Annotated in this window: 106 protein-coding genes and 1 pseudogene (1 of these 107 only partly in view); 81 read left to right on the top strand and 26 right to left on the bottom strand. The window is 71.8% G+C overall.

From position 1 onward, the window contains the following. Positions 1 to 580: the start of an MBG domain-containing protein gene (locus tag ABME01_RS07575; RefSeq protein WP_353827798.1), read on the bottom strand. 1940 nt of this gene lie to the left of the window's left edge; 580 of the gene's 2520 nt are visible here — the first part of the coding sequence; its start codon is at positions 578 to 580; its stop codon lies beyond the left edge, outside the window. Positions 581 to 2005: 1425 nt separating this feature from the next. On the opposite strand from ABME01_RS07575, the pseudogene ABME01_RS07570 reads away from it, so the two are divergent. After that, positions 2006 to 2416: pseudogene (locus ABME01_RS07570) on the top strand (diacylglycerol/lipid kinase family protein); the annotation flags it as partial. A 126-nt stretch (positions 2417 to 2542) separates the two neighbouring features. Then, positions 2543 to 3028: a diacylglycerol/lipid kinase family protein gene (locus ABME01_RS07565; RefSeq protein WP_353827797.1), complete on the top strand. Its 486-nt coding sequence runs from the start codon at positions 2543 to 2545 to the stop codon at positions 3026 to 3028. Between the two features lie 25 nt (positions 3029 to 3053). Here the strand turns inward: ABME01_RS07565 and ABME01_RS07560 are convergent, their stop codons facing one another. Further along, positions 3054 to 4415: a helix-turn-helix domain-containing protein gene (locus ABME01_RS07560; protein WP_353827773.1), complete on the bottom strand. Its 1362-nt coding sequence runs from the start codon at positions 4413 to 4415 to the stop codon at positions 3054 to 3056. Positions 4416 to 4506: 91 nt separating this feature from the next. On the opposite strand from ABME01_RS07560, the gene ABME01_RS07555 reads away from it, so the two are divergent. Continuing rightward, positions 4507 to 4845 (top strand): hypothetical protein, encoded by a 339-nt coding sequence (locus tag ABME01_RS07555; protein ID WP_353827772.1) that lies wholly within the window; start codon positions 4507 to 4509, stop codon positions 4843 to 4845. A 118-nt stretch (positions 4846 to 4963) separates the two neighbouring features. Here the strand turns inward: ABME01_RS07555 and ABME01_RS07550 are convergent, their stop codons facing one another. Together ABME01_RS07550 and ABME01_RS07545 are read right to left on the bottom strand one after the other, a co-directional pair. Beyond that, the gene (locus ABME01_RS07550; protein ID WP_353827771.1) at positions 4964 to 5986 is read right to left on the bottom strand and encodes an LLM class flavin-dependent oxidoreductase; all 1023 of its coding nucleotides are present in this window, start codon (positions 5984 to 5986) and stop codon (positions 4964 to 4966) included. 61 nt (positions 5987 to 6047) lie between these two features. Beyond that, complete coding sequence (locus ABME01_RS07545; protein ID WP_353827770.1) at positions 6048 to 6626, bottom strand: hypothetical protein; 579 nt, start codon at positions 6624 to 6626, stop codon at positions 6048 to 6050. Positions 6627 to 6798: 172 nt separating this feature from the next. Between ABME01_RS07545 and ABME01_RS07540 the strand changes: the two genes are divergently transcribed. After that, positions 6799 to 8013, top strand: coding sequence for a low temperature requirement protein A (locus tag ABME01_RS07540; protein WP_353827769.1), 1215 nt, complete (start codon positions 6799 to 6801; stop codon positions 8011 to 8013). 17 nt (positions 8014 to 8030) lie between these two features. On the opposite strand, the gene ABME01_RS07535 is transcribed toward ABME01_RS07540, so the two are convergent. Further along, the gene (locus ABME01_RS07535) at positions 8031 to 8705 is read right to left on the bottom strand and encodes a DUF4328 domain-containing protein (RefSeq protein ID WP_353827768.1); all 675 of its coding nucleotides are present in this window, start codon (positions 8703 to 8705) and stop codon (positions 8031 to 8033) included. A gap of 334 nt (positions 8706 to 9039) precedes the next feature. Here ABME01_RS07535 and ABME01_RS07530 point away from each other — a divergent pair, with 334 nt between their 5' ends. After that, positions 9040 to 12096 carry a hypothetical protein gene (locus ABME01_RS07530; RefSeq protein WP_353827796.1) on the top strand — a complete coding sequence of 1019 codons (3057 nt, stop codon included), beginning with the start codon at positions 9040 to 9042 and terminating at the stop codon, positions 12094 to 12096. On the opposite strand, the gene ABME01_RS07525 is transcribed toward ABME01_RS07530, so the two are convergent. Together ABME01_RS07525 and ABME01_RS07520 are read right to left on the bottom strand one after the other, a co-directional pair. Further along, positions 12059 to 12466, bottom strand: a complete 408-nt coding sequence (locus tag ABME01_RS07525; protein ID WP_353827767.1) for a VOC family protein — start codon at positions 12464 to 12466, stop codon at positions 12059 to 12061. The genes ABME01_RS07530 and ABME01_RS07525 overlap by 38 nt on opposite strands. 50 nt (positions 12467 to 12516) lie before the next feature. Further along, positions 12517 to 13059, bottom strand: a complete 543-nt coding sequence (locus ABME01_RS07520; protein ID WP_353827766.1) for a GNAT family N-acetyltransferase — start codon at positions 13057 to 13059, stop codon at positions 12517 to 12519. A gap of 283 nt (positions 13060 to 13342) precedes the next feature. On the opposite strand from ABME01_RS07520, the gene ABME01_RS07515 reads away from it, so the two are divergent. From ABME01_RS07515 to ABME01_RS07505, 3 genes are all read left to right on the top strand, one after another. Next, the gene (locus ABME01_RS07515; RefSeq protein WP_353827765.1) at positions 13343 to 14254 is read left to right on the top strand and encodes a lytic transglycosylase domain-containing protein; all 912 of its coding nucleotides are present in this window, start codon (positions 13343 to 13345) and stop codon (positions 14252 to 14254) included. A 121-nt stretch (positions 14255 to 14375) separates the two neighbouring features. Further along, on the top strand, positions 14376 to 16412 hold the full coding sequence (locus ABME01_RS07510) for a carboxypeptidase regulatory-like domain-containing protein (RefSeq protein ID WP_353827763.1): 2037 nt from the start codon (positions 14376 to 14378) through the stop codon (positions 16410 to 16412). Between the two features lie 101 nt (positions 16413 to 16513). Continuing rightward, entirely contained in the window at positions 16514 to 17359 is an 846-nt protein-coding gene (locus ABME01_RS07505) for an aldo/keto reductase (protein ID WP_353827761.1), read from the top strand. 50 nt (positions 17360 to 17409) lie between these two features. Here ABME01_RS07505 and ABME01_RS07500 read toward each other — a convergent pair whose 3' ends face one another. Next, on the bottom strand, positions 17410 to 17634 hold the full coding sequence (locus ABME01_RS07500) for a three-helix bundle dimerization domain-containing protein (RefSeq protein ID WP_353827760.1): 225 nt from the start codon (positions 17632 to 17634) through the stop codon (positions 17410 to 17412). Positions 17635 to 17732: 98 nt separating this feature from the next. Further along, a complete protein-coding gene (locus ABME01_RS07495) occupies positions 17733 to 18290 on the bottom strand; it encodes a TetR/AcrR family transcriptional regulator (RefSeq protein WP_353827759.1) in 558 nt (185 codons plus the stop codon). 79 nt (positions 18291 to 18369) lie between these two features. Between ABME01_RS07495 and ABME01_RS07490 the strand changes: the two genes are divergently transcribed. From ABME01_RS07490 to ABME01_RS07400, 19 genes are all read left to right on the top strand, one after another. Continuing rightward, a complete protein-coding gene (locus ABME01_RS07490; RefSeq protein ID WP_353827758.1) occupies positions 18370 to 18726 on the top strand; it encodes a DsrE family protein in 357 nt (118 codons plus the stop codon). Between the two features lie 169 nt (positions 18727 to 18895). Continuing rightward, positions 18896 to 19171, top strand: a complete 276-nt coding sequence (locus ABME01_RS07485; RefSeq protein ID WP_353827757.1) for a DUF1330 domain-containing protein — start codon at positions 18896 to 18898, stop codon at positions 19169 to 19171. A gap of 187 nt (positions 19172 to 19358) precedes the next feature. Beyond that, complete coding sequence (locus tag ABME01_RS07480) at positions 19359 to 20372, top strand: LacI family DNA-binding transcriptional regulator (RefSeq protein WP_353827756.1); 1014 nt, start codon at positions 19359 to 19361, stop codon at positions 20370 to 20372. 138 nt (positions 20373 to 20510) lie between these two features. Beyond that, complete coding sequence (locus ABME01_RS07475) at positions 20511 to 21680, top strand: CaiB/BaiF CoA transferase family protein (protein WP_353827755.1); 1170 nt, start codon at positions 20511 to 20513, stop codon at positions 21678 to 21680. Beyond that, the gene (locus ABME01_RS07470) at positions 21677 to 22807 is read left to right on the top strand and encodes an extracellular solute-binding protein (RefSeq protein WP_353827754.1); all 1131 of its coding nucleotides are present in this window, start codon (positions 21677 to 21679) and stop codon (positions 22805 to 22807) included. The genes ABME01_RS07475 and ABME01_RS07470 overlap by 4 nt, the downstream gene beginning before the upstream one ends. A gap of 1 nt (position 22808) precedes the next feature. Beyond that, positions 22809 to 23270 carry a MaoC family dehydratase gene (locus tag ABME01_RS07465; protein ID WP_353827753.1) on the top strand — a complete coding sequence of 154 codons (462 nt, stop codon included), beginning with the start codon at positions 22809 to 22811 and terminating at the stop codon, positions 23268 to 23270. Beyond that, positions 23267 to 24490, top strand: a complete 1224-nt coding sequence (locus tag ABME01_RS07460) for a mandelate racemase/muconate lactonizing enzyme family protein (protein WP_353827752.1) — start codon at positions 23267 to 23269, stop codon at positions 24488 to 24490. Before ABME01_RS07465 ends, ABME01_RS07460 begins: the two co-directional genes overlap by 4 nt. After that, entirely contained in the window at positions 24477 to 25145 is a 669-nt protein-coding gene (locus ABME01_RS07455) for an RraA family protein (protein WP_353827751.1), read from the top strand. The genes ABME01_RS07460 and ABME01_RS07455 overlap by 14 nt, the downstream gene beginning before the upstream one ends. 8 nt (positions 25146 to 25153) lie before the next feature. Beyond that, positions 25154 to 26023, top strand: a complete 870-nt coding sequence (locus ABME01_RS07450; protein ID WP_353827750.1) for an amidohydrolase family protein — start codon at positions 25154 to 25156, stop codon at positions 26021 to 26023. 200 nt (positions 26024 to 26223) lie between these two features. Further along, the gene (locus tag ABME01_RS07445; RefSeq protein WP_353827749.1) at positions 26224 to 27543 is read left to right on the top strand and encodes an ABC transporter substrate-binding protein; all 1320 of its coding nucleotides are present in this window, start codon (positions 26224 to 26226) and stop codon (positions 27541 to 27543) included. Between the two features lie 95 nt (positions 27544 to 27638). Further along, positions 27639 to 28625, top strand: coding sequence for a carbohydrate ABC transporter permease (locus ABME01_RS07440; RefSeq protein WP_353827748.1), 987 nt, complete (start codon positions 27639 to 27641; stop codon positions 28623 to 28625). Next, the gene (locus tag ABME01_RS07435; RefSeq protein ID WP_353827747.1) at positions 28622 to 29554 is read left to right on the top strand and encodes a carbohydrate ABC transporter permease; all 933 of its coding nucleotides are present in this window, start codon (positions 28622 to 28624) and stop codon (positions 29552 to 29554) included. Before ABME01_RS07440 ends, ABME01_RS07435 begins: the two co-directional genes overlap by 4 nt. Next, the gene (locus ABME01_RS07430) at positions 29551 to 30669 is read left to right on the top strand and encodes a Gfo/Idh/MocA family protein (protein WP_353827746.1); all 1119 of its coding nucleotides are present in this window, start codon (positions 29551 to 29553) and stop codon (positions 30667 to 30669) included. Before ABME01_RS07435 ends, ABME01_RS07430 begins: the two co-directional genes overlap by 4 nt. Before the next feature lie 5 nt (positions 30670 to 30674). Further along, positions 30675 to 31550 (top strand): fumarylacetoacetate hydrolase family protein, encoded by an 876-nt coding sequence (locus tag ABME01_RS07425; protein WP_353827745.1) that lies wholly within the window; start codon positions 30675 to 30677, stop codon positions 31548 to 31550. Next, complete coding sequence (locus tag ABME01_RS07420) at positions 31547 to 32293, top strand: SDR family NAD(P)-dependent oxidoreductase (RefSeq protein WP_353827744.1); 747 nt, start codon at positions 31547 to 31549, stop codon at positions 32291 to 32293. The genes ABME01_RS07425 and ABME01_RS07420 overlap by 4 nt, the downstream gene beginning before the upstream one ends. Positions 32294 to 32355: 62 nt before the next feature. Further along, positions 32356 to 33411 (top strand): zinc-dependent alcohol dehydrogenase, encoded by a 1056-nt coding sequence (locus ABME01_RS07415; RefSeq protein ID WP_353827743.1) that lies wholly within the window; start codon positions 32356 to 32358, stop codon positions 33409 to 33411. Then, positions 33408 to 34163 (top strand): SDR family oxidoreductase, encoded by a 756-nt coding sequence (locus ABME01_RS07410; RefSeq protein WP_353827741.1) that lies wholly within the window; start codon positions 33408 to 33410, stop codon positions 34161 to 34163. The genes ABME01_RS07415 and ABME01_RS07410 overlap by 4 nt, the downstream gene beginning before the upstream one ends. Then, the gene (gene eda / locus ABME01_RS07405) at positions 34160 to 34795 is read left to right on the top strand and encodes a bifunctional 4-hydroxy-2-oxoglutarate aldolase/2-dehydro-3-deoxy-phosphogluconate aldolase (protein WP_353827740.1); all 636 of its coding nucleotides are present in this window, start codon (positions 34160 to 34162) and stop codon (positions 34793 to 34795) included. Before ABME01_RS07410 ends, eda begins: the two co-directional genes overlap by 4 nt. After that, positions 34792 to 35736, top strand: a complete 945-nt coding sequence (locus ABME01_RS07400; protein WP_353827739.1) for a sugar kinase — start codon at positions 34792 to 34794, stop codon at positions 35734 to 35736. The genes eda and ABME01_RS07400 overlap by 4 nt, the downstream gene beginning before the upstream one ends. A gap of 59 nt (positions 35737 to 35795) precedes the next feature. Here ABME01_RS07400 and ABME01_RS07395 read toward each other — a convergent pair whose 3' ends face one another. Together ABME01_RS07395 and ABME01_RS07390 are read right to left on the bottom strand one after the other, a co-directional pair. After that, entirely contained in the window at positions 35796 to 36131 is a 336-nt protein-coding gene (locus ABME01_RS07395; RefSeq protein ID WP_353827738.1) for an L-rhamnose mutarotase, read from the bottom strand. Continuing rightward, the gene (locus ABME01_RS07390) at positions 36128 to 37123 is read right to left on the bottom strand and encodes an aldo/keto reductase (protein ID WP_353827737.1); all 996 of its coding nucleotides are present in this window, start codon (positions 37121 to 37123) and stop codon (positions 36128 to 36130) included. Before ABME01_RS07390 ends, ABME01_RS07395 begins: the two co-directional genes overlap by 4 nt. Before the next feature lie 98 nt (positions 37124 to 37221). On the opposite strand from ABME01_RS07390, the gene ABME01_RS07385 reads away from it, so the two are divergent. Next, entirely contained in the window at positions 37222 to 38019 is a 798-nt protein-coding gene (locus ABME01_RS07385) for a FadR/GntR family transcriptional regulator (protein ID WP_353827736.1), read from the top strand. Here ABME01_RS07385 and ABME01_RS07380 read toward each other — a convergent pair. After that, positions 37932 to 39299, bottom strand: a complete 1368-nt coding sequence (locus ABME01_RS07380) for an L-fuconate dehydratase (protein WP_353827735.1) — start codon at positions 39297 to 39299, stop codon at positions 37932 to 37934. The two genes, ABME01_RS07385 and ABME01_RS07380, sit on opposite strands and share 88 nt — an antisense overlap. Positions 39300 to 39786: 487 nt before the next feature. On the opposite strand from ABME01_RS07380, the gene ABME01_RS07375 reads away from it, so the two are divergent. The 5 genes from ABME01_RS07375 (at position 39787) to ABME01_RS07355 (ending at position 45223) form a co-directional block, all read left to right on the top strand. Next, positions 39787 to 41049, top strand: coding sequence for an ABC transporter substrate-binding protein (locus tag ABME01_RS07375; RefSeq protein WP_353827734.1), 1263 nt, complete (start codon positions 39787 to 39789; stop codon positions 41047 to 41049). A gap of 121 nt (positions 41050 to 41170) precedes the next feature. After that, positions 41171 to 42022, top strand: a complete 852-nt coding sequence (locus ABME01_RS07370; RefSeq protein WP_353827733.1) for a carbohydrate ABC transporter permease — start codon at positions 41171 to 41173, stop codon at positions 42020 to 42022. Continuing rightward, on the top strand, positions 42019 to 42864 hold the full coding sequence (locus ABME01_RS07365; protein ID WP_353827732.1) for a carbohydrate ABC transporter permease: 846 nt from the start codon (positions 42019 to 42021) through the stop codon (positions 42862 to 42864). The genes ABME01_RS07370 and ABME01_RS07365 overlap by 4 nt, the downstream gene beginning before the upstream one ends. Positions 42865 to 42869: 5 nt before the next feature. Then, the gene (locus ABME01_RS07360) at positions 42870 to 43697 is read left to right on the top strand and encodes an enoyl-CoA hydratase/isomerase family protein (RefSeq protein WP_353827731.1); all 828 of its coding nucleotides are present in this window, start codon (positions 42870 to 42872) and stop codon (positions 43695 to 43697) included. Between the two features lie 77 nt (positions 43698 to 43774). Continuing rightward, entirely contained in the window at positions 43775 to 45223 is a 1449-nt protein-coding gene (locus ABME01_RS07355) for an aldehyde dehydrogenase family protein (RefSeq protein WP_353827730.1), read from the top strand. A 13-nt stretch (positions 45224 to 45236) separates the two neighbouring features. On the opposite strand, the gene ABME01_RS07350 is transcribed toward ABME01_RS07355, so the two are convergent. Continuing rightward, the gene (locus tag ABME01_RS07350; protein WP_353827729.1) at positions 45237 to 47024 is read right to left on the bottom strand and encodes an arylsulfatase; all 1788 of its coding nucleotides are present in this window, start codon (positions 47022 to 47024) and stop codon (positions 45237 to 45239) included. Positions 47025 to 47100: 76 nt separating this feature from the next. After that, a complete protein-coding gene (locus ABME01_RS07345) occupies positions 47101 to 49482 on the bottom strand; it encodes a beta-galactosidase (RefSeq protein WP_353827728.1) in 2382 nt (793 codons plus the stop codon). Between the two features lie 272 nt (positions 49483 to 49754). Here ABME01_RS07345 and ABME01_RS07340 point away from each other — a divergent pair, with 272 nt between their 5' ends. Next, the gene (locus ABME01_RS07340) at positions 49755 to 52127 is read left to right on the top strand and encodes a glycoside hydrolase family 2 protein (protein WP_353827727.1); all 2373 of its coding nucleotides are present in this window, start codon (positions 49755 to 49757) and stop codon (positions 52125 to 52127) included. A 46-nt stretch (positions 52128 to 52173) separates the two neighbouring features. Here ABME01_RS07340 and ABME01_RS07335 read toward each other — a convergent pair whose 3' ends face one another. Next, positions 52174 to 53169: a LacI family DNA-binding transcriptional regulator gene (locus ABME01_RS07335; protein ID WP_353827726.1), complete on the bottom strand. Its 996-nt coding sequence runs from the start codon at positions 53167 to 53169 to the stop codon at positions 52174 to 52176. Between the two features lie 79 nt (positions 53170 to 53248). Here ABME01_RS07335 and ABME01_RS07330 point away from each other — a divergent pair, with 79 nt between their 5' ends. The 6 genes from ABME01_RS07330 (at position 53249) to ABME01_RS07305 (ending at position 60034) form a co-directional block, all read left to right on the top strand. Continuing rightward, positions 53249 to 54445, top strand: a complete 1197-nt coding sequence (locus ABME01_RS07330) for a Gfo/Idh/MocA family protein (RefSeq protein WP_353827725.1) — start codon at positions 53249 to 53251, stop codon at positions 54443 to 54445. Then, on the top strand, positions 54442 to 55140 hold the full coding sequence (locus tag ABME01_RS07325; RefSeq protein WP_353827724.1) for a ThuA domain-containing protein: 699 nt from the start codon (positions 54442 to 54444) through the stop codon (positions 55138 to 55140). Before ABME01_RS07330 ends, ABME01_RS07325 begins: the two co-directional genes overlap by 4 nt. Beyond that, positions 55119 to 56207: a Gfo/Idh/MocA family protein gene (locus ABME01_RS07320; RefSeq protein ID WP_353827723.1), complete on the top strand. Its 1089-nt coding sequence runs from the start codon at positions 55119 to 55121 to the stop codon at positions 56205 to 56207. The genes ABME01_RS07325 and ABME01_RS07320 overlap by 22 nt, the downstream gene beginning before the upstream one ends. A 193-nt stretch (positions 56208 to 56400) precedes the next feature. Then, the gene (locus ABME01_RS07315; protein ID WP_353827722.1) at positions 56401 to 57468 is read left to right on the top strand and encodes a LacI family DNA-binding transcriptional regulator; all 1068 of its coding nucleotides are present in this window, start codon (positions 56401 to 56403) and stop codon (positions 57466 to 57468) included. A gap of 242 nt (positions 57469 to 57710) precedes the next feature. Beyond that, positions 57711 to 58826 (top strand): glycoside hydrolase family 117 protein, encoded by a 1116-nt coding sequence (locus tag ABME01_RS07310; RefSeq protein WP_353827721.1) that lies wholly within the window; start codon positions 57711 to 57713, stop codon positions 58824 to 58826. Beyond that, entirely contained in the window at positions 58823 to 60034 is a 1212-nt protein-coding gene (locus ABME01_RS07305) for a mandelate racemase/muconate lactonizing enzyme family protein (protein WP_353827720.1), read from the top strand. Before ABME01_RS07310 ends, ABME01_RS07305 begins: the two co-directional genes overlap by 4 nt. Before the next feature lie 39 nt (positions 60035 to 60073). Here the strand turns inward: ABME01_RS07305 and ABME01_RS07300 are convergent, their stop codons facing one another. Then, a complete protein-coding gene (locus ABME01_RS07300; protein ID WP_353827719.1) occupies positions 60074 to 60442 on the bottom strand; it encodes a winged helix-turn-helix transcriptional regulator in 369 nt (122 codons plus the stop codon). Positions 60443 to 60721: 279 nt separating this feature from the next. On the opposite strand from ABME01_RS07300, the gene ABME01_RS07295 reads away from it, so the two are divergent. Next, on the top strand, positions 60722 to 61111 hold the full coding sequence (locus ABME01_RS07295) for a nuclear transport factor 2 family protein (RefSeq protein WP_353827718.1): 390 nt from the start codon (positions 60722 to 60724) through the stop codon (positions 61109 to 61111). A gap of 57 nt (positions 61112 to 61168) precedes the next feature. Here the strand turns inward: ABME01_RS07295 and ABME01_RS07290 are convergent, their stop codons facing one another. Further along, positions 61169 to 62563, bottom strand: a complete 1395-nt coding sequence (locus ABME01_RS07290) for a pyridoxal phosphate-dependent decarboxylase family protein (RefSeq protein WP_353827717.1) — start codon at positions 62561 to 62563, stop codon at positions 61169 to 61171. 261 nt (positions 62564 to 62824) lie between these two features. Between ABME01_RS07290 and ABME01_RS07285 the strand changes: the two genes are divergently transcribed. The 5 genes from ABME01_RS07285 to ABME01_RS07265 are packed head-to-tail and all read left to right on the top strand — an operon-like array spanning position 62825 to position 67919. Further along, positions 62825 to 63415 (top strand): TetR/AcrR family transcriptional regulator, encoded by a 591-nt coding sequence (locus tag ABME01_RS07285; RefSeq protein WP_353827716.1) that lies wholly within the window; start codon positions 62825 to 62827, stop codon positions 63413 to 63415. After that, on the top strand, positions 63412 to 64779 hold the full coding sequence (locus tag ABME01_RS07280) for a cytosine permease (protein ID WP_353827715.1): 1368 nt from the start codon (positions 63412 to 63414) through the stop codon (positions 64777 to 64779). Before ABME01_RS07285 ends, ABME01_RS07280 begins: the two co-directional genes overlap by 4 nt. Then, complete coding sequence (locus ABME01_RS07275) at positions 64776 to 65924, top strand: S-methyl thiohydantoin desulfurase family protein (RefSeq protein ID WP_353827714.1); 1149 nt, start codon at positions 64776 to 64778, stop codon at positions 65922 to 65924. The genes ABME01_RS07280 and ABME01_RS07275 overlap by 4 nt, the downstream gene beginning before the upstream one ends. Continuing rightward, a complete protein-coding gene (locus ABME01_RS07270; protein WP_353827713.1) occupies positions 65924 to 67465 on the top strand; it encodes a hydantoinase/oxoprolinase N-terminal domain-containing protein in 1542 nt (513 codons plus the stop codon). Before ABME01_RS07275 ends, ABME01_RS07270 begins: the two co-directional genes overlap by 1 nt. A 28-nt stretch (positions 67466 to 67493) precedes the next feature. Continuing rightward, positions 67494 to 67919 (top strand): ACT domain-containing protein, encoded by a 426-nt coding sequence (locus tag ABME01_RS07265; protein ID WP_353827712.1) that lies wholly within the window; start codon positions 67494 to 67496, stop codon positions 67917 to 67919. Positions 67920 to 67929: 10 nt separating this feature from the next. Here ABME01_RS07265 and ABME01_RS07260 read toward each other — a convergent pair whose 3' ends face one another. Continuing rightward, the gene (locus ABME01_RS07260; RefSeq protein ID WP_353827711.1) at positions 67930 to 68985 is read right to left on the bottom strand and encodes a LacI family DNA-binding transcriptional regulator; all 1056 of its coding nucleotides are present in this window, start codon (positions 68983 to 68985) and stop codon (positions 67930 to 67932) included. A gap of 154 nt (positions 68986 to 69139) precedes the next feature. Here ABME01_RS07260 and ABME01_RS07255 point away from each other — a divergent pair, with 154 nt between their 5' ends. The 13 genes from ABME01_RS07255 (at position 69140) to ABME01_RS07195 (ending at position 85914) form a co-directional block, all read left to right on the top strand. Further along, the gene (locus tag ABME01_RS07255; protein ID WP_353827709.1) at positions 69140 to 71971 is read left to right on the top strand and encodes an alpha-mannosidase; all 2832 of its coding nucleotides are present in this window, start codon (positions 69140 to 69142) and stop codon (positions 71969 to 71971) included. 12 nt (positions 71972 to 71983) lie between these two features. Then, positions 71984 to 73309 (top strand): extracellular solute-binding protein, encoded by a 1326-nt coding sequence (locus ABME01_RS07250; RefSeq protein ID WP_353827708.1) that lies wholly within the window; start codon positions 71984 to 71986, stop codon positions 73307 to 73309. Positions 73310 to 73324: 15 nt separating this feature from the next. Then, complete coding sequence (locus ABME01_RS07245) at positions 73325 to 74281, top strand: carbohydrate ABC transporter permease (protein WP_353827707.1); 957 nt, start codon at positions 73325 to 73327, stop codon at positions 74279 to 74281. A 1-nt stretch (position 74282) separates the two neighbouring features. Beyond that, entirely contained in the window at positions 74283 to 75116 is an 834-nt protein-coding gene (locus ABME01_RS07240; protein WP_353827706.1) for a carbohydrate ABC transporter permease, read from the top strand. Positions 75117 to 75126: 10 nt separating this feature from the next. Then, complete coding sequence (locus ABME01_RS07235) at positions 75127 to 76275, top strand: glycerate kinase (RefSeq protein WP_353827705.1); 1149 nt, start codon at positions 75127 to 75129, stop codon at positions 76273 to 76275. A 40-nt stretch (positions 76276 to 76315) separates the two neighbouring features. Next, positions 76316 to 77245 (top strand): NADP-dependent oxidoreductase, encoded by a 930-nt coding sequence (locus ABME01_RS07230; protein ID WP_353827704.1) that lies wholly within the window; start codon positions 76316 to 76318, stop codon positions 77243 to 77245. Positions 77246 to 77264: 19 nt separating this feature from the next. Beyond that, the gene (locus ABME01_RS07225; RefSeq protein ID WP_353827703.1) at positions 77265 to 78263 is read left to right on the top strand and encodes a putative quinol monooxygenase; all 999 of its coding nucleotides are present in this window, start codon (positions 77265 to 77267) and stop codon (positions 78261 to 78263) included. A gap of 61 nt (positions 78264 to 78324) precedes the next feature. Then, positions 78325 to 79188, top strand: coding sequence for an SDR family NAD(P)-dependent oxidoreductase (locus ABME01_RS07220; protein ID WP_353827702.1), 864 nt, complete (start codon positions 78325 to 78327; stop codon positions 79186 to 79188). Between the two features lie 209 nt (positions 79189 to 79397). After that, positions 79398 to 80381, top strand: coding sequence for a LacI family DNA-binding transcriptional regulator (locus tag ABME01_RS07215; RefSeq protein WP_353827701.1), 984 nt, complete (start codon positions 79398 to 79400; stop codon positions 80379 to 80381). Positions 80382 to 80535: 154 nt separating this feature from the next. Further along, positions 80536 to 81834 carry an ABC transporter substrate-binding protein gene (locus ABME01_RS07210; protein ID WP_353827700.1) on the top strand — a complete coding sequence of 433 codons (1299 nt, stop codon included), beginning with the start codon at positions 80536 to 80538 and terminating at the stop codon, positions 81832 to 81834. A gap of 145 nt (positions 81835 to 81979) precedes the next feature. Next, positions 81980 to 82822: a carbohydrate ABC transporter permease gene (locus ABME01_RS07205; RefSeq protein WP_353827699.1), complete on the top strand. Its 843-nt coding sequence runs from the start codon at positions 81980 to 81982 to the stop codon at positions 82820 to 82822. Continuing rightward, positions 82819 to 83760, top strand: coding sequence for a carbohydrate ABC transporter permease (locus ABME01_RS07200; RefSeq protein ID WP_353827698.1), 942 nt, complete (start codon positions 82819 to 82821; stop codon positions 83758 to 83760). The genes ABME01_RS07205 and ABME01_RS07200 overlap by 4 nt, the downstream gene beginning before the upstream one ends. 108 nt (positions 83761 to 83868) lie before the next feature. Beyond that, entirely contained in the window at positions 83869 to 85914 is a 2046-nt protein-coding gene (locus tag ABME01_RS07195) for an alpha-galactosidase (protein ID WP_353827697.1), read from the top strand. Positions 85915 to 85975: 61 nt separating this feature from the next. Here ABME01_RS07195 and ABME01_RS07190 read toward each other — a convergent pair whose 3' ends face one another. Next, complete coding sequence (locus tag ABME01_RS07190) at positions 85976 to 86737, bottom strand: IclR family transcriptional regulator (RefSeq protein ID WP_353827696.1); 762 nt, start codon at positions 86735 to 86737, stop codon at positions 85976 to 85978. A gap of 229 nt (positions 86738 to 86966) precedes the next feature. Here ABME01_RS07190 and dgoD point away from each other — a divergent pair, with 229 nt between their 5' ends. The 17 genes from dgoD (at position 86967) to ABME01_RS07105 (ending at position 105440) form a co-directional block, all read left to right on the top strand. Further along, entirely contained in the window at positions 86967 to 88100 is a 1134-nt protein-coding gene (dgoD, locus tag ABME01_RS07185; RefSeq protein ID WP_353827695.1) for a galactonate dehydratase, read from the top strand. A 53-nt stretch (positions 88101 to 88153) separates the two neighbouring features. Further along, positions 88154 to 89452: an ABC transporter substrate-binding protein gene (locus ABME01_RS07180; RefSeq protein WP_353827694.1), complete on the top strand. Its 1299-nt coding sequence runs from the start codon at positions 88154 to 88156 to the stop codon at positions 89450 to 89452. 59 nt (positions 89453 to 89511) lie between these two features. Next, positions 89512 to 90387, top strand: a complete 876-nt coding sequence (locus tag ABME01_RS07175) for a carbohydrate ABC transporter permease (protein ID WP_353827693.1) — start codon at positions 89512 to 89514, stop codon at positions 90385 to 90387. Between the two features lie 2 nt (positions 90388 to 90389). After that, a complete protein-coding gene (locus ABME01_RS07170) occupies positions 90390 to 91310 on the top strand; it encodes a carbohydrate ABC transporter permease (protein ID WP_353827692.1) in 921 nt (306 codons plus the stop codon). Further along, positions 91307 to 92236: a dihydrodipicolinate synthase family protein gene (locus tag ABME01_RS07165; RefSeq protein ID WP_353827691.1), complete on the top strand. Its 930-nt coding sequence runs from the start codon at positions 91307 to 91309 to the stop codon at positions 92234 to 92236. Before ABME01_RS07170 ends, ABME01_RS07165 begins: the two co-directional genes overlap by 4 nt. Further along, positions 92233 to 93426: a mandelate racemase/muconate lactonizing enzyme family protein gene (locus ABME01_RS07160; RefSeq protein WP_353827690.1), complete on the top strand. Its 1194-nt coding sequence runs from the start codon at positions 92233 to 92235 to the stop codon at positions 93424 to 93426. Before ABME01_RS07165 ends, ABME01_RS07160 begins: the two co-directional genes overlap by 4 nt. Further along, positions 93419 to 94312 carry an SMP-30/gluconolactonase/LRE family protein gene (locus tag ABME01_RS07155; RefSeq protein WP_353827689.1) on the top strand — a complete coding sequence of 298 codons (894 nt, stop codon included), beginning with the start codon at positions 93419 to 93421 and terminating at the stop codon, positions 94310 to 94312. The genes ABME01_RS07160 and ABME01_RS07155 overlap by 8 nt, the downstream gene beginning before the upstream one ends. Continuing rightward, positions 94309 to 95778 carry an aldehyde dehydrogenase family protein gene (locus ABME01_RS07150; RefSeq protein ID WP_353827688.1) on the top strand — a complete coding sequence of 490 codons (1470 nt, stop codon included), beginning with the start codon at positions 94309 to 94311 and terminating at the stop codon, positions 95776 to 95778. The genes ABME01_RS07155 and ABME01_RS07150 overlap by 4 nt, the downstream gene beginning before the upstream one ends. Beyond that, on the top strand, positions 95779 to 96939 hold the full coding sequence (locus ABME01_RS07145; protein WP_353827687.1) for a mandelate racemase/muconate lactonizing enzyme family protein: 1161 nt from the start codon (positions 95779 to 95781) through the stop codon (positions 96937 to 96939). Then, complete coding sequence (locus tag ABME01_RS07140) at positions 96936 to 97955, top strand: sugar kinase (RefSeq protein ID WP_353827686.1); 1020 nt, start codon at positions 96936 to 96938, stop codon at positions 97953 to 97955. Before ABME01_RS07145 ends, ABME01_RS07140 begins: the two co-directional genes overlap by 4 nt. After that, on the top strand, positions 97942 to 98574 hold the full coding sequence (locus tag ABME01_RS07135) for a bifunctional 4-hydroxy-2-oxoglutarate aldolase/2-dehydro-3-deoxy-phosphogluconate aldolase (protein ID WP_353827685.1): 633 nt from the start codon (positions 97942 to 97944) through the stop codon (positions 98572 to 98574). Before ABME01_RS07140 ends, ABME01_RS07135 begins: the two co-directional genes overlap by 14 nt. Continuing rightward, positions 98575 to 99453: an aldose epimerase family protein gene (locus tag ABME01_RS07130; RefSeq protein WP_353827684.1), complete on the top strand. Its 879-nt coding sequence runs from the start codon at positions 98575 to 98577 to the stop codon at positions 99451 to 99453. Next, positions 99450 to 100235: an NAD-dependent epimerase/dehydratase family protein gene (locus ABME01_RS07125; RefSeq protein ID WP_353827683.1), complete on the top strand. Its 786-nt coding sequence runs from the start codon at positions 99450 to 99452 to the stop codon at positions 100233 to 100235. The genes ABME01_RS07130 and ABME01_RS07125 overlap by 4 nt, the downstream gene beginning before the upstream one ends. Before the next feature lie 61 nt (positions 100236 to 100296). Then, positions 100297 to 101322 carry a Gfo/Idh/MocA family protein gene (locus tag ABME01_RS07120; RefSeq protein WP_353827682.1) on the top strand — a complete coding sequence of 342 codons (1026 nt, stop codon included), beginning with the start codon at positions 100297 to 100299 and terminating at the stop codon, positions 101320 to 101322. Further along, complete coding sequence (locus ABME01_RS07115; RefSeq protein WP_353827681.1) at positions 101319 to 102758, top strand: sulfatase family protein; 1440 nt, start codon at positions 101319 to 101321, stop codon at positions 102756 to 102758. Before ABME01_RS07120 ends, ABME01_RS07115 begins: the two co-directional genes overlap by 4 nt. Then, positions 102755 to 103651 carry an MBL fold metallo-hydrolase gene (locus ABME01_RS07110; RefSeq protein WP_353827680.1) on the top strand — a complete coding sequence of 299 codons (897 nt, stop codon included), beginning with the start codon at positions 102755 to 102757 and terminating at the stop codon, positions 103649 to 103651. Before ABME01_RS07115 ends, ABME01_RS07110 begins: the two co-directional genes overlap by 4 nt. 226 nt (positions 103652 to 103877) lie before the next feature. Beyond that, positions 103878 to 105440: a glycosyl hydrolase family 28-related protein gene (locus tag ABME01_RS07105; protein ID WP_353827679.1), complete on the top strand. Its 1563-nt coding sequence runs from the start codon at positions 103878 to 103880 to the stop codon at positions 105438 to 105440. 246 nt (positions 105441 to 105686) lie between these two features. Here the strand turns inward: ABME01_RS07105 and ABME01_RS07100 are convergent, their stop codons facing one another. Continuing rightward, complete coding sequence (locus ABME01_RS07100) at positions 105687 to 106067, bottom strand: PPOX class F420-dependent oxidoreductase (RefSeq protein WP_353827678.1); 381 nt, start codon at positions 106065 to 106067, stop codon at positions 105687 to 105689. A gap of 131 nt (positions 106068 to 106198) precedes the next feature. Between ABME01_RS07100 and ABME01_RS07095 the strand changes: the two genes are divergently transcribed. Beyond that, on the top strand, positions 106199 to 106546 hold the full coding sequence (locus tag ABME01_RS07095) for an ArsR/SmtB family transcription factor (RefSeq protein ID WP_353827677.1): 348 nt from the start codon (positions 106199 to 106201) through the stop codon (positions 106544 to 106546). Next, a complete protein-coding gene (locus ABME01_RS07090) occupies positions 106543 to 107031 on the top strand; it encodes an SRPBCC family protein (protein ID WP_353827676.1) in 489 nt (162 codons plus the stop codon). The genes ABME01_RS07095 and ABME01_RS07090 overlap by 4 nt, the downstream gene beginning before the upstream one ends. 65 nt (positions 107032 to 107096) lie before the next feature. Here ABME01_RS07090 and ABME01_RS07085 read toward each other — a convergent pair whose 3' ends face one another. The 5 genes from ABME01_RS07085 to ABME01_RS07065 all read right to left on the bottom strand — a co-directional run bounded on the left by ABME01_RS07085 (position 107097) and on the right by ABME01_RS07065 (position 110616). Beyond that, positions 107097 to 108074 (bottom strand): zinc-binding dehydrogenase, encoded by a 978-nt coding sequence (locus ABME01_RS07085; RefSeq protein ID WP_353827675.1) that lies wholly within the window; start codon positions 108072 to 108074, stop codon positions 107097 to 107099. 65 nt (positions 108075 to 108139) lie between these two features. Beyond that, a complete protein-coding gene (locus ABME01_RS07080) occupies positions 108140 to 108607 on the bottom strand; it encodes a MarR family winged helix-turn-helix transcriptional regulator (RefSeq protein WP_353827674.1) in 468 nt (155 codons plus the stop codon). Positions 108608 to 108711: 104 nt separating this feature from the next. Next, entirely contained in the window at positions 108712 to 109626 is a 915-nt protein-coding gene (locus ABME01_RS07075) for an SPFH domain-containing protein (protein WP_353827673.1), read from the bottom strand. 15 nt (positions 109627 to 109641) lie between these two features. Then, positions 109642 to 110151 carry an NfeD family protein gene (locus ABME01_RS07070; RefSeq protein WP_353827672.1) on the bottom strand — a complete coding sequence of 170 codons (510 nt, stop codon included), beginning with the start codon at positions 110149 to 110151 and terminating at the stop codon, positions 109642 to 109644. Between the two features lie 111 nt (positions 110152 to 110262). Then, entirely contained in the window at positions 110263 to 110616 is a 354-nt protein-coding gene (locus tag ABME01_RS07065) for an iron chaperone (protein ID WP_353827671.1), read from the bottom strand. A gap of 81 nt (positions 110617 to 110697) precedes the next feature. Here ABME01_RS07065 and ABME01_RS07060 point away from each other — a divergent pair, with 81 nt between their 5' ends. Genes ABME01_RS07060 through ABME01_RS07050 form a run of 3 tightly spaced genes read left to right on the top strand, consistent with a single transcriptional unit; the run spans position 110698 to position 113012 of the window. Next, positions 110698 to 111240: a helix-turn-helix domain-containing protein gene (locus ABME01_RS07060; protein ID WP_353827670.1), complete on the top strand. Its 543-nt coding sequence runs from the start codon at positions 110698 to 110700 to the stop codon at positions 111238 to 111240. A gap of 57 nt (positions 111241 to 111297) precedes the next feature. Then, the gene (locus ABME01_RS07055) at positions 111298 to 112233 is read left to right on the top strand and encodes an alpha/beta hydrolase (protein WP_353827669.1); all 936 of its coding nucleotides are present in this window, start codon (positions 111298 to 111300) and stop codon (positions 112231 to 112233) included. A gap of 35 nt (positions 112234 to 112268) precedes the next feature. After that, on the top strand, positions 112269 to 113012 hold the full coding sequence (locus tag ABME01_RS07050) for a formylglycine-generating enzyme family protein (protein ID WP_353827668.1): 744 nt from the start codon (positions 112269 to 112271) through the stop codon (positions 113010 to 113012). A gap of 39 nt (positions 113013 to 113051) precedes the next feature. Here the strand turns inward: ABME01_RS07050 and ABME01_RS07045 are convergent. Beyond that, positions 113052 to 114018, bottom strand: a 967-nt coding sequence (locus tag ABME01_RS07045; RefSeq protein ID WP_353827667.1) for an oxidoreductase, incomplete at its 5' end; no start/stop codon positions are given.

Raw genomic sequence — 114018 nt, 5'->3', positions numbered from 1 at the left:
AAACGGTGAACGGCAGCCCTGACGCTGTCGTGATGGTGGGGGTCACGGATTCTCCGAGTCGCACGGTCGTCGGCCCGTCGACGGTGATCCGATCCGCCCAGCGGGTCTCGAGGACATTGATGGGATAGGAGGTCACGGTGTATGCGCCGTCCGCCGTGGTCTTGGCCAGGTAGGCGGTCACCAATCCTGTCTGGATGAACGAGTGGGTGACCGTAGCGCCGTCCGCCGATTGGTATCCGGGAGGGATCCCTTGTACGCCGAAGCTGTTGGACGAGAGGTCCTTCGTGGGGAACCACCATTTGTACGAGGCGTCCGCCTCGCCGGGCGCACTGAACGTCGCCGCTTCGTACACATCCACGGTCTCCGGCACGGAGCCCGCGTTCACCGGCCTCGAGTCGGCGACGAGCTTCGCAGAGACCTTCGTGCCGCCGGACACCGTCAGCTGCAGCGTGTCGGTGACCGACGCGTCGGCCGAGTCAGCCCCTGCACCCACCGGCGTCACCACGAATCGATCCCCGTCAGTGCCGTCCCAGATGCGCGCGGCGACGTACGCGCGCCCATCCCAGCCGGTGAACCTCATGTCGAGCGATTGGATCGTCGGCCGGGAGAAGCTGGGGCTCTGCACGAACCACCCGTGCCCGCTCGCGCGAGTCACGGTCGCGCCGCCCCGATACGGGTCGTCGGCGGCGATGAACCGCTGGTCCGTGAAGGTGCTCGACCCCTGCTTCGTCACGCGGAACACGGGGTCCCCGGCGGCAATGGACGCGGGAGCCGGCGAGTTGACGCAGCCGACACGGTAGGCGGACCCGCCGATGACGAGTCCGCTGTCGCAGGGCTCGGGTGTCGCTTCCGGCAGCGTCCCGGTGAGGAGCATGGTGAACAGGCCCGGGTACCACTTCGGCTTGCGCTGCTCATCCGTCAGGCCGGGGAACGTCAGGGCCGCATCGTCGGCCCGGAGTCCGGCCTGGAGGTCCGGAGGAGTGGAGAGGGCGTACTGCCAATTCTCGTAGAGCCGCTGACCCATGTTCAGCTGAGTGTCGAGCTGGATGCTTGCGACGACCATGACCACGACGAAGAGGACGGCGGTAGCGGTGGCCGAGGCGACGGCGCCCACCGCGACTGCCCCGATCGTTCCGCCGTACACCGCCCAGGGGAAGATCCCGTCCGCCACCAGCGCGATGGACAGGGAAAGCGGGATCGTGACACCGGCGGCTGCCAGCGCGGCACCGGCGGCGGCGCTGGCAGCGATCGAGGCCGCGACGTTGGAGAAGTCGAGGTTCGAGACGACCGGCGCCAGAACTTTGTACTGTCCGTAGCTCAGGAACTGCTCGTAGCTGGGCATGGGCACGGCATAGTTCGCCAGCCCCGTGCCAGGCGTATAGCAGGTCTGGTCGATATAGCCCGTGTAGTCGTCCGCGTAGATCCCAGGCGCCCGGTACAGACAGTACCCCCCAGTGGCTGCGCTCTTGTCGGGGTTGTTGTAGTTGACCGGCTGACTCGTGCGGTACGTGGCCTCCGTCAGCCCCGAGTACCGGAGGTACTCGTCGATGCTCGCGCGCGCCGCTGCGATGTTCTGCTTCTGCACGAGCGTCTGAAGCCATCGGTAGGCGGCGTGTTCGTCGGAGGTGCGCTGCGCAGCATCCTTCTTGATGATCCTCACCATGTCGACCCACAACTGAGTCCTCACCTCGTTGCGACCCCAGCCGAGGACGGCGTTCAGGTCGCCGGACGGCAGGGCGTGGTTCTGCAGGACCTCCTCGGCCGCCTTGGTCTCGATTCGCTGCAGAGCCGGCCAGTCGGCCACCGGGACCGTGTTGTAGTCGATGACCTTCGGCGGCGTTCCCAGCACGTCTGCACTGGCCGACGACGGGACGAGGTGCATCAGGGTCAGCAGCACGGCCAACGCGGTGACCGCGGCGACGCGAGCCCTCATCACGGAGCGCCATCCGCCTCGCGGTGCGTTCCTCACGGCAGTCTGGGGTGCGACGGACCAGCGGGCGTCTTCATGCATGGGTCCACGGTGGCGCCCGCCCCTCGAGGCGTCTACGGGCATTTGCCCGCCTTGACGCGATCTGGTCGGGCGGCGTGGCAGAGTGAGCGCATGACCACCGCTCGCATCGCCGTCATCTTCAACCCGAGCAAGATCGAGCGCGACGAGCTCTGCGACGCCTTCGATCGCGTGGATCCGGACGCCTGTGCCGCCGCCTCCTGGTTCGAGACCACTGAGGACGACCCGGGTCGCGGAATGGCGCGAGAGGCGCTTGCGCGAGGCGCCGAGGTGGTCGTGGTGGCCGGAGGCGACGGTACGGTTCGGGCCGTCGCCGAGGTGCTCGCCGGAGAGGATGCCGTGCTCGGCGTCATCCCGCAGGGCACCGGCAACCTGCTCGCCCGCAACCTGGAGGTCCCGATCGGCGACACCGAAGCGGCGATCGAGCGCGCGCTCGGAACCGGTGAGCGGCGCATCGACATCGGTTGGGTCGACACGGGCGACGGCGAGGAGCGCGGCTTCGCCGTCATGGTCGGATTCGGTCTGGATGCGCACATGCTCGTCGAGACCGACGACGACCTGAAGGACAAGGCCGGCTGGCTCGCCTACGTGGCCGCGCTCGGCAGGGCGATCGCCGCCTCGGATGTCGTCGAGTTCACCCTCGCGATCGACGACGACGACCCGCAGACGCTGAGCGGGCACACCTTCATCGTCGGAAACTGCGGCACGGTGCAGGGCGGCGTCGCACTGCTGCCCGATGCCGTCCTCGACGACGGGCGACTCGACGCGCTCGTCGTGAGTGCCGACGGCCTGGTCGGGTGGCTCGACACCGTGCGGTCCTTCGTATGGGACAACGGCATCCGCCGCTTCTTCGCGAAGGACGATGAGGCGGCCGACGCCGAGACCGCCACGCATCTGTGTGGCACGCGCATGACGGTCGAGCTCCCGAAGCCCCTGCCGTTCGAGATCGACGGCGAGGAGGCCGGCGATGTGCGGGCGTTCACCGTGCGGGTCCAAGCCGGGGCGCTCCGCGTCCGCTGAGCACCTGTCCGCGCTTGCCGATCGACTACTTCGGCGAGTCGTGGGCCAGGAGGCGCCGCACCCATTCTTCGTACTCATCGAGGTCGAGCTGAGCGAGTGTCAGACTCTCGTCGATCCACTCTGCTGACTTGGTGGCCGTCTCTTCCTGGGAGGGCGTGAGGTCGGGCTCATTGACGCTCGTCACCCCCAGCCAGACCGGCAGCGCCTGTGTGTCGAGAATGATGCTGACGAGCTTGAGCTCGATCTCGAGTGCCTTCTGAGCGTCGGGGGAAAGCGCGTCCCATTCGATCCGGCGGCGCGCGTCATGCCCGGGTGCCGGGATGAACGGAGGTGCCCCCGCAGAGCGGGATCGGATGGCGCGTCCGAGCAGCTCAGCGCGCTGGATGATGGCTTGCTGGGCTTCGTTCCACTTCTCTGCGCGCGGCAGTGCGTCCTGCATGTCCTCCAGCGCCTGCTGCGCGGCATCGAGCTTCTCGGCTTCTGCTTCGGCCTCCTTGCGGAGCTTTCGGCCCTTCCAGACGAGCACTCCACCGATGGCCAGAAGCGCGGGCAAGGCGACGATGCCGGTCAGGACCGCCGCGCCGCCCGCGACGCCCATGCGACCGACTGCGAGCGAACCACTTCCGAGCCAGGCGAGCGTGGTGCTGGAGGCAGCCGCGCCGGAGAGCGAGGCGATTGCAGCCCCAGTCGATGCAGTCCCGGCGGCCGAGAGGGCGACGAGCACGCCGGCCGCGGTTCCTGATCCCGGCCCACCTGCGGCGCCCGCGCCCGCCGTGCTCTCGGTCAGCGCCTTCAGGACGCTGGCCTCCGTCTTTCCCCTCAGTTGCCGGATCTCGCCCTCGAGCGATCCTGCCGTCTCGTCGGTCGCCCCGGCATCCTCGGGATCGAGCCGCAGTCGCCAGTCGAACCTCGCGGCCGTCTCGAGGAACGGCAGGACGAATCCATTGCACGCTCGCTCGAGCGTGCGCTCGGAGTTGCGGATCTGGAACGTGACCCGTTCGGTGAGCAGGTTCGACGATGCGATGATCTGTGCTCGCCGAGCCTCGTTCTCGATGTAGATCGGCCCGGCGATGGCACGGGCGAAGACGCCGGGGCGCGAGAGCGCCGCGAGCGCTCGCTCCGTCTCCTCCTCGAGTTCCGCCTCCGTGTGCCCGAGCGCGTCCAGGAGACGTTGGCGGTACCGACCGGTCGGGTCGGTCTTGCCGGACTCGATGCGGGAGATCGCCACGGCGGCGCTCTTCGGGCTCTCGTCGCTTCCATATCCGGCGATCCGCCCCAGCTCCTGCTGGCCCGTGCCGTTGGCGCGTCGCCACTCCCGCCCCCACGCCTTGAGTACCGATGCCTGCGCGGTCAGGCGGGGGTTCGGATCTGCGCGCGGGGTCGCCACTCTTGACACCTACCCTAACCTCGTGCCTATACTCGGGCTAATGCGGGGCTAACTTAGCACCCGTATCCGCCCACTCTATAGGGAGATCATCATGACTATGAGTGCACTGCCCGTGTGGTCGGAGCGGTCGGAGCAGGACACGCCCTCGTCCGCGACCGGGACCGGAACGAGCGAGCCGCACTACGAGGCGCGCGCTCGCAACGGCAGCAACCCCTGGCTGATGCTGTTCCCCCTCGGCGCTGCAGCGGCGGTCTCGGCCGCTGTTCTGCTGCGGCGACCGGCCGTGCGCAAGGCGTGCGGCGAGGTTGTCCGGGATCCCGAAGTGCGTCAGGTGTGCAGGGATGCCGGCGAGCGCACGTACCGCGTGGTCGCCGCATCTTGGCGCCGGCATGGTGGCCCGGAAGGATTGGCCGAGACCTTCCTGCGCTGACTTCGCCAGCGACGACGGTCGACGCGCGCGGGAGCAGGCCCCCGCATGGCGCAGAGCTCGGCTCCGTGCCATCCGCTGTCGCCGTCTCGGCCTCTCGTTCGGGCCGGGCGATCATCGCTCAGCGCCATCCGAGCGCCGGGGCGACGTGGGTCAGGAGCGACTCGAGCACGTGCGCGTTGTAGTCGACGCCGAGCTGGTTGGGCACGGTGAGCAGCAGGGTGTCGGCGGCGGCGATCGCCTCGTCCTCGCGGAGCTGGTCGATGAGCACATCCGGTTCGGCGGCGTAGCTGCGGCCGAAGACGGCGCGGAAGTCGTCGATCACGCCGAACTGGTCGGAGCGGTCGCCGCCGCCGACGAAGTAGGCGCGATCCATGTCATTCACGATCGCGAAGATCGAGCGGCTGACCGAGACCCGCGGCTCGCGCTCGTGGCCGGCCTCGGCCCAGGCGGCGCGGTAGGCCTCGATCTGCTTGCGCTGCTGCACGTGGAAGGGCTCGCCCGACTCATCCTCTTTCAGTGTCGAGCTCATGAGGTTCATGCCCTGCTCGGCTGCCCACACGGCCGTGGCGTCGGAGCCGGCGCCCCACCAGATGCGGTCGCGCAGTCCGGGCGACTGCGGCTGGATGCCGAGCGGGCCCGGGTGCGGGTTCGGGAACATCGGGCGCGGATTCGGCTCGGCGAACCGGGCGCCGTCGATGACCTTCAGGAAGACGCCCGCGTTGTTGCGGGCGACGTCGGCGATGGTCGATCCCTCGGGCGCCTCGTAGCCGAAGTATCGGTAGCCGTCGACGACCTGCTCGGGTGACCCGCGCGAGATGCCGAGCTGCAGTCGGCCGCCGGCGATGAGGTCGGCGGCGCCGGCATCCTCGGCCATGTACAGCGGGTTCTCGTAGCGCATGTCGATCACGCCCGTGCCGAGCTCGATCCGGCTCGTCTTCGCGCCGGCCGCCGCGAGCAGCGGGAACGGGCTCGCGAGCTGGTTCGCGAAGTGGTGCACGCGGAAGAACGCGCCGTCGGCCCCGACCTCCTCGGCCGCGACCGCGAGGTCGATCGACTGCAGCAGCACGTCGGACGCCGATCGGGTCTGCGAGCCGGGCGAGTTCGACCAGTGGCCGAACGAGAGGAAACCGATGCGCTTCATACAGGGGTGCAACGCCGGGGGCGGCGCGGCATTCCGCGGGGCGCCGCTCCCGGCGGCGCGATCAGGGCTTCTCGTCGAACACCACGCAGAGGTACTGGATGCCGAAGAACGTGCCCGTGTTGATGTTGAACGGCGCGTGCAGGCCGGTGTCGGCCGTCTTGCCGCCCGGGTAGAGGTAGGTGTTGGGGCTGAGCGCCAGCGGCCCGCCCTTCACCGTGACCCTGAGCACCGGCACGGTCGAGGTCCAGTCGAGCCGCGGGCCGGCGCCGTTGTCGTAGATATTGGTGACCGTGAACGTGCCGTCGAAGTAGCCCTGTTCGGCCACCGGGTCGACCTTCAGGCCGGGGTAGTCCGCGCACATCTCGAACTCGGGCGGGAGCTGGAGGTCGACGACCTCGCCGCCCTCGGCGCCGTAGGCGGTGCACGCGTCCTGGGACTCGAACGCGGTCATCGGGTCCTCGGCGCTGGCCAGTCCCATCCAGCCGTCGTCGTCGCACAGCTGGGCGACCGCGCTGTTGCCGCCCTTGCCGCCGTGCCCGTTGCCTCCCTTCGCGCCCGTCATCGAGACGGTGAGCACGAGGGCCAGCATGGCGGCGAACAACAGGAGGAGCGGTTTCGGCAGTCGGTGCGCGGTGATCATCGGTGATTCCCTTCGCTCGGTCGCGGGAGCCACCGGTACGACCGACCGCTCGGGAACGACCCGGCGGCCCCGGTCACCTCCGTCAGACCGGACAATAGTCCCCGGTACGGATGCCGGCAAGAGACCTCAGTGCTCACTGTCGGCGCCGGCCCCGCTCGTGCATCCTTGAGCCATGCAGGAGCGCAACGACGCCGGCGGTGGCAGGCGACTGATCGGGCGGGTCCGCACTGCGGACGACACGGCCCGCGTCACCACGTTCGAGCTGTTCTTCGACCTCGTCTACGTCTTCGCGTTCACGCAGGTCAGCCGCCTCATGGCCGAGACGCATTCGGGGTTCGGGATCCTGCAGGCGCTCATCGTGCTCGGCCTGCTCTGGTGGACGTGGTGCGCCTACAGCTGGCTCGCCAACCAGGCGCCGGCCGACCAAGGCGTCGTGCGCATCGGCATGAGCGCGGCGATGATCGCGGTGTTCGTCATCGCGCTCGCGATCCCCGAGGCCTACGAGGACCTCGACGGCGGATGGTCGGGCCCGCTGGTGCTGGTGATCGCCTACACGGTCGTCCGCCTCATCCACATGGGGCTCTACCTCGTGGCCGCGGGCGACGACCGCGCGCTCGCGATGCAGGTGCTCCGAACCCAGGCGGTCGCGATGGCGCCGGCGACCATCCTCCTGCTGATCGGGGCACTCGTCGGCGGCCCGGCGCAGACCTGGATCTGGCTGGCCGCGTTCCTCTGGGACGTCGCCCTCACCTACGCCAGTTCGCGAGGCGGCGGCGGATGGCGCATCTACTCGCCCGGCCATTGGAGCGAGCGGTACGGGCTCATCGTGATCCTCGCCCTCGGCGAGTCCATCGTCGCGATCGGCGTCGGGGTCGCGCAGGAGCCCATCGACGCCCCGATCACGCTCGGTGCCGCGCTCGCGGTCACGCTCTCGATCCTGCTCTGGGCCGCCTACTTCACCCGGGTCGCGCCCGCGGGCGAGCACGAGCTCGAACGCCGCACGGATGCCGCACGCGTCGTGCTCGCGCGCGATGCCTACACCTACGCGCACTTCGTGATCGTCGCCGGGATCATCCTCGCCGCGCTCGGCGTGGAGGATGCCATGGCGCACGTCACCGACCCCGAGCCGTTCGGATGGTTCGGCGCCGCCGCGCTCGGCGGGGGCCTCGCGGTCTACCTGCTCGGTACCGTGGGCTTCGCGCGCGTGGTCGGCATGGCGTGGCCGTGGGTCCGGATCGCGACCGCGCTCGTGATGGCCGCCGCCAGCCCGCTGCTCGCCATCATCGCGCCGATGGCGGCGCTGCTCGTCGTGGTCGCGATCGTGGCGGTGGGACTCGCCGTGGACGGCGGTCGCCGCGGCCGCACGGCGACCGCGGCGACGACCTGAGGCGCTCGCCGGGCGCGTCAGGCGGGAGGAGCCGCGACCTCTCCCGCGCTCGTCGCACCCTCGACGATCTCCTGCGGGCGCTGCAGGAGGCCTCGCGTGATCCCGCCGACGACCATCCACGCCAGCGGCGCCGCAGCCAGGAGGAGGACCTCGCCCGCGAGATTGCCCCACATCCCCGAGCGGAGCTGTTCGAGGGTCTCGGCGGAGATGTAGGCGCGGCTCGAGAACGAGACCACGACGTTGCTGCCCAGCCAGAGCGCCCACCAGGCCACCTGCCACGACGGTCGCGAGAGGCCGGCCGCTCGCCAGAGGTCGGAGATGTTCTGGTACGGGAACCAGAGGTTGACGATGGGGATGAACCATGACGACGCGTGGCGACCCGGAGAGCGTCGCGTGCGCCTGACTGCCTGCTTCGCGGCACGGTACTGCCACATCGCCCAGAGCACGCCGGTCACGATGAGGGCGATACCGCCGAGGCCGTTGACGAGCGCCGACATCACGTCGTAGGTGTCGAACGAGCCGATGACCGTCTCGTCGCCGCCGAGGAACCGCGTGATCGCGCTGATGCCGAACGCCTCGGTGGCGATGTTCGCGGCGGAGAGGGCGCCGCAGACGATCAGGAGCACCTGGGTCGCCGACGCCAGCTTGGCGAGCTTCCTCATCGAGGCCGCAGCGGCCTGCGCGTCCTGCACGGGCGGCAGGGGTGGTGCCGGAGGCGCGGGCGGCACGGGCGGTGCCGAGGCGGTGTCCGAGGCTGCCTCGAGGGCGGCTTCCGGGGGTGTGGGGCTCGTGGTCATGGGTGGCCTTCGCGGGGGGAGGGGGTCGTGGAGGGCGCCGGCATCCGGACCGCCCTCCACGGTCGGGTCGCGAGTCACTGTAGCGACGCGCCGACGCCGTCATGGTCACGTTTCGGCCACGCCGACGGGGCGGCGAAGGTGATCCGACGGCACGTCCGGATCGCCGCACCGATCCGGTCGGGCGCAGGAGTGGGACGATCGTCCCACTGGTGTTACGCTCCCGAGCGTGATGACGCACCCCGGCCGGATCCTGCGCGTCGGGATCGCCATCGTGATCCTGCTCGCCCTGGGAGCCGGGATCGCCGTGGCCCTGACCGACGCCCTCGGCATCCGCTCGGAGCCCGCCGACGTGCCCGTCGAGACCGCCGCGGTCGCGGAGCCGGTCGAGTTCGCGGCACCGCCCGTATTCGCGACCTCCGAGGCGCCCGACGGTCCGCGCATGCGCGCGGCGCTCGAGGAGCTCGACGACGCGGTGGCAGATGCGCCGAGCACCGACGGGCAGGCGACGCTGTCGGTCCGGGTCGACGGCTCGGTCGGCGATGCGACCGAGGGCGACGCGGTGGATGACGACGCGGGCGACGACACGTACCGCCTCGAGGGCTCACGTGACGCGCTCACCGTCATCGGGCGCACCGAGGCGGGCGCCATCCGTGGCGTCTACGACCTCGCCGCCGCGGTGCGCGACGGCCGACCGGTCGACGAGCGCGCGGGGGAGACCGTGACGTCGCGCCTTGGGTTCCGGATGGCCGACCTCGGCGCGGTCGGGGTCGCCGTCGACGAGGCGGCCCACTCGGCGGGCACGGACTACTCGCACAACTCCCGCGCGTTCGAGGACGTCATCCTCGCCGAGGCGCCGTACGTCGACGACGTCGCGCTCGCCGAGGCGCGCACCGACTTCGACGCGTACGTCGACCACCTGCTGGCCGAGGGGTACACCGCGATCACGGTGCCCGGCCTGCTGGAGTACCTGACCTTCTCGGACGTCGGGGACGGCACCGAGATCTACGCCCCCGACGACGAGCACGTCGCCCGCGCGATCGCGATGCGGAACGCGTTCGGATCGCTGTGGGCGTCGGCCCGCGCCAAGGGGCTGCAGGTGTACCTGCGCACCGACATGCTCGTGGTCACGACGCCGCTCGAGCGGTACCTGCAGGACCGGTTCGGCGGGTTCGCCACCGACGATCCCGAGTTCTGGGAGGTCTACGCGGCCGGGCTCGACGAGCTGTACCGCGAGATGCCGTACGTCGACGGCGTGCTCATCCGCATCGGCGAGGCCGGGCAGGTCTACGACCTGCCCGAGTGGGACTACCGCAGCACGCTCGCGGTCACCACCGTCGACGCGGTGCGCACGATGCTCGAGACGCTGCTCGCGCAGGCCGAGCGCGCCGACCGCGAACTGATCTTCCGCACCTGGAGCGTCGGCGTCGGCGCGGTCGGCGACATGCACACCAACGCCGACTCGTACCGCGCCGTCCTCGACGGCATCGACTCCGACCGGCTCATCGTCTCGACGAAGTACTCGCTCGGCGACTTCTACAGCCACCTGCCGATCAACAACACGCTCGAGGTCGGCGACCAGCGGCGCATCATCGAGTTCCAGTCGCGACGCGAGTTCGAGAACTTCGGCGCGTTCCCGAACGACCTGGGGCCGCTCTACGCACAGGTGTTCGACCGGCTCCTCGCCGCGAACCCGAACATCGAGGGCATCTGGACGTGGACGCAGGACGGCGGCCCGTGGCGCGCCGGCCCGCTCTCGCTCGAACTCGAGGCCGGCTTCTGGCAGCTCGCCGAGCTGAACACCGAGCTCGCGGTGCGGCTCGCGCGCGACCCCTCGCTCGACCCGGCGACGATCACGGCCGACTGGGCGCGCCGCTGGTTCTCGGACGACCCCGCGACGGTGCAGGCCATCGGCGAGGCGATGGCCGACTCGCGCGAGGCCATCACCGACGGCCTCTACATCGGCCCGTTCGCCGACCGCCGGGTGTTCGCGATCGGGCTCGAACCGCCGCCCATGATGTGGATCTTCGAGTGGGACATCCCCACCGGCGACAGTGCCTCGCTCGACGTGATCTACGCGATCTCGCGCGACCGGCTCGACGAGGCGATCGACGGCGGCGAAGGCGCCCTCGACGCCGTGGAGCGGATGCGCGCCTCGATCGCTGCGACGGATGCCGCGACCTGGCACGACCCGTCGCTGCGCGACGAGTTCCTCGACGCCCTCGACTACGAGGCGAACACGCTCGGCATGCTGGCCGACTACCGCACGATGGTGCTTCGCAACGCGGAGTGGCACGACACGGGGTCGGCCGAGGCCCGCGCCGACTGGGAGGCGGCACGCACCGCGTTCCGGGCGTCGGCCGCCGAGCACGAGGCCGCGTACGGCGGCGACCCGTACCATCCGGCGTTCAACCTCGAAGCGGCCCGACTCGGCGCCGAGCGTGCCGAACGGGACCCCGCCATGGGATGGTCGGCCCTCGCCCTGCTCGTGCTCGTCGCGGGCTGGATCGGCTACGGCATCGCGGCGCGCACCGAGCGCGGGCGCCGGCTGCCGCTGGCCTCCGTCGCCCGGGCGATGTGGGTGGCGGGAACCCGGCCGTGGCGTGCCGCGGAGGTCGTGCGCGACCTCGGGCCCGGCGAACGGGTCGCGCTCGTCGCGGTGCCGGCGGTGGCGCTCGCGGTCAGCCGCGGCATCCTCACCTGGTTCGCCGCGCCCGCCCACCTGGTCGCGACGCTCGGCGCCTGGCTGGTGTTCGCGGTCGTCCTCGTGGTGATCGTGCGCGCGCTGCGCGCGCCGTGGACGGCGGCCGTCGCCGCGGTCGGCGGGGCGGCCCTGCTCCGGGTGGCCCTGCTGTCGGCGGTGCTCGTGCCATCCGGCCCGGGAGGCTACTGGTTCGGCTTCTGGACCGACGAGGTGCAGCGCAGCGTCTACGTCGTCGTCTCGTTCGCCCTCTTCGGCTGGGTGCTCGTGGCCGCGGCGTGGTCGGTCGCCGGCGCGCTCGGGGTGCGTCGTGCCGTCGGGGCGGTCGTCGCGGCGTCGGGCGTCGCCATCGCCGCCGTCGCCGGGCTCGTCGCCGCCGTCGGACTCGAGGCGGCGCTCACGACGTGGAACGACCAGATGGCGCTGCTGCCGTGGGGGCTCTCGCGGATCCTCGGCATCACCGTGTACCTCGACATCCCGCAGGACTCGGCGCTCTGGGCCGCCGTGATCGGCGCGGTCGTCGCGGCGTGCGGGATCGTGGCGGCGGCGGTCAGGCCTCGGCGGCGTCGCGCGGCGGGTTGTACATGAACTCGATGCGGATGCCGTTGTCGTCCTCGACGAACGACGCGTAGTAGCGGTCGTTGAAGCGCGGGTAGGGCTTGGGGTCGCGCACGGCCGTCCAGCCCGCCTCCATCGCGATGGCGTGGAGGCGGTCGACCTCGTCGCGGGAGTCGACGGCGAAGGCCAGGTGCTGCCAGCCGATCCGGCCGTGCCGGTGCGGGCCGGACCCGGGCTCGCGTGTGGGCATGAGGATGAGCTCCTCATGGCCGCGGTGCCAGGAGGCTCCGGTGTCACCGTCGAGGCGTGTGCAGCCGAGGGCCGTCATCACGGGGTCGAACTGCGCGATCGAACGGGGGAGGTCCTCGACGCTGATGCCGAGGTGGTCGAAGAGGGCCATCCGGTCAGACTAGTGACGACCACCCACGCGATTCGTCGCCGCGGCCCCGATCACGCGAGCAGGTCGGCGTACTCCTCGTTCCTCGCGATGAACGCGGACACGACGGGGCACTGCACCGTGATGCGCACGTCGTCGTCCCGGATGCGGTCGAGGACGTCGGCGATGAACGCGCCCGCGATGCCGCGGCCGCGGTATCCCGGCTCCACCCGCGTCGTGATGAGGACGAGGCCGTCGCCCTCCTCGGCGTACCGGAGCGTCGCGATCTCGACGTCGTCGAGGGTGGCGACGAAGCGGTTCCGCTCGTCCACGCGTCGGACCACGATGGCATGGTCGGACTCCGCCGACGGCAGGTCGATGTCGCGAGCGCCTTCCGCGTTCACCTCGTCGACGAGGGCGGCCGTCTCCTCGTCGTCCACCGCGTCGTCGTCGTCGGCCGGGCGGCCGGCGTCCGCGTCCGGGTCCGCCGTGCCCTCGTCCGGATCCGTGGTGCCCTCGTCGTCATCCGTGGTGCCCTCGTCGAGGAACCCGCTGCCGTCCGGGTAGCCGGCGGAGTCCGGGTACTCGAACCGACCGGCGTCCGCATCGTTCGTCATCTTCGCTCCTCCGTCATCCGCGCACCTCGCGCGCCCATCCTCCTCGCTCCGCACCCGGACCTCCAGAGTCCGCGCCGCACGATCGCCTCGCGCCGCACGATCGCCTCGCCACGGCCGAGACGCGCTGTGCGCGAACGCCGGGACGCCCGGCCACTTCCCAGCCGATGGCGGTCGCGACCCGGCTAGCCTGAGCGTGCGGGTGTGGTTCCGTGTCCGCAGTCGGCGGTCCGCACGCGAGCAGGGGCGCGGAATCGATCCGGCGCCCGGACGGAGTGGCTGATCGATGTCCTGGGACGATGACGCGTACGGCGACCTGCCCCGCGCTCGCCGCGGGCGGAGGTCGGCCCGACAGGTCGCGCTGCAGGTCGCCGGGTACGTCGGACTCGTGGCCGGCGTGCTCGCGCTCGTCGTCGCAACCGTCTTCGGCGTGCGGATGCTGGGGGTCGCGAACACTCCGGGCGGCTTCGCCGCACCGTCGGCGCAGGGCCGCGGCGCTCCGCCGCCGCCGGTGAGCGTCGCGCCGGACGACGCCGGAGCCCAGCAGAACGCCGACCCGTCGGCCACCGACTCGTCCGCGACGGGCACCGAGGTCGCGCCGCTCGTCCGCCCGGAGTCCGAACAGGTCCCCGACGCCAGGCTCGTCGTCGACGCCGGATGGCTCTCGAGCGTCTCGGCGGCGACCGGCATCCCGGAGCGCGCCCTCTCCGCGTACGCGCTCGCCCACGTGGCGATCGCCGCCGATCGTCCGGACTGCGGCATCGACTGGACGACCCTCGCGGCCATCGGCTCCGTCGAGTCGGGCCACGGCAGCCACGGCGGCGCGCAGTTCGACGAGCGCGGCGTCGCCCGACCGACCATCCTCGGGCCCGCCCTCGACGGCGACGGGGTTGCCGCCATCCGTGACACCGACGGCGGCGCCCTCGACGGCGACACCACGTGGGATCGCGCGGTCGGGCCGATGCAGTTCATCCCGCCGACGTGGCAGCAGTGGGGCGCCGATGCCGACGGCGACGGCGTCGCCGATCCCAGTCAGATCGACGACGCCGCGCTCACTGCCGCCCGGTACCTGTGCGCGTCGGGCCCGATGACGAGCGCCGAGGGATGGCGCGCTGCGGTGTTCTCGTACAACCACGACAGCGACTACGTCGACAAGGTCGCGACGATCGCCAGCGGGTACGTGACGGCGATCGGGTGAGCGGGGCCGCCGCGACCCGCGTGGATTCCTCCCGGTCGTCGCTGTCGCCCGGGGGCGTCGCGCGCTACTGTTCAGGCGGCCGACCCCAGTCCCCGGAGACCCGATGCCCTACCGTCCGCGGGTGCGCGCCGCAGCGCGCCCGATCGGCCTCGCTGCCGCCATCGCCCTGCTCGCCGCGCTCCTGACCTCGATCGGTCTCTCGCCGGCCTCGGCCGAGGACACCGGATCGATCTCCGGCACCGTCACGAACACGCACGGCGAGCCGCTCGAGGGTGCGCTCGTCGTCGCGTTCTTCGCCAGCAACCTGTACGGCTACTCCACGGCCGCCTCGACGCGGACGGACGCGCAGGGCAGGTACACGGTCACGGGATTGGGTGCTCGGGACTACGGCATCAGGGCCTGGGGGCCCGACGGGACCGAGTACGCATCAGTGGTGTGGGACGGCACGGACCCCTACGCCACGGCGACCGTCATCTCGCTCGGCGTCGGAGAGGCACGCGAAGGGATCTACCTGCGGCTCCCGACCGCCGGCATCGTCACCGGAGTCGTCACCGACGTCGACGGGGCCCCGATCGCGGGTGCGTCAGTCGTGCTCACGGAGAAGGTGTCGGGCGGAACGCCACGGTCGTACGGCGACACCACCGATGAGTCCGGACGCTACGAGATCCGGAGACTCGACCCAGGACGTTGGAGCGCGTCGTTCCGGGGCGATGCGGTGCCGACCTCGACCGAGACGGGATACGTGCCGATCACCGGTGTGACCGTCGAGGTGCTCGGCGACGCCGTCGTCGAACTGGACATGACGATGACGGCGGCGGTCGTCATCCGCGGAACGGTGACCGATCAGCGCGGCGATCCCATCCGCTACATGAACGTCTCCCTGTACGCGTTCCGCGAGGGCCGCTGGATGAGCATCGCCGACGGTCAGACCTCCGGTACGGAGTCGGCCTCGGGCCGCTTCGCGTTCAGCCGGTTGCCCGCAGGCACGTACACCGTGCAGTTCTGGTCGTCCAACGGGAAGAAGAACTACGAGACGCAGTGGTGGCGGGGGAAGCCGGGTGCGTTGGGAAACGTGCAACCCGAGGATGCCGATGCCGACACGATCGAGCTCGCATCCGGCGAGTCGATGACCGCCGACGTTCGGATCGCCGACGGAGCGACGATCCAAGGGACCGTGACCGATCAGGCCGGGGCCCTCGTGCAATCCCAATGGGTGATGGCCTACCGACTGCGCGCCGGCGAGTGGTGGCCGTTCGCGACCGGGCCGACCGGCGCCGACGGCACGTTCCGCCTTTCAGGGCTGGCGGCGGGTACGTACGTCGTCCAGTTCCGCGAGCGCGCCAACCTCGAGGGCGAGTGGTGGCAGGACGGCACGAGCCTCGAGACGGCACGGCGATTCGAGGTCGCCGCGGGCGAGGTGGTGTCCGGCGTCGACGCGTCGGTCACGCGCCGCTCGGTGTCGATGGCGGCGCCGACCCTCTCCGGGTCGGCGGTCGTCGGTTCGACCCTGCGTGCCGAGGTGACGTCGGACACCCCGAAGACGACGTTCGCGTACGAGTGGCTCGCCGACGGTGCGCCCGTTCCCGGGGTGGTCGAGTCGACGCTCCCGATCGGTCCGGAGCTCGTCGGCCGGGCCGTGAGCGTTCGCGTCACCGCCTCGGCACCGGAGTACGTCTCCACCACCTCCGAGACGCCGTCGACGGGGCCGGTCGCACTCGGTGCGCTCGAGATCGGGGCCCCGTCGATCAGCGGAGACCCGGTCGTACGACGCGAGCTGGTGGCCGAACCCGGGGCGTGGACCTCGGGAACGTCGTTCGACTACCAGTGGTTCGCCGACGACGCGCCGATCCCCGGGGCCACGTCGGCCGCCCTGGTGCCGACCGCGAGCCTGGTCGGGGTCACCGTGAGCGTGCGGATCACGGGTTCGAAGGACGGTTACCGGGATGTCTCGGTCATCGCCGTGGCGACCTCGCTGGTCGCGTTCGAGTCGGGGCTCCCGATGGCCACGCGTCCGGCGGAGCCGGTGTCGAGCGCCCCTCCACGCATCGGTGTCGACGAGGTGTCGAGGCTTCCGGGCGACGACGGACCGAACCCGACGCCGATGCGAGACGGACCGGGCGAGCTCGAGCCCAGCACGATGGGGGACGACCAAGGGTAGGGGGAGATCGACGAACGCCTCGCGCTGGCTGTGTTCGCCGCGGTCGAATGCCGTCCGCGGTAGGTTACGGGCGTGGCATCCGAGTCGATCCGGACCAGGTGATGACGGCGTTCGGCCTGCCCGCGCCGGGCGTCGTGCTGGGGGTGGCCTCCCTGGTGCTGAAGGAGGGCGCCACGATCGAGCACGCGCTCGAGGTCGTTCGCGCGGCGGTCGACGCGGGCGTGGTGGCGGTCGACACGGCGCGCGCCTACGCCACGGTCGACGACGACGCCGCGGGGGAGCGGATCGCGCAGGCCGCCCGCGCGCAGTCGCCCGAGCTCCCGATCATCACGAAGGCCGGCCATTTCCGGCTCGCCCGGAGCGCGTGGGACTCCGACAGCAGCGCGCAGCGCGTGCGCGCAGACGCGCTGCACAGCCGCGAGGTGCTCGGCGCCCCGCCGTCGCTCCTGCTCCTGCACCGGACCGACCGCGTGGACGACCTCGACGCCACCGTGCGCGAACTCGCCGCGCTGCGCGACGAGGGCGTGGTCCGGGCGGTGGGCCTCTCGAACGCCACGGTCGAGCAGCTCGACCGCGCCCGCTCGATCACGGAACTCGACGCGGTCGAGAACCGGTTCGCACTCGGCATCGACTCGGCGGCCGAGTACCGGTACTGCGTCGCCGCCGGCATCCCGTTCCTCGCCTACGCGCCGTTCGGCGGGCCGCGGGCCGACCCGCTCGCGACCCACGTGCCGCGGGTCGCCGCCGTGGCTCGGGCCCGGGGGATGTCGGTGCACCGGGCCGCGCTCGCCGGGATGCTCGACGCGATGCCCGGCGCCTGGCCGGTGATCGGATCGACCCGGGTGGAGTCGGTTCGCGACTCGGTCGCCGCCGCGGAGACCCAGGTCGACGACGAGCTGCGCCGGGCCTTCGCCGACGACCTCGGCGCACGCGGGGTCCGGCTGTAGGCGCGCGCCGTCGTCGCTCGCCGACGGCGGTCCGCCGGCGTCGGGGACGGTCAGGCCGCGGGCGCGTCGGTGCCCGAGCCGTCCTCCTCCAGCCGGTGCCGCGCGGCGCGCTCGACGAGCACGGGCACGAAGTCGCGCACCGGGCGGCCGTCGTAGCGGTGGTGCTCCTCATCGACGACCGCATGCACGCGGTCCCGGGAGGTGCTCGGGAAACGCTCCATCATTCGGACCACGACGCTCTCGATCGCCTGGTCCTCGTCCGGCTCGTTGATCATGGGCCCAGCCTGCGGCCGCACGCGCGTCGAGGCAAGTCGCTGGGCGCGTGCACACGGAGTTCACAGGGCGGACCGGTCGGCGGGATCGGGCCCGTCGGTCACCGGGCGACGAGCCGCGTCGCCGCGAGGCGCGCGTGCGCGACGGGTGCGCCGTCGCCGGTCGCCTTCGCGGCGATGATCGCGCCGTCGTAGAGCATCGCGATCGTCTCGGCGGCGTCGGCGTCGCCGGTGATGCGCGCGAGGTGGCCGACGACGTCGTCGTGGTGCTCGCGCACGATGGCCATGGCCTCGGCGTTGCCGGGGACCTCGACGGCCGCCTTGGCGAACGGGCAGCCGTCGAAGCGGCCCGCCGCGATGTCGGCCTCCAGGGTGTCGAACATCGCCCGGACCCGCACGACGGGCGAGGCATCAGGGGCGTCGTGGTCGGACAGCGAGGCGCGGGTGTCGTCGAGCTTGCCGCGCAGGTAGGCGACGACGAGGTCGTCCTTGCTGCGGAAGTTGTTGTAGAGCGTCGCCTTGGTCACGCCCGCGGTCGCGGCGATGGCCTCGACCCCAGTGGTGTTGATCCCGTCGCCGTAGAAGAGGCGCGCGGCGGCCGCCAGGAGTCGTTCGCGCGCGGATCCGGGTCGGGGGCGCTCGATCACCGTGTCGGACATGCACTTGACTATACCGACCGGTCTGGTTAGTGTTCAAGTCCGCTATACCGACCGGTATGGCAAATCTGAAGGAGATTCCATGGCCGACCACAAGATCGCCGTCGTCATCTACGAGCCGCTCTCGGGCGACATGGCCCGCGTGTACCGGGGCCTCAAGACCGCCGCCGAGTTCAAGGCCGGCGGCGACGACGTGACCGTCGTCTTCGACGGCTCGGGCGTCGAGACGCTCGCCGCGGTCAGCGACGCGACCCACCCCATGCATCCGCTCGTCGAGTCGCTGCGCGAGAACGTCGGCGGCGCCTGCTCCTACTGCGCGAGCGCGCACAAGGTGAAGGACGCGATCTCGGCCGCGGGCTGGTCGCTCCGCGCCGAGGCGGCCGGCGAGCTCAGCATCCGCGAGCTCGCCCAGGAGGGTCGCCAGATCCTCAACTTCTGAGCCGAGCGCTCGGGTTCGAACACGGGCTCCGAGCCGGACGCGAACGGGGCCGGTCCGATGGACCGGCCCCGTTCGCGGCATCCGTTCGCGACACCGCCTACCTGGTCCGGCTGATCCGGAAGGTGAGGTTGATGCGTGCGGTCCGCACTCGCTTCATCGGAGGCACGCGATGCTTCCAATAGAGCTGGGTGTCGCTCTCCATGACGAAATCGCCATCCGCCTGATCGCCAAGCACGGCGGGACCTACCTCGCGAGGACCGCCAAGCACGAGCGGCTCGAGGGCGTCGGGGCCGAGCCCGGCCTGCGCATCGTGATCGAGTGGCCGTCGGTCGACGCGGCCAAGGCGTTCGAGAACGACCCCGAGCACCAGCCGCACCTCGAGGCGCGCCTCAGCAACTCGACGAGCCAGCACGTCATCGTCGAAGGCACCGACGACCTCGCCTGAGCGAACGCGCCGGCGCGACCTCACGACGACCCCGGACTGAGCGTCCGTGGTCGTCGGCGCGAGGGACGGGCGCGGCGCGCGGCCGGGCCCACGATCCGATGTCCGGACGGATACCAGTGAACATACGTTTGCGCAATCCGTCCGCGCCTCCGGGGCCGGCGGGGGCCCTGTCCGTACTATGGGGGCCATGGCCACCCTCAGCGATGTCGCCTCGAAGGCCGGCGTCTCCGTCTCCGCGGTCTCGCGCGTGCTCTCGAACGCTCCGGACGCCCGGGTCAGCGAGCAGACCCGCCAGCGCATCTTCGACGCCGCCAAGGAGCTCGACTACCGGCCGAACTTCGCGGCCCGTGCGCTGAAGTTCTCGCGCACGAACGTCATCGCCGTCGTGGTGCCCGACCTCACCAACGCCATGTTCTCCGAGCTCATGTCGGGCGTCGAGGAGGAGGGCAACCGTCGCGGGTACATGGTGCTGCTCGCCCGCGCCGAGAACCTCACGAGCGAGCCCGACGCCATCCCGCGTCTCATCGGCGAGGGCCGTGTCGACGGCGCGATCGTCCAGCTGGGCGACGCGAGCGACACGAGCGACTTCGACGAGCTCCTGAACGGTCGACTGCCGGTGATCCTCGTGAACTCCGATCACCTCGACCACCCGGGGTCGGTGATCCTCGAGGATGCCGAGGGCATCCGCATCGCGACCCGGCACCTCATCGGGCTCGGCCACCGGCGCATCGGGTTCCTGGGCGGGCTGCCCGACTCCGACACCGGCCGGCGCCGCCGGGAGGGCTTCCTGGACGCGATGTCGACCGCCGGCCTCGAGGCCGACCCCGACCTGATGACCGAGCTCGGCTACCTGCCGCGCGCCGGCGGCGAGGCGCTCCACGCCGTGATCGATCGGGACGATCCGCCGACCGCGGTCGTCGTGGCGAACGTGAACGCGGCGCTCGGCGCGCTGCTCGAAGCCCGCCGGAGCGGCCTGCGGGTGCCCGAGGACCTCTCGATCGTCGCCATGCACGATGCCTGGACGGCCGAGAGCACGTGGCCCCCGCTCACGACGGTCCGGATGCCGCTGCGCCGCATGGGCGAGGCGGCGATGACCGCGATGTACGAGCGGATCTCGACGGGCGTCGCGACGGACGTCGTCGTGACCGACCCGTCGCCGGAGCTGATCCTCCGCGAGTCGACCGCGCCCCCCGCGCGCTGACCCTGCGGCGTCGCGTGGACGCCGGGCTTGCAGGGCGGGCGAAGCATCGCCTACCATGGACAAACGATTGATCAACGATGTTCGACAGGTATGGATGCCCGCGGTGGGCACCCAGCCGCGTGGGAAATGAAGGCACCTATGTCCACTGCTCCGACCCTCCCGCTCGAGGGCGTCCTCGTCCTCGACTTCAGCCAGTTCCTCGCCGGCCCGGTCGCCGCCATGCGGCTGGCCGACCTCGGAGCGCGCGTGATCAAGGTCGAGCGCCCCGGCGTCGGCGACATCGGCCGGACGCTGGCGTTCGCCGGCCGCCGGATCGACGGCGACACGGTCTCGTTCCACGCGATGAACCGCAACAAGGAGTCGATCACGGCCGATCTGAAGTCGGCCGCCGACCTCGCCTACGTCAAGGAGCTCGTGGCCAGGGCGGATGTCATCATCCAGAACTTCCGCCCGGGCGTCATGGAGCGCATCGGCCTCGACTACGAATCGGTCAAGGCGATCAACCCGTCGATCGTCTACGCCAGCGCGACCGGCTACGGCTCGGAGGGGCCCTGGAAGGACCGCCCGGGCCAGGACCTGCTCGCCCAGTCGATCTCCGGGCTGCCGTGGCTGAGCGGGTCGCGCGAGGACGGCCCCGTTCCGGTCGGGGTCTCGATCGCCGATCACCTCCTGAGCTGCCACATCGCGCAGGGCGTCACTGCGCTGCTCGTGCGCCGCTTCCGCACCGGGGAGGGCGGACTCGTGGAGTCGAGCCTCCTCGAGGCCATGCTCGACCTGCAGTTCGAACTGCTGTCGACGCGGCTGAACGACGACACGATCACGGTCCGCCGCGGCGGGTCGCACTCCGCGCACGCGTTCCTGGCCGCACCCTACGGCACCTACCCGACCACCGACGGGTACCTGGCGCTCGCGATGAACGCGATCCCCACGCTCGGCCGGCTGCTCGGCATCCGGGAGCTCGAACTGATGTCCGACCCGCAGGAGGCGTGGGACCGGCAGGTCGAGATCGAGGACATGCTCGCGGAGCGGTTCGCGACCGACACGACCCAGCACTGGCTCGACATCCTCGACACCGCCGACGTGTGGTGCGCGCCCGTGCTCACGCTGGACGAGCTCATGGAGTCGGACGGGTTCGCCGCCATCCGGATGACGCAGGAGGTCGAGCGCGACGGGGTGCGGATCGCGACGACGCGCGGGCCGATCCGGGTCGACGGCCGCGTGCTGTCGAGCACGAAGGCCGCGCCGCGACTCGGCGAGGACGACGAGGCGATCCGCGCCGAGTTCCCCCGGCAGCGGGTGGACGCATGACGATCACGCTGCGGGGCATGACCTGGGAGCACGAGCGCGGGTACGGCAGCGTCGTCGCGGCGGCCGAGGCCTACCGGGAGGTGGCGCCCGACGTCGAGGTCGTCTGGGAGTACCGGTCGCTGCTCGCGTTCGGCGACCAGGGCCTCGACGAGCTCGTCGACGGCGTCGACCTGCTGGTCATCGACCACCCGCACATCCCGTTCGCCGCCGAGCGCGGCCTGCTGCTGCCGCTCGACGGCGCCGGCCACGACGACGAGCTCGCGACGCTCGCCGCGCAGTCGGTCGGGCCGTCGCACGCGTCGTACCAGCACGCGGGACGCCAGTGGGGCCTCGCGACCGACGCCGCTGCGCAGGTCGCCGCCTGGCGGCCGAACCTGATCGACGCGCCGCCGCGGACGTGGGACGAGGTGTTCGCGCTCGCCGAGGAGGGACGGGTGCTGTGGCCGGCGAAGCCGGTGGACGCCTACTCGAGCCTGCTCACCGTCGCGGCGAGCCACGGCACCGACGCCCTGCGCGAGCCCGGGGTGTTCCTGCCCCGCGACGCGGCTCGCGACGCGCTCGAGCTGATGCGCCGGCTCGCGTCGCTGGTACCGGAGGACAACCTGGCGCTGAATCCGATCGACGTCGCCGACCGGCTCGCGACCGGGGAGCAGTTCGTGTACAGCCCGCTGCTGTTCGGGTACACGAACTACTCGCGCGCGGGGTTCCGCGAGCACCGGATCGCCTACGTCGACATCCCGGCCGGTCCGGCGGGCGTGCGCGGGTCGCTCCTCGGCGGCGCGGGCATCGCGGTTTCGGCGCGCACGGAGCATCCGCAGGCCGCGATCGACCACGCGTTCTGGCTCGACTCCGCCGAGGTGCAGGAGGGCGTCTACTTCGACGGCGGCGGGCAGCCGGGCAATGCGGCCGCATGGGAGTCCGACCGCACGAATGCGTTGAGCCTGGACTTCTTCCGCAACACCCGGACCACGCTCGAGACGGCGTACGTGCGCCCGCGGCATCCGGAGTACCCCGAGCTGCAGAACGAGGTCGGGTCGATGATCACCGACGTGCTCGCGGGACGGGTCGAGATTGACGATGCCATCGACCGCCTCGACGAGGCGACGGCGCGCCACCTGGAGGACTGACATGCAGACCATCGACCGCTGGTGGGAGGACATCGAGATCGGGGAGCGCCGCGAGACCGTCGGCCGCACGATCACCGAGGCCGACATCGTGCTCCACGCGGGGCAGACCGGCGACTTCTTCCCGCACCACATGGACGCCGAGTGGATGGCGACGCAGCCCGCCGGGCAGCGCATCGCGCACGGCACGCTCACCCTCTCGGTCGCCGTCGGCATGACCGCCGGCGACATCAACCCGCAGTCGATGAGCTACGGCTACGACCGCATCCGCTTCATCAACCCGGTCTTCATCGGCGACACCATCCGGGTCACCGCCGAGATCACCGAGAAGTCCGAGCACCCGAAGAAGCCCGAGCAGTTCGGGTACGTGCACGAGCTCGTCACCGTCGTCAACCAGCGCGACGAGACCGTGATGGTGCTCACCCACCTCTACCTCGTCAACCGGAGAGCAGGAGACCAGCGATGACGACGTCGCCCCCCGCAGGCAGCGCCCCGACCGAGACCAGGACGGACGGCCGCGCCGCGCCCGTCACGTCGCTCACCGTGACCGACGTCCGCGCGGTCCTCCTCTCGCACCGCTACGCGCCGGGGGAGGAGCTCACCTGGGTCGGCGGCACCATCCGCTCGTGGGATGCCGCCCTCGTCGAGGTCGTGCTCTCCGACGGCTCTCGCGGCGTGGGCGAGGCCGGCGCCGGCATCATGGCGGCGACCGCGGTGCCCGGGCTCGTGGATGCGTTCCGCCCCTACATCGTGGGCGTGCCGCTCGACTCGCCGCTCGAGGTCGGCGACCACCTGCGGGCCTACACGGCGTTCTGGTCGCGCGGCGGCATCGCCGCGGGGGTCGCGGGCGCCATCGAGATCGCCGCGTGCGACGCGGTCGCCAAGCGGGAAGGCGTCCCCGCGTACGAGGTGCTCGGCGGCGCCGCGCGCAGCCGGATCCGGGCCTACGCGAGCGGGGGGCTCGGCACGACGTTCGAGCAGGTCGCCGAGTGGGCCGCGACGCAGGTGGCCGCGGGCTTCGAGATCGTGAAGTTCCGGGCGATGGAGGACCCCGACACGACCCTGAAGCTGCTCGACCACGTGACCGCCACGCTGCCTGAGGGCACGCGGTTCGTGATCGACGCGGTCCAGGCGTGCGCCTCCGCTCCCTGGTCGGCCGAGGATGCGATCCGCGTCGGCGAGCGCGCCGCCCAGCTCGGGGCGCTCTGGTACGAGGAGCCCATGCAGGCCGACGACGTCGCCGGGTTCGCGCGCGTGCGCGCCGCGGTCGACGTGCCCGTCTCCGGCGTGGAGTCCAACGGCACCGTGCGCGAGTTCGCGGAGCTGATCGGTGCCGGCGGGGTCGACCTGGCCCAGCCCGACGCCACGTTCGTGGGCGGCTTCCGCGCCTTCGCGCGGGTCGCCCGGCTCGCGCACGACGCCGGCGTCGACTGCGTGCCGCACGTCTGGGGCAGCGGCGTGACGTTCGCCGCGAACCTGCATGCCGCGCTCGCCTCCCCGACGGTCGAGCTCTTCGAGTACTGCACGCTGCCGAACCCGCTCCGCGACGCGCTGCTGGTCGAACCGATCGACTTCGGCGGCGGCACGATCGGCGCGCCCACCGCGCCGGGCCTCGGCGTGCGGCTGAGCGAGGAGATCGAGCGGGAGTTCGCCTTCCGGCCCGGCGGCGGCCATGTCATCCGCTGAGCGCGGCTTCGTCGCCCGGCCGGGCGACGAGCGACTGAGCGCCGCGATCGTCAGCGACTCGTGCGACGCGGCGGGCCTGCGCGACCAGGTGCTGCAGGAGCGCCTCGCGCCGATCGTGCCCGGCTCGCGCGCGATCGGGCGAGCGCGCACCGTCCGCTTCGCCCCGGCCCTCGAGGACGACCCCGACGACCCGTACCGCGACGCGATCGACTTCATCGACGGGATCGGTCCCGGCGAGTTCGTGGTGATCGCGACCGCCCGCAGCAACGACTCGGCCTTCTGGGGCGAGCTGTTCAGCGCCGCCGCCCTGGGCCACGGCGCCGCCGGGGTGCTCACCGACGGGAACCTGCGCGACACCGACCGGATCGCCGCGCTCGGCTTCTCCGCGTTCGGGCGATCGCGGCGGCCGATGGACTACCGCGCCCGCATGCGGATCGTCTCGACCGACACCCCGGTCGTCGTGCACGGCGTGCGCATCGCATCGGGCGACCTCGTGATGGCCGACGACGACGGCGTCGTGGTCGTGCCGCAGGAGCACGAGGAGCAGGTCCTGGGCCTCGCGCGCGAGCGCGCATCGCGCGAGGCGACGGTGCTCGAGGAGCTGCTGGCCGGGGAGTCGCTCCGGGCGGTCTGGGACCGGCATAGAGTCCTGTGAGGAGAACCATGAGCCACCCCGTCATCGACACGCACCAGCACATCTGGGATCCCAAGCGCGCCGTCTACGACTGGCTCGGCCCGGACCTCGCCCCGATCGACCGGCCGATCTACTTCGACGAGCTGCGCCACGAGCTGCGCGCCGCGGGCGTCGACTTCACGGTGCAGGTGCAGTCGGCCGACGATCCGGATGACACCGAGCTCATGATCGAGTCCGCCTCGATGCATCCCGAGGTCGCCGGCATCGTGGCGTACGCCCCGATCGAGCGACCGGCGGAGTGCGCCGCGGCGGTCGAGGCCTGGGCGGGCGACCCGCTCATCGTCGGCGTGCGCACCCTGATCCACACCCAGCCGGACCCCGACTGGCTGCTCCGGCCGGACGTCGACGAGGGACTGTCGGTGCTCGAGGCCGCGGGCCTGACCTTCGACGTGGTGTCGGTGCTGCCGCGGCACCTCGAGCACGTGCCCGTGATCGCCGAGCGCCACCCCGACCTGCGGCTCGTGATCGACCACCTGTCGAAGCCGCCGATCGGGCTGACCGACCGCGAACCGTGGTGGAGCCTCATCGCCGCTGCGGCGGAGCACCCGAACGTGCACGCGAAGATCAGCGGGCTCTACTCGGCGACGGACGACCTCGCCGCGTGGTCGACGGAGTCGATCGAGCCGTTCGTCGACCGCGCCGTCGAGGTGTTCGGGTTCGACCGGCTGATGTACGGCGGCGACTGGCCGATCTCGATCCTCGCGGGCGGCTACACGAAGGTCTGGAACGGCCTCCGCCCGATCTTCGATCGCCTGGAGCCGCACGAGCGCGAGCAGGTGCTCGGACGCACCGCGGCGACGTTCTACCGGCTCTCGCCGGACCGTCTCGGGCTCGCCTGAGGCGCCCGCGGTGGGCCCCACGTCGGTGCCTGCCGTGCCTCCGGACGTGGCCAGGGAACGGATCGCGGACGGATGTGCTCAAACGTTTGCTTTGACAATCGTCATAGGATAACGTTTGAGCACGGCACCCAGAGGCGTCGGGTGCCGCCTGAACAGCACGACGGCGTGATGTCAGCGCCGACTCACCCCTAGGAGTGTCAATGAAGACCACGAGGTTCCACTCCGCGGCCGCACCGGCCGCAGCCCTCGCCGTGGCGGGCGCGCTCGTCCTCGCCGGGTGCAGCGCGGGCGAGCCCGCCGCGCCCGAGCAGACCGACTCGGGCGGCAAGATCACCGTCTGGGTCGACCCGCCCCGCGTCCCGGCGGCCGAGGCCTTCCAGGAGGCCTACCCCGACATCGAGATCGACGTCGTGCAGATCGACGGCACGGTCGGCGGCAAGACCGTGAAGCAGTCCTTCGCGAACTTCGACGCCGCCGGCTCCGGTTGGCCCGACGCGATCTTCTTCCCGTCGAACGACGACATCGCCTGGGCGACGAGCTCGAGCAGCAACTATGCGGCCGACCTCACCGACCTGCTGCCCGAGGTCATCGCCGACTACGACCCGGCGGTCCTGTCGTTCTGCGAGTTCGACGGCCGCATCCGCTGCCTGCGCAACGACGCCGCGCCCGACGTGTTCTGGTACAACAAGGCGTTCTTCGACGACAACGGCTACACCGTGCCGACGACGTGGGAGGAGTACGGCGACCTCGCCGTCGAGATCGCGGCGGAGCACCCCGAGAAGATCAGCGGCTTCCTCGGCGACGCCTACGGCATCAACCGCTACCTGCAGGCGTCGGGCTGCCCGACCAACGAGCGCGTGTCCGAGTCCGAGGCGCACATCGACCTCTCCGACCCGAACTGCGTGCGCGTGACCGAGCTGCTCGCGAAGATGTACGACGGCGGCGCGCTCTCGACCCAGGGCATCTTCGACGGCGATGCGGCCGCGGCCGGCGTGAACCTCGTGATGAGCCCCGGAGCCGTGTGGTGGGGCAACTACCTGTTCCGCGACACGTGGAAGATCCCGGCCGACGAGATGAGCGCCGTGGCACCGCTGGCCTGGGAGGGCGAGTCCGAGCCGTCGGCCGGCAACGAGGGCGGCGGCCTGTGGGGCGTCTCGTCGCACATCACCGGCAAGCAGCTCGAGAACGCGCTCACGTTCGCGACCTTCGTGAACACCGACCCGCGCTGGCAGGTCGAGCTCTCGACCGGTCTCCCCGGCTACGGCCCGATCCAGGACGACTGGCTCGAGAAGCTCGAGGCCGACGGCTACATGGCCGACGTCGCCACGGTGCAGTCGGCGTTCAAGGAGGCCGCCGCCGCGGTGGAGCCGTACTCGTACATGCTGTACGACACGGGTTCGGTGTGGACCGAGACCGTGAGCCCGACGCTCATCTCCGGCGGGTCCATGCAGGACGCGATCGATGCGTTCGGCGAGGAGCTCGTGAACCAGGCGAAGTCGGTGGGCTACACCGTCCAGTAGCGCGACCGCCCGGGGGCGTCGGCGCGCGACGCCGGCGCCCCCGGGCGCATCCCCCGGACATCGACTCCGACCGACGCATCGAAGAGGATGACGACATGACCACGACGACCGCGAAGGAGGAGCGGATGGCGCAGCCGACCGTTCCACCGCCCGCACCATCGAAGGCGACGCGGCGCAGGCGGGCCCCGCATCGCGCCGAGGCGCGCGGCGCGTACGTGCTGCTCGCGCCCTACATCCTGCTCTTCCTCGTGGCGGCCGCCATCCCGATCGGCTACGCCTTCTGGATCAGCCTGCAGAAGGCGCCCACCCTCGTGAACCCGCAGACCGGGTTCGGCGGCATCGACTCGTTCGTGACCGTCGTGACCGACTACCGGTTCTTCGCGACGTTCGTCAACATCTTCACGGTCATGCTCATCTGGCTGCCGATCATGATCATCGGCGTGGTCGGGATGGCGCTGCTGATCCACGCCAGCCCCGGCCGCTTCGGCGGGGCGATGCGGTTCGTGTACTACATCCCCGGAGCCCTCGCCGGCATCGCGAACTTCGTGCTCTGGGTGTACCTGCTGAACCCCGCGCAGTCGCCCATCGCCTTCCTCTGGCTCGACCTCGGCATGACGAACCTCAAGGAGGTCGTCACCACGGAGAACCTGCCGCTGATCCTCACCGCGATGCTGTTCTTCCAGGGCCTCGGCACCTGGATCGTCATCGTCAACGGCGGGCTCAACGGCATCCCCGACGAGATCTACGAGGCCGCGGCGCTCGACGGGGCGAACGCCTGGCAGCTCGCCTGGCGCGTGAAGCTCCCGCTCATCCGCCCGTGGATCGGCTACGCGGCGCTCATGAACCTCGCCTACGGGTTCCAGCTCTTCCTCGAGCCCTACCTGATGCGGCAGATCTCCTCGGGCTCGATCGACAGCGAATGGGCGCCGACGCAGCTCGGGTACGCGTTCGCGTTCACCAACCGGAACTTCCCCGCCGCAGCGGCGATGTCGATCATCCTGCTCGTGATCACGCTCGCGATCGGCATGATCATCGTGTTCCGCAGTGGACTGTTCGGCGACGAGAAGGAGCGGAACCGATGAGCGCCACCGAGACCCATCGCATCGTCGGCTCGCGCCGCTGGAGCGCCGGCCGCGTCGCCCGAGTGTCGGTCATGCTGCTGTTCGCGGCGGCGTTCATCCTGCCCATCGTCGGCTTCATCGCGCTCGCCTTCCGCAGCCAGGAGGGCATCGAGTCCGGCGGCGACGGGTTCCTCGGCCTCGGCGGCATGTCGATCCAGAACGCGATCTACAGCTGGGGCCAGCTCATGGGCTTCGGGCCCGGCAGCGGCGGGCTCTTCCTCCGCTGGATCATGAACTCGCTCATCGTCGCGGTCGTCGGCGGCGTGCTCGCGCTCGTCGCGGCGCTGCCGGCCGGGTACGCGCTCGCCCGGCTCCGCTTCCGGCTGCGGCGGTTCTGGCTGTTCGCCACCCTGCTCGCGATGGTGATGCCGAACACGGTGCTCGTCATCCCGCTGTTCCTCGAGGTCAACGCGATCGGCGCCGTCGGCCAGCTCTGGCCGGTCGCGGTGATCATGGGCTTCTTCCCGTTCGGCGTGTACCTCAGCTACATCCACTTCATGACGACCATGCCGCCCGAGCTCGTCGAGGCGGCGCGCATCGACGGCCTCGGCGAGGTCCGGACGTTCTTCCAGGTCGCCCTGCCCATCAGCAAGCAGGTGACGGCGCTCATCGCGTTCTTCTCGTTCGTGGCGAACTGGACGAACTTCTTCCTGCCGCTCGCCCTGCTCACCTCCAATCAGGACAACAAGACGATCTCCATCGGGATCCAGGAGCTCATCGGGGCGAGCCCGCTCTTCAACGCGACCGTGGCCGCCGGCCTCGACGTGAAGCTCTACATGCCGCAGCTCGCGCTCGCGACCGTGATCTCGATGGTGCCGCTGCTGGCCGTGTTCATCGGCGCGCAGCGCTACCTCATCCGCGGGCAGACCGTGGGAGCCGTGAAGGGATGACCGCCGACGTGACCGACCGACCCGAACGGCACCCCGCCGAGGCGTACACGCTCCGGCTGCCCGAGCATCCCCGGCCGATCGTCATCCTCGGCGCCGGGGGGATCGTCAAGGACGCCCACCTGCCCGCGTACCGGAAGGCGGGCTACCCGGTCCGGGGCATCATGAACCGCACGGTCGCGCGGGCGCAGGCGCTGGCCGACGAGTACGGCATCGAGCACGTGTTCGGCACGGTCGCCGAGGCCGTGGCCGCCGCGCCAGCCGACGCCGTCTACGACATCGCGCTCATGCCCGAGCAGTACCTCGAGACGCTCGAGCAGCTCCCCGACGGCGCGCCCGTGCTCATCCAGAAGCCGCTCGGCCAGACGCTCGCCGAGGGCGAGGTGCTGCGCGACCTCTGCCACCGCAAGGGGCTCGTCGCCGCCGTGAACACGCAGCTGCGCTTCGCGCCCTACGTCGCCGAGGCGCGTCGGCTCATCGCCGAGGGCGTGATCGGCGACCTCGTCGACCTCGAGATCCGGGTCTCGGTCGACACGCCCTGGCACCTGTTCCCGCACGTGTTCGGCCTCGACCGGCTCGAGATCAACATGCACTCGGTGCACTACGTCGACCTCATCCGATCGTTCCTCGGCGACCCCGACTCGGTCAGCGCCGTCACGGTGCCGCACCCCGACAAGCCCGAGATCGCGAACACCCGCTCGCTCATCGTGATGCGCTACCGAGACCGGCCGATCCGGGTCACCGTGAGCACGAACCACGACCACGCGTTCGGCCCGGCGCACGAGGAGAGCTTCATCAAGTGGGAGGGCACGAAGGGCGCGATCCGCGCCCAGATGGGCCTCCTGCTCGACTACCCGACGGGCGGACCGGATGCGCTCGAGCTCGCGCTCCTCGACGACCGGGAGGCCGGGTGGCAGGCCGTGCCGTTCGAGGGTTCCTGGTTCCCCGACGCCTTCATCGGGTCGATGGGGGCCGTCCAGCGCTTCGTCGAGGGCTCGGCGCCGTCGCTGCCGACCTCCGTCGACGACGTGCTGCGCACGATGGCGGTCGTCGAGGCCGCGCACGAGTCGCAGGACACCGAGGGCATCCGGCTCGGTGGGACGCGGGTCGTCTCGTGAGCCGCATGGACCGCTTCACCCCGGCGACCCCCGTCGGCCTCGCGCGGCTCGGCGAGCCCGGCCACGAGATCCCCGTGCTGCGCGTCGGCGAGGCGACCTACGACCTCCGACCCGTGACGGCGGACATCGACGGCGCGTTCCTCGCGGCCGGCGGCGTGGCCGCCGCGCGCGCGGCGCTCGCCGCCGGACGGCTGCCCGAGCTCGACGCGGACGGCCTGCGCGTCGGCGCACCGATCGCGCGACCCGGCAAGGTCGTCTGCATCGGCCTGAACTACCGCGACCACGCCGAGGAGACCGGCACGCCGATCCCCGCCGAGCCCGTGGTGTTCATGAAGGACCCGTGGACCGTGGTGGGGGCGAACGACCCCGTGCGCATCCCGCGGGGATCGACGAAGACCGACTGGGAGGTCGAGCTCGCCGTCGTCATCGGCGCCACCGCCCGCTACCTCGACTCGCCCGACGACGCCGACGCGGTCATCGCCGGCTACGCGCTGTCGCACGACGTGTCCGAGCGCGAGTTCCAGCTCGAGCGCGGCGGGCAGTGGGACAAGGGCAAGAGCTGCGAGACCTTCAACCCGCTCGGCCCCGTCCTCGTGCCGGCCGACGAGGTCGGCGACCCGCAGTCGCTCGGCATGCGGCTCCACGTCAACGGCGAGCTGCGCCAGGACGGCACGACCGCCGACATGATCTTCCCCGTCCGGCACGTCGTCTGGTACCTCAGCCGCTTCATGGTGCTGCACCCCGGCGACGTGATCAACACCGGCACGCCGGCGGGCGTCGCGCTCGGCCGGCCGGACGAGCCCTACCTGCGCGCGGGGGATGTCGTCGAGCTCGAGATCGACGGACTCGGCCGGGCCCGCCAGGAACTGGTGCCCGCATGACCGGGTTCGACGGGCTCGTCGCGGTCGTGACCGGCGGAGCGAGCGGGATCGGCCTCGCGACCGCCCGTGCGCTCGCCGGCGCCGGTGCCCGGGTCGCCGTGCTCGACGTGCGACCGGAGGGGCTGCCCGACGGCATCGAGGGGTTCGTCGCCGACGTCACCGATCGGGCGTCGGTGCAGGCGGCGATCGACGCCGTGGTGCAGCGCTTCGGCGGGCTCGACATCCTCGTGAACAACGCCGGCGTGAGCGCCATCGGCACGGTCGAGGAACTCGCCGACGAGGACTGGGCGCGCGTGCTCGACCTGAACGTCACGGGCGTGGCCCGCGTCTCGGCGGCGGCGCTGCCGCACCTGCGCGACTCCGAGCACGCCGCGATCGTGAACCTGTGCTCGATCGGCGCGCTCAACGGGCTGCCGCGACGGGCGCTGTACAACGCGTCGAAGGGCGCCGTCCTCGCACTGACCTACGCGATGGCGACCGACCACGTCGCCGAGGGCGTCCGCGTGAACGCGGTGAGCCCCGGGACCGTCGCGACGCCGTTCGTCGACCGCTTCCTCGAGGGGTTCGACGACCCGGCGGCCGAGCGCGCGGCGCTCGACGCGCGCCAGGCGACCGGGCGGATGGTCACGCCCGACGAGGTCGCCGGCGCCATCCTCTACCTCGCGAGCCCCGACGCCGGATCGACGACGGGCACGGCCCTCGAGGTCGACGGCGGGGTCACGCACCTGCGGGTCCGGCGCTGAGGCCCGCGATCCGCACCCCTGAAGAACATGAGACACGAGAGACACGAGGTGGTTCCACGGTGATGGACAGCGACACGACGACCACGACGCAGGCGGCCGCGCGGTACGTCGGCGACGGCCGGATCGAGATCGCGCAGGTCGAGGCGCGCCCGCCCGCCGAGGGCGAGGTGCAGATCGCGGTCGCGTACAACGGCATCTGCGGCACCGACCTGCACATCCTGCACGGGCACATGGACGCGCGGGTCACCACCCCGGCCGTGATCGGGCACGAGATGAGCGGCACGATCGCCGAGATCGGTCCCGGCGTCGACGGCTGGAGCGCCGGAGACCACGTGACCGTCATGCCGCTCGCCTGGGACGGCACGTGCCCCGCCTGCCGTGCCGGCAACGAGCACGTGTGCCAGAACCTCGACTTCGTCGGCATCGACTCGCCCGGCGCCCTGCAGTCGCGGTGGAACGTGCCCGCCGACCTGCTGGTGGCGCTTCCCGAACGCCTGAGCCTGCGCGACGCCGCCCTCGTCGAACCGACCGCGGTGGCCGTGCACGACGTGCGCCGCGCCGAGCTCGAGCCCGGCGAACGCGCCGTCGTCATCGGCGGCGGCCCCATCGGCGTGCTCATCGCCTCGGTCGCGCGCGCCTTCGGCGCCGAGGTCGTGGTCGTCGAGCTCGACGACCACCGCCGCGCGGCCGTCGAAGCCCTCGGGTTCGAGACCCTCGACCCGCGCGGCGACGCGGTCGCGTGGGTCGACGCGTGGACCGGGGGAGCGGGCGCCGACGTGGTGTTCGAGGTCTCGGGCGCGGCCGCCGCCGTGCTCGGCTCGGTCGACTTCGCCCGCGTGCGGGGGCGCATCGTCGTCGTCGCGATCCACCCCGAGCCGCGGCCGATCAACCTGCAGCGCGTGTTCTGGCGCGAGCTCACGATCGTCGGCGCCCGGGTCTACCAGCGCCGCGACTTCGACCGGGCGATCGAGCTGCTCACCGAGGGCGAGATCCCCGTCGAGGCGCTGATCACCCGCGTCGTCCCGCTCTCCGAGACGGCGGACGCGTTCGCCGCGCTCGGAGCCGGAGGCGCGATGAAGATCCTCGTCGACGTCCAGGACGCGGGGGCCGGACGATGAACCTGTTCGACCTGACCGGACGCACCGCGGTCGTCACGGGCGCCCGCCGGGGCATCGGACTGGCGATGGCCGAGGCGCTCGCCGCGGCCGGCGCCGACGTCATCGGCGTGAGCGCCTCGCTCGAGGCGGAGGGCAGCGAGGTCGAGCGCCGGGTCACCGCGCACGGCCGCTCCTTCCGCGCGATGACGACCGACTTCCGCGACCGGGCCGCGGTCGTCGAGCTCGGCGAGACGCTCGCGGGCCTCGACGTCGACATCCTCGTGAACAACGCGGGCACCATCCGCCGGGCGCCGGCCGCGGAGCATCCGCTCGCCGACTGGGACGAGGTCCTCGAGGTCAACCTGTCGAGCCAGTTCGTGCTGAGCCAGGCCGTCGGCGGCGACATGCTGCGCCGCGGCTACGGCAAGATCGTCTTCACCGCCTCGCTGCTGAGCTTCCAGGGCGGCATCACGGTTCCCGGCTACACCGCCTCGAAGTCCGGGATCGCCGGCCTCACGAAGGCGCTCGCCAACGAGTGGACCGCGGGCGGCGTGAACGTCAACGCGATCGCCCCCGGCTACATCGCGACCGACAACACGCAGGCGCTGCGCGACGACGAATCGCGTTCGACGGCGATCCTCGACCGCATCCCCGCCGGCCGATGGGGACGCGCCGACGACCTGGCCGGCGCGGTCGTGTTCCTCTCCAGCCGCGCGTCGGACTACGTCTCGGGTGCGACGATCCCGGTCGACGGCGGATGGCTCGGCCGATGACCGACGTCGGGAGCCGGATCGCCGAACTGCGGGTCCTGCCCGTGGTGGTCGCCCGGGCCGCCGCCGACGCGGCGGCCCTGGGCGACGGCCTCGTCGAGGGCGGCCTGCCGGTGGCCGAGGTCACGTTCCGCACGCCCGTCGCCGCCGAGGTGATCGGGGCCCTCGCCGCCCGCGGCGACCTGCTCGTCGGCGCCGGCACCGTCACGACGATCGCGCAGCTCGACCGCGCGGTCGACGCCGGGGCTTGCTTCATCGTGAGTCCCGGTCTGGACGACGACCTCGTCACCGCCTGCCTCGAACGTGGTGTGGCCGTGTACCCCGGCATCGCGACGGCGTCGGAGCTGCAGCGCGCCGTGAAGCTCGGCCTCGGCACGGTCAAGCTCTTCCCCGCCTCGCTCCTCGGCGGATCGGCCGCGATCGATGCGCTCGCCGCGCCGTTCGGCGACGTGCGGTTCCTGCCGAGCGGCGGCATCACGCTGGCGGACGCCCCCGAGTACCTGCGCCGGCCCGCGGTCGACGCGGTCTGCGGGAGCTGGATGGTCAAGCCCGACCTCGTCGAGCGGGGCGCCGACGCCGTGCGCGAGGCGGTTCGGCGTACGGTCGAGGCCGTGGGGCAGGAGGCGGGGCGATGACGGGGTACCTGATGACGGTGGGCGAGTCGCTCGCGCTCGCCGCGGCGACCGCGGTCGGCACGCTTTCACGCGGCGCGCACCTCGAGCTCGGCTTCGGCGGGGCCGAGAGCAACGTCGCGATCGCCGCGTCGCGCCTCGGCACGACGACGCACCTGGTCAGCCGGGTCGGCGACGACGACCTCGGCCGGATGATCCTGCGCGAGCTCCGCGCCGAGCACGTCACCGCGCACGCCGCGATCGACGCATCCGCCCCGACGGGCCTGATGGTCAAGGGACGCCCGGCGGCGGGCACCGCGCAGGTGCTGTACTACCGCGCGGGCAGCGCGGCCAGCCGGCTGAGCCCTGCCGACGTGCCCGAGGGCCTCGTCGAGGACGCGGCGATCGTGCACGTCACGGGCATCACGCCGGCCCTCTCGGCGTCGGCGCTCGAGACCGTGCGGTCGGTCGTCGCGCGCGCGCGGGACGCGGGCGTGCCGATCTCGTTCGACGTCAACCACCGCTCGAAGCTCTGGTCGGCGGAGGCGGCGGCGCCCGTGTACGCCGAGCTCGCCCGCGCCTGCACCTACTTCTTCGCGGGCGACGACGAGGCTCGCATCATCGTCGACGGGGCCGACCCCGCTGAGCTCGCCGAGCGGATCGCCGAGCTGGGCCCGACGTCGGTCGTGATCAAGCTCGGCGCCGACGGCGCCGTCGCGCTCGTCGACGGCGAGCCGCACCGCGTCGCCGCCGTCCCGGTCGACGTGCTCGACACGGTCGGTGCGGGCGACGCGTTCGTCGGCGCGTACCTGGCCGACGTCATCGCCGGGCGTCCGGTCGCCGACCGCCTGGCGACGGCCGCGGCCGCCGGAGCCCACGCCTGCCGCGTGCTGGGTGACTGGGAGGGGATGCCCACCCGGCGCGACCTCGAGCGGGCGGGGCGGAGCGAGCCGGTCGATCGCTGACCCGCCGCGAGTGCCGGATGTCGCCGCGCACGGGGCCACCTCAGTCGAGGTGGGCGACCTCAGTCGAGGTGGAAGACCTCGGGCAGCTCCATCCACCACTCGCCCTCGGCGCGCTCGGCGAGGGGCCGCTGCATGGGCATCATGACGTCCCACCAGCGCTGCGTCTCGGGGTCGGCCGCGATCGCGGCCATGTCCGCGTCGTAGTCGTCGCCGACGTACTCGAGGTAGCTGAAGAGCATCGCGCCGTGGCGGTAGATCGAGTAGTTGCGCACGTTGCTCGCTCGCAGACGGTCGAGCACGCCCGGCCACACCGCGGCGTGGTACCGCTCGTACTCCTCGATGCGGTCGGGGTCGAGCTCGATGATCGACGCGACGCGGCGCGGGGTCTCGCTCATGCGGGGGCCTCCTGGTTCTCGGCGTCGGGGAGCAGGCCGCGCTCGTCGAGCTCGGTCCAGAGGTCGTCGGGCACGCCGGCCGCATGGCGTTCGGCGTTGGCGCGGGCCTGGGCGCCGTTGCGGGCGCCGAGGACCACCGAGACGACGAGCGGATGCCGCAGGCAGAACGCGATCGCCGCGGCGGGCAGGGTCGTGCCGTGCGCCTCGCACACGTCGGCGATGCGCCGCGCGCGATCGACGAGGTCGGCCGGCGCGGAGCCGTACTCGTACCGGCCGTCGGCGCCGGGCCGCTCGCGTCCGAGGATCCCGGAGTTGTAGGCGCCAACGGCGACGATCGCCGTCCCCGCGCGCGCCGCGGCAGGGAACAGCTCGGCTTCGGCCGACGCGTCGAGGAGCGTGTAGCGGCCCGCGATCATCACGAGGTCGAGGTCGGCGCCCGCGGTGAGGCGCGCGGCGGACCCGGCGTCCTTCGTGCCGACGCCGATCGCGCCGAGCACGCCCTCGTCGCGCAGCTCGGCCAGCGCCGGAAGCGCCTCGTCGAGCGCCGACGCCTCGGACCCCTCCTCGGGGTCGTGCAGGTAGGCGATGTCGATCCGATCGAGACCGAGGCGGCCGAGGCTCGCGTCGATCGAACGGCGCACGCCGTCGCGCGAGTGGTCGCGCACGCGCCGCCGGGTCGCGGGAACCGCGAACCCCTCGTCGTCGAGCGCGCCCGCGCCGTCTGGGTTCGGCACGAGCACTCGTCCGACCTTCGTCGACAGCACGAACTCGTCGCGCGGCCGCTCGCCGAGGATCCGCCCGGCGCGCTCCTCCGAGAGGCCGAGGCCGTAGTGCGGCGCCGTGTCGAACAGGCGGACGCCGGCGTCCCAGGACGCGTCGATCGCCGAGCGGGCCTCCTCGTCCGTCGTCTCGCGGTACAGGTTGCCGAGCTGGGCCATCCCGAGCCCGAGTTCGGTGAGCGGGAGCCCGCGGACCTCGCGCGTGCGCATCATGCGCCGACCTCCTTCATGCGTGCTCGCCGGGTCGCGCCGCTCGCGTCGAACGACTGCGCCCACGCCGGTCGTGGTGCGCAGAACCCTACGATGGTCGGATGACCGACGCCAAGCTCCGGCGGCAGGGCGCGCCGTCCCAGACCGACGTGGTGGTCGAGGGCATCAGGGCCATGCTCCTGTCGGGCGAGCTCGTCCCCGGCGCCCGCCTGCCCATCGAGCGCGACCTCGCGGAACGGCTGCAGGTCTCGCGGGGGCCGCTGCGCGAGGGCGTGCGCGCCCTGTGCATGATGGGCGTGCTGACGACCCGGCAGGGCGACGGCACGTACGTGACCTCGCTCGACCCGTCGCTGCTGCTCGCGCCGATGAGCTTCCTGGTCGAGATGCAGGCACCCGGCGGGGCGCGCCAACTCCAGGCCGTCCGTCGCGTGCTCGAGTCCGAGGCCGTGGCACAGGCGGCGCTGCGCATGGACGACGACGCGTTCGCCGAGGCGGACCGCGCGCTCGCCGACGCCGCCGAGCTCCTCGCGGCCGACTCGTCGGACCACTCCGCCTTCATGGAGGCCGATATCGCCTTCCACCGCGTCATCGCCGCCGCGTCGGGCAACCCCGTGCTCGGGGGCCTCATCGAGGCGCTCGCGGGGCGGACCATCCGTGCCCGCATGTGGCGCGCCATCCGCGAGGAGGGCGCCGAGGCCCGCACGCATGCCGACCACGTCGAGATCCTCGCCGCGATCCGCCGTCGCGACCCCGACGCCGCCAGGATCCGCATGGCGGCGCACCTGCTCGGCGTCGAGGACTTCCTCGGCGGTCACGACGCCGCGACCGCCGCGGGTTCCGACTCCGCCGCCGAGGCGGCGGCCGGCTCGGGCGAGCGTTCCGCCGCACCGGCCCAGTAGCTCCCGTCGGGGTACGCGTACGCGGCCAGCGACGCCTCGTGCATCTCCGCGCTGTAGCCGGGGACGCTCGGCAGGCGGTACGCGCCGCGCTCGACGATGCACGGGTCGACGAAGTGCTCGTGCAGGTGGTCGACGAACTCGGTGATGCGGTCATCCAGCGTGCCCGACACGGCCACGTAGTCGAACGCCGAGAGGTGCTGCACGAGCTCGCAGAGGCCCACGCCGCCGGCGTGCGGGCACACCGGCACGCCGAACTTCTTCGCGAGCAGGTAGACCGCGATGATCTCGTTGACGCTCGCGAGGCGCGCGGCGTCGAGCTGGCAGTAGTCGATCGCGCCGGCCTGGAACATCTGCTTGAACAGCACCCGGTTCATGCCGTGCTCGCCGGTTGCGACGCCGATCGGGTGCACGGCCTCGCGCACCGCGGCGTGCCCGAGCACGTCGTCGGGGCTCGTCGGCTCCTCGATCCACTTCGGCTTGAACGGGGCCAGGTGGCGCATCCATTCGATGGCCTCGGGGACGTCCCACACCTGGTTGGCGTCGACCATGAGCGACGCATCCCAGCCGATGACCTCGCGGGCGATGGCGCAGCGCCGCACGTCGTCCTCGAGGTCGCCGCCGACCTTGAGCTTGACGTGCGTGTAGCCGTCGTCGACGGCCTGGCGAAGCAGGGCGCGCATCTTGTCGTCCGAGAAGCCCAGCCATCCGGCGCTCGTCGTGTAGCACGGGATGCCGGTGCGCTCGAGGTCCGCGATCCGCTCGGCGCGCGTGGGGGCGAGCTCGGCGAGCATGGCGATCGCCTCCTCGCGGGTGAGCACGTCGCCGAGGTACTGCAGGTCGGCGACGTCGACGAGCTCCTCCGGGGTCATCTCCGAGAGCAGCCGCCACAGCGGCTTCTGCGCGACGCGCGCCGCGAGGTCCCACACGGCGTTCATCACGGCCGCGGTCGCGAGGTGGATGACGCCCTTCTCCGGTCCGAGCCAGCGCAGCTGCGAGTCGGACTTGAACTCGCGGTAGATCCCGCCGAGGTCGCCGACGAGCTCCTCGACGGACCGGCCGACGAGCGGGGCCGCCCGCCGCTCGGCGGCGAGCACGCAGATGTCGTTGCCACGGCCGATCGTGAACGTGAACCCGTACCCGGCGAGGCCGGGCTCGTCGGTCTCGAGGATCACGTAGGCGGCCGAGTAGTCGCCGTCCTTGTTCATGGCGTCGGAGCCGTCGAGCTGGAGGGAGGTGGGGAAGCGGACGTCGATCGTCCGGACTCCGGTGATGGTGGGCATGTCGCTCCTCGTCGGGGTGGATCGCACCGAGCACCTCGCGCGGGCCCCGGGGAGCTCGTTCTCCATCGGGGCGGTGGGAAACCTTCCGCGTCCTCTGCGCGGACCGGCTCGATTCATCAGATCATAGGCTCGAAACGAGGGGTGGTCAAACGATTGTGCACGAGGGTCGGTTTTCCCGTACCATCGCGTCGGTGACCTGGATGCGGCCAGCGGGATCGAGGGCGCCCGTCCTCCGCGCCGGCGACCGGCGGCGACCGGCGTCGACCTGCGGTCGCGGGCCCGGAGCGGCGGCACGCCGCCTCGATCGACTGCGGGAACGTCGCGCATCGTCGACCTCCGTTCGCGGCGCGCGCCAGTCCGTTACGCATCCGTGATCGATGAATCCGACCGGGAAACCTAGTGAAAAACCGGTTGTTCAGATACAGTGAGGTCTTGAACGCGTCACCGGCGCGACGACTCTCCCACGTACAAGGAAGTAGGGGAACGCATGTCCATCACGAGAATGCCGCTCGTCGTCATCGCGACGGCGACGGCGCTGGTCACCGCAGGCTGCACGAGCGGCGGCGGTTCCGACGAGGGCGGCGAAAGCGGCCCGGTCACGATCGAGGTCAGCGCCTGGAAGGGGAACGAGGCCGAGCCCGCGGGCCTGCCCGAGCTCATCGAGAAGTTCGAGGCCGAGAACCCCGACATCACCGTCGAGCTCACCTACATCGGCCGCGGCGACACCGACGTGGTGCTCCCGCCCCGACTGCAGGGCGGCAACCCGCCGGACGTCATGATGACCGACATGGCGCTCGTCGACCAGTGGGGCAACCAGGGGCTCCTGGCCGACCTCGGCACCGACTCCGAGTGGTACGGCCGGATCCCCGACCCGCTCCAGACGACGCTCACCAGCGACGGTGCGGCCTACATCATGCCGCTCGAGGTGATCGGCATGGGCAACTTCGTGAACACCGACCTGCTCGCCGAGGCCGGGGTCGACGCCCCGCCCGCCACGATCGACGAGCTGAAGGAGGCGTGCGGCAAGCTCGCCGACGCCGGCATCAACCCGATGATCTTCACCGGCGGCTTCTCGGCGCCGCTCACCGTCATCGCGAACGGGCTCGAGTCCTCGAGCGAGGCGCCCAGCGCCCTCGGCTCGGGCGACGCGTCCTTCGTCGACGACGCCTCCTTCAACGACAGCATCGACCTGATCGGCGAGCTCGCCGACGCGCAGTGCTTCGACGCGTCCGCGCAGTCCGGCCTCGACCCCTGGAGCACCGCGCTCACCGAGTTCCAGGCGGGCAACTTCGCGATGATGCCGCAGGGCGCGTGGAACATCGCCGCCTTCGACCAGGTCGACGGCCTGAACTACGTGTTCACGCCGATCCCCGGAGCCGACGGCCCCGGTGTCGCGCTCGACCTGTTCGGCATCGGCTGGTCGGTCGCCGAGGCCAGCGAGCACCAGGAGGCCGCCCGCACGTTCGTCGACTTCTTCGCCGACGCGGAGAACCTACAGGTGCTCCTCGACGCCGAGTCGGCGTACTCGCCGTTCGACGACGGAGCGAGCGGCACGCCCGAGCTGACCGCCGCCTACGACGAGGCCCGCACCGCGGGTGCGACGATCATGTACCCGTTCTCGACCCTCGAGTGGCCGAAGCCGCTCGAGCAGGAGATCTGGGACAGCCTCACCGCGTACCTGCTCGACTCGTCGAAGCCGGCTGACTCGGTGCTCGAGCGTTGGGACACGTCGGTTGCCGACTCGAACTGACATGCCCGCCGTCACCGCGCCGCGCGCGGCCCGTCCGGAGGTTCCGGCGGGCCGGGCGCGGCGCGCCCCATCCGCGCCGCGGAAACGCGCGCGCGGCGTCGCTCAGATGTCGACGCGGTCGGTGATCCTCTTCGCCGCACCGGCGATCATCTTCCTCGTCGTGTTCTTCATCTACCCGATCATCCGAACGGTCCAGATGAGCCTCACCGACTTCACCGGGGTCGGCGACGCGGCCTTCATCGGCGGCGAGAACTACGAGAAGATCTTCACCCGATCCGACTACCTCGAGTCGCTGTGGATCACGATCAAGTTCACGATCGTCGTGGTCGTCGTGCAGACCCTGGCCGGCCTCGTGATGGCCGCGCTGCTCTACCGGCTCCCCGCGGTGCGGAACTTCAGCCGGGCGGCGCTGTTCACGCCCGCCATGATGTCGTTCGTCGTCGTCGGGTTCGTCTGGCAGTTCATCTACTCGCCGTTCTCCGGCGGACTGAACGCGGTGCTGCGCTCGGTCGGCCTCGACGCCGTCGCCCAGGGCTGGCTCGGCAATCCCGACACCGCCCTGTACGCCATCGCGATCGCGCACGTCTGGATGTTCACCGGCTACACGACGGCGATCTTCCTCGCCGGCTACGCCGCCATCTCGCCCGAGATCGACGAGGCCGCGCGCCTGGACGGGGCGTCGTCGTGGCAGCGGTTCCGGCACATGGAGCTCCCGCTGCTCGCGCGCTCGTTCACCATCAACATCATCCTGTCGACCATCGGCACGCTGAAGACCTTCGAGCTGCCCTTCATCATGACGCGGGGCGGCCCGGACGGCGCGACGCAGACGCTGAGCCTCGAGATCATCTACCAGCTGTTCCGGAACTTCGACTTCGGCTTCGCCTCGGCGCTGTCGATCGTGATGCTCGTCGTGATCGTGGTGATCGCGATGCTGCAGAACTGGTACCTGAGGAAGCGTGAGGACGTCTCATGACCGCTCGCCGAACCCTCGCGGGGCGATCCCGCGCCGGGCGCATCCTCGCCAACGGCGGGGTCCTCGTCATCGTGGCGATCATGCTGCTGCCCGTGCTCTACATGATCACGATGTCGCTGCGCACGCCCACCGAGATCGCGCAGTCGCCCATCGGCCTGCCGCTCGATCCGGCGTGGGAGAACTACGCCCGTGCGTTCTCGGGCATGGACTACCTGCAGGCCATCTTCAACTCGGTGGTCGTGACGGTCGCGGTCGTCGTGCTCACGGCGCTGCTCGGCTCGATGGCCGCCTTCCCCATCGTCATGCGAGCGGGATGGTGGACACGGATCATGATCATGGTCGTCGCGCTCGGCATGGCGACGCCCAACTTCGTGACGATCACGCCCATCTACGTGATCTTCCGCGACCTCGGACTGCTGAACACCTACCAGGGCATCATCCTCGCGTACGCGGCACTGAACCTGCCGCTCGCGATCTTCTTCTACATCGGCTTCATGAGCACCATCCCGAAGGAGCTGCTGGAATCCGCCAGGCTCGACCGCTGCAACGACTGGCAGGTCTTCTGGCGCATCGTCCGGCCCCTGCTCGGCCCGGCGACCGCGACGCTGTCGCTCTTCGTGATGCTCTTCGTCTGGAACGACCTGACCTACCCGCTGCTGCTGCTCACCGACCCGTCGAAGCAGACGGTGACGATCTCGGTGTACCGGTTCGTCGGGAACCAGAACGTGCTGCCCGACCAGCTCTTCCCCGCCGCGGTGCTCGGCTCCCTGCCGCTGCTCGTGCTGTTCCTGGTCTTCCAGCGGAAGATCGTCTCGGGCGTGACCGCCGGCGCGGGGAAGTAGGCGTCGTGTCGTATCCCGAGCTCTCGTCGGTCGCGCCGCGATGGGCCACGCCGGCCCGCGAGTGGGCCGACGTCCGCGTCGACGACGCGATCGCGACCATCACCCTGGACCGCCCGCCGGCCAACGCGTACACGATCGCGTGCCACGAGGAGCTCGTCGAGGCGATCGACGCGCTCGAGGCGGACCGGCGGGTCCGGGTCGTCCGGCTGCGCAGCGCCTCCGCGAAGTTCTTCTCGGCGGGGGCGGACCTGCGGGCGTACACCTCCGCGACCGTCGCCGAGCGTCGGGCCCTCGCGGATGCCGCCAGGGCGAGCTGCGCACGCATCGAGTCGTCCCGCCTCGTCTTCATCGCCGAGCTCGCCGGGCACGCGCTCGGCGGCGGCCTCGAACTCGCGCTGGCCTGCGACATCCGGATCGCCGCCGACTCGGGCTTCACGCTCGGGCTGCCGGAGATCGCCCTCGGGCTGATCCCGGGCAACGGCGGCACCCAGCGCCTGCCCCGCATCGTGGGCCGGGCGCGGGCCGCCGAGCTGCTGCTGACCGGCGAGCGGTTCACCGCCCGGGATGCGCTCGCGTGGGGGCTCGTGTCGCGCCTGCACGAGGCAGCCGAGTTCGACGAACGGGCCGCAGAGCTCGCCCACCGCCTCGCCCTCGGGGCACCGCTCGCGCTCGCGGCCACCAAGCGCGCGCTGCACGACGGTGCCGACCTCGACCTCGGGCCGGCCCTGGCGGTCGAGGAACGCGAGGGTGCCCCGCTCGCCGGCACGTACGATGCCGCGGAGGGACTCGCGGCGTTCCTGGAGAAGCGCGTGCCGGTGTTCGAAGGTCGATGACCTCGATCACACGGCGCGCACCCGCGAACCGCCCGGCGCCGTCGCCGGGCCCACGAACGAGAGGATCGGGCAACCGAATGGCCGAGATTCAGCACTACCCCTGCTACATCGACGGGGCCGCCGTCGAGGCGGCCTCCACGGCGCTCGTCGAGGTCGACAACCCGGCGACCGGCGAGATCTGGGCCACCGTGCCGGACTTCGGCGCCGAGGACGCGGTGCGCGCCGTCGAGAGCGCCCACGCCGCGCAGCCCGCATGGGCGGAGCTCCCCGCCGTCGAACGCGGACGCTGGGTCCGTCGTCTCGCCGAGGCGGTCGAGGAGCACCGCGAGTACTTCGTCGACCTGCTCGTGCGCGAGCAGGGCAAGCCGGTCGGCGAGGCCGACGCCGAGGTCACCGACACCGTGACCTACCTGACCTACGCCGCCGAGGCCGCGCGCCGCATCGAGGGCAAGATCTTCCCGTCGGAGCAGCCGAACGAGCAGCTCTGGATCCAGAGCGTGCCCTACGGCGCGACCGTCGGCATGTGCGCGTACAACTACCCCCTCGCGCTCATCGGGCGCAAGGTCGGCCCGGCGCTCGTGACCGGGAACACCATGGTGCTGAAGCCCCACGAGGCGACCCCCGTCACCGCCTCGGAGTTCGTGCGACTCGCGAAGGAGATCGGCCTGCCGGACGGCGTGCTCAACGTCGTCACCGGGTCCGGGATCGAGGCGAGCTCCGCGCTCGTGACCCACCCGCACACGCGCCTGGTCTCGCTCACGGGCAGCACGCGCGCCGGCCAGGCCATCTTCCGGTCGGTCGCCGACAACATCCCCGGCCTCGTGCTCGAACTCGGCGGCAAGGCGTCGTTCATCGTGCTCGACGACGCCGACCTCGACAAGGCGGTCGACGCCGCAGTGACGTCGAGGTTCGTCAACGCCGGCCAGGTGTGCATCTGCAACGAGCTCGTGCTCGTGCACGAGGCGATCGCGGAGGAGTTCACCGCCCGGGTCGTCGAGCGCGTGCGCGAGATGCGGCTCGCCGATCCCGCCGTCGGTGACGGCATGGGCCCGAGCGCGACCGGCGCGAGCGTCGAGCGCATCGACGGACTGCTCCGCGGCAGCGTCGAGATGGGCGCGACGGTCGAGGTCGGCGGCTCGCGCCCCACCGACCCGAGCTTCGCCGGCGGCCACTGGTACCTGCCGACCGTCGTGAGCGGAGTGACCCGTGAGATGCCCCTGGCCACCACCGAGATCTTCGGCCCGATCATCCCGATCGTCACGGTGAAGGACTACGCCGAGGCGCTCGCGATCTGCAACGACCGCGAGGACGCACTGTCGGCGTACATCTTCACGCGCGACGTCAACACGGTCTTCCACGCGATCAACCACATGGAGGTCGGCACCGTCTTCGTGAACCAGCAGATCACGGGGTACATCCAGGGCTATCACTCCGGGCACAAGCGAAGCGGCACGGCCGGCGAGGACGGCGTGTACGGCATCGAGAGCTACCTGCAGCGGCGCACGGTCTACCTCAACTACGCCTGAGCCGGCGCAGCGCTCAGCTGTCGACGCGCGTCGCGTACAGGTAGTACGCGCCGCGCTCGACGCCGCCATCGTCGGTGAACCAGGTCTGGATCCGCAGGCGGCCGGCGGGGAGGTCGCACGCGTGCACGACCGCGTGAGCGGCGTCGCCGACGTCGGTCGTCGCCTCCGACAGGGCCGTGGCATCCGCGTCATCCGGTCGCACCGAGATCCGCGCGGTGCGGATCGACAGCGCGACGCCCGCAGGGCGGTCACCCACGTGCGGGATCCCGGTGCGCGCCGGCAGGCCCGCCGTGATGGGCCGGTCGACCTCGCGGGGCCAGCGTCGCAGCTCGAATCGATACCGGCCGGGGTCGACGACCTCGACCAGCCAGTACCCGTTCGCGATCTCGCCCGTGCGGCAGTGGTCCTGGTCGTAGATGCCGGGGCGGTCCTCGGTGCCGTGCCACGCGTGGGCCGTGAGGGTGACCTCCTCGCCGCCGGTCTCGAGGTACGCGGGCCATGCCTGGTCGAAGGCGTCGTCGAGGCCGTCCCACCAGGCGTCGTAGACCGCGCCGAGCCGCTCGACCACGTCGGGGTGCACGTCGGCGAGATCGTGCCGCTGCGCGGTGTCGTCGGCGGCATGCAGCTCGCGCCGCCCCGGCCCCCACTCGGTCGTCTGCACGAGACGCCAGTCGCGCGTGAGGACCGCGAAGTCCTTGTCCTTCACCGGGTTGTCGCGCTGCTGGTTGTGCACGACGATCGCCCGTTCCTCGAGCGACGGGTCGTCGTCCCCCTCGAGCAGCCGCGACAGGTCGCGGCCCTCCAGCGCGGCGTCGTGCGGCGCGTCCAGCGCGCAGCGGGCCGCGAGGGTCGGCAGCAGGTCGAAGTGCGCCGTGACGGTGCGGATGTCGCGCCCGCCGGTCCATCCGCCCGCCGGCCAGTGCAGCAGGCACAGGTTCCGGTGCCCGCCGTCGGTCGCCCAGCACTTCTTGCCGCGCAGGCCGGCGTTGTAGCCGTCGGCGAGCGTGCCCTCGCCGTCGACGGTCGCACCGCCGTCCGTGCCGTTGTCGCCCAGGTAGACGACGATGGTGTCCTCCGCGACGCCGAGCGCGGTGAGCCGCTCGCGCAGGCGTCCGACGTTCTCGTCGATGTTCGCGATCATGCCGAAGAACCGGGCGCGGTCCTCGGGCACGCCCTGCGCCAGGTAGGGCTCCGCGTAGCGCTCATGCACGTCGTAGGGCACGTGCGGGGCGTTGACCGGCAGGTAGCAGAGGAACGGCGTGCCGGCCTCGACGCTGCGCTCGATGAACGCGGTCGCCTCGCCGAACCAGAGGTCGGTGCAGTACGTGTCGACGACGCGCTCGGGCCGGCCGTTGCGGCGGAACACGCCGCCGAAGTAGTCGTTGTCCCAGTGGTCGGGCATCTCGCCGATCACACCGCCGCCGTGGTAGAGCGCCTCGTCGAAGCCGCGGTCGTGCGGCAGGTAGTGCGTCGCGTCGCCGAGGTGCCACTTGCCGAACATCCCGGTCCGGTATCCGGCGTCGCGGAACCGGTCGGCCATGGTCGGCAGGTCGCGGCTGAGGAAGTACCGGCCCGAGAGCGTGCTCCAGACGCCCGCACGCGCCGAGTGGGCGCCGGTGAGGAGGGCCGCCCGGCTCGGCGCGCACATGGGGTCGGTGTGGAACTCGTCGAGCCGCACCGAGTCCGCGGCGAGGCGGTCCAACTCCGGGGTGCGCAGCCACGGGTTCCCGGTGAAGCCGAAGTCGCCGTAGCCCTGGTCGTCGGCGACGATCACCACGACGTTCGGACGGTTCGATGCCATCCCTGGTCCCTTCCTCGGAATGCCTGCGAGGGCCGCCCGCTCCGACGAGCGGACGGCCCCCTGGGCGTCGGCCGGACTAGTCCAGTCCGCCCCAGCGCCGGTCGTACAGTTCGCCGTTCACCTTCCGCGCCGCCGAGACCATGTCCTCGTACGGCCGGTCGGTGACCGAGACGAACCCGATGTTGTAGTTCTCACCGTCGATCTGCCGGCCGCTGATCGGCGAGTCGACGTACTGGAACCAGTGCGCCCCGACCATGTAGGGGTTGTCGATGACGCTCTCCATGTACTCGGCGTACATGGTGCCGCGCTCCTCGAGCGAGCCCGCCGAGACGAGACCCGGGTGGAAGCTGCCCGATTCGAGGGTGCCGATGTGGAACTCGCCGATGAGGCTCGGCATGTCGAGGTCCTTGAGGAAGCCCCACGTCGACGGGTGCAGGCCCTCCTCGTACTCGTTGTAGGCGATGACGTCGACGTACTCCTTCGCCGCCTCGAGCACCTCGGGGGTGCGACCCCAGCTCGCGAAGCGCGGACCCATGTACAGGTTGTTCGGCAGCACGCGGTCGAGCTCGGAGTCGACGACCTCGAAGTACTTCGAGGCGTAGACCTTGGTCAACCACTGGAAGTCCGGGGTCTTCTTGTTGGTCGCCGTGCCCTGGTCGAAGGTGCCGGCGTCGAACGCCTCCCACGACGGGATGGCGGTGCCCCAAGCCGTGTTCAGGGCACCGATCGTGCTGTACTTCTCCTTCAGCAGCCGGCTGAACTCCGCCTTGGTCGGGCTCTCCGTCACGTCGAGGCCGAGCGCCGCGATCGTGATCAGGTAGCGGTTCGCGAAGTTGCCGGTGTTTCCCCAGCTCTTCTCGTTGTCCATGAACACGCCGACCAGCCACGGGTTCTCGGTTCCGGTCTCCTCGGCGACGGCCTCGGCCGTCGCCCGGGTGGCGTCGCGGAACGCGGGGTCGAACGGGTCCGGCATGGGACCCCATCCGCCGGGCGTCACCGTCTTGTAGTCGCCGGTGATCCAGCCGTGAGCGAAGACCGGGATCCGTCCGTTGACGTACTGGGGAGGGTCGGCCCAGTTGCCGAACGAGGTGAAGCCCCAGCTCAGCATCCGGTCGACCGTGTTGTCCCGCCAGGTGTCGACGTAGGACGGCGCGTTCTTGTGACCCGGGTACTTCAGCTCGAGGTTCTGGCGATAGAAGTGGTACGTCTCACCCTGCGGGAGCGGCCCCGCGAAGGTGTGGGGGACGTAGCCGTAGTGGTCGCGGCCCTTCTTGTCGAGCTTGGGCAGCGTCTCGAAGAGCCCGGCGCGCACGTCGTCCACCTTCGTGCGGGTGTCCACGACGGGCCCCGAGAGCCGGTTGAGGTCCTCGGGGGTCGCGGCGGTGCGCCCGCCCACGTAGTCCTCCTCGAAGTCCGGGAGGAGCGAATGGTCGTAGTCGTACCCGGTCATGGTCTGGCTGTCGAAGAGACGCGCGTTGTCGATGCCCGTCGAGAAGTACAGGTGCCCTTCGGGGTCGACCAGCGCCCACGTGCCGTCCACCTTCTCCGTGCGGAAGTAGCCGGTGGCCTCGAGCTGGGGTCCATCGGCCCAGCCGCCGAACGCGGAGCGGTCCGGCAGGACGGGGTTCGCGGCGAGGTCGGCCGCCTCCTGGTCGCGCTGGTCCTTCAGGTCGGAGTTCTCGTAGGCCTTGCCGGGGAAGTCGGACTTCGCGTTCTGGCCGTACTTGTCGACGACGCCCGTGAGGTAGTCGGGATCGGCAGGAGCGTCGCGCGCCACGCGGATGTTGTCGACGACCACGGTCTTGTCGTGGATCGCGCCGGCGACGCCCAGCGTGACACGGAGGATGCTCGACGGGTCGATGTCCTTGCGTCCCCACATCCAGACCGCCTGCTGCACGGACTTGTCGGCGAGCCAGGAGGGGTCGGCACGCAGGCCCGAGTCGACTGCCGTCGCCGGGCTCGCGATGTCGACGTAGTAGGTGCCGGAGCTGTGGGCGGGCACGTTGAGGCTGCGCGTCGCGCCACCGTTCGTCGACGCGATGTCGACGATCAGCTGGGTGGACCGGTCGGTCGGGTTGCTGAGATCCATCGCGAGGCCGACGGACTTCGAGCCGGAGAGGTCCCAGGGCGTGCTCGGGGCCAGCCGGAAGTTCGTGTAGAAGGCCCTGGAGGTCTGGAAGTCGACGCGCAACTGTCCGTCCTCGTCGCCCACGCGGGTCCGGGTCGCGTTCGCCGAGGTCACTTCGCTCGGAAGGGTCGGGGTGTTGAAGTCGTACAGCATCGTCTCGTCGCCGAGGTCCGGTCCCTCGGAGGCGGCCGAGGCCGGACCGCCGATCGCCGTCGCCGCCAGGGCGACCGCGGTGGCGAGGGTGGTCGCGGTTCCGAGCGCGCGGGCCCGGGTTCGAGTGGTGCCGAATCGCGAGTTGCGCAACGTCGAGCGTGTTCGGTTCGAGGTCACCTTGCGTCCCTTCCTGGTCATGGACCCGGCGGCGGAACGCACCTGCACGAGGGTCGCCGTCGGCCCCGAGCGCGCCCCTGCGGTTCAGGAACGTCACCATCGCCGATGGTAAACCGCTTTTCCATCGTTAATCAACCGGTTTTCCACTTTCGTCGCGCGTCATCGGCGGAATTCGACGCCGGCATGACGTGGGGGTGAAAAACCGGTATTCTGATCCTGCGCACCATGGCCGATCCGGTCGCGCGCAATCGATCACGTGCAAGGGAGCAGCAGTGGGACGCGTCGAGCAGGACCTGAGCGGTCATCGCTGGCAGATGGAGCGGATGCGGCCCGGCCGCGGCGTGGAGGAGGGGCTGCACCTGCTGCCCGCCGAGTACCAGGGCACGCACTTCAGCTGGAACTTCGCGTCGGTGCCCGGTGACGTCTACACCGACCTGCAGCGCGCGGGCGAGATCGACGACCCGTACGTCGGCCGGGGCATGCACCGGGCGAAGTGGGTGGCCGAGTACGAGTGGTGGTACTGCCGCCGCTTCGCCGTCGATCCCGAGATGCGCGGCAGCATCATCAGGCTGATCTTCGAGGGCGTCGACTACAGCTGCGACGTGTGGCTGAACGGCACGCACCTCGGCCGGCACGAGGGGATGTTCTCGTCGTTCGAGTTCGACGTGACCGACCTCGTCAGCTGGGAGGACTGGCGCGACGGCGCCAACATGCTCATGGTCAAGCTCGACCCGCCGCCGAAGAACTACCGCAACTGCGGCGGCAAGAAGGTCAACTTCTCGGGCGACTACTTCTCGGGGCTCGTGCCCTTCGGCATGTGGCGCCCCGTGCGGCTCGAGGCGACCGGTCCGGTCCGCATCGACGCGATCCGCTCGGATGTCACGGTGCAGGGCGACGACCACGCCAGCGTCGCCGTGACCGCGGAGCTCGTCAACCACGGCGATGTCGAGCGCGAGGTCGCACTCGCGACCGTCCTCCGGGGCTGGAACGTCGACGTCGACGAGGTCGGCACCGAGGTCTCGGTGGTCGCGGCGCCCGGACGCAGCTCGGTGAGCGTGCAGCTCGACGTCGACGACGCCCGGCTCTGGTGGCCGTGGGACATGGGCGACCAGAACCTCTACGACCTGGCGGTGGAGGTCCGCGACGAGGAGGGGCCGCTCGATGCGGCGACCGAGCGGATCGGCCTGCGCGAGGTCGAGATGCGTCGGAACCCCGGTTTCACCGAGGAGCAGGTCGAGTTCCCGTGGACCTTCACGATCAACGGGAAGCGCCACTTCCTGCGCTCCGCGTGCTGGGGCGGGCAGCCGTCGTTCCTCTACGGCCGCAACTCGCTGCAGAAGTACGAGGACCGCGTCGCGCTGGTGCGCGAGGCGAACATCAACAACCTGCGCATCTTCGGCTGGCACCCGCCAGAGACGTCCGAGTTCTACCGGCTCTGCGACGAGGCCGGCATCACCGTGTGGACGAACTTCAGCCTCGCGACGCAGGCCTACCCCGACGACCCCGAGTTCGTGGCCGGGGTCGTGGAGGAGTGCCTCGCGGTCGTCGACGCGCGGCGGAACCATCCGTCGCAGATCTTCTGGATGGGCGGCGAGGAGGTCTTCTTCTCGGGCGCCCACGAGCGCAGCGGCAACCTCGCCCTGATGCGGGCGATCGGCGACGCGGTGGCCACCCGCACGAACGTGCCGTACGGGCTCGCGTCGCCGCTCAGCTCCGAGGCCGGGCAGCGCCTGGGCTTCAAGCCGAACGAGAGCATGCACGCGAACGAGCACTACTACCAGTGCGGCGCCGAGTTCATGGAGGAGTACTACCCGGCGCTCGACTGCGCGATCATCCCCGAGCTCACCGCGGCGTCGGCGCCGGACGTCGAGAGCCTCCGGCGATTCATCCCGGAGGACGAGCTCTGGCCGATGGGCGTGAGCTGGGCGTACCACTGGGCCGACATCGACATGCTGAAGGCGATCAACCTCGAGGTCTTCGGCGAGTTCCGCGACGGCGGGCTCGAGGAGTTCGTCGAGGCCACGCAGGTCGCGCAGGGCACCGTCATCCAGTTCGCGCTCGAGACCTACCGTCGGCGCAAGCCGAAGATGAGCGGCGTCTCGCTGTGCCATTTCATGACCCATGTGCCCGACATCAAGTGGGGCGTCATCGACTACTACGGGAGGAAGAAGGCGTCCTTCGACTGGCTGCGCCGCACCTACCAACCCGTGCTGCCGAGCCTCGAGTTCGCGAAGCGCCGCTGGTCGCCGGGGGAGCGCTTCGAGGCGTCGGCGTGGGTCGTGAACGACCTGCAGCGCGACCTCGGTACGCCGGTGCTCGAGTGGAGCGTGGTCGACGCGACCGGGGCGACCGTCGCCTCAGGGTCGTCGAGCGTCGACATCCCGGCGGACAGTTCCGTCCGGGTCTGTCCCGTGAGCTGGGAGCTTCCGGATGATGCGTCCGGCACGTTCCGCGTCCTCCTCGAGCTTCGCGGCGACGCCGGGCAGCTCGGCGAGAACGAGGTCGTCCTGCTGGTCGGCGACCAGGCGGAGGCGAAGGCGCGCAGCCTCGCCTTCAAGGCCGAGGCCGACGAGCGCATCCGCGAGCACGGCCACAGCATCTACCGGTACTGGCCGGAGATGTGGGTCGAACGGGACCCCGACTAGGCGAGTCGCCGCGGCCGGCTCGGCGCCACGGCGGCGCGGACGCCGCTCACGTCGACCCGCGCACCACGAGTTCGGTCGGGAGGACGACGGACTCCGGTGACGACGCGATGCCGTCCGCCGAGTCGGCGAGCAGGCCGACCGCGGCGGCGGCCATCTCCCGGATCGGCTGCCGCACGGTCGTGAGCGGAGGAGCGAGCCAGCGTGCCCCGCGCACGTCGTCGAAGCCGACGACGAGCACGTCGTCTGGGATCCGGTGCCCGGTCGTGCGGGCCGCCGCGTACACCCCGGCGGCGAGTTCGTCGGAGACCGCGAACACCCCGAGCCGCTCGCCCTTGCCGAGCCCACGCAGGATCGGGACGGTCGCGTCGCTCGCGGCCGGCGCCGTCCATGCGCTCGTGGCGGCGACGACGTCGGCGTGCGGCAGGTGGCGCGCGAGCTCGGCGACGAACCCGTCGCGCCGCGCACGACCGTAGCGGAACGGGGGCGCTCCGCTCAGCACCGCGAACCGCGTCGCACCGCGGGCCGCGAGGTGCCGTGCTGCTGCCGCCGCGCCCGCGTCGTCGGTCGTGCGCACCGCCGGCAGGCCATGCGTCGATTCCGACGGCGGGTCGAGCAGCACGACCGGGATGCCGGCCCCGCGGACGAGCGCGAGCTGCCCGACGGTCGGCGAGATGAGCCCCAGCACCGCGCCCGCCGAACCGCGGCGGCGGAGGCGCACCGGCCAGTCGTCGCCGGGGAAGTCGCGTTCCTCGGTGAGCACGAGGTCGTAGCCGCGTGCGGTGGCGGCGCCGTGCGCGCCCGCGGTGACCTCGTCGGCCCACGGGTTGTGGAAGCGCCCGAGCACGAGGTCGACGACCCGTGCGCTCGCCGCCGGGCGGCCGCCTCGCGACGGCGTCCGAGCGTAGCCGAGGCGAGTCGCGGCCTCGCGCACGCGTCGCCGCGTCGCGTCCGACAGGTCGCCTCGGCCCGACATCGCGCGCGAGGCCGTGCCGACGCTCACCCCGGCCGCGGCGGCGACGTCGGAGAGCGTGGTCGGTGCCATCCGCCCAGTTTTGCGCAAGTGGCTGTCGTGCCGCGACCGCCGGCCGTAGTCTCGTGCCGCAACGACGTGAGGAGGATCGATGACGACGTCGGATTCGCCGTTGCGGATCGCCGTGATCGGCACCGGGTTCATGGGGCGCATGCACACGCAGGCGTGGCGCACCGCCCCGAGGTTCTTCGACCTCGGCCGCGAGGTCGAGCCGGTCGTGATGGTCGGGCGCAGGGCCGAGGGGGCCCGGGTCGCGCGCGCACTCGGCTGGCCCGAGTACGCGACCGACTGGCGGGAGGTCGTCGCACGCGACGACGTCGACGTGATCGACATCTGCACCCCCGGCGACACGCACGCCGAGATCGCGCTCGCCGCGCTCGCCGCAGGCAAGCACGTGCTCTGCGAGAAGCCGCTCGCGAACTCCGTCGCCGACGCCGACCGGATGGAGGATGCCGCGGAGGCCGCGCCGGGCGTCGCGATGTGCGGGTTCAGCTACCGTCGCACGCCCGCGCTGGCACTGGCGCGCCGCATGATCGCGGCCGGCCGGCTCGGCGACATCCGCCACGTCCGTGCCCAGTACCTGCAGGACTGGCTGAGCGATCCCGACGCGCCGCACACCTGGCGCCTGGACCGCGACCGCGCCGGATCGGGCACGCTCGGCGACATCGGGGCGCACTCGATCGACACCGCGCAGTGGCTCACCGGCGACGCGATCACCGAGGTGTCGGCGGTGCTGCGCACGTTCGTGACCGAGCGCCCGCGCATGGCGAGCGCGAGCGGCCTCGGCGGGGCCCCGGCCGCGGGGGAGCGGGTCCCCGTCACGGTCGACGACGCCGCGGCGTTCACGGCCCGGTTCGCGGGCGGCGCGCTCGGCGTGTTCGAGGCGACCCGGATGGCGACCGGTCGGCGCAACGCGAACCGGATCGAGGTGAACGGCACGCTCGGCTCGATCGCGTTCGACTTCGAGCGGATGAACGAGCTCGAGTTCGCCGATGCGACCGACCCGGCCGGCGAGCAGGGCTTCCGCCGCATCCAGGTCACCGAGGCCGAGCACCCGTACGCGGGCGCGTGGTGGCCCGCCGGACACGGCCTCGGCTACGAGCACCTCTTCACCCACCAGGTCGTCGACGTCGTGCGCGCGATCGGCGGCGACGCCGACGCCGGGTCGCCGACCTTCGCCGAGGCGGCCGACGTGCAGCGCGTGCTCGCCGCCGTCGAGACGAGCGCGGCGAACGACGCCGTGATGACCCCGGTGCGCCGGCGCACCGAGAACGGAGCACCCGCATGACCCGCACCGCGCTCGTCGTCCGCGGCGGATGGCACGGCCACCATCCGGTCGAGGCGACCGAGCTGTTCCTGCCGTTCCTCGAGGCCGAGGGCTTCGAGGTCGCGATCGAGGAGGGTCCGGAGGTCTACGCCGACGCCGAGCGGATGGCCGCCACCGACCTCATCGTGCAGTCCGTCACGATGTCGGAGATCGGCGACGAGGCGCTCCGCGGGCTGCGATCGGCGGTCGCCGCCGGCACCGGCCTGGCGGGATGGCACGGCGGCATCGCCGACTCGTACCGGAACAGCGCCGACTACCTGCAGCTGATCGGCGGCCAGTTCGCCACGCACCCGTCGAAGCACCCCGACCAGGTGCGCGGTGACGAGACCGACAACTACCTGGAGCACCGGGTCGAGCCGACCGACCTCGGCCGTGAGCACGAGATCCTGGCCGGGATCGAAGGATTCACGCTGACCACCGAGCAGTACTGGGTGCTCCACGACGACCTCATCGACGTGCTCGCGACGACGACGCATCCGGTGCAGCCGTACCACCCGTGGCACCGGCCCGTCACCTCGCCCGCGGTGTGGACCCGGCTGTGGGGCGATGGTCGCATCTTCGTCGCCACGCCGGGGCACAGCCTCGACATCCTGCAGGACGACAACGTCCGCACCATCATCGAGAGGGGCATCCGGTGGGCCGCACGCACCAGGTAGGCATCGTCGGGCTCGGCGTCATCTCGCGCGCGTACCTCGACACGCTCGAGGGGCATCCCGGCGTGCGCATCACCGCGGTCGCCGACCTGGACGAGTCGCGGGCACGACTGGCGGCCGACGCGATCGACGGATGCCGCGCGCTCACGACCGCCGAGCTCGTCGCCGATCCGGCGGTCGAGACCGTGCTGAACCTCACGATCCCGGCCGCGCACGCCGAGGTCGCGCTCGCCGCGATCGCGCAGGGCAAGGACGTCTTCGGCGAGAAGCCGCTCGCTGCGACCCTCGTCGAGGCGCGGGCCGTGATGGATGCCGCATCGGCTGGCGGGGTGCGCGTGGGCTGCGCGCCCGACACGGTGCTGGGCACCGGCGTGCAGACCGCCCGCGCCGCCGTCGACGACGGGGCGATCGGCCGCCCGGTCGGCGCCACGGCGACCTGGGTGTCGCCGGGGCACGAGCACTGGCATCCGCAACCGGACTTCTACTACCGGGCGGGCGGGGGACCCCTGCTCGACATGGGTCCGTACTACCTGACGACGCTCGTGCAGCTGCTCGGGCCCGTCGTGGCGGTCTCGGGGGCGGCGTCACGGGCGCGCTCCACCCGCACGATCGAATCGGGCCCGCGAGCGGGCGAGTCGGTCCCGGTCGAGGTCGACACGCACATCGCGGGCGTGCTCGAGCATGCGGACGGCGCGATCTCGACCGTGACCATGAGCTTCGACGTCGTCGCGACGGCCGCGCCGCCGCTCGAGGTCTACGGCACCGGGGGCGCGCTCGTGCTCCCCGACCCGAACGGGCACGCGGGCGAGGTCCGGCTGCGCCGGCTGGGCGGGGAGGAGGAGCCGCTGCCGCCATCCGCCGGGTACGAGGACGCCGCGCGCGGCATCGGCCTCATCGACTTCGTCGCCGGTGCCGGGCGCGCGAGCGGCGCGCTCGCCCTGCACGTGCTCGAGGTCATGGAGGCGCTGCACCGCGCCGCGGCCGGGCGGACGCGCGAATCGCTGACGACGACCACCGCGCGTCCGGAGCCAGTGCCGTTCACCCCGGCCGTCGCGTGGCGTTCCGTGTGAGTCGGCGCCGCACCTCGAGCAGGTGCGGCCGGCCGGCACGCAGACGGCCCGGGTTGCCTCCGAAACCGGTTTTTCCTAGGCGATGCCGCGCGCCCGCACGCTTGCGATGCGGTTCCCGTGATAGGTACGATCCAGCAGTCGTGCTGCGCACCCCGGAGTGCCCGGGGCGCGCGTCCGGACGGAGGTGCCGAGGATGAGCCCCGAGGGTGACGCCGCCACGCAGGTCGACGCGCCCGCACGACCGCGAGGCCGGGTCCGCCTGGTCGACGTGGCGCAGCAGAGCGGGGTCACGAAGTCCGTCGTGTCGCGGATCATGAACGGCGACGACACCCTGCGGATCCGCCCCGAGACGCGCGAGCGCGTCCTCGCGGTCGCGGCCGAACTCGGCTACCGGCCGCACGCCGGGGCCAGGGCGCTCTCGGTCTCCCGGACCGGGGCGTTCGCGATGATCATCCCGGACCTCACGAACAGCGTCTACGCCGCGATCACCCGCGGCGCCCTGCGCCGGGCGCGCGAGCACGGGTACGTGCTGCTCATCGCCGAGGACAGTCCCACCGACCCGGCGGGCGCCGAGGAGTACTCGGACCTGGTGACGTCGGGGCGGGTCGACGGGCTGCTCGTCGCCTCCGCGCGGCCGGGCGACGCCCTGGTCGAGCGACTCGTCGCCGACCCCGACTCGATCGCCCACGTCTACGTCAATCGCGAGGTCGAGGGCTCGTCGCGCAACATCGGGCTCGACCTGGCCGGTGCCGCGGCGCTCGCCGTCGGCTACCTGCACGAGCGGGGGCATCGACACATCGGCCTCACCTCGGGTCCGCTCGAGCTCTGGCCGGCCCGAGCGCACACGGCCGGCTTCGTGGCGCGGATGCGCGAGCTCTCACTCGACCCCACGGTGACGGAGCCGGGCGAGTTCACCGAGCGCGGCGGATATGCGGCCACCCTCCGACTGCTGGAACGGCACCCCGAGGTCACGGCGGTGTACGCGTCGAACTTCGGCCAGGCGGTGGGGGCGCTGAAGGCCGCGCGCGACTTCGGGTACGCCGTCCCGAGCGACCTGTCGGTGATCGGCTACGACGACCTCTCCGTCGCCGAGTACCTCGACCCGCCCCTCACGACCGTCGCCATGCCGCTGGACGAGCTCGGGGTCGCCGCCGTCGACGCGCTCGTCGAGCAGATCGAGACCCGCACCCCCGTCGGTCGGCGCATCGAGGGCGGCCACCGGCTCGTGGAGCGCGCCTCGGTCGAGGCGCCCCGGGCCTGAGGCCGGGCCCGGCGACCCGCCCGCGGGCGCGGTCGACGACCGGGCGCTTGCGAGCGCGATCCGGCTGTGCGTACACTTGGTAAACCGGTTCCCTAAGGAGTCGGCTGAATCTGCTGCAACGACGCATGGAAGGGGCCTCGCATGACCCGGCCCGACACCCCGCGGACGGCCGTCCGCGCCCGAGCCACTCGGTGGTCGCGCTCCGATCGACGGGGCGCCGTCGCCGTCGCAGGATCGACCCGATGACGGCCGAGGGGGCGCCGGTCAGCGCGGCGACGCGGCGTGCGGCGGCCTACCCCGCCTCGCCCGAGTGGTACACGGACTTCGAGGCGTACGAGCTCACCGGCCTCGAGCCCGAGGCGGGCGTGCACCGGCGCGACCCGAGCAGCATCCTCCTCGTCGACGGGACGTACCACGTCTGGTACTCCAGGTCCGTCGGCGACGCGGTCGGATTCGGCTCCGGCGACCCCATGGCCAAGGTGTTCCCGTGGGACTTCTCCGAGGTCTGGCATGCCACGAGCGACGACGGCGTGCACTGGGTCGAGCGCGGCCGGGCCGTCGGGGCGGGCGAGCCCGGCTCGTACGACGACCGCAGCGTGTTCACGCCCGAGGTGCTCGCGTACGACGGGCGCTTCCACCTCGTCTACCAGGTCGTCCAGTCGCCCTACCGGCTGCGGAGCCTGGAGTCGATCGCGATGGCGACGGCCGAGAGCCCGTTCGGCCCGTGGCGGAGATCCGAGGGCCCGCTCGTCGTCCCCGAGGCCGACGGCGACTGGCTCGGCGACGCCGACGACCGGCTCGCCGTGACGTCGCAGGGGTCCTTCGACAGCCTCAAGGTGCACGACCCGCTGCTGCTGCCCTACGACGGGCGGTTCTTCCTCTACTACAAGGGCGAGCAGATGGGGGAGCGGTACACGGCGGGCGGACGCTCGACCCGATGGGGCGTCGCGATCGCCGACCGCGTGGAGGGGCCCTACGAGAAGTCGCCCCTGAACCCCGTGACGAACAGCGGGCACGAGACGTGCCTGTGGCTGCACGACGGCGGCGTCGCCGCGCTGCTCACGACCGACGGGCCCGAGCGCAACACCATCCAGTTCGCGCCGGACGGCGTGAACTTCGAGATCCGCGCGTTCGTGCCCGGCCCGCCGGTCGCCGCCGGACCGTTCCGCGACGACGCGCCGACGATCCATCCGCTCGACGGGCTGCGATGGGGGCTCTGCCACGACGTCAGCGGCGAGTGGGGGTACTTGCGCGGCTTCCGCGCCGACGAGCGGATGAAGCAGATGTACGAGAACGGGATCAGTCCCGAATCGGCAGCCCTCGACGGCGCCGGCAAGCCGCTGGGAGCCCGGGCATGACGAGTGTGGACCTCGACGCGCACGGCGGGCCGCGCGTGCCCCGGCGCGCCGACGCCCCTGCGGAGGGCGACGCCCCGCCGAGACCCGACTTCACCGCGAGAGAGCAGACGACCGACATGACGACGATCCAGCGGGTGCGGACCGACCTCTACCGGGTCCCGCTCAAGCGGGACCTCACCGACAGCACGCACGGCGTGATGATGGACTTCGAGCTCATCACGGTGCGCGTGGAGGACTCGGACGGCGCCGTCGGCGTCGGGTACACCTACACCGTGAACCACGGCGGCGCCGCGGTCGCGACGATGATCGAGCGCGACCTCACCGGATGCCTGGTCGGCGCCGATCCCGCGAGGATCGAGCAGCGCTGGCAGGACATGTGGTGGCGCCTGCACTACGCCGGACGCGGCGGGCACCAGACCTCCGCGATGTCGGCGGTCGACATCGCCCTCTGGGATCTCGCCGGCATCCGGGCGGGGATGCCGCTGTGGCGCCTGTTCGGCGGGTACGACCCGGTCGTGCCGGTGTACGCCGGCGGCATCGACCTCGAGTTGCCCCTCGAGGCGCTGCTCGACCAGGCCGACGGATTCAGAACCGAGGGCTTCCGAGCCATCAAGATGAAGGTCGGCCGAGCCGACCTGCGCGAGGACGTCGCCCGCGTGGCGGCCATGCGCGAGCACCTCGGCGAGGGGTTCCCCCTCATGGTCGACGCGAACATGAAGTGGTCCGTCGACGAGGCACTGCGCGCCGCGCGCGCGTTCCTCCCCTTCGACCTCACGTGGATCGAGGAGCCCACCATCCCCGACGACCTGCCGGGCAACGCCCGGATCGTCGCGCTCGGCGGCCACGCGATCGCCGCGGGCGAGAACCTGCACACCATCTACGACTTTTCGAACGCGATCGACGCCGGTGCCCTCACGCTCCCCGAACCCGACGTGAGCAACATCGGCGGCTACACCACGTTCCGCAAGGTCGCGGCGCTCGCCGAGGCCCGCAACCTCCGCCTGACCTCCCACGGCGTGCACGACCTGACCGTGCACGCGCTCGCGGCGACCCCGAGTCGCACGTTCATGGAGGCGCACGGCTTCGGGCTCGACGAGTACATCGCCGAGCCGATGACGATCGTCGATGGGTTCGTCACCGCGCCCGAGCGTCCCGGCCATGGGGTCGACCTCGACTTCCACGGGCTGCAGGAGCTCGGCGCGGCCTAGCGTCGCGGCGCCGGTACCGATCCCGGTACCCGCTCCGGCTCAGGCGGTGCGGCGGTCGTACCTGCGCCGGGCGTCGAGGATGCCGGCGATGTGGTCGATCGCCCAGGTCTCGAGCACCTTCAGCGGCCCGCCGAGGTCGCGTCCGACCTCCGTGAGCTCGTACTCGACCCTCGGCGGCACCTCGGGGAACACCGTGCGCTCGACGAGGCCGTCGCGTTCGAGGTTGCGGAGGGTCTGCGTGAGCATCTTCTGCGAGACGCCGTCGATCCGGTCGCGGATCTCGCTGTAGCGAAGCCGGCCGCCCATCAGCGACCCGACGACCAGCACCGTCCACCGGTCGCCGATGCGATCGAGCAGGTCGCGGGTGGGGCAGTTGCGGTCGTACGGGTTCCATACGGGATCAGGCATATGGCCTCGCTCTCGGATCGGCGGCGGTTCCGCGCCCGCGGCGTGCGGTTCGGGAGAGAAAGGCACTGCAAGGTGCCTACTTCCCGCGGGGATGTTGCTCTCTTATGGTAAGTCAGAGCGACCTGCGGCGCGCGGAGGGCGGTCGGAGCGTCGAGCACTGGGATGTCGGCGCGCCGATGCCCAGCGAGCTGTCACACGACAACGGGGTCTTCCAGGGCTCGACGCGCGTGCCGCGGAGGCGTAGGAAGACGCTGAGGGACGATGACGAAGGAGACGGACATGGATCAGGATCGCCTGGAGCGGAACAAGGCCAACGTGATGGCCTTCTACGACCAGATGTTCAACAAGTCGGAGCCGCGGGAGGCCCTGGACACGTACGTGGGGTCCGAGTACATCCAGCACAATCCGGACGTCGGCGACGGCAAGGAAGAGTTCATCGAGTACTTCGAGCGGATGTCGGCCGAGTACCCGGGCAAGCGCGTCGAGTTCAAGCGCGCGATCGCCGAAGGGAACCACGTCGTGCTGCACTGCCACCAGTTCTGGCCCGGCGACCTCGAGTACGCCGGGATCGACATCTTCCGACTGGACGACGAGGGGAAGGTCGTCGAGCACTGGGATGTCCTGCAGGTGATCCCGAAGACGTCGAAGAACGACAACGGGATGTTCTAGGCGCGGTACACCTGCCCGCCCGGAAGACCCCGGGCCGGCGGGTGCACGCGATCGGCCTCAGGCCATCGTGTCGAGGATCGCCGTGAGCTGGTCGAGGGTCGTCAGCGGATTCACGATCGCGAACCGCGTGTTCGGACGTCCGGCGTGCGAGCTCGGGGTGACGAAGGCGCGCTGCTCCTCCAGCAGGCGGGCCGACCACCTGGCGTAGTCGGCCTTCGTCCAGCCGTCGCGCTCGAACACGACGACCGACAGCTGCGGCTCGCGGACGAGGCGCAGTCCGTCGCGTCGCTCGATCTCGCGGGCGATGTCGTGCGCGAGGCGGATGGAGTCGGTGACCGCAGCCCGGTAGGCGGCGGCGCCGTGCGTGGCGAGCGAGAACCACAACGGCAGCCCGCGGGCGCGGCGCGTGAGGTGCGCGGCGTAGTCCGACGGACTCCACTCGCTCGTCTCGGTGAGCGTGTCGAGGTACTCGGCGTGCTGGGTGTGGGCCCGGCGGCCGGTCTCGGGGTCGCGGTAGATGAGCGCGCACGCGTCGAAGGGCGCGAACAGCCACTTGTGCGGGTCGACGATCACCGAGTCCGCGCGCTCGACGCCGGCGAACCGGTGCCGGGCCTCGGGGGAGAGCATCCCCGCGAGTCCGTAGGCGCCGTCGACGTGGAGCCAGACGTCGAACTCGTCGGCGACCGACGCGATCGAGGCGACGTCGTCGACGATGCCGAAGTTCGTCGATCCGGCGGTGGCGACGACCGCGAAGACCGCCTCGCCGTGCTCCTCGAACGCCGCACGAACGGCCGGCCCGCGCAGCACGCCGTCCTCGCCCGGGGGCACCGGCACGACGTCGACGTCCATCACGCGTGCGGCCGAGGCGATCGAGGAGTGCGCCTCGGCGCTGCAGACCACGACCCAGCGGCGGGGCGGCTCGTCTTCCGTCCGCGCCGCCGCGGCGCGCGCGTGCTCGCGGGCCGCGACGAGGGCGGAGAGGTTGCCGAGCGTGCCGCCCTGGACGAAGACGCCGCCGGCGGTCGCCGGCAGGCCGAACTCTGCGGCGAGGAAGGCGAGCACCTCGTTCTCGGCGTAGACCGCGCCGGCGCCCTCCATCCACGAGCCGCCGTACAGCGCGCTCGCCGAGACCACGAGGTCGAACGCGATCGCCGCCTTCGTCGGGGCGGTCGGGATGAACGACAGGTACTGCGGATGGTCGGTCGTGATGCACGCCGGCGCGAGCACGTGCTCGAACCGGGCGAGCGCGCGGTTCGCGCCGATGCCGTGCTCGTCGATGCTGCGGCCCGCGAGGCGGGCGAGTTCGGACGGCGCGACGGACTTGTCGAGCGGGGCGTCATCCGTGAGGATCCTGGCCCGCGCGTACTCGAGCACGAGGTCGACGAGGTGCTCGGTCCGTTCCGACACCTCGTGCATCGCGGTGGGTGGGGCTGGTGCGGTGTGCTGGGTCATCGGTCCTCCGGTGGTCTCGCGGGTCGGCGACAAGTGTGCATGCGACGGCCTCCATACGCCAGTTGTGTGACGATAGAGGATCGATAACGCACGAATCTTGCGCAGGGCTTCGAATCAACGCACGTTCGGTGACTCGGATGCAACGTCCCGCATCGGCCGTGCCGGCACCACGCCTTCCGCTCGTCGACGGCCGCGGGTCGGGGGTCTTGCGGACCCTGCGGCGCCCCGCTACAGTCCTCCTAACTAACGATCGTTAGGTTGATGATGACCAGAGCTCAGATCCTCTCCGAGGCCCGCGACCTGTTCGCACGCAAGGGCTATGCCGACACGAGCCTGCGCGAGATCGCCCAGGCCGTCGGCATCAAGACCCCGTCGCTCTACGCCCACTTCACCGGCAAGGAGGCCCTCTACGCGGAGGTCTACGAGCAGGTCGGGCGCGAGCACGCCGCCTACTTCGAGGAACTCGCGAACGAGAGCGCGGACCTCCCGCCACTCGAGCGGCTGCGTCATCTGCTCGACGGGATCGAGGCCTACTACCGTGGGCGCCCCGACCTCGCCGAGTTCAGCCTGCGCGCCGCCATCGCCGAATCCGGTCCGGTGGGCGGCGGGCTGCGCGAGATGTTCCTCGACTCCGAGGGAAGCCTCGCCGACGCCATCCGCGACGCGTTCCGCGCCGGCGTCACCGACGGCTCGTTCCGCACCCGAGACGAGGAGGGCTTCGTCGCCCTGTTCCTCGTGCTCATGGACGGGCTCTTCCTTCACCTCACCCACTACACGCCCGAGGTCTACGCCGAGCGCCACGACCGCGCCTGGACGAGCCTCTCGGGCCTGCTCACCGGAGGCACCTCATGAACACCACCGACTACGAACACGGCAGCGTCCCGGCCGACCAGCGACGGAGCTGGTTCTCGATCGCCGCCGTCTGGATCGCGATCGGCATCGACATCTCCGGGGCGTTCCTCGGCATCGAGCTCGCGACCGGGATGGAATTCGGCCCGGCGCTGCTCGCCACGACGGTCGGCTCGCTCCTGCTCGGCCTGCTGGCGATGGCCTGCGCCTACGTCGGAGCGGCGACCGGACTCTCGACGGCCATGGTCTCCCGCGCGGTCTTCGGGCGGATCGGCGGCATCGTCCTCGCCGTCGCCCTCGCCCTCAGCCTGCTCGGCTGGTTCGCCGTCCAGGCCGGGTTCTTCGGCGTGAACGCGCAGATCGCGTTCACCGAGATCACCGGGGTCGATGTTCCCGTGGCCGTGTTCACCGTCATCGGCGGCATCCTGATGGTGCTCACCGCGCTGTGGGGCTACCGCACCATCTCGAGGCTGAGCACCGTCGCAGTGCCCGTCCTCCTCGGCCTCCTGGTCGTCGGCATCGTCGTGGCGATCGCCACGCGCGGCACCGAGGGTCTCTCCGCTCCCGTCGAGGCCTACTACACGTTCGGCGGCGCCGTGTCGCTCGTGATGAGCATCTTCATCCTGGGTGTCGTGACCGCGCCCGACATGGCGCGCTGGGCGAAGACCCCGAAGCAGGCGATGGCCGCCGGCTTCGTCGGGTTCCTCTTCGGCAACTCGATCATCATCTTCGTCGCGCTCGTGCTCTCGCGGATCATGGGCGAGACCGAGCTCATGACGATCTTCTTCCTGCTCGGCCTCGGCGGCGTCGCGGTCATCGTGCTCGTGCTCGCGCAGTGGACGACGAACACCACCAACATCTACTCCGCGGCGCTGTCGTTCGCCGCCATCGGAGACCCGCTGAGCCGCCGCACGCTCACCATCGTGGGCGGCGTGATCGGCATCGTGATCGCCGCCTTCGGCGCCGCCGACAACTTCATCCCCTTCATCTCGGCGATCGGCGTCGTCGTGGCGCCGTTCGGCGGCGTGTACCTGGCGTCGTTCGTGGTCGAGCGCCGATCGGGCCGCTTCGACCTCGACGCCGAGCACCGCTCGGTGAACGGCTGGGCGGTGGCGGCCTGGGTCGTCGGCACGGTCGTCGCGCTCGCGACCACTCGTCCGTCCGACGGCCTCGGCTTCGGCTGGTTCGACCTCACCACGATCCCGGCGCTCGACGGCCTCCTCGTCGGCTTCGCGGTGTACCTGCTCGCCGCACTGCTCGTCTCGCGCGGCGACGCGACCGGATCCGGCCGGTCGGCCGGCAACGGGGAGGCGGAGGCCGACGCCGCCGCTCCGCGCGACGGCCGCGCCGACGAGGTGGTCGCATGAGCACCGCGCTGCGGACCATCGCCGAGGTCGACGTCGACGGCATCGCGCTCGGCGCCGCGGTGCTCGGGACCGGCGGCGGCGGCGATCCCCACGTGGGCTCCCTCATCGCCAAGCGCCTCATCCGCCTGCACGGACCCGTCCGCGTGATCGGGCTCGACGAACTCGGCGACGACGACTTCGTGGTGCCGATCGGCGGCATCGGCGCCCCGTCGGTCGACGTCGAGCGCATCATGGCCGAGTCCGAGCTGTCGCAGGCGATCGCCGCGATCGGCCGGGCGACGGGTCGGACGCCGACCGCGGTCATGCCCATCGAGGTCGGCGGCGGGAACTCGATGATCCCGATCGCGACGGCCGCGCTCACCGGCCTCCCCATCGTCGATGCGGATGCCATGGGGCGCGCCTTCCCCGAGGCGCAGATGGTGACCTTCCACCTCGCGGGATACGGCCCCGGCGTGACCGTGCTCGTCGACCACCACGGCAACGAGGTCGTCTCGTACCCGGCCGACGGCACGTGGTCGGAGCGGCTCGCACGCGCCACCACCATCGAGATGGGCGGCGCCGCGACGATGATCGACTACGCCTACGGGGGCGCCGTCGTGCGCGAGTGCGGGATCCCGGGCACGTTGAGCCTCGCCCGGCGCATCGGGGCGGTCCTGCTCGGCGATGACGAGGCCGCCCGGGCCGACCGGGTCGGCGCCCTGTGCGCCGAGCTCGGCGCGGTGCGGCTCTTCGACGGCAAGGTCGTCGACCTCGACCGCCGGGTCGCTGGCGGCTTCACGCGCGGCGCGGCCGAGCTCCACGGCATCGGCGACGATCGCGGCGCGAGCCTGCGCCTGGAGTTCCAGAACGAGATGCTGCTCGCGCAACGCGACGGCGCGCTCGCGGCGGTCACGCCCGACCTGATCGCCGTGCTCGACCTCGCGACGGGTCGCCCCGTCACCACCGAGGCGCTGCGGTACGGCGCCAGGGTCGCCGTCATCGGGATCCCCTGCCACGACAAGTGGCGAACCCCCGCGGGCCTCGCGGAGGCGGGACCGGAGCACTTCGGGTACGACGTGACCTGGGCTCCGGTCGAGCGGCTCGCGGCGGCGCGGGTGCACGACGTGCGACCAGTGGGTCGCCGGGAAGCGACGGAGGCGGCGTGATGGGCTACCGGATCGGCATCGACGTCGGCGGCACCAACACCGACGCCGTCATCCTCGACGAACAGCTGCGGGTCGTCAGCGCCGTCAAGCGCCCGACGACCGCCGACACCGGCGACGGGGTCGCCGACGCGATCGACGCCGTGCTCGAGGCGTCGGGCGTGGACCCCGGCCGCATCGCGTTCGCGATGCTGGGGTCGACGCACTGCACCAACGCGATCGTCGAGCGCCGCGGGCTCGGCCGCGTCGGCGTGCTGCGGCTCGGTGCGCCAGCCACGACCGCGGTGCCGCCGCTCGAGGGCTGGCCCGACGACCTGCGCGCGGCCCTCGGCGAGCACGCCTACGTCGTCGGCGGCGGCTTCGAGGTCGACGGCCGCGTGCTCGCCGAGCTCGACGAGGCGGCCGTGAGGGAGGCCTGCGGGCGCATGCGCGGTGAGGTCGACGCGGTCGCCGTCGTCGGGGTGTTCTCGCCCATCGACGAACGGCACGAGGAGCGCGCCGCCGAGATCGTGGCCGAGGAGCTCGACGTGCCGGTGTCGCGATCGGCCCGGATCGGCGCACTCGGGCTGCTCGAACGCGAGAACGCGACCGTGCTCAACGCCGCCCTGATGCGCACGCTGCGCGCGATGGCGGAGGGGTTCGTCGCGGCGCTCGAGGCCCGCGGCATCCACGCCGAGGCGTACTTCGGGCAGAACGACGGCACGCTCATGCGGCTCGAGTACGCGCTGCGTCATCCGGTGCTCACCATCGGCTGCGGCCCGACGAACTCGATCCGCGGCGCCGCGCACCTCTCCGGGGCGACCGACGCGCTGGTCGTCGACATCGGCGGCACGACGACCGACATCGGCGTGCTGGCCGGCGGCTTCCCACGGCAGTCGGCCACGGCGGTCGAGATCGGCGGCATCCGCACCAACTTCCGCATGCCCGACGTGCTCTCGGTCGGCCTCGGTGGCGGCACGGTCGTGCGGCCCGCTGATGGCGGCGTCGTGCTCGGCCCCGACAGCGTGGGCTACCGCATCCGCACCGAGGGGCTCGCCTTCGGCGGGTCGACGCTCACCGCGACCGACGTCGCGATCGCCGCGGGCGGCGCGAGGATCGACGGGATCGGCACGCCGCTCGTCGCCCCGGCCACCGGTGCGGCCGCCTGGGCGGCGATCCGCGAACTGCTCGAGGACACGATCGACCGCATGAAGCCGAGCGCGGCCCCCGTGCCGGTGATCATGGTCGGCGGCGGCAGCATCATCGCGCCCGACGTGCTCGACGGCGTGGGCGAGGTGATCCGGCCCGAGCACTTCGGGGCCGCGAACGCGGTCGGCGCGGCGCTCGGCGACGTGGCGGGACAGGTCGAGCAGGTGTACCGCGTCGACGGCGATCGCCGCGCGGCCGTCGAGGCCGCCTCCCGCGACGCCGCCGCGCGGGCCGAGCGCGCGGGGGCGGACCCCGCGAGCATCGAGGTCGTCTCGATCGAGGAACTGCCGATGGCCTACATGGACGGGCAGGCGATCATGATCCGGGCGCGCGCGGTCGGCCGGCTGGCTGCCTGAAACGGGCGATCCGGGAGAGGATGCAGGCATGCCGCCGGGAAGCACCGACCTCGATGCCATGCTCCGCACGCTCGACGTGGAGGCGCGCGCCGAGCCGTACGTGTTCGCGAACGTGGCGCCCGGCGACCCGGTCCTCGCGTTCGCCGACGCGATCGTCGTCGAGCGCGAGGGGGTCACCGCCGTCGTCCGGGCGGACCTCGCCGTCGCGCGTGGCGTGCCGCACGAGTTCGAGGCGGCGTGGCTCTCGCTCACGGTGCACTCGGCGCTCGAGGCGGTCGGGCTCACGGCGGCCTTCTCGGTCGCCCTGGGCGACGCCGGAATCAGCTGCAACGTGCTCGCGGGCTTCCACCACGACCACATCCTCGTGCCGTGGGCGCGTCGCGACGACGCGGTGGCGGCGCTGCGCGCGCTCCGCGCGTCGTCCGGCGGGCCTCCGCCGGGCGACGCGGGCTGATCGGCTCGCCTCAGCCCGCGTGCGGGCCCGGGATCTCGCCCGACTCGCGCACGACCAGTCGGGTGCCGAGCATGATCGTCTCGGGCGGTGCGGCCTCGCCCGCGAGCCGAGCGAGGCACCGCCGGGCCGCGATGCGCCCCATCTCCTCGATGTCCTGCGCGACGACCGTGAGCGGCGGGTCGAACAGGTCGGCCGTGTCGAAGTCGTCGAAGCCGATGAGCGCGACCTCGTGCCCGCGGCCGGCCTGCCGGAGGGCCCGCGCGGTGCCGACCGCGCAGCGGTTGCTCAGTGCGAAGAGGGCGGTCGGAGGTTCGGCCGACGCCAGGAGGTCGCGGGTCGCGGCGGCCGCGGCATCCTCGTCGGTGCAGTCGAGGCGGACGAGTCGGTCGTCGTCGGCGACGCCGGCATCGGCGAGCGCCATCCGGTGCCCGATGACGCGGTGCCGAACGGTGTAGAGGTCGCGTCCCGAGCCGATCACCCCGATGCGCCGGTGCCCGAGGCCCACGAGGTGCGCGGTCGCCTCGCGCGCGCCCCCCTCGTTGTCGGCGATGATCGTGTCGGCGACCACCCCGCTCGGCGGCTGGTCGACGAAGACGAGCGGGAGTCCCATGGCCTGCTCGGCGCGCAGGAACGACTGGTCGGGGCTGCGCGGCACGATGATGAGCGCATCCATGCGGCGCGATGACAGCGCGAGGAGCTTGGCGAGCTCGGTCTCGGGGTCGGGGGTGGTCGCGGTGAGCATGAGCGCGTCGTGCTCGGCCGCCACCTGCTCGATGCCGCGGATCAGGTCGACGAAGAAGCGGGCCGAGGTGTGCTGCGCGACGACGCCGATCGTGTTGTCGGAGGTGCGACGGCGCAGGCCCCTGGCCAGGTCGTTGCGGCGGAAGCCCAGCTCGCGCGAGACCTCGAGGATGCGCTCGGCGGTCTTGGCGGAGACGCCGGACTCGTTGTTCAGCACGCGCGAGACGCTCTTGATGCTCACGCCGACGCGGTCGGCGATGTCCTTCATGGTGGCGGGCTGGCCGGGGACGACCGCCGGCGTGCTCGCGGCTTGCGACTCGGCCACCGGCACCTCCTCACGGCGTCGCCGACCCGGTCGGCACCCGATCGGCGATCTTCGAACGATCTTCGGCGAACCTCTTGACAACGCCTCGCGTGGCGTCGATGCTAGCAAACGTCAACGTTGACGGTCAACGTTGACGCAGATGGGAGACAGGCGAATGCACGCGGTCCACGGCACGGCCCTCACGAACCACGAGGGAACGGATGGCGCGCGCCGCGCGCCCGGCACCGGCCCATCGCCCGATGACCGAGCCCAGGGCACCCGCAGCATCCGCGCCGTCGTCGTGCCGCACACCCACTGGGATCGCGAGTGGTACGCGCCGCTCGAGACCATGCGGCTCCACCTCGTGCGGTTCCTCGACGAGCTCATCGACGTGCTCGAGACCGACCCCGACCTCCCGGTCTTCCTCCTCGACGGCCAGACCGTCATGCTCGACGACTACCTCGAGGTCCGACGCGGGCAGCGCACCCGCGTCGAGGCGCTCATCCGCGACGGCCGGCTCCGCCCCGGACCGAACTACGTGCAGCCCGACGAGTTCCACGTCTCGGGCGAGTCGATCGTGCGCAACCTCCTCATCGGCCTCACGAGCGCCCGCGAGTACGGCTGGGTGATGCGCGAGGGCTACCTGCCCGACACGTTCGGCCACGTGCACCAGCTGCCGCAGATCCTGAAGGGCTTCGGTATCGACACCTTCTACGCGATGCGCGGCTTCGGCCAGGACCCCGACGAGCTCGGCAGCCAGTTCTGGTGGGAGGGGCCGGACGGATCGCGCGTGCGCACCGAGTGGCTCACCGAGAGCTACTCCAACGCCGCCGTGCTCACCGCGGCATCCGAGACCACCGTCCTCCACCACGGCGCGCTGGTGCGGTACGACACGCTCGCCGAGCTCCTCGGCCGGATGTCGCCGCGCGCCGCCTCGGGCGTGCTGCTCCTGCTGAACGGCGGCGACCACCTGCACGTGCAGCGCGGGCTGCCGGCCATGGTCGAGGCGCTCGACGGCGAAGAGGTCGCGCGCGAACTCGACGTCGAGCTGCGGCTCGGCGGGCTCGAGGAGTTCCGCGAACTCATGGACGACGCCCCCGCGCCCGGCACGACGATCACCGGCGAGCTTCGCTACGGCCGCACGCACGCGGTCTTCGACGGCATCGGCTCGACCCGCACGCCCATGAAGGGCCACGCCGAGCGCACCGAGTCGTACCTGTCGGGCGTCGCCGAGCGCCTCGATGCGCTCGCGACCCTCGTCGACGGGCGCACGAGCGCCGACCTCCTTCGCCATGCGTGGCGCGAGCTCGTGAAGAACCACGCCCACGACTCGATCTCGGGCTGCTCGGTCGACGAGGTGCACGACGAGATGGAGACCCGGTTCACGACCATCGGCCAGGGCACCCGCGCCGTCGCCGACGACGCGCTCGCCCGGATCGCGACCGCGGTGCCGACCGCGCCCGGTGAGATCCCCGTCGTCGTCGTGAACCCGAGCGGGTTCGCCCGCACCGGATCCGTGAGCGCCGAGGTCCTGCCCGATCTCGACGCGCCCGTCGGCATCCGCCGGTTCGGCTGGCTCCAGCGCGAGGGCGTCGATCTCGACGGGTACCGCCTCGTCGACGCCGACGGCCGCACCGTGCCGCACCGCCGCACCCCCGGCGCCCGCCTCCTCGTGGCCGACACGCTCGAGCGCCGCAAGGAGCTCCTGCTCGACCGCGTCGACTTCGTCGCGACCGACGTGCCCGCGCTCGGCACGGCTGTCTACCGCCTCGTGCCCGGTGCGGACCCCGACGCGGCCGAGCCCGCCGCACGCGCCGGCGACGCGGCCCGTCCGGTGCTCGACAACGGCATCCTCCGCGTCGAGGCCGACCGCCGGGGCACCGTCTCGATCACCGACCTGCGCACCGGGCGCCGCCGCGAGGGACTGCTCGAGCTCGTCGACGAGGCCGACGCCGGCGACGAGTACGGCCACGCTCCGATCCCCGGCGACGTGCCGATCGTGGGCGCGGACACGGCCTCCGTGGCCCTGGATCCCGACGGCGCGCTGCGCATCGACCGGCGGATGGTCCTCCCGGCCGGGCTCTCCGCCGACCGGCGTACCCGGTCGCCCGAGCACGTCGAGCTCACCGTGACGACGGTGCTGCGCCTCGACCCCGGCGCCGACCTCGTCCTGGTCGACGTCGACGTCGACAATCCGGCACGCGACCACCGGCTGCGCCTGCGGTTCCCGACCGGCACCGCGACGGCCGAGACCGTCTCCGAGTCGGCGTTCGGCGTCGTCCGCCGCGACGGCTCGATCCCCGACTCGAACGGATGGCAGGACCGCCCGAGCGGCGTCTTCCCCATGCGACGCTTCGCGGCGCTCGCCGCCGACGACGGCGCCGAGGGCGTGCAGGTGCTCGCCGAGGGGCTGCACGAGTACGCGGTCGACGCCGACGGCGTGCTCGACGTGACGCTGCTGCGCTCGGTGGGCTGGCTCGCGCGGGTCGACCACGCGCTGCGCCCGCACAAGATCGGCCCCGAGATCCCCACCCCCGGCGCCCAGTGCCTCGGGCGGTCGAGCTTCCGCACCGCCGTCCGCGTCTTCAGCGGCGCCTCCGGCGTCGGCCACCTCTACCGGGCGGCCGAGGCGTTCTCGGTGCCGCTGCAGGCGGCGTCGCGCTGGAATCGCGAGGTGCCGACCACGACGCCCCGCGTCGCGACCCTCGGCCTCGCGATCGAGCCGGCCGAGGTCGTGCTCTCCGCGGTCAAGACGGCTGAGGACGGCGACGGCCTGGTGGTGCGCGTGTTCAGCACCGCCGACGAGCCCGTGACCGCGACGCTCCGCCCCGGGTTCGCGATCGGGGCCGCGCACGCCTGCGACCTCGAGGAGCAGCAGATCGGGGCGCTCGCGACCGACGCCGACGGCGCCGTGCGGATCGACCTCGGCCCGGCGCGCATCGCGACCGTGCGACTGACCCCGACCACCGCGGGCGGCGGCGCCGCACCGCGAACCGACGACGAGTGAGAGGCAGTGACGATGACCGTCCGACCCAGGCTCCTGGAGATCCAGACCACGAGGCGACGCCTGTTCCAGCTGGCGATCGCCGGCGCCGGCACGGCGCTGCTCGCCGGCTGCGGATCCTCCCCGCGCGGCAGCGCCGGAGCGCAGAACGTGTACTGGCAGGCGATCCCGCCCTACTCGCTGCAGGGCACCGACCCGAACCGGGTCGGGTACCTCACCGACCAGCTCGCCGCATTCGAGTCGGCGTCCGGGTGGAACGTCGAGCCGCTCGTCACCTCGGCCGACACCACGCAGGCCATGGCCAAGCTCGTGCTGCAGGCCTCGCAGGGCCGGGCCCCCGACATCTCGCAGGTCGACGGCTACCTGTTCGGGCGCATCGCGAACTCCGCGCAACCGCTCGATGAGGCGGTCGCGGCGGCGGGGCTGAGCCTCGACGACTGGCTCGAACCGCTCCGGCCGAACATGACCGGGCCCGACGGGCCGGCCGGCGGCATCCGCGCGTTGCAGTTCACGACCGACGTGCGGGTCCTGTACTACCGCAAGGACCTCGTCAGCCGCCCACCCGCGTCGTGGGAGGAGGTGCTGTCGATGGCCGGCGAGCTCGAGTCGGCCGGTGCCGGCGTGACGCTGCCCGCGGGTCGCAGCGAGGGCGCCGTGACCACGACGCTGTGGCCGCAGTACTGGGCGCAGGGACATGAGCTCTTCGATGCGGACGGCGAGGTCGCGTTCGCCGGCGGCGCGGCATACGACGCCATGGCGCAGGCGCTCGGCGTCGTCGACGGGCTCATCGGCTCCGGCGTCACCCCGCAGCGCGTCGCGACCTTCGGCAAGGAGGACGACCAGAACACCGACATCGTCGCGGGCCGGACCGCGATGTTCGTGGGCGGCAACTGGCAGGCGACGGCGCTCGACAACCTCATGGCCGACGAGGACTTCTTCGAGGCCTGGGGCGTCGCGCCGATCCCGACCGTGACCGGGCAGGACCACCGCACGAGCGCGGGCGGATGGGTGTGGGCGGCGTTCTCGGAGGACCCCGAGGTGGTCCGCACCGGGACGGAGTTCGTCATGGACACCTTCGTCGACGACGACGGCATGGCCGCCTGGTGCAGCCTCGGCGGCTACCTGCCACCGCGCGCGAGCGTCTACGACCACCCCGACTACCAGACCAACCCGTTCACCGAGACGTTCCGGGAGCACCTGGCGGAGTACGCGCAGGTGCGGCCGGGCGCCCGCAACTACGCCAAGGTCTCGGATGCCATGCAGGTGGCGCTGTCGAGCGTCGCTGCCGGCATCGCCGAACCCGAGCAGGCCCTGGACCAGGCCCTGATCAAGGTCAGCTGAGGAAGGACAGAGGACGTGACGACTACGACGACGCCACCGACGGTCGCGGCGACCGTGCCGGGCCCCTATCGCGATCACTCGCGGCGGGGGAACCGCACCGGACGGGTCTGGCCGTGGCTGCTGCCCCTGGCCGTGCTCCTCGCGGCCGTGATGATCTACCCCATCTTCGAGATCGTGCGGCTGAGCTTCACGAACGCCACCCTCGTCGCCGGCGAGCCGTACGAGTACACGCTGGACTCGTACCGCCGGCTGCTGCTCGGCGACGACTTCCGGAACACGCTCGGCATCACCTTCGTGTTCGTGCTCTTCTCCACGGTGTTCCAGCTCGCCCTCGGCTTCGGGGCGGCGCTGCTCGTGAACGGCGCCGAGCGCCGCAACCTGCGCGGCACCGTGGTCACCCGCACGATCGTGCTGACCGCGTGGGCCGTGCCCGGCGTCATCATCGGCATCATCTGGCGGCTGCTGTACGAGGAGAGCGAATCCGGCATCCTCAACTACCTGCTGACCTTCGTCGGCGGGAGCGGGCAGACGCCGTTCCTGTCGGATCCGAACCTCGCGCTCGTGTCGGTGATCGTCGCGAACGTCTGGCGCGGCACGGCGCTCAGCATGATCCTCTGCTACGCGGGCCTGAAGACGATCTCGACCGACGTCTACGAGGCGGCGAAGATCGACGGCGCCAACGCGGGGCAGACGCTCACCCGCGTGACCATCCCGATGATGCTGCCGATCCTGCTGACCACGCTCGTGCTCGTCGTGGTCGAGACCTTCAACACGTTCGACATGGTCCTCTCGCTCACCGGCGGCGGACCGGGCAAGTCCACCGAGGTGCTCGCCCTCAGCGTCTACGACCAGATCTTCCGGCAGCTCGACCTCGGTCAGGGCGCTGCCAACGCGGTCGTGCTGATGGTCATCAACCTCGTCATGATCGTGCTCTACCTGAGAATGGTGGAGCGCCAGGAGAGGATGTCCTGAGATGCGACCGAACCGCCTCGGCGATGCCGGCTACTACCTCGCCCAGCTGCTGCTGATCATCGTCTTCGCCTTCCCACTGCTGTGGGTGCTCTCGCTCTCGCTGAAGAGTGCGGAGGAGACCCTGGCGTCGCCGCCGACGCTGCTGCCGCAGTCGTGGTTGTTCAGCAACTACGCCGACGTGCTCTCGACGACGCCGATCGGCCGGTACCTGCTGAACTCCGCGATCATCGTGCTGCTCACCGTGTTCGGCACCCTGCTGCTGGCCGTGCCGGTCGCGTTCGCGCTCTCGCGCTACGTGTTCAAGGCCAAGCGCTCGTACAGCCGCGGGCTGCTCGCCGCGCAGCTCATCTCGCCGCTCGTGATCGTCGTCCCCGTGTACCAGGTGTTCGCGGCCACGGGCCTGATCAACAACTACTTCGGCCTGATGCTGGTCTACATCGCGATCGTCGCGCCGTTCATCACGTGGTTCCTGAAGACCTACTTCGACACGATCCCGCGGGAGCTCGACGAGGCCGCGTCGATCGACGGCTGCACGCCGAGGGAGGCGCTGGTGAAGATCCTGCTCCCCGCGGCCAGGCCGGGCATCGTGTCGGCGGCGATCCTCGCCGGGGTCACGAGCTGGTCGCAGTTCGCGGTGCCGTTCATCCTGCTCGACGACCGCGACCTGTACCCGGTGTCCGTGGGCGTGGTGAACCTGCAGGCGACCGCGGGCGAGATCACCACCCAGTACCTCGCGGCCGGCAGCATCATGGCCATCGCCCCGGTGCTCATCGTGTTCGTCCTCCTCCAGCGCTACATCGTCGGCGCGCTCACGGCCGGCGCGGTGAAGGGGTGATCGTCGCGTGATGCGGGTGCTCGTCGCGCCGGACTCGCTCAAGGGGAGCCTCGCCGCCGCGGATGCCGCCGAGGCGATCGCCGCGGGATGGCGCAGCGCCCGACCGGGCGACGAGCTCGTGCGCATGCCGATGGCCGACGGGGGAGAGGGCACGGTCGCGGCGATCGCCGCGACCCGCCCCGACGGGCGGCTGCGCACGGCCGACGTGGTCGGGCCGGGCGCGGAGCGGGTGCGGGCGCACTGGCTGGAGCTGCCCGACGGCACCGCGGTCGTCGAGCTCGCCCAGTCGAGCGGGCTGCCGCTGCTCGCTCGACCCGACCCGCTCGGAGCGCACACGCGCGGGCTCGGCGAGACCATCGCCGCAGCGCTCGATGCGGGCGCGCAGCGGGTGGTGATCGGGCTGGGCGGCTCGGCGAGCACCGATGGCGGAGCCGGAATGCTGTCCGCACTCGGGGCGCGGTTCCTCGACGAGCGTGGGCGCGACCTGCCGCTCGGCGGGGCCGCGCTCGGTCGGCTCGAGGTCGTCGACCTCGCCGGCCTCCGCGCGGCGCCCGCGGGCGGCGTGCTCTGCCTGAGCGACGTGACCTCCCCGCTGCTCGGGCCGGACGGCGCGGCGCCAGTGTTCGGCCCGCAGAAGGGGGCGGACGCCGACCAGGTGCGCGTGCTCGAGGCGGGCCTCCGTCGGCTCTCGCAGGTCGTCGGCGACGACGGTTCGCGACCCGGTGACGGCGCGGCGGGTGGCACCGGCTACGGGCTCCGCGCGCTCTGGGGCGCCGAGCTGCACCCCGGTGCGGCTCGGACCGCCGGCCTCGTCGGCGTCGACGACGAGGTCGAGCGCGCCGACCTCGTGATCACGGGCGAGGGTCGGCTCGACCGCACGTCGCTGCGCGGCAAGGTCGTCGGCCACCTCGTCGACCGCGCTCGCGCCGTGGGCGTTCCGGTCGTCGTCATCGCAGGACAGGCCGAGGCCGGCGTGCTCGACGGCCGGCATGGCGCGCACGTGATCACGCTCGCCGACCTGGCGGGCGGCGCCGACGCCGCGATCGCCGACCCGCGCCGGTGGCTCGAGGCCGCGGGCGCCGCCGCCTCGGGCGTCGCCGCCGCGATCGCGTCGAGCGGGGAGCCCGCGCCAGGGGGACGCGGGAATGCGTCCCGCTGATCAGACGTTTGATCACCGTGTCGAAGCGAGGAGGGGCGCGATGCCCGAGATGATGAACGCGATCCGGACCACGGCCGAGGGCGGTCTGGAGTACGCGCAGGTGGAGCGCCCGACGCCGGGCGGCACCGAGGTGCTGGTGAAGGTCGCCGCCGCGGGGGTGAATCCGGCGGACTGGAAGTCGATCGAGCCGCCGCCCGGCGGCGAAGCGCCGATCGTGATCCCCGGATGGGATCTCGCGGGCACGGTCGTGGAGCTCGGCCCCGGCGTGACCCGCTTCGCCGTCGGCGATCGGGTGTTCGGCATGCCTCGATTCCCCGCACCGGCCGGCGCGTATGCGGAATACGCGACCTCGCGTTCGCGGGAACTGGCGAAGATCCCCGACGGCGTGTCGGACGTGGTCGCGGGCGCGGTGCCGCTGGCCGGGCTGACGGCGTGGCAGGCGGTCGTGGACACGCTGAACGTCGTCGAGGGCGAGCGGGTGCTCGTGCATGCGGCGGCGGGCGGGGTCGGGCACCTGGCCGTGCAGATCGCGAAGGCTCGCGGCGCGGAGGTGTGGGGCACGGCGTCGGCCCGGAACCACGACCAGCTGCGTGAGCTGGGGGTGGACCACCTCATCGACTACCGGAGCGAGCGGTTCGAGGACGTCGCGACCGGCATCGACGCCGTGGTCGACCTCGTCGGCGACGGGGAGACCGCGCGCCGCTCGATCGCCTCGATGCGCCGCGGCGGGCGCCTGGTCGCGATCTCGCCGTTGCTTCCGGACGCGGACGTGCTCGAGGAGGCCGGCGTGCGCGCGCAGTTCGTGCTCGTCGAGCCCGACGAATCGGGGCTCGAGCAGCTCGCCGCGATGCTGGCCGACGGCTCGCTGCAGGTGGTCATCGGCGGGGAGCGGCCGCTCGCCGAGATGTCGGAGCTGCACGAGCTCGGTCGTCGCGGCGGCCAGTTCGGCAAGCTCGTCGCCACGGTCTGAAGATGTGAAGGGGGACACGATGACGGAGCACGACGCACCTGCCGGGTCGGCCGGTGAGCACCACGAGTGGGAACGGATCCGGACCCGGGAGGACTACCTCGCGCGCTGCGCCGACGTGGCCTTCGGCGACGCCGACGGCGCGTCGATCGCAACGAGCGACGGCCGCATCACCGGAGAGTTCGGCGGGCAGGAGCTCGTCGGCACCTGGGAATGGGAGGGCGAGTTCTTCGCCCGCACGAGCCGGCTGGGCGACTTCGATCTCGGGCGGGACGAGCTCGTGATCGAGGTGGACGGCGACCGGATGCGATTGACGCTCGAGCGCGGGGCGGGACCGACCGTGGTGTACGACCGGCTGACCGACCCGCCGGGCGCGGTGATCTCGATCGTGTCGAGCTTCGACATCCACGAGGCGCAGGTCGATCGGTTCATCGCGGCCATGGTCGGCAACCAGCAGGTGGTCCGCGCGGAGCCCGGCAACCTCGAGATGCGGCTGTTCCAGGATGTCGCCTCCCCGGGCACCTTCTTCGTCCTCGGGCGAACGGACGGCGCGGCCGGGCTCGAGGCCCATGTCGAGGAGACCGAGGACCGCGGCATCGCCGACGAGGTCGCTCCGGCGCTGCGCACGCCTCCGGTGACCATGGAGCTTCACGAGCTGCTGCCGCCGCGCGATCGCACGGCGGGCCAGCGCCGGGAGCGTCCGGACGACCTCATCGTGTTCGGGGTGTTCGACCTCGAGCCGGGTCGGCGCGACGAGGTGCTGCGCACGTACGAGCTGCAGGTGCTGGCCGTGCGGCGGAGCCCGGCGAGCGTGGGTTTCGAGGTCTACGCCGTCGACGGCGACCCGGACCGGGTGCTCGTCGTCGAGCGGTGGAGCGACGCCGACGCGGCGCAGGAGTTCGCGACGACCGTGCCGCGCTCGATCGCGACCGGGGCGCTGCTCGCCGAGGCCGTCACGGGCGACCTCGCGTCCGCGATGCACGTGGTCCGCGAGATCGATCCGCCCACGCGCGCCGGATGACACGATCGGGACGTTGCGATCACGGCGCGCGGACGAGCGCATGACGAGGGGGTCGACGGACATGATGAAGACGGTGCTGATCACGGGATGCTCGACGGGGCTCGGCGTCGCCGTCGCGGTGGGGGCGGCCCGCGCGGGGCACGCGGTCTACGCGACGATGCGCGACCTCGGCAGGCGCGGAGCGCTGGATGCCGCCGCCGCGGAGGCCGGCGTGGAAGTGCACGTTCGCGCGCTCGACGTGCAGCACCGGGCGAGCATCGACTCCGTGGTGGCGGAGATCATCGACACCGAGGGCCGGATCGACGTGGTCGTGAACAACGCGGGCATCGGGTTCGTGCGGACCCTCGAGCACGCGACGGAGGACGAGATCCAGCGCGTCGTCGACATCAACCAGCTCGGCGTCATGCGGTGCACGCAGGCCGTGCTCCCGCACCTGCGTCGGCAGCGTTCCGGCCACGTCATCGTGGTGTCGTCCGTCGGTGGACTCGTGGGGCAGCCGTTCAACGAGATCTACTGCGCGACGAAGTTCGCCGTCGAGGGCTTCATCGAGGGGCTCGCGAGCTACGTCGGGCCGACCTTCGGCATCGACTTCAGCGTGATCGAACCCGGCGGCATCTCGTCGGCGTTCGCGGCGAACGTGATGGCCGACCTGCAGGCGAGCGGCGGGCTCGGCTCAGAGGAGTACCAGGAGATGTTCGCCCGGTACCGGGACGCGGTGGCGTCGACGCCGTGGGAGCATCCGGTCTCGCAGACGCCGGAGGAGGTCGCCGAGGTGGTGCTCGAGGTGATGGAGGCGGAGGAGCCGCCCATCCGACGACGAACGTCGCCCTGGGCCGAGCAGGTCACCGAACTGAAGACCGGCCTCGATCCCGACGGCCGCAGGCTCCAGCGGCAGGTGATGGCCGACTTCTTCGGCATGCGCTGATCCGAGGGCTACGTCGTCGCGGCGCGCACCATCTCGCGCGCCGTGGATGCGGCGACCCGAGGATCGTGCTCGAGCACCTTCGGGCGGACACGGAGCCCCGCACCCGAGGTGGCGACGCATCGGCGTAGCCTGAGGTCCGTGGCGGGGCCGTACGGGCTTCGCCCGTCGGTGGGAGGTTCCGAGTGGCCGGAGCGCGTGGTGGTCGGACCGTGACCCGAGATGACGTGGCTCGCCACGCCGGGGTGAGCGTGGCCGTCGTCAGCTACGTCGTGAACGACGGACCGCGCACGGTCGCCGAGGAGACGAGGCGCCGCGTGCTCGAGAGCATCCGGGAGCTCGGATACCGCCCGAACGCGATGGCGCGCGCGCTCAAGCGCGGCCGCAGCGAACTGATCGGGCTCGTCGTCTCCGACACGACCAACCCGTTCTTCGCCGAGTACGGGCACGCGATCGAGGAAGCGGCCTCCGAGCGGGGCCTGTCGGTGATCTTCTCCAACTCCGCCCTCGCGCAGAGCCAGGAGCGCGACCTGGTGCAGAAGCTCGTGTCGCGCCAGGTCGACGGGCTCCTGCTCGCGAGCACGCAGGACGAGCCGGAACTCGGTCCGGCGCTCGACGGGGAAGTGCCCGTCGTGCTCCTCGACCGGGCGAGCGCGATGCCCGGACTGGTCACGATCGGGACCGACTTCCGCGCCGCCTCGGCACGGGCGGTCGAGCACCTGATCGAGCACGGGCACCATCGCATCGGCATGGTGTCGGGCTACACCGGCGGGCGGACGACGTCGGATCGCGAGGCGGGCTGGGCCGACGCGCTGCGTTCGGCCGGCCTCGAGCGCGGCCCGCTCGTGCGCGAGGCCTACGGTCGCGACGGCGGGTACGACGCCGGACGACGCATCCTGCGCGAACCCGAGCCGCCGACCGCGATCTTCGCGAGCTCCGACCTGCTCGCGATCGGCCTCGTCCGCGCGGCGCACGAGGCCGGCGTGGACATCCCGTCGCAGCTGGCCGTGATCTCGTTCGACGGGTCGGCCGAGTCGCAGTACTCGTGGCCGCCGCTGACCACCATGCGCCAGCCCGTCCGCCAGATGGCGCGCGCCGCGGTCGACGCGCTCGCCGGCCGCCCGGCCGAGCACCACGGGCACGAGGTCTTCGAGAGCGAGCTCATCATCCGGGTCAGCTGCGGCTGCGGACCCTGAGTCCGCCCGGTCGCCGAGAGCCGATCGTCCACATTGGATCTACACGAGTAGACAGTGTGGAATCTACTCGTGTAGAGTCGCAGTCGTCCTGATCGCGTCGCACGGCGCAGCGGCCCCCAGCCGCTTCGGTTGACTACAAGGGAGTACTCAGCTCATGCCCCAGTTCCTGCACGGCGCCGCCCGCCCCGCGGCTCCCCAGCTCTCGCGTCGCGTGTTCCTCTCGGGTGCCGTCGGCATCTCGGCGCTCGCCGCATTGGCCGCCTGCACCCCCGGCGCCGGGGGAGGCGCGTCGACGTCCACGCTCACGTTCGGCTCGTACGCCTCCGACGACATCCCCAAGCGGGCGTACGCCGCCGTGGTCGAGGCGTTCCAGGCCTCCTCGGGTGCCGCGGTGAAGACGAACACCGTCGCCCACAACGACTTCCAGAGCAACATCAACACCTACCTGCAGGGCAGCCCCGACCAGGCGTTCACGTGGTTCGCCGGCTACCGCATGCGCTACTACGCCGACCGCGGCCTCATCGCTCCGATCGACGACGTGTGGGAGCAGATCGGCTCGAACTACAGCGAGGGCCTCGCCAAGGCGTCCACGGCCGATGACGGCAGGAAGTACTTCGTGCCGAACTACAACTACCCGTGGGGCTTCTTCTACCGCCGCAGCATCTGGGAGCAGCGCGGGTACGCCGAGCCGACCACCTTCGACGAGCTGGTGGCGCTCGCCACGCAGATGCAGTCCGACGGGCTCACCCCGATCGCCTTCGCCGACAAGGACGGCTGGCCGGCGATGGGCACGTTCGACTACCTCAACATGCGGACCAACGGCTACCAGTTCCACATGGACCTCGCGGCCCACAAGGAGAGCTGGGACCAGAAGAAGGTCGCCGACGTCTTCGACAACTGGCGGGCCCTCCTGCCGTTCCAGTCGCCGAACGCGCTCGGGCTCACCTGGCAGGAGGCGGCGCAGCAGCTGGCCGACGGGTCCGCGGGGATGTACCTCCTCGGCTCCTTCGTCACGCAGCAGTTCACCGACCCCGAGGTCGCCGCCGACATCGACTTCTTCCCGTTCCCCGAGGTCGCCGTCGAGGGCCGCGATGCCGTCGAGGCGCCCATCGACGGGCTCATCCTGTCCAAGCGCGGCGGCGAGAGCCAGTTGGCCCGCGACTTCCTCGCCTTCATGGGCACCGGCGAGGCGCAGGAGGCGTACTTCGCGGTCGACAGCGCGCAGCTGATGACCTCCTCCGACGCCGACACGTCGTCGTACACCGAGTTCAACCAGAAGCTCGCCGACGTGATCGCGGGTGCGAAGTCCATCAGCCAGTTCTTCGACCGCGACGCGCTCCCCGCCATGGCGAACAACGTGATGATCCCGGCCCTGCAGACCTTCATCCGCGACGGCAGCGTCGACCTGGCCGGCCTCGAGTCGCAGGCGCAGACGCTCTACGCCGCGCAGTAGGAGCATCGACATGTCGGCACCCACCGCAACACCGGCTGCACCGCCCGCCGGCGCGAGTCCCCCCGGCCCCGCGCGCCCCCAGCGCCCCGCGCGTCGGCGGCGGTACAGCCTCCTCACCCGTGGCGACAAGCTGATGCTCGCCCTGATGGTCGCGATTCCGACACTCATCCAGCTGGTCTTCGTCTGGATCCCGACGCTGCTCTCGGTCGGCCTGTCGTTCGTCAACTGGAACGGGCTCGCCTTCAGCGACATCCGTCCCGCGGGCCTGGACAACTACCGGTTCGTGTTCGAGGACTACCCGCCGTTCTGGCCGGCGCTGCAGCACAACGTGCTGTGGCTCGTCTTCCTCGCGGTCATCGCGACGCCGCTCGGCCTGCTCTTCGCCGTGCTCCTCGACCAGGCGCTGCGCGGATCACGGATCTACCAGAGCGTGTTCTTCGTGCCGGTCATGCTCTCGCTGGCGCTGGTCGGCATCATCTGGCAGCTCTTCTACTCGCAGGACAACGGCCTGCTCAACAACGTGCTCGGCACCGCGGGCACGCCCGAGGCGGTGGACTGGTTCGGGAATCCCGATATCAACATCTGGGCGGCGCTCATCGCGGCGACCTGGCGGCACGCCGGTTACGTGATGATCCTGTACCTGGCCGGGCTGAAGGGCGTCGACCCTTCGCTCCGCGAGGCGGCGTCGCTCGACGGCGCGAACGCGTTCCAGACGTTCTTCCGCGTCGTGCTGCCGGTCATGCGGCCGATCAACATCGTCATCGTCGTCATCACCGTGATCGAGTCGCTGCGTGCGTTCGACATCGTCTACGTCATCAACGGCGGCCGGAACGGGCTCGAGCTGATCAGCGCGCTGATCGTGCAGAACCTCGCCGGCGAGGGCCAGGTCATCGGCGTCGGCTCCGCCCTCGCGGTGATCCTGCTCGTGGTCTCGCTCGTGCCGATCGTCATCTACCTCAGCCGGACCTTCCGGAAGGAGCACGCATGAGTGCCACCGAGACCCGCGTGGTCACGACCCGCGATACCGGGCGCCGCGGCCTGCGGCGCAGCGACCGTGACCGCCCGGCGGGCGCGAAGCGCCGTCCGCACGTCGCCACGCACGTCTTCCTCCTCGCGATGGCCGTGCTCTGGCTCATCCCGCTCGTCTGGACCCTGTACACGTCGCTTCGCCCGAAGGCCGACACCGACCGGCTCGGCTACTTCAGCGTCGGCGGCGAGTACAACTTCGACAACATCGTCGACGCCTGGAACCAGGGCGGCTTCGCGACGTACTTCGTGAACTCGGCGATCATCACGATCCCCGCGGTCGTGCTGACCCTGTTCTTCGCCTCGATGATGGCGTTCGCCGTCGCGCGGTTCAGCTGGCGCTTCAACGTCACGCTGCTCATCCTGTTCACGGCCGGGAACCTCCTGCCCCCGCAGGTGCTCGCCGCGCCGCTCTTCCAGATGTTCAAGCTGACGCCGGTCTCGTACGCGATCAGCGACTCGGGGAGTCTGCTCAACACGTACTTCGCGGTGATCGCGGTCGACACGGCCTTCCAGATCGGCTTCTGCACCTTCGTGCTGTCGAACTACATGAAGGCGCTGCCGCACGACCTCACCGAGGCGGCGTTCCTCGACGGCGCCGGCGTGTGGCGCCAGTACTGGGAGATCATCCTCCCGCTCACGCGCCCCGCGTTCGCCGCTCTGGGCACGCTCGAGCTCATCTGGATCTACAACGACTTCTTCTGGCCCCTGCTCTTCATCCAGAGCGGCGATCGGCTGCCCGTGACCACGGCGATCAACAACCTCAAGGGCCAGTTCCTGTCGGACTACAACCTGCTCGCGGCCGGCGCGATGATCACGGTCATCCCGACCCTCATCATCTACCTGCTGCTGCAGCGCCAGTTCGTCGCCGGGCTCACCCTCGGCGCGAGCAAGGGCTGAGGCACGGGCGCGCGCACCGCACCACTGGGAGGCATCATCACCACGTCAACGCTCCGAGGCGGCGGCGCCTCGATCGTCCTGTCGCTCGAGCCCGGCGGCACCCCGACCGTGCTCCACTGGGGGGCCGACGCGGGCGCCGAGTTCCCGCACGCGGCCGCCTTCACCGGCCCGACCGCGTTCTCCGCCTACGACGAACCCATCGGCGCCGAACTCGTGCCCCAGGCGTCGTCCGGATGGCGCGGCCGCCCGGGCGTCTCGGGGTCGCGTTCGGACGGCACCGCGTTCAGTCCGCGGCTGCGCCTGCGCGACCACCGTCGCGAAGACGAGGACGGGGTCCAGAGGCTCACGCTGGACCTGGACGACCCCGTCGAGCGCCTCGGCCTGATCGTCCAGCTCGAGCTGCACCCGACCGGCATCCTGCGGATGCGCTCCACCCTGATCAACGGCGGCGATGACGACTACCGGCTCGAGGCGCTCATGGCCACGCTGCCCGTGGCCGCCGAGGCGCGCGAGATCCTCGACCTGACCGGCCGATGGTGCCGCGAGCAGCATCCGCAGCGGAACGCGATCCAGCACGGCACCTGGGCGCGGGAGTACCGGCACGGGCGGACGGGACACGACGCCTCGGTGCTGACCGCGGTCGGCACGCCCGGCTTCGCGAACCGCTCGGGCGAGGTGTGGGCGACCCACTTCGGCTTCAGCGGCAACCGCGTGACGACGGTCGAGGCGACGCCGGGCGGGCCCACGCGGATCGGCTCCTCCGAGCTCTTCCAGCCCGGCGAGCTCCGCATCGCGGCGGGGTCGGCCCACACGACGCCGTGGGCGTACTTCGCCTACTCGGACCGGGGACTCGACGGCGTGTCCGACGCGTTCCACGCCTGGATGCGCGCGCGTCCGCAGCATCCGCGGTCGCCGCGGCCCGTCGTGGTGAACACGTGGGAGGCGGTCTACTTCGACCACGACCTCGACGGCCTGATCGCCCTGGCCGATCGGGCGGCGGAGGTCGGCGCGGAGCGCTTCGTCCTCGACGACGGATGGTTCCTCGGCCGTCGTGACGACGCCTCGTCGCTCGGGGACTGGGACGTCGACGGCGACGTCTGGCCCGAGGGGCTCGGCCCGCTCATCGACGCCGTGCGCGAGCGCGGCATGGAGTTCGGGCTGTGGGTGGAGCCGGAGATGATCAGCGAGGATTCGGAACTCTGCCGCGAGCACCCGGACTGGATCAGCAGGCCCGGCGAGCACGCGCCTGCGCGTTGGCGCGACCAGCAGGTGCTGGACCTCACGAATCCCGAGGCCTGGCAGCACGTGTACGACAAGCTCGACGCGCTGCTGGCGGCGAACGACATCCGCTACCTGAAGTGGGACCAGAACCGCGACCAGGTCGAGATGGGAAGCCGGGGTCGGGCGTCGACGCACCGGCAGACGCTCGCCGCATACCGGCTCATCGACCGACTCCGACGGGCGCACCCGACCGTCGAGATCGAGAGCTGCTCGTCGGGCGGGGCGCGCGTCGACCTCGGCATCCTCGAGCGGACCGACCGGGTCTGGGCGTCGGACTGCAACGACGCGCTCGAGCGGCAGACCATCCAGCGCTGGACGCAGGCGGTCGTGCCGCCGGAGCTCGTGGGCAGCCACATCGGCCCGCCGACCTCGCACACGACGCTGCGCACGCACGACCTGGGGTTCCGTGGGATCACGGCGCTCTTCGGCCACCTCGGACTCGAGTGGGACCTGCGCGCGCTCGACGAGCAGGAGCTCGGCGACGTGCGGGCGCTCGTCGACCTGTACAAGCGGTATCGCGGGCTGCTGCATGCCGGGCGGACCGTCAACGCGGACGTCGCCGACCCGGCGTTCTCGTTGCGGGGCGTCGTCGCGCAGGATCGCGCCGCGGCCGTGTTCGGGTTCGTCGCGCTGGCGACCAGCCGCGAGGAACTGCCCGGTCGGGTCCGCCTGCCCGGCCTCGACCCCGACGCGCGGTACCGCGTCGAGCTGGTGCACCCGACGTCGGAGCGCTCGACCATCCAGCGGCGGGACGTCGGATGGTCGGAGCTCGGCGTCACCGCCACCGGTGCCGTGCTCGGCCGGGTGGGGCTGCCGATGCCCGCGCTCGCTCCGGAGCACGGGGTGCTGGTCGACGTCCGAGCGCAGGGATGAGTGATGGCCGCGTGTCTGTGCGATTTGCGCACAACCTAGTGCACGGTATGCACCGATGCGATCACGCGGTGGCGGGATAGGGCGCGGTCGCCCCGAGCTCGTGCGAGATGCGCTCGCCGACCGCGCGCAGCTTCGGCATCTCGCGCTCGAGCACCGTGAGTGCGGCCAGCGACTTCACGGCCGTGACCGAGATGCCCCCCTGCACGCTGCCGTCCATCCCGAACACGGGGACGGCGATGCAGTTGATGTAGTCCTCGGCCTCGCCGTCGTCGACCGCCCAGCCGCGCTCGCGGATCCGTGCGAACTCGGCGCGCAGGCCGGCCTCGTCGGTGATCGTGGTGCGCGTGAACCGCTCGAACCCGCAGTTCGCGATCGCGGCGTCCTGCACCTTCTCGGGGGCGAAGGCGAGGATCGCCTTCGCCACGCCCGCCGTGTGCGCGAGTGCCTTCGCGCCGACCCTGGACTGCATGCGCACGGCGCCGAGGCCCTCGATCTTGTCGACGTACACGACGTCGCTGCCCACCAGGGCCGCGAGGTGGATGGTGTGGCCGAGGTCGTCGCTGAGCTCCTCGAGAGAGGGGCGCGCGACCGTGCGCAGGTCGATGCCGTCGAGGGCCCGCTGCCCGATCGCCACGAGGTGGAACCCGACGCCCCAGGTGCCGTCCGGCATCCGCCGCACGAAGCCGCGCGACTCCATCGAGTGCAGCAGTCGGACGATGGTCGAGCGGTGCACGTCCAGCGCCTCGCCGAGCTCCCTCGGCCCCCGCGGTCGCTGCGAGAGCAGCTCGATGATGTCGAGGGCCTTGTTCGTCGAGGTGGACACGCCGCCTCCCTTTCGTCGTCGAACGGTTGGTGTCTGTGCATATTATGCACACCCACGCTCAGAATTGTCACGGATTCGCCAAGATCGGGCCGAGCGTCCCCCTGAACCCTTGTGCTCCGGCCCTGCATGTGTATAGTTGTGATCGTTCAGCGCACAGAGATGTGCAAAATACGCACACACAAGGATGTGGTGACCAGCACATGGGACCTCGCACGATCGGCTTCGCGGCATGAGGATCACCGGTCTTCGGACGTTCCACGTCGCGCCGCGCTGGCTCATGCTGGCGATCGACACCGACCGCGGCCTCACCGGGTGGGGCGAGCCCGTCGTCGAAGGCCAGGCGCGCGTCGTCGAGCGCATGGTCCACGACCTCGGCGAGTACCTCGTCGGGCAGGACCCGCGCCGGGTGGAGCACCACTGGCAGGTCATGTACCGCGGTGCGTTCTACCGGGGCGGTCCCGTCCTCACCAGCGCCATCAGCGGCATCGACCAGGCGCTGTGGGACCTCACCGGCAAGCACTTCGACGCCCCGGTGCACGAGCTCCTCGGCGGGCGGGTCCGCGACCGCATCCGCATGTACGGCCACGCGCGCGGCCAGGGCGTCGAGGACTTCGTCGACGCCGCGCTCCGGGCGCAGCGCTCCGGGATGTCCGCCATCAAGTTCGGCCTCGACGGCCCCGTCGCCGGCGTGGACACCCCCGACTACGTCGCGCGGCAGGTCGCGCGGGTGGCCGCGGTCCGCGAGGCCGTCGGGCCGACGTTCGACATCGCGCTCGACTTCCACGGCCGCACGACGCCCGCGATGGCCAAGCGGCTCATCGCCAAGCTCGACGACCTCGACCCGATGTTCGTCGAGGAGCCCTGCCTCCCCGAGAACGTCGACGCGATGGCCGACGTCGCCGCCTCGACGACCGTCCCGATCGCCGCGGGCGAGCGGGTGTTCACGAAGTGGGGCTTCCGCGAGCTGCTCGAGAAGCGAGCCGTGGCCATCGTGCAGCCCGACCTGTGCCACGCCGGCGGCATCAGCGAGGTCCGCCGGATCGCCGCGATGGCCGAGGCGCATTACGTCTCGGTCGCCCCGCACAATCCGCTCGGGCCGATCTCGCTCGCCGCGTGCCTGCAGGTCGACGCGACCACGCCGAACTTCCTGATCCAGGAGCACCCGAGCATGGAGGACGGATCCGACCTCGGTCACGGGCTGCTCGCCACCCCGTTCGAGATCCGCGACGGCCATGTCGACGTGCCGACCGGCCCGGGCCTCGGCATCGAGGTCGACGAGACCCTCCTCGCCGAGCGCGCCTACGACGGCGCCTGGCCCTCGCCCCGGTTCACCCACCCCGACGGCTCCCACGGCGACTGGTGACCGTCCCACTGCTTCCACCCCCGAATACCCAGCACACCAAGAGAGGAAGAACGATGAAGTCCCACTCCGAAAGCGGTGCAGCCCGACTGCTCGCACCCCGCACGATCGGCGCCCTGCTGGCCGCCGGCACGCTCCTCGTGGGCGTCAGCGCCTGCTCGGCCGACAGCTCTGAGAGCGCCGACGGCACGACCGTCCTGCACGTGCAGGGCTGGAAGGGCGGCGGCTCCGAGATCGCGAACATCGACGCGATCAACGAGGCGTTCAGCGAGGCGAACCCCGACATCGAGCTCGAGTTCGAGTACGTCCCGCCGGGGGACGCGTACAGCCAGAAGATCCAGCCGCAGCTGCTGGCCGGCGACGGCGCCGACGTCATCATGACCGACGTCACGCGCATCCCGGGCTGGAGCAAGGCCGGCTACCTCATGGACCTCTCCGACGAGGAGTGGGTCTCGAACGTCGACCCGTCGGTCATCCCCTCGATCTCGGTCGACGACGTCGTGTACTCCCAGCCCATGGAGCTCATCCCCGAGGGCCTCTTCGCGAACACCGCGCTCCTCGAGGAGGCGGGCATCTCGGAGGTCCCGGCGACCTGGTCGGAGTTCGAGGACGCCCTGGCCAAGCTGAAGGACGCCGGCATCACCCCCATCGCCTACCCGAACAAGGCGGGCGACACCGGCCAGATGTCGCTCAACGGCATCGCCTCGACGCTCATCTACCAGGACACCCCCGACTGGGACGACAAGTTCAACGCCGGTGAGGCCAGCTTCACCGAGTGGGAGGACGCGCTCCAGCAGGTCGCGGCGCTCCAGGAGGAGGGCTACGTGGACTTCGAGCGCGAGCTCGGGACCGACGAGTGGTCGGATGGCCTGAACGACTTCGCCGCCGGCAAGTACGCGTTCTGGTTCCAGGGCGGCTGGATGGTGCAGGCCATCCAGAAGGCGGGCCTGGAGGACTTCACCTTCAACCCGTGGCCCGCGGCTGCGGATGGCGAGCTGCCGAGCGTCGGCTTCATCTCGGGCACCTCGTGGTCGATCAACGCGAACACCGAGAACGCCGAGGCCGCCAAGGCGTACCTCGACTTCTGGGCCGACGCCGAGAACGCCGCACCGTTCCTCGAGGCCGAGCACGCGGTCAGCCCCTGGACCGGCGCCCCGGCCGCCGAGGACGAGGTCGCGGCCACCGTGATCGACGCCTACACCGACGGCCGCTTCCACCTGCTGCCCCGCAACTCGTGGCTGAGCGCCGAGGGCAACAAGACCATGAAGTCCAAGATGCAGGCCTGGATGCTCGGCCAGTACGGATCCGACCAGGAGTTCCTGGCGGATCTCGACGAGGGCCTCCGCCCCGAGTAACCCCCGGTCCCGGGAGGGCGCCCCCGCGCCCTCCCGGGGTCCACCTGGAAGGAACCGACGTGATCGTCCGACACCCGCGCAAGGCGCTGCTGTTCCTGGCGCCCGCCGCCATCATCTACCTCGTCGTCATCATCTACCCGCTCATCGCGAGCGTGCGGCTGAGCCTCACCGACAGCCCCGCCGGCGGCGCCGGCGAGTTCGTCGGCCTGGACAACTTCGTCCAGATGTTCAACGACCAGGACGTCATCGACGCGATGTGGCGCTCCATCGCCTTCGCCGTCGTGGTCTGCATCTTCCAGAACGGCATCGCGCTCGCCATCGCCAGGGCGTTCTACAGCCGTCCGCGCCAGCAGCGCGTGTACAGCGTGCTCGTCCTCCTGCCGATGCTCATCTCGCCGGTCATGGCGGCCTTCATCTGGTCGGCGTTCTACTCGCCCGACGGCGTCATCAACACCGTGCTCAGCAACGTCGGCCTCGACGGCCTCACGCGCATCTGGCTCGGCGACCCCGACATCGCCCTCTGGGCCATCGCCGTGGTGAACATCTGGATGTTCATCGGCTTCTCCGCGGCGATCTTCTACGCCGGCTACATGAACATGCCGAGCGACCTCCTCGAGGCGGCGCGCATCGACGGCGCCGGCGGCCTCCGCAGGTTCTGGTCCATCGAGTGGCCGCTGCTCGCCCCGTCCCTCACCGTGAACGTCACGCTCTCGCTCATCGGATCGCTGAAGGTCTTCGAGTTCCCGCTCGTCATGACCAACGGCGGCCCCGCGGAGTCGACGACCACGCTCACCATGCTCATCTACGAGAAGATCTTCGGCGGCCAGGGACTGTTCTCCTACGGCGTCACCATCGCCGTGCTCCTCCTCGTCGTCGTCGTCGTCCTGAGCGGCATCGTGAACACCGTGCTCCGCCGCCGGGAAGAGAGGATCTGACCGTGTCGACCACCATGACCCAGACCGAGGCCGTGACCACCCGTGTCGGCCGCGGCGGCCGGCGCGGCACCGTCGGCGGCGCGCCCCCCGCTCGACGACGCGCTCGTCCGTCGGTCTCCCGACTGCTCGGCGACATCGGGCTGTTCCTCGCCGTCGTGCTCATCGTCGGCCCGCTGGTGCTGACCGTCTTCGCGTCGTTCCGCTCGCCGGCCGACTTCGCCGAGAACCCGTTCGGGATCCCGATCCCGCCCACGCTCGACAACTACGCGCTCGCGTGGAGCCGGATGAACTACCTGCCGAGCGTGGCGAGCACGGTCCTGATCCTCGTGTCGAGCCTCATCGTCATCATCGGCTTCGGCTCGCTCGCCGCCTACCCGCTCGCCCGCCTCACCCGGCGCTGGACCAACTGGGTCTACCGTGCGTTCATCCTCGGAATGACGCTGCCGGTGTTCGTGATCATCGGCCCGCTCTTCGTCCTGCTCCGCGACATGAGGCTGCTCGACACCTACGTCGGCGTCGTGCTCACCTACGCGGGGCTCTTCCTGCCGGTGGCGATCTTCTTCTACACGAGCTTCCTGCGGCAGATCCCGACGGAGCTCGAGGAGGCTGCGGCGCTCGACGGCGCGGGGTCGCTGCGCACCTTCCGCGTGGTCATCTTCCCGCTGCTGCGACCGGTGACGGCCACGCTGGGCATCTACCTCACGCTGCACGTGTGGAACGACCTGATCGTGCCGCTCGTGTTCCTGAGCGACCCGAACAAGCGCACGGTCATGGTGAACGCCTACTCGTTCATCAACCCGTACACGGTCGACCCGACGGAGCTGTTCCCGGCCGCCATCCTCGGCGTGCTGCCCCTGATCCTGATCTTCGCGTTCATGCAGGGCCGGGTCGTCCAGGGCCTCACCCTCGGAGCCGTGAAGTGAGCGCGGTGCCGATCGGCGTCGATCGTCTCGCGGGCGTCGCGCCCGTGATGATGACGCCGTTCGACGCCGCCGAGGAGGTCGACCTCGCATCGTTCGACCGCGTGCTCGAGCACCTGCTCGCCCGGGACGTGCCCGCGATCATGTTCCCGGGGTTCGCATCGGAGTTCGCCAAGCTCGCGCCCGCCGAGAAGACGATGCTCGGCATCCGCCTGATCGAGGCGACGCGCGGCACGCGCACGGTCCCCGTCCTCGCGGTGCAGGCGCCCGCGACGCGGGTCGCCCTCGACGAGGCGCGCACGTGGGTCGACTCGGGCGCGCAGGCGGTCAACCTGCTGCCCCCGCGCGAGAGCGGCGCTCCGCGCTCGCAGGTGGTCGCGCACTGCCGCGCGCTGCTCGCCGCCCTCCCCGAGACCGCGGTCGTCCTCCAGCACGCGCCGACCGCGCCCGGAGGCCTCACCGCCGGCGACGTGCGCGAGCTCGCCGCCGAGCACCCGAACCTGGTCGCCGTCAAGGTCGAGGCGCGGCCGCCGTACCGGTTCATCGCCGAGCTCGCCGAAGGCGACGCTCCCATCCCGAGCCTCGCCGGCAACGGCGGCCTCTACCTGCTCGAGTCGCTCCGGCTCGGCGCCGTCGGCGTGCAGCCCGGCTCCGGGTTCGTCGAGGTCTACGAGTCGATCATGTCGGTGTGGGCCGACGGCGACGAGGCGACCGCGGCCGGCGTGTTCGGCCGGCTCGTGCCGTACCTGCTCGGGTGGGCCACCACGCAGGACACGATGGTCGCCGCCGAGAAGCGGATCGCGCACCGCCGCGGACTCATCTCCACGCCCGTGTGCCGGCGCCCCGGCGTCGTGCTGTCCGACACCGACGCAGCGGCGGTCGACCGCTTCGTCGAGGAGTTCGCGCTCGTCGGGGAGGTCGCCCGATGACCGTCCGCATCCGCGAGATCCGCGGCTACGTCGTGAAGATGGACCAGAGCTACCTCGGCGGAGGCGCCCAGGTGGTCCCCGATTCCGCTCGCGGGAACTACGTCCGGCACACCAAGTACCGGTCGGCCTACTCGACGAAGTCCGAGACCCTCCTCGTGCGCGTGACCGCCGACGACGGCACCCACGGCTGGGGCGAGGCGCAGGCACCGCTCGTGCCCGAGGTGGCCTCGACCATCGTCGAACGACTCCTGGGCCCGTTCCTCATCGGCGCCGACCCGATGCGGACGCAGTCCGCCTGGCTCGACGGCTACGACGCCATGCGCGAGCGCGGGCACATGAACGGCTACCACCTCGACGCCGTCGCCGCGCTCGACATCGCCCTGTGGGACCTCAAGGCGAAGCTCCTCGGCGTCCCGGTCGCGACGCTGCTCGGCGGTCGCCTCCGCGACCGGATCCCGGCGTACGTGTCGGGGCTCTCGGCTCCCGACGACGCGTCCCGGGTGCAGAAGGTCCGGCGGTGGCTCGACGAGGGCCACCGGAGCTTCAAGCTCCCGCTCGGCAACGGCGTCCGCGAGGACGAGCTGTCCTTCGCCACGGTGCGCGAGCTCGTCGGACCTGACGCCGAACTGTACGTGGACGCGCACTGGCGGTACACCGTCTCGCAGGCGATCGAGGTCGGCGAGCGGATGCAGCCCCACGGGCTCGGCTTCCTCGAGGCGCCCATCGCGCCGGAGGACGGCCCGGGCCAGGCCGAAGTCGCCCGCGCGCTCTCGGCGCCCGTCGCGATCGGCGAGGAGCTGCGCACCAGGTACGACTTCCGCGACCGCCTCGTCGGCAGGTCGGCGGACATCATCCAGCCCGACGTCGGCCGGATGGGCATCACCGAGGCCGAGGGCGTGAACGCGCTCGCCGAGGCGTTCCACACGCCGGTGGCCCTGCACCTCGGCGTCGGGCTCGGCATCTACATCGCGGCCGGCATCCAGGTCGCTGCCGCGACGCGCAACTTCCTGACGATGGAGTACCAACCGGGGCAGCTCGAGGTCGGCAACCGACTGCTCGTCGAGCCCGTCGAGTGCGACGTCGACGGCTACCGCATCCCCGAGGGTCCGGGGCTCGGCGTCGACATCGACCTGTCGCTGCTCGCCGACTGGACGACGTCGAGCTGGGTGATCGGAGGCTCCGATGGCTGAGTCGCGCGACGCGACCGCGGTCGCCCACGCCGTCGCCCCGGTGGGCGACGTGACGGCCGACTTCGGTGAGGGCCCGGTGTGGGATGCCGCCACGGCGACGATCCTCTGGGTCGACATCCCCCGCGGCCACGTGCACCGAACCGACCCGGCGACGGGGGAGACCGCCACGACCGTGCTGCCCGCGCCGGTCTCGGCGGCGTGGCCCACCGCGTCCGGTGGGACCCTCGTCGCCCGCGGCGGCGAACTGGTCCGCCTCGGCGCCGACGGCGGCCTGACCTCGATCGCGCGCCTGACCGAGGGCCCGGCGCGGATCAACGACCTCGGCGTCGACGCCGAGGGCACGGTCTGGGCCGGGACCATGCCGACCGCGCCGACCGACGAGCGGGTCGGCGCTCTGTGGCGGATCGGCCGCGGACGGGTCGAGCGGGTCCGCGGCGACCTGCGCCTGCCCAACGGCATCGGATTCAGCCCCGACGGGAACCGCGTGTACCTCGTGGACACGCTCGACGCCCGCATCTGGACGCTGGATCCGGCCGATCCCGCCGGCGAGGCGGAGGTGTTCGCCGACCTCGACCCCGCATCGGTGCCCGACGGTCTCGCGGTCGACGCGGACGGCCGCGTCTGGGTCGCCTGCGCGGGCGAGGGCGCGCTCCGCTCCTTCACGCCCGACGGCCGACCCGCCGACCGCCTCCCGACGCCGGTTCCCACGGTCACCTCGTGCGCGTTCGGGGGCCCGGACCTCGACGTGCTGTACCTCACGACCGCGCCGCCGCGCGCCGGTGCCGCGGGCCACGACTGGTCCGGACGACTGCTCGAGACCAGGCCGGGTGCGGCGGGGACGACCCCGACCCCGGCCGACGAGACGGATTGGAGCGTACGCGCATGAGCGACCCGACGACCCGCACGGCCGACGGCCTGCTCTACATCGACGGCGACCTCCGCGAGGGCCTGGGCCTCCGCGAGGTCCGATCGCCCGCGACCGGGGAGGTCGTCGGCCGCGTCGCCTGGGCGAGCATCGCCGACGCCGAAGCGGCGCTGCTCGCCGCCGCCCGCGCGGCCGACGGATGGGCCGCGATCGGCGGCGGCGGGCGCGCGCAGTGGATGCTCGCCCTGCAGCGCGCCGTGATCGACGCCGAGCACGAGCTCCGCGCGGCCGTGACCGCCGAGACCGGCAAGACCTGGGAGCAGTCGGAGGACGACCACCGCCTGCTCGTCGACGCGCTCGGGTTCTACGCCGACGCGGCCCGCACGCTCGGTCCCGAGCCGCTCGCCGACCTGGCCGGCACCCACCGGCACGAACTGCGGCGCGTGCCGATCGGCGTCGCCGTCGCGTTCGTGGCCTGGAACTTCCCCCTGCTCAACATCGCGTACAAGATCGGCCCGGCGATGGCCGCCGGAGCGCCGCTCGTCCTGAAGCCCTCGGCGCGCACGCCGCTCGCGGCCTCCGTCCTCGCCCGCATCTGCGCCGAGGTCGGGCTCCCCGACGGGGTCGTGAACTTCGTCTGGGGCGACGACCAGGCCATCGGCGACGCCCTGTCGTCCTCGACGATCCCGGCGCTGATCACGCTGATCGGCTCGACCGAGACCGGCCGCCACGTCATGCGGACCGCGGCGACCTCGATCAAGCGGTTCTCGTTCGAGCTCGGCGGCAACGCGCCGGCGATCGTGCTCCCGGACGCGGACCTCGAACTCGCGGCATCCGTCATCGGCGACCTCAAGTTCGCCAACGCCGGCCAGGTCTGCGTCGCGCCGAACCGCGTGCTCGTGCACGAGGACGTCGCCGACGACCTCGTCGCGCGGCTGGTCGAGCGGGCGCGCGGCGTGCGCGTCGGCGTCGGCGACGCCGGCACCGTCGACATGGGCCCCATGATCGACGAGCGCGCCGTCGACCGCGTGCTCGACCTGGTGTCGCGGGCCGAATCCGACGGTGCGCAGGTGCTCGCCGGCGGGCGCCGCATCGACGATGCGCCCACGCGCGCGTGGGTCGAGCCGACCGTCGTCGCCGACGTCCGCGGCGACATGGCGCTGGCCGAGGAGGAGATCTTCGGGCCGGTCGTCGCCGTGCAGCGCTTCGCCGACGTCGACGACGCGATCGCGCGCGCCAACGACACCGACGCGGGCCTCAGCTCGTTCGTGTTCGGCACCGACCCCGGCCTCGTGGCCCGATGCGTCGACGAGCTGCGCTTCGGCGAGGTGCAGGTCAACGGCGTCAAGTACGCGATCGAGCTTCCGCACGGCGGCTTCAAGCAGTCCGGCGTCGGATTCGACTGCTCGATCCTCGCCCTCGACGACTACCTCGCGACCCAGCGCGTCACGACGCCCGTGGCCGCAGCACCCCACGGAGAGCAGTAGATGCGCATCACCCAGATCACCAGTCACGTCCTGCAATACCAGCTGGACCGCGAGCTCGGGTACTCGCAGCAGTACTACTCGGGCCGCACGACCCACCTCGTCGAGGTGCGGACCGACGAGGGCCTCGTCGGCTGGGGCGAGTGCTTCGGCCCCGGCAACGTGGCCCTCGCGAACAAGGTCATCGTCGAGCAGGTCATCGCGCCGATGCTCGTCGGCACCGACCCGCTCGACCGCGAGGTCTCCTGGCACCGGGTCTACAACCTGCTGCGCGACCACGGCCAGAAGGGCATGCCGATCCAGGCGCTCTCGGGCGTCGACATCGCGCTGTGGGACCTGTTCGGCAAGATCACCGGCCAGTCGCTCACCCAGCTCGTCGGCGGAGCCTTCCGCAGTTCCATCCCGGTCTACGGATACGGCATGATGCTGACCCGCGGCGACGGCCTGGCCGAGCGGATGGCCGAGGAGGCGGCCGAGATCAAGGCGGCCGGCTACGCGGCGACGAAGATGAAGGTCGGCCTCGGCGCGAAGCCCGACATCGGGCTCGTCGAGGCCGTTCGCGGCGCGGTCGGCGACGACTTCCCGGTCATGGTCGACGCGAACCACTGCTACGACGTCGACGACGCGATGCACGTCGGCAGGGCGCTCGGCGAACTCGGCGTCGCGTGGTTCGAGGAGCCGGTCGCCCCCGAGGACCGGGACGGCTACCGGCGACTCCGCGACGGGCTCGAGGTGAGCATCGCGGGCGGCGAGGCCGAGTTCACGCGCTGGGGATGGCGCGACCTGCTCGACGCCGGCTGCGTCGACATCGCGCAGCCCGAGGTCTGCGCGCTCGGCGGCATCTCGGAGTACCTCAAGGTGCGCACGCTCGCGCACAGCAGGTTCGTGCCGATCGTGAACCACGTCTGGGGATCCGCGGTCGCCGTCACCGCCAACATGCACCTGCTCGCGGCGATGCCCGACCTCCCCGGCGGGATGTTCGCCCGCCAGCCCATGCTCGAGTTCGACACGACGCCGAACCGCTTCCGCGACGAGCTCCTCGTGGAGCCGCTCGACCTGCAGCGGCAGATCCGCGAGCACGGCGTGGTCTCCCCGCCGGAGGGCCCCGGCCTCGGCATCGAGGTCGACCGCGACTTCATCGCCCGATTCGAGGTGGCGGCATGAGCGGCGAGATGGCGGGCTCGGTCGTCTGCATCGGCGAGTCGATGGCGCAGATCGTCCCCGACGACGGCGCGGGCCTCGAGCACGCGAGCTCGTTCGCGATCACCACGGCGGGCGCCGAGTCCAACGTCGCGATCGCGCTGGCCAGGCTGGGCACGCGCGCGTCGTGGGCCGGATTCCTCGGCGACGACCCGCTGGGGCGCCGCATCCGCGACGACCTCGCCGCGGCGGGGGTCGCCACGCCCCTCGTGCGGGAGGTCGGCGGGCACCGGACCGGCACCTTCTTCAAGGACCCGAACCCGGCGGGCTCGACCGTGTACTACTACCGGTCCGGATCGGCGGCCACGCTCATGGACGTCGGCTACGCGCGCTCGGTGCTCGACACCGCGCCGCGGGCCGTGCACGTCACCGGCGTGACCCTCGCGCTCTCGGAGAGCTGCTGGGAGTCGGTCACGACGCTCGCCCGCGAGGCGCGGGCGAGCGGGGTGCCGGTCAGCTTCGACGTGAACTACCGCGCACCGCTCTGGCCCGACCGGCGGACGGCGGCGAACGCGATCGAGGCCGTCGCGCGGCGCAGCGACATCGTGTTCGTGGGCCTCGACGAGGCGCACGCGCTCTGGAACTGCGCGACCGCCGACGACGTGCGCGAGATCCTCCCGGAGCCGCGGCGCCTCGTCGTCAAGGACGGCGCGATCGAGTGCGTGGTCTTCTCGGAGGAGGGGCGCATCGCCGTCCCGGCCCTTCCCGTCGAGGTCGTCGAGCCCGTCGGCGCGGGCGACGCGTTCGCCGCCGGCTGGCTGCACGGGTACCTCAGCGGTCTCGACGACCCCGCGTGCGTGCGCCTCGGCCACCTGATGGCGGGCGTCGCGCTCACCTCGCACTCCGACGTGGGCCGCCTCGACGTGCCCGCGGACGAGCTCGTCCGCCGCGCTGCGGAGGGCACCGATTGGATCCCGGCCGGCACCCCGGCCGTCGGCGCGGCGACCGCGCAGGCCGGAGGCTCCCATGCAGCGCTTTGACATCGCCGCCGCGATCGCCTCGAGCGGCATCGTCGCGATCGTGCGCTCGCGCAGCGCGGATGACGCGCTCGAGCGCTCGCGCCGGCTGATCGAGGCGGGCCAGCACGTGCTCGAGGTCTCGCTCACGACGCCCGGCGCGCTGGAGGTCATCACGACGCTCCGGCAGGAATCCGCCGCGGACGTGATCGTCGGCGTCGGCACCGTGCTCGACGGCACCACGGCACGGCTCGCCGCGCTGGCCGGCGCCCAGTTCACGGTCGCGCCGACCGTCGACGAGGAGGTCCTCGCGACCTCGCACCGCTACGGCCTGGCGACGCTCCCCGGTGCCGCGACGCCGACCGAGGCCATCCGGGCCCAGTCGCTCGGCGCCGACTTCGTCAAGCTCTTCCCCGCGAGCGCGTACGGGCCGGCGAGCGTGCGCGACATGCTGCAGGCGCTGCCGCAGGTCGCACTGGTGCCGACGGGCGGCGTGACGCGCGAGGACGCGGCCGAGTACATCCGGGCCGGTGCGGTCGCCGTCGGGATGGGTGGCGCGATCACCGCGGGCGACCCCTCGACCTGGACGGACGGCATCGCCGAACTGCGGCGGTCGATCGCCGAGGCGAAGGCGGGACGCTAGATGACGGTCGCGCGTGGGCGGTGGCGCGGGGAGGAGTCGATCGCGCTCGCCGCGGAGTGGGGCGAGGTCGTCGTGCTCCCGGGTCGGGGGGCGAAGATCGCCTCGCTCGCCGATCGTGCCGGCCGCGAGTGGCTCGCGCAGCCCGACGGCGACCTGCCCGCGGTCGACCACTCGGTTGCGTTCGCCGACGCCGAGATGTGCGGCTGGGACGAGATGGCGCCGACGGTGCGGACCAAGGGGATGGCCGACCACGGCGACGTCTGGCGCACGCCATGGTCTGTGCTCGACGCGCGGGACGACGCGATCGCGCTCGAGGTGCGCACGGACCGGTTCACCCTCCGACGCACGCTGACCGCCGTCCGAGACGGGTTCGTCCTCGACTACGCCGCGCGGTCGCTCGAGCCCGGCCTGCCGTTCCTGTGGATGGCGCATCCGCAGTTCCGCGCCGACGGCGCGACACGCGTACGGGTCGCCCCCGTGCCTCGCACTGCCGCGCGCGACGAACGCGGGCGACTCGTCGAGACGTCGTGGGACGACACGGCCCCCGCACTGGCCGACGTGCCCCGCGGTGCGGGCCGGAAGCTCTGGTTCGGCGTGAGCGAGACGGCGCCGACGGAGCTCGGGGTGCACCACGCCGACGGCGCCGCGCTCACGATGTCGTGGACGGGACCGATCACGGCCGCCGCGCTGTGGATCGACCACTGCTGGCGATCGCGCGAACCCGTCGTGTGCCCCGAACCGGCGACCTCGCCGGGCGACGACGTCGAGGCCGCCGCGGCGGCCGGCTCCGCGCTCGAGTTGTCGGCCGACCAGTGGACCGAATGGACCGTCGCCGTGAAGCTCGGCGCGGGCGACCCTGAGGAGGGTGGAAGATCATGAGGCATTCCGACCGACCCTGGCTGGTCGTGACGGGCGGCTTCGGCAGGGTCGCCCGCGTCGTCGTCCCGCGCCTGGCCGCGAGCCACCGCATCCACGTCGTCGACCGGGCCGGGAAGCCGACCACGTTCGAGCCCGACGCGGTCTCGCTCGGCGAGGCATCCGACCCCGCCCTGCTGCGCACCGCCATGGACGGCGCCGCGGCCGTGCTGCACCTGGCCGCCGACCCGAGCCCCAGGTCGCCGTGGTCGTCGGCCGTCGGCAACCTCGACCTCGCACGCTCCGTGCTCGATGCGGCCGCCGCGGCCTCGGTGCCGCGGATCGTGATCGCGAGCTCGGTGCACGCGTCCGGCGGCGACTACCGGTTCGGCGCGACCCCCGTGCGCACCGACACGCTCGCCCGCCCCTGCTGCGAGTACGGCGTCGGGAAGGCCGCCGTCGAGGCGCTCGCCCGGCTGCGCCACGACGAGACCGGTGCGTCGGTGCGCCTCATCCGCTTCGGCCTGACCGGGTGGGATCCGGTCAGCCGCGGCCTCGCGCAGACCTGGTTCGGCGACGACGACGCCGCGTCGCTCGTCGCCGCGTGCCTCCGCGCGGGCCCCGGGTTCGGCGTCTACCACGGCGTCTCGCGCTTCGCCTCGGCGTACTGGGACGTCTCGAACGCCCGGCCCGACCTCGGCTGGGCGCCCATGCAGGACCTCCCCGTCTCGTACGAGTCGCTCTCGACCCGCACCACCGCGAACTGCGCGCTCTTCGAACCGCCGCCCCGGGCGGCCGCGCGCTGAGCCCGCCCGCACGACCCCGCACGCACGTTGGCCGCCCGGCGGCCGGATCGGAACACCCGACATGACGACCCCACCCACCTCGCCCGCCCGTCTCGCACTCGTCGGCGCCGGGCTCATCGGCACCGACGTGCACCTGCCGCGCCTGGTCCGGCGCACCGACGTCGAGGTCGTCGCGATCGTCGACGCCGACGCCGACCGGGCGCGTGCGGTCGCGGAGCGGTTCGGCGTTCCGCGGCACACGACCGACCTCGACGCCGTGCTCGACGACGCCGGGGTCGACGTCATCGACCTGTGCACCCCGCCCACGCTCCACCGGCCGCAGGTGCACGCCGCGCTCGACGCCGGCAAGGACGTGATCCTCGAGAAGCCGCTCGCGACGACGTTCGAGGATGCGACGGCGGTCGCCGCCCGCGCCGCGGCGTCGCCCGAGCGCACGATGATGGTCGCCGAGAACTGGGTCTACAGCTCGGCCGGGTCCGCGTTGCGTTCGCTCGTCGAGGACGGGGCGCTCGGCGACATCCAGCTCTGGTCGTCTCGGCACGAGAGCGACCACCGCCTGCCGAAGGGCGGCCAGCCGGGCTGGAACTACGACCTGCGGGGCTCGGGCGGCGGCTACCTGATGCAGGCGGGCACCCATGCGGTCTCGCTCGGCCGCTCGCTGTTCGGCGAGATCGAGTGGGTGGATGCGACGAGCCCGCAGGCCTCGGGCGACGGCGATCCGTTCCTCGACCACGAACTGGCCGCCGTCGTCGGCTTCCGCTCGGGCGTCATCGGGTCGCTCACCCTCACGGGCCGGAGCCATCGCGCCGGGGCGCGGGTGCTCCGCCAGGCCGTGTTCGGCACCGACGGCACCGTCGACGCCGACATCCTGAGCGGCGAGGTCACCGTGGCCGGGCTGCGGTTCGAGCCGCCGGGCGAGGTGTCGATGGGCTTCGACGAGGAGTTCGACCACTTCCTCGCGTGCCGTCGCGACGGCCGCACGCCGCGCACGTCGGCCGCCGATCAGCTCGAGACCCTGCGCACCGTCACGGCGATGTACCGCTCCGCCGCGACCGGCGCACGCGTCACGGTCGGGAGCATCGCATGAGCCGGTCCGCGAGCGCCCCGCGCGTGATCGTGATCATGACCGACCAGCACGCGCGACGGGCATCGGGCGCGTACGGTGATCCGGTCGTGCAGACGCCGAACCTCGACGCGCTGGCGGCCCGTGGCACGACGTACGAGGCCGCGTCGTGCAGCTCGCCCATCTGCGTGCCGTCGCGCGCGTCGTTCATGACCGGCCGGCCGGTGCACGAGATCGGCGCGTGGGACAACGCGCATCCGTACCGCGGCGAGCCGCGAGGCTGGGCGCACGCCCTGCGCGACGCCGGCGTGCCCACGACGGTGATCGGGAAGATGCACTTCCGCTCGGCGGAGGACGACACGGGATTCTCCGAGGTCGTCGAGCCGCTCGACGTGGCGGACGGCGTCGGCGACATCTACTCGCTCGTGCGCGACGACATGCCGGCGCGACCGGCACTGGCCGACCTCGTGCGGGAGGCCGGCGTGGGGGAGTCGCCCTACCTCGCGTTCGACCGCCGGGTCGCCGCCGAGACGCGCCGGTTCATCGCCGAGGCCCCGGCGGACCGGCCGTGGGCGCTGCTCGTGTCCTTCGCGACCCCGCACCATCCGCTGAAGGTGCCGCAGGAGTACTGGGACCGCTACGAGGACGTCGAGATCGAGCTGCCGGCGCCGGTCGATGCGGCGCAGCATCCGTACGTGGCCGAGATGCGGCGCGTGATGGGCGTCGACGAGGCGTTCTCGGCGGAGGAGGTCCGCCGGGCGCGCCGGGCGTACCTGGCCCTCTGCACGCTCGCCGACGACCTCGTCGGCGACGTGCTCTCCGCCATCGACGAGCGCGGTTTCGACGACGGCGGGACCACCGTGCTCTACACCTCGGACCACGGCGTCTCGCTCGGCGAACGCGGGCTCTGGTGGAAGCACCACCTGCACGAGGAGTCGGTCGGGGTGCCGCTGATCGCGGCCGGCCCCGGGTACGCGGCGGGCGCACGCGTGGCGCAGCCGGTGTCGCTCACCTCGATCTACCCGACCGTGCTCGATCGGTTCGAGGTCGCCGACGAGCGCGTGGACTCCGGGCCGCTCGCCGGTCCGGTGCTGCCGGCCTCCGACCGCGAGCCGACGACCCTCGCGGGCGGGTTCAGCGAGTACCACGCGCTGGGCGCGTCGTCCGCCGCGTACCAGCTGCGCGACGAGCGCTGGAAGCTGCTGTATTACCCGACGCAGCCGCCGCAGCTCTTCGACCTCCACGACGACCCGGACGAGCTGCGCGACCTGGCCGGCGACCCGGCCCACGCGGGGCGGCTGGCCGACCTGATCGCCCGGCTCCGTTCGGCGATCGACCCGGAGGCGGTGGATCGCCGTGCCCGCGCCGACCAGGCGCGGCTCATCGAGCAGCACGGCGGTCGCGACCGCGTGCTCGCGGGCGGGTTCACGGTTCCGTTCACGCCGCCGCCGGAGGCATGACGGTGCCCGGGGCCGGCGACGTGAGCGCGCGCGAGGTCGCCGAGGGCGTCCTCGTCCTCGCGATCCCGATGTCGCCGACGCTGTCGACGCGGAGCGTCGCGCTCGTCGGCGAGACCACGACCCTCGTCGACGCAGGGACGGCGGATGGCGCCGGCGCGCTCGTCGGCGCACTCGCCCGGCACGGGCTGCCCCGGGTCTCGGACGTGGTCTGCACGCACTTCCACCACGATCACACCGGCGGCCTCGAGCGGCTCGTGCAGGGCGGCGGCGTCGAGGTGCACGCGCACGTGGCGGAGTGCGGCTTCGTGATCCGGCCCGACCTGTTCGGGCGGGCGCTCCGGCGCGCCGGCATCCCGGCGGCGATCCCGGCCGCAGCCGGCGTCCCGGAGGTCTCGGGCGTCCTCGACGGGCAGCCGTTCCCCGTCGGCGGTCGCGAGTGGACGGCGCTGCACGTGCCCGGCCACACCTGGGGTCACCTCGCGATGTGGCGCGCCGCCGATCGGGTGCTCGTGGCCGGGGATGCCGTGCAGGGCACCGGGGTCCCCTTCGCGGGCGTTCCCGGCCAGGGCACCGGCATCCCGTACTACGTCGACGTCACCGCGTACCGGCGGAGCCTCGACCGGATGGCGGCGCTCGCCCCCGAGGTGCTCGTGCTCGCCCACGAGAACCCGGCCTGGGAGGGGACCGTCCTCGACCGCGCCGACGCGGCGGACGCGCTCGCCCGCTCGACCGCGGAGGTCGAGCGGATCGACGCGTTGGTCCGCGACGCGGTCGGCTCGGGCGCCCGGTCAGCCTCCGAGATCGCCGCCCGGGTCTGCGCGGAGTTCGGTGCCGCGGCGACGCCGCAGGCCGAGGTGACCGTGCGGGCGCACCTCGCCGCCATCGACCGCTGACCCGGCAGCGTCGTCGGGCGCGGGACGCATTCCGCGCGGTGCATACACCGGGTCCTTCGCCGCGATCGCCGCAATCGGCATGTCGTGCGTGCGGGTGCCCGCTCGAGTCGCCCGGCGTCATCTTCGGCCGGATCTGTGGACAACCGTAGCCATGCGAGCATCCTGCGCGTAAAATGAACATGGCTGTGCAAAATACGCACAATCGCGACGATGCGAAGGAGACGCAATGATGCGATCGAGAAAGCACACGAGCGCCACGCGGCGCACACGAGCGGCCGGGGCGGGCGTCCTGGCCCTCGCGCTGCTCCCGCTCGGAGGCCTGGCTGCCGGAGCGGCCTGGGCGAACGACGGCATCCCGCCGGGGCAGGACGTCCCCGGCGAGCAGGACATCGCCGAGATCCGTCCGGGCGGCTACCGCCTGTACACGATCCCCGAGGCGTACGAGCTCTACGGCGAGACCGCCGCGATCGGCGACGGTGGCAGCATCGGCGACGTCGTGGGGACCTTCACCAATTACGTCCACGACGACGAGCCGACCCTCGTCGGCCCGGGTGACGACACGGCGGCCATCCAGGCCGCGATCGACGCCGCGTCGGAGGAGACCACCGGTGGCGTCGTGCGCTTCGCCGCCGGGCACTACGAGCTCGGCATGCTGCTGCTCCGCTCGAACACGCGGCTCGAGATCGACCCCGACGCCGTGCTCAAGATGACCGACGACGTCCTGTTCAACGCCGGCCGCGGTACGACCGCCGCCGAGTCCGGGCGCGTCTCGACGGTCGTCAACGTCGAGGTCACGTCGACGAAGAATACGCAGAAGTTCACGATCGACATGTCGCACAAGAAGCCGAACGACCCGGCCGCGGCGTTCCTCCTCGCGATGGTGCGCAACTTCGCGATCTCGAACTTCAGCGTGCAGGACAACTACACGCTCCTGCCGTCGGTCTTCATGGTCCCCGACAGCGACACGTTCGTCGGCGCGCAGCTCGTCGACGACGTGCCCGTGCGCAACCTCTCGTTCGACCGGTGCCCGGACTACGGCGTCGTGCAGAACGCGGAGTCCTTCCACACGCACACCGGCTACGGCCTCTCGCAGGTCTTCTGCGGCAGCCACCTGAACCTCCGCGACCTGTATGCGGAGGGCGGTGTGACGCTCCGGCTCGAGCCGGGCAGCGGTCCCGACCACCTCAACCGTGCCGGCCCGGACGTGGGCGCGATGCACGACATCGAGGTCTCCGACCTCACCAACCGCGGTGGATTCACGACGCTCTACATCAAGCCGCACTCGAAGGAGATCCGGAACGTCCGCGTGCACAACCTGACCGGCATCGACAGCGGGTTCACCCTCATGGTCGACATCGGCAGCGCCGACCTCGACGACCCGCTGTTCGGCCGCGGTCACTACAGCGACACGGTGGTCACCGGGAACATCTCGCTGAAGAAGACCGTGAAGGAGGAGGTCAGCCACATCGGCTTCATGGGCACCTACTTCGTGGCCGACAGCGTCCTCGAGAAGGTCGACCGCCTGGCCGACTTCGGCAAGGACCCGTCCGGCAACCGCTGGTACGTGACGGATGTCATCGCGCCCGTGCTGCTCGCCTCGGAGCAGTCGGCCGACGAGGTCGGCCCGTACGAGAAGGGTCGGTACCAGATCGACCTGTCGGGTGCGAACATCACGTCGAACCACCTGCCGCGCGACGACAACGAGCCGAAGCGCGACCAGCGGATCCTCTACCGCTCGGATGCGCGCAACCTCGACGGGTCGCCGGCGACGGACGTCATCGAGAAGTAGCCTCGACGGGCCGGGCCCGGCGCGCACGACCTCGTGCACGCCGGGCCCGGTCCCTGTCCCCGTGGGACGTCTCGAGCGCCGGGTCCGACCTCGGGTGGGCGCCGGTGCAGGATCTTCCGGTCGACATCGGGTCGCTGCCGACCGAGACGCCGGGGGACTGCGGACTCTTCTCGCCGCCGCCGCCGCCCGAGCGGGCGGGTTGACGCCGCGCGACGCCGTCGCACGCGCGACCCCGAGGCGGCCGGCTCAGTCCGCTCGCATCCCCGAGGATCCCAGCACGCGCTCGACCGTGAGCTCGAGCACGACGCGCTCGGGGTTCGGGCGGGGCTGACGGTAGCGGGCCGCGTAGAGCTCGACGGCGAGGGCGACCGACTCCGGGTCGGTGAGGATGCGCACCGGCCCCTCGAAGCTGATCCAGCGCGCACGGTCGACGGTGTTGACGCTCGCCCGGCCACTGCGCTCGGCGTTGAGGAACTTCTGCGAGCCGCGGCTGCCGATCACGCGCACGATGCCGTCGCGGTAGGTGATCCCGACGGGGACGGAGTGGATCCGGCCGTCGCGCCCGAGTGTCGAGAGGGTCGCGAGGTGGCGTTCGGCCAGGAACTCCCGCGCCGCGTCGGTGATCACTGCAGTCGTGCTCCTCGCCGGATCGTGGTGTCGCTGCGGCCCAGTCTGCCACCCGTCTCGCGACCCTTGACATCCGGACACCGGGAGCGTACTTTCCTGATCAGTTAATTAACCAGATCGGAAGGTACGTGATGTCCTCGACGACCCGCCTCGACGAGGCGTTCGCGGCGCTCGCGAACCCGACGCGCCGCGCGATCGTCGCGCGGCTGGCGCAGGGAGAGGCGGCGGTCGGCGAGCTCGCCGAGCCGTTCGACCTGTCGCTGCCGGCGATCTCCAAGCACATCAAGGTGCTCGAGCAGGCCGGCCTGGTCACCCGCGCACGGTATGCCCAGTTCCGGCCGTGCGCGCTGAACGCCGAGATGCTCGACGAGATCACGGACTGGGCGACGCACACGCGCGCCGTCTGGACGGCGCGCCTCGATCGCATGGACGACTACCTCGCCCACCTGCGATCCGCGAAGGAGGGGGAACGGGAATGAACGGCATGACCGAGCAGGCTCCGGCCATCGTGCTGGAGCGCGACGTGGACGCGCCGGTCGAGGCGGTGTGGGAGATGTGGACCGATCCGCAGCACTTCGCCGCGTGGTACGGCCCGACCGGCTCGACCATCACCGTGGTCGAGTTCGACGTCCGGCCGGGCGGCACGCGCACCATCCGGATGGACGTGCCGACGCCCGACGGGCCGCGATCGATGTGGTTCTCCGGGACCTACCTCGACGTCGTGCCGCACGAGCGACTGGCCTACACCGAGTTCATCTCGGATGAGCGCGGCGAGGCGGTGTCGACGCCCGGGGGGCCGAACGACCCCACCGAGGTGCGGGTCGAGTTCCGCGGCGACGGCGAGCGCACTGCGCTGGTGCTCACGCATCTGGGCGTGCCGGCCGGATCGCCCGGCGAGACGGGCTGGCGGATGGCGCTCGACGCGCTCGACGCGCGCCTGCGCGGGGAGCGCGCCTCCCGCTGACCCGGCGCGCCGACCCGGCGCCACGGACGGTCGGGCTCCGACCGTCCGCGGCGCCGCGGCACCGGCTACGGGCGCAGCAGCACCTTGCCGACGCGGCCCGGAGTCCGGCTCGCGCGCACGGCGTCGCCGATCTCGTCGAGCGCGAAGATGCCGGCGACCGGCAGGGTCAGCTCGCCCGTGAGGATGTGCTGCATGAGCCGGCCGAACAGCATCGAGCGGGTCGCAGCGTCCATGTCGCGGCTCACGCGGCTGCCCCAGAAGCCCTTCACCGTGAGCTGCTTGTAGATCACGTCGGACGAGGCGATCTGCATGGTCGGCGAGTGCATCGCGCCGAAGACGGCGAGCGTCGCCTTCTCCGCGAGGAGCGACGCGACCTCGCCCGTGGACGCGCCCCCGACCGAGTCGACGCCGGCGACGATGGGCGCGCCGCCGGTGAGGGCGGCGACCTCGTCGCGCCACCCCTCCGCGTCGGTCGCGACGACGTTGCCGATGCCCTGCTCACGGAGCTCGTCGACGCCCTCGGCGCGGCGCACGAGCCCGACCACGTTGAGGCCGCGCGCGGCGCCGATCTGCGCCACCATCCGGCCGACCGCGCCGTTGGCCGCGTTCTGCACGATCCAGTCGCCCTCGCTCAGGTCGAGCGAGTGGATGAGGCTGACGGCGCTGAACGGCATCGAGACGAGCTGCGCGGCGGCCTCGTCGGTCACGCCCTCGGGCACGGGGATGAGCCCCGCGGCATCCGCGACGAAGTACTCGGCCCACACGCCGAACGTGCCGCCGGTGACGACCCGCTGGCCGACCTCGACGTTCGCGACGTCGGCGCCGACGGCGTCGACGATGCCGACGGCCTCGGTGCCCGCGCGGGCGGGAAGCTCCGGCGTGAAGCCGTAGTCGCCGCTCACGGTGAGCAGGTCGTGGTTGTGGATCGTCGTGAGCAGCGTGCGCACGCGGGCCTGGCCGGGTCCGGGCTCGGGGAGCGGGTGCTCCTGGACCTCGAGCACCGTGCCGGGCTCGCCGAAGGTGGAGTGGATGAGGGCGCGCATGCAGCGGCTCCTTTCGTTCGTGGTGTTCGGTTCGTGCGTCCGGGGCCGGTCGGCCTCGGGCCGGGTCAGCGGGACGCTCCGGATGCCGCGGCGGCCGCACCGGGCGATGCCGCCGCGGAGTGCATGGACGCCGTCACCTGCTGCAGCGTGCGGATCAGGGATTCGGCATCGCCCTCCCGGACGCCCGCCGCCTCGGCGACGGCCGACGGCAGGTGCGCCAGTTCGGCGCGCAGCGCGGTGCCGCGCTCGCCGATGGCGACGGTGACGACGCGCTCGTCGGCCGAGCTGCGGGCCCGGGTGACGAGCTCGGCCTGCTCCATGCGCCGCAGCAGCGGGGAGAGCGTGCCGGAGTCGAGCTGCAGCAGGTCGCCGAGCGACGAGACGGTCTGCTCGCCCTCGCGCCAGAGCGCGACGAGGACGAGGTACTGCGGGTACGTCAGGCCCCAGGGCTCGAGCAGGCTGCGGTACAGCTGGGTCGCCGCGCGGGATGCGGCGTACAGCGAGAAGCACACCATCTCATCGGTCACGACCATGCCAGCAGTATTGCACGCAATTCAATTGCACACAACGTTATTGCCGGGCGGGGCCGAATGCGGCGGGCTCCGGCGGCCACCGAACGGCGCCGGTGGCCCGGCCCCTACTTCGGGTCGCCGCCGCTCGGCGGCGTGAACGCCTGCCCGATGCCCTTGAGCGCCTCGGTGAGCTCGCTCGGCACGATCCAGAGCTTGTTCGACGCGCCCTCGGCCAGCTGGGGCAGCATCTGCAGGTACTGGTACCCGAGCAGCTTCGGGTCGGGGTCGCCCGTGTGGATCGCGTCGAAGACCGTGAGGATCGCCTCGGCCTCGCCCTGGGCGCGCAGCACCGCCGCCTTCGCGTCGCCCTCCGCCTGGAGGATGGCGGCTTGGCGCTGCCCCTCCGCGGTGAGGATCGCGGACTGCTTGGTGCCCTCGGCGGTCAGGATCGCGGCGCGGCGGTCGCGCTCGGCGCGCATCTGCTTCTCCATCGAGTCCTGGATCGTGTGGGGCGGGTCGATCGCCTTGAGCTCGACGCGGGAGACCCGGATGCCCCACTTGCCGGTGGCCTCGTCGAGCACGATGCGCAGCTGGCTGTTGATGTTGTCGCGGCTGGTCAGCGTCTCCTCGAGGTTCAGCCCGCCGACCACGTTGCGGAGGGTCGTGGTCGTGAGCTGCTCGACGGCGCCGAGGTAGTTGTTGATCTCGTACGTCGCGGCCCGCGCGTCGGTGACCTGGAAGTAGACGACGGTGTCGATCGAGACGACGAGGTTGTCTTCCGTGATCACCGGCTGCGGCGGGAACGACACGACCTGCTCGCGCATGTCGACGAGCGGCTTCACGCGGTCGATGAACGGCACCAGGATGTTCAGCCCCGGCGTGAGCGTCTTGTGGTACCGGCCGAGCCGCTCGACGATCCCGGCGTAGGCCTGCGGGATGATCCGGATCGCCCGGATGAGCACCACCAGGACGAAGATCCCGATGACGATCAACAGGACGACGATGAAGATCTGGGTGACGAACCCGTCGATGCTGATCATGCGTCGCTCCTCGAATCAGGTGGTGGTGCCTCGGTCTGGTGCGGGCGGGTCGGCCGGGTGCCGGTCGCCGCGTGCGATGACGACGGTGGCGCCGTCGACCTGCACGACGTGCACGGTGTCGCCGGTGTCGAGAACCCGGTCGCCCGCGTCGAGGTCCAGGCGCGCCGTCCAGGTCTCGCCGTTGGCGAGCTTCACGAGCCCGCCGGTGGCGCTCACCGGCGAGACGACGCGCCCCGGCATCCCGTCGATCGCCGCGATGTTGCTCGGCGTGAGGTCGGCGCCGCGCCGCATCGTCCGGAGCATGAGCGGGCGGATGGTGAGCAGCAGGAGGACCGAGACGATCGAGGCCGTGAGGAACTGCACCCACCACGGCCAGCCGAGCAGGTCGGTTCCGAGGCCCGCGACCGAGCCGAACGCGAGCATCAGGAACGTGAACTCCAGCGTGAGCAGCTCGATGATCACGAACACGAAGATCAGGATGAGCCAGACGACCCAGAGATATTGGCTCAGGTCCACCAGCAGCATGGCGATCGCCCCCGAACGTCCTCGTCCTCCGAACGTAGCACCGCGCCGGGCGCCTGCGGCTGGGAGCGCCTCAGGCCGCCGGATTCAGGCGTGTCCGGTCGCCGGTCGCGGTCACGCCGGGTCGGTCGCGCGGGCCGCGACGATCGCCGCCGCGATGCGGCCGACCAGTTCGTCGGGGAGCGGTTCCGAGTGGGGGAGGACGACGGAGTCCTTCCCGGATCGGCGCGGCGCGACCTCGGATTCGAGCGGTTCCGGCAGCGCGGGCACGGGGTAGATGCCGATGTGCCGCTTCCACCCGGCGAAGTGCAGCGCGTATCGGCCGCCCAGCATGACCGCCGCGATGCCGTAGCGCATGCGCTCCTCGGCACCGGGGACCTCGGCGAGGATCGCGCGGCGCACCCGCGCGAGTCGTTCGGCGACATCGTCGGGGAACGAGGCGATGTACTGGTCGACGGTCTCCGCCATGTCCCGCATCATCGCACCGCCCGGCGACGCTGGGGAAGGCGCGCGCCCGCCATCGTGGCGCCGTGGTGGGATCATCGGGTCATGGCCCGCGCGAACGGCTCCGCCGACCTCATCCTGCATCCGGTGCGGATGCGCATCATCCGCTCGCTGCTCGGCGGGCGTCGGCTGACGACCGCCGAGCTCGCCGCCGACCTGCCGGATGTCGCGACCGCGACGCTCTACCGGCACGTCGGCACGCTCGCCGACGCCGGCGTGCTCGAGGTCGTGTCGGAGCGGCAGGTGCGCGGGGCGACCGAGCGCACCTACGAGCTGCGCACCGACGCCGCCCAGGTCGACGCCGACGCCCTCGCGGCGATGCGGCCCGAGGAGCACCGGCAGGCGTTCGCGGCCTTCACCGCCGGCCTGCTCGCGAGCTTCGACGCCTACGTCGACCGCGGCGACGTCGACCTCGAGGCCGACCGCGTCGGGTACCGGCATCGGGCGCTGTGGTTGACCGACGCCGAGCTCGACGAGTTCCTGGGCGAGCTCGGCCGGCTCGCCGCGCGATGGGGCGAGCTCGGCCCGGGGGCGGGTCGGCGCCGCCGCGTGCTCTCGACGGTGCTGATCCCCGATGAGGACGCCTGACCCTCGGGTTGCAACGTTCTCAGAAATGAGAATAATGGGATCCGGAAAGGGGAACGCATGACCGCACCCGAGGTCCGGATCCGGGCCGCCGAAGAGGAGCTCCGCTTCGCCGCCGCCGACGACGTGCGTCTCGTCGGCACCATCGCCGAGCCCGCCGACGCGCCCGTCGCTGCGGCGCTGCTCATCCCCGGCTCGGGTCCGGTCGACCGGGACAGCGACCACAAGCGGATGCGACTCGGCGTCTCGCGCGACCTCGCCCACGCGCTCGCCGACGCGGGCGTCGCGTCGCTGCGCTACGACAAGCGCGGCATCGGGGCGTCCGGCGGCGACTTCCTCGCGGCCGGGCTCGGCGACAACGTCGCGGATGCCGCGGCCGCGCTCGCCGCGCTCCGCGATCGATTCCCCGGCCGCCCGGTGTTCGTCGTCGGGCACAGCGAGGGCGGCATCATCGCCGCTCGCGTCGCCGCCGACGACTCCGGCCTCGCGGGCGCGGTGCTGCTCGCGACGCCCGGCGTCACCGGCGCCGAGATGCTCGCCTGGCAGGCCGAGCAGGTCGCGGGGGCGCTCCCCCCGTTCGCGGCGTTCATCGTGCGGCTGTTCCGGATCGACCTGCTCGCACAGCAGCGCCGCACCCTCGAGCGGCTGCGGTCGAGCACGGCGGACGTCATCCGCATCCAGGGTCGCCGCATCAACGCGAAGTGGCATCGGGAGCTGCTCGAGTCCGACCCGCCGCGGGACCTCGCCCTGGTCGCCGCGCCCGTGCTCGCGATCACGGGCGGCAAGGACCTCCAGGTCGACCCCGATGACCTCGAGCGGATCGCGGCGGCGGCCGCGGGGCCGGTCGAGACCGAGCGCCCGGCCGACCTCACGCACCTGCTGCGAACCGACCCGGGCAGGCCGTCGCTCGCCGCGTACCGGAAGCTCATCCGGAAGCCGACCGACGCCGGCCTGCTGGAGCGCGTCGCATCCTGGGTGGTCGCCACCGCCGGCTGACGAGGAGGTGCGGGACCGCGTGCGATACTGCCGCGGTGACCGACATCGAGCTCGCTCGGATCGCCGCCGGCACGGTGACCCTGCACGACGCGCGTCGGAAGGTGCGCTGGAGCGTCGACCTCGAGCCGTTCGAGATCGGCGTCTACCCGGTCACGCAGGAGCAGCTCGCCGAGCTGCTCGGCGAGACGGCGACGCACCCGCGACGCCCGGCGACCGACGTGAGCTGGCTGCGCGCCATCCGCTTCTGCAACGCCGCCTCGGAGTGGGAGGGCCTCGACCCCGTCTACACGTTCGACGGCGAGGACGTCACCTGGCACGTCGATGCCGACGGGTTCCGGCTGCCGACCGAGGCGGAGTGGGAGTTCGCCTGCCGGGCGGGATCGCGCGAGTCGCACTACGGCCCGCTGCCCGAGGTGGCGTGGACCAGTGCCGACGGCGTGGGCGCGCCGCAGGACGTGGGGGCGAAGCTGCCGAACCTCAACGGGCTCTTCGACACCCTCGGCAACGTGTGGGAGTGGTGCTGGGACCTGCTCGATCCCGCCCGCTACGACGAGTACCGCGTGTTCCGCGGCGGCGGCTTCGCCGACGACGCGTGGAGCGTGCGGGCGTCGACCCGCCGCGGGGGAGCGCCGCGGATGCACCACGAGGACGTCGGCTTCCGCGTCGCGCGAGGCGGCTTCGAGGCGACCGATGCCGCGCAGGGATGGTCGGCCGAGGCCGACGCCGTACGCGCCGCGATCGACGGCCCGCTGCCGCCGGGGTGGACGCCGCGACGGTGATCGCGGCGCCCGTGAGGGCGTCCGGCGAGGTGAGCGTCCCTAGGCCAGCGGGTCGAGCCCCGTCGCCTCGACCGAGAGCTCCCAGAGGCGCTCGGCCGACGGCAGGTCGATCGCCCACTCCTTCACTCCGCCCGACCGCGGGTCCGCGTGGTCCGGCGGCACGACCCCCTTGATCGCGCAGTCCTCGGCGTAGATGCCGCCGCGCGACGCCAGCTCGGGTGCGGTGGCCGCCCAGAGGCCGGTCGACGCGCCCTCGGCGGGCGTCTTGAACAGCGGGTTCGCGTTGCCCTCCTCATCCATCCACTGGCGCGCGATGAGCTCCTCGCGCGGCATGTGGCGCTGCAGCTCGGTGAGGATGCCGCCCGGGTGCACGGAGTACGCATGGATGCCGCGCGACTCGCCCCGTACGTCGAGCCCGACCGCGAACAGCGCGTTCGCGCTCTTCGACTGCCCGTAGGCGACCCACGGGTCGTACGGCGTCGACTCGAACCCGAGGTCGTCGAAGCGCACGGGCGAGCGGTAGTGCGCCGTCGAGGAGTACGAGACCACGCGGGCGCCGTCGGCGAGCAGGCCGGCGATGCCGCCGACGAGCGCGAAGTGGCCGAGGTGGTTCGTGCCGAACTGCAGCTCCCAGCCCTGCGCCGTCGTGCCCTGCGGCGTGGCCATGACGCCCGCGACGTTGATGACGAGGTCGATCGGCCGGCCGTCGTCGCGCACCGAGGCGGTGAGGGCGGCGACGGACTCGAGGTCGGAGAGGTCCATCCGGGCGACGTCGACGCCGGAGACGCCGTCGAGCGCCGCGGCGGCCGCGTCGGGGCGGCGCGCCGGCACGAGCACCGAGACGCCGGCGTCGGAGAGGGCCCTGACGGTCTCGATCCCGAGGCCGGAGTAACCGCCGGTGACGATGGCGCGCTTCCCGGCGAGGTCGTGGCCGGCGATCACCTCCGCGGCGGTGGTGCGATAGCCGAACCCGGTCTCGAGCGGCTGCTGACGGGCGATCATGTCC

This window comes from Agromyces litoreus (assembly GCF_040496015.1).
GTDB classification, from domain to species: domain Bacteria; phylum Actinomycetota; class Actinomycetes; order Actinomycetales; family Microbacteriaceae; genus Agromyces; species Agromyces litoreus.
This window is presented reverse-complemented; position numbering and strand designations above follow the sequence as displayed.

Coding starts and splice junctions, on each gene's coding strand:
- ABME01_RS07315 (WP_353827722.1), top strand. CDS start 56,401: ATGAGCCCCGAGGGTGACGCCGCCACGCAGGTCGACGCGCCCGCACGA.
- ABME01_RS07110 (WP_353827680.1), top strand. CDS start 102,755: ATGACGGTGCCCGGGGCCGGCGACGTGAGCGCGCGCGAGGTCGCCGAG.
- ABME01_RS07080 (WP_353827674.1), bottom strand. CDS start 108,607: ATGGTCGTGACCGATGAGATGGTGTGCTTCTCGCTGTACGCCGCATCC.
- ABME01_RS07120 (WP_353827682.1), top strand. CDS start 100,297: ATGACGACCCCACCCACCTCGCCCGCCCGTCTCGCACTCGTCGGCGCC.
- ABME01_RS07325 (WP_353827724.1), top strand. CDS start 54,442: ATGACCCGCACCGCGCTCGTCGTCCGCGGCGGATGGCACGGCCACCAT.
- ABME01_RS07285 (WP_353827716.1), top strand. CDS start 62,825: ATGATGACCAGAGCTCAGATCCTCTCCGAGGCCCGCGACCTGTTCGCA.
- ABME01_RS07480 (WP_353827756.1), top strand. CDS start 19,359: ATGGCCACCCTCAGCGATGTCGCCTCGAAGGCCGGCGTCTCCGTCTCC.
- ABME01_RS07240 (WP_353827706.1), top strand. CDS start 74,283: ATGCGACCGAACCGCCTCGGCGATGCCGGCTACTACCTCGCCCAGCTG.
- ABME01_RS07380 (WP_353827735.1), bottom strand. CDS start 39,299: ATGCCCACCATCACCGGAGTCCGGACGATCGACGTCCGCTTCCCCACC.
- ABME01_RS07525 (WP_353827767.1), bottom strand. CDS start 12,466: ATGGCCCTCTTCGACCACCTCGGCATCAGCGTCGAGGACCTCCCCCGT.
- ABME01_RS07085 (WP_353827675.1), bottom strand. CDS start 108,074: ATGCGCGCCCTCATCCACTCCACCTTCGGCGAGCCCGGCACGGTGCTC.
- ABME01_RS07210 (WP_353827700.1), top strand. CDS start 80,536: ATGCCCCAGTTCCTGCACGGCGCCGCCCGCCCCGCGGCTCCCCAGCTC.
- ABME01_RS07440 (WP_353827748.1), top strand. CDS start 27,639: ATGACCACGACGACCGCGAAGGAGGAGCGGATGGCGCAGCCGACCGTT.
- ABME01_RS07200 (WP_353827698.1), top strand. CDS start 82,819: ATGAGTGCCACCGAGACCCGCGTGGTCACGACCCGCGATACCGGGCGC.
- ABME01_RS07300 (WP_353827719.1), bottom strand. CDS start 60,442: ATGCCTGATCCCGTATGGAACCCGTACGACCGCAACTGCCCCACCCGC.
- ABME01_RS07140 (WP_353827686.1), top strand. CDS start 96,936: ATGAGCGGCGAGATGGCGGGCTCGGTCGTCTGCATCGGCGAGTCGATG.
- ABME01_RS07095 (WP_353827677.1), top strand. CDS start 106,199: ATGTCCTCGACGACCCGCCTCGACGAGGCGTTCGCGGCGCTCGCGAAC.
- ABME01_RS07270 (WP_353827713.1), top strand. CDS start 65,924: ATGGGCTACCGGATCGGCATCGACGTCGGCGGCACCAACACCGACGCC.
- ABME01_RS07065 (WP_353827671.1), bottom strand. CDS start 110,616: ATGGCGGAGACCGTCGACCAGTACATCGCCTCGTTCCCCGACGATGTC.
- ABME01_RS07150 (WP_353827688.1), top strand. CDS start 94,309: ATGAGCGACCCGACGACCCGCACGGCCGACGGCCTGCTCTACATCGAC.
- ABME01_RS07515 (WP_353827765.1), top strand. CDS start 13,343: ATGTCCTGGGACGATGACGCGTACGGCGACCTGCCCCGCGCTCGCCGC.
- ABME01_RS07145 (WP_353827687.1), top strand. CDS start 95,779: ATGCGCATCACCCAGATCACCAGTCACGTCCTGCAATACCAGCTGGAC.
- ABME01_RS07485 (WP_353827757.1), top strand. CDS start 18,896: ATGCTTCCAATAGAGCTGGGTGTCGCTCTCCATGACGAAATCGCCATC.
- ABME01_RS07235 (WP_353827705.1), top strand. CDS start 75,127: ATGCGGGTGCTCGTCGCGCCGGACTCGCTCAAGGGGAGCCTCGCCGCC.
- ABME01_RS07365 (WP_353827732.1), top strand. CDS start 42,019: ATGACCGCTCGCCGAACCCTCGCGGGGCGATCCCGCGCCGGGCGCATC.
- ABME01_RS07455 (WP_353827751.1), top strand. CDS start 24,477: ATGTCATCCGCTGAGCGCGGCTTCGTCGCCCGGCCGGGCGACGAGCGA.
- ABME01_RS07130 (WP_353827684.1), top strand. CDS start 98,575: ATGACGGTCGCGCGTGGGCGGTGGCGCGGGGAGGAGTCGATCGCGCTC.
- ABME01_RS07115 (WP_353827681.1), top strand. CDS start 101,319: ATGAGCCGGTCCGCGAGCGCCCCGCGCGTGATCGTGATCATGACCGAC.
- ABME01_RS07335 (WP_353827726.1), bottom strand. CDS start 53,169: ATGGCACCGACCACGCTCTCCGACGTCGCCGCCGCGGCCGGGGTGAGC.
- ABME01_RS07545 (WP_353827770.1), bottom strand. CDS start 6,626: ATGATCACCGCGCACCGACTGCCGAAACCGCTCCTCCTGTTGTTCGCC.
- ABME01_RS07265 (WP_353827712.1), top strand. CDS start 67,494: ATGCCGCCGGGAAGCACCGACCTCGATGCCATGCTCCGCACGCTCGAC.
- ABME01_RS07355 (WP_353827730.1), top strand. CDS start 43,775: ATGGCCGAGATTCAGCACTACCCCTGCTACATCGACGGGGCCGCCGTC.
- ABME01_RS07155 (WP_353827689.1), top strand. CDS start 93,419: ATGGCTGAGTCGCGCGACGCGACCGCGGTCGCCCACGCCGTCGCCCCG.
- ABME01_RS07075 (WP_353827673.1), bottom strand. CDS start 109,626: ATGATCAGCATCGACGGGTTCGTCACCCAGATCTTCATCGTCGTCCTG.
- ABME01_RS07505 (WP_353827761.1), top strand. CDS start 16,514: ATGACGGCGTTCGGCCTGCCCGCGCCGGGCGTCGTGCTGGGGGTGGCC.
- ABME01_RS07255 (WP_353827709.1), top strand. CDS start 69,140: ATGCACGCGGTCCACGGCACGGCCCTCACGAACCACGAGGGAACGGAT.
- ABME01_RS07330 (WP_353827725.1), top strand. CDS start 53,249: ATGACGACGTCGGATTCGCCGTTGCGGATCGCCGTGATCGGCACCGGG.
- ABME01_RS07465 (WP_353827753.1), top strand. CDS start 22,809: ATGCAGACCATCGACCGCTGGTGGGAGGACATCGAGATCGGGGAGCGC.
- ABME01_RS07070 (WP_353827672.1), bottom strand. CDS start 110,151: ATGCTGCTGGTGGACCTGAGCCAATATCTCTGGGTCGTCTGGCTCATC.
- ABME01_RS07530 (WP_353827796.1), top strand. CDS start 9,040: ATGACGCACCCCGGCCGGATCCTGCGCGTCGGGATCGCCATCGTGATC.
- ABME01_RS07160 (WP_353827690.1), top strand. CDS start 92,233: ATGACCGTCCGCATCCGCGAGATCCGCGGCTACGTCGTGAAGATGGAC.
- ABME01_RS07090 (WP_353827676.1), top strand. CDS start 106,543: ATGAACGGCATGACCGAGCAGGCTCCGGCCATCGTGCTGGAGCGCGAC.
- ABME01_RS07375 (WP_353827734.1), top strand. CDS start 39,787: ATGTCCATCACGAGAATGCCGCTCGTCGTCATCGCGACGGCGACGGCG.
- eda (WP_353827740.1), top strand. CDS start 34,160: ATGACCGACGTCGGGAGCCGGATCGCCGAACTGCGGGTCCTGCCCGTG.
- ABME01_RS07460 (WP_353827752.1), top strand. CDS start 23,267: ATGACGACGTCGCCCCCCGCAGGCAGCGCCCCGACCGAGACCAGGACG.
- ABME01_RS07430 (WP_353827746.1), top strand. CDS start 29,551: ATGACCGCCGACGTGACCGACCGACCCGAACGGCACCCCGCCGAGGCG.
- ABME01_RS07055 (WP_353827669.1), top strand. CDS start 111,298: ATGACCGCACCCGAGGTCCGGATCCGGGCCGCCGAAGAGGAGCTCCGC.
- ABME01_RS07410 (WP_353827741.1), top strand. CDS start 33,408: ATGAACCTGTTCGACCTGACCGGACGCACCGCGGTCGTCACGGGCGCC.
- ABME01_RS07400 (WP_353827739.1), top strand. CDS start 34,792: ATGACGGGGTACCTGATGACGGTGGGCGAGTCGCTCGCGCTCGCCGCG.
- ABME01_RS07220 (WP_353827702.1), top strand. CDS start 78,325: ATGATGAAGACGGTGCTGATCACGGGATGCTCGACGGGGCTCGGCGTC.
- ABME01_RS07385 (WP_353827736.1), top strand. CDS start 37,222: ATGACCGACGCCAAGCTCCGGCGGCAGGGCGCGCCGTCCCAGACCGAC.
- ABME01_RS07415 (WP_353827743.1), top strand. CDS start 32,356: ATGGACAGCGACACGACGACCACGACGCAGGCGGCCGCGCGGTACGTC.
- ABME01_RS07060 (WP_353827670.1), top strand. CDS start 110,698: ATGGCCCGCGCGAACGGCTCCGCCGACCTCATCCTGCATCCGGTGCGG.
- ABME01_RS07230 (WP_353827704.1), top strand. CDS start 76,316: ATGCCCGAGATGATGAACGCGATCCGGACCACGGCCGAGGGCGGTCTG.
- ABME01_RS07205 (WP_353827699.1), top strand. CDS start 81,980: ATGGTCGCGATTCCGACACTCATCCAGCTGGTCTTCGTCTGGATCCCG.
- ABME01_RS07135 (WP_353827685.1), top strand. CDS start 97,942: ATGCAGCGCTTTGACATCGCCGCCGCGATCGCCTCGAGCGGCATCGTC.
- ABME01_RS07390 (WP_353827737.1), bottom strand. CDS start 37,123: ATGATGCGCACGCGCGAGGTCCGCGGGCTCCCGCTCACCGAACTCGGG.
- ABME01_RS07565 (WP_353827797.1), top strand. CDS start 2,543: ATGCTCGTCGAGACCGACGACGACCTGAAGGACAAGGCCGGCTGGCTC.
- ABME01_RS07500 (WP_353827760.1), bottom strand. CDS start 17,634: ATGATCAACGAGCCGGACGAGGACCAGGCGATCGAGAGCGTCGTGGTC.
- ABME01_RS07105 (WP_353827679.1), top strand. CDS start 103,878: ATGATGCGATCGAGAAAGCACACGAGCGCCACGCGGCGCACACGAGCG.
- ABME01_RS07450 (WP_353827750.1), top strand. CDS start 25,154: ATGAGCCACCCCGTCATCGACACGCACCAGCACATCTGGGATCCCAAG.
- ABME01_RS07420 (WP_353827744.1), top strand. CDS start 31,547: ATGACCGGGTTCGACGGGCTCGTCGCGGTCGTGACCGGCGGAGCGAGC.
- ABME01_RS07435 (WP_353827747.1), top strand. CDS start 28,622: ATGAGCGCCACCGAGACCCATCGCATCGTCGGCTCGCGCCGCTGGAGC.
- ABME01_RS07290 (WP_353827717.1), bottom strand. CDS start 62,563: ATGACCCAGCACACCGCACCAGCCCCACCCACCGCGATGCACGAGGTG.
- ABME01_RS07280 (WP_353827715.1), top strand. CDS start 63,412: ATGAACACCACCGACTACGAACACGGCAGCGTCCCGGCCGACCAGCGA.
- ABME01_RS07310 (WP_353827721.1), top strand. CDS start 57,711: ATGACGGCCGAGGGGGCGCCGGTCAGCGCGGCGACGCGGCGTGCGGCG.
- ABME01_RS07555 (WP_353827772.1), top strand. CDS start 4,507: ATGACTATGAGTGCACTGCCCGTGTGGTCGGAGCGGTCGGAGCAGGAC.
- ABME01_RS07520 (WP_353827766.1), bottom strand. CDS start 13,059: ATGACGAACGATGCGGACGCCGGTCGGTTCGAGTACCCGGACTCCGCC.
- ABME01_RS07275 (WP_353827714.1), top strand. CDS start 64,776: ATGAGCACCGCGCTGCGGACCATCGCCGAGGTCGACGTCGACGGCATC.
- ABME01_RS07425 (WP_353827745.1), top strand. CDS start 30,675: ATGGACCGCTTCACCCCGGCGACCCCCGTCGGCCTCGCGCGGCTCGGC.
- ABME01_RS07490 (WP_353827758.1), top strand. CDS start 18,370: ATGGCCGACCACAAGATCGCCGTCGTCATCTACGAGCCGCTCTCGGGC.
- ABME01_RS07550 (WP_353827771.1), bottom strand. CDS start 5,986: ATGAAGCGCATCGGTTTCCTCTCGTTCGGCCACTGGTCGAACTCGCCC.
- ABME01_RS07475 (WP_353827755.1), top strand. CDS start 20,511: ATGTCCACTGCTCCGACCCTCCCGCTCGAGGGCGTCCTCGTCCTCGAC.
- ABME01_RS07395 (WP_353827738.1), bottom strand. CDS start 36,131: ATGAGCGAGACCCCGCGCCGCGTCGCGTCGATCATCGAGCTCGACCCC.
- ABME01_RS07495 (WP_353827759.1), bottom strand. CDS start 18,290: ATGTCCGACACGGTGATCGAGCGCCCCCGACCCGGATCCGCGCGCGAA.
- ABME01_RS07445 (WP_353827749.1), top strand. CDS start 26,224: ATGAAGACCACGAGGTTCCACTCCGCGGCCGCACCGGCCGCAGCCCTC.
- ABME01_RS07180 (WP_353827694.1), top strand. CDS start 88,154: ATGAAGTCCCACTCCGAAAGCGGTGCAGCCCGACTGCTCGCACCCCGC.
- ABME01_RS07250 (WP_353827708.1), top strand. CDS start 71,984: ATGACCGTCCGACCCAGGCTCCTGGAGATCCAGACCACGAGGCGACGC.
- ABME01_RS07470 (WP_353827754.1), top strand. CDS start 21,677: ATGACGATCACGCTGCGGGGCATGACCTGGGAGCACGAGCGCGGGTAC.
- ABME01_RS07225 (WP_353827703.1), top strand. CDS start 77,265: ATGACGGAGCACGACGCACCTGCCGGGTCGGCCGGTGAGCACCACGAG.
- ABME01_RS07540 (WP_353827769.1), top strand. CDS start 6,799: ATGCAGGAGCGCAACGACGCCGGCGGTGGCAGGCGACTGATCGGGCGG.
- ABME01_RS07295 (WP_353827718.1), top strand. CDS start 60,722: ATGGATCAGGATCGCCTGGAGCGGAACAAGGCCAACGTGATGGCCTTC.
- ABME01_RS07125 (WP_353827683.1), top strand. CDS start 99,450: ATGAGGCATTCCGACCGACCCTGGCTGGTCGTGACGGGCGGCTTCGGC.
- dgoD (WP_353827695.1), top strand. CDS start 86,967: ATGAGGATCACCGGTCTTCGGACGTTCCACGTCGCGCCGCGCTGGCTC.
- ABME01_RS07350 (WP_353827729.1), bottom strand. CDS start 47,024: ATGGCATCGAACCGTCCGAACGTCGTGGTGATCGTCGCCGACGACCAG.
- ABME01_RS07305 (WP_353827720.1), top strand. CDS start 58,823: ATGACGAGTGTGGACCTCGACGCGCACGGCGGGCCGCGCGTGCCCCGG.